We start from the raw sequence: 115,343 nt of genomic DNA, 5'->3' as shown, positions 1-115,343 counted from the left end.
AAATTACGAGTCAAAGAGAAAATTGTGAAAGAAAATAAGTATCGCCGAGCTATGAGACGAATTAACACCATTCACTTTATTGGGATTGGTGGTGCCGGTATGGGCGGTATTGCAGAGGTGTTAGCTTATGAAGGCTATCGAATCACAGGCTCTGACATTGCGCAAAACGCGATGACGCAAAGGTTATTGAAAGTTGGTGCTGAGATATTTATTGGCCACGATGCAAATAATGTTAAAGATGCCGATGTGGTGGTTGTATCCAGTGCGATTGACCTGACAAACCCAGAAATTGTTGCAGCCAAGCAAGCGCGCACGCCTGTGGTGAGAAGAGCCGAGATGTTAGCGGAGTTGATGCGTTTTAGGCATGGTATTGCCGTTGCAGGTACCCACGGAAAAACGACGACTACCAGCTTAGTTGCGAGTATTTTTGCGGAAGCAAAACTTGATCCGACCTTTATCATTGGTGGCTTGCTTAATAGTGCAGGCAGTAATGCTAAAGTGGGCACAAGTGATGTATTAATTGCGGAAGCTGATGAAAGTGACGCATCTTTCTTACACTTGCAACCGATGGCTTCTGTAATTACAAATATTGAAGCTGACCATATGGATACTTATGGTGGTGACTTCGAAAAGCTGAAAGATACCTACATTGAATTCATCCATAATTTACCATTTTATGGCTTAGCTGTGGTTTGCATTGACTCCCCTGTTGTACGTGAGCTTTTACCCCGTTTCGCAAGGCCTACGATTACCTATGGTGAAAGTGAAGATGCCGACTACCGTATGACCAACTATGTCCAAGATGTCGGCAGCTGTCGTTTTACTGTAGTACATAAGTCGGGGTCGAGTATTGATATCCAGTTGAATATGCCGGGTAAGCACAATGCATTGAATGCCACTGCTGCGATAGCCATTGCTAAAGACCATGATATAGAGACCATTGCGATTCAAAATGCGTTACAAGAATTTGCGGGTATCGGGCGTCGTTTCCAACATTATGGCACTTTCACTCACGATGAGCGATGTGTGATGCTGGTTGATGACTATGGTCATCACCCTTCGGAAGTCGCTGTGACGATACAAGCTGCACGGGCTGGTTGGCCTGACAAACGCTTAGTGATGCTATATCAGCCCCATAGATACACTCGTACACGAGATTTATACGAAGAGTTTGTAAAGGTTTTGGCTGAAGTCGATCAACTGATTTTACTGGATGTTTACAGTGCGGGTGAAAGTCCAATTGTTGGCGCAGATAGTAAAGCTTTATGTCGCAGTTTAAGGCAGCGGGGTGTTGAGCCTATTCATATTGCCGAGCATAGCGAGTTATTTAGCGTACTGGCTGATGTAGTCGAAGACAATGATTTAGTGATTACTCAGGGGGCGGGCAACATTGGTCAAATAGTTAAAAAATTGGCCGCGACGGAGCTATCTCTAGAAAAACTAAGGTCAGAAAATTTATGAGCAAGTTTGGTAAAGTAGCTGTTTTACTGGGTGGTAGCTCAGCTGAGCGAGAAGTGTCTTTGGCATCGGGGACAGCGGTGCTTGATGCCCTAAAACGAGAAGGTGTTGATGCCATTGCTTTTGATCCCGCCCAGCGAAATATTTGGGACTTGAAGTCTTTGAAAGTTGAGCGAGTCTTTATCGCTTTACATGGCAGGGGGGGAGAAGATGGCACTGTTCAGGGCGCGCTAGAGTTTATGGGAATACCGTATACGGGCAGTGGCGTATTAGGCAGTGCATTAGCGATGGATAAAATTCGCTGTAAGCACTTATTTCAGTCGGCTAAGTTGAGCACTGCTAAATATGCGGTGGTAGACAAGCAAAGTGGTTTTGACGCGCAAGCCATTATTAAAGAACTGGGTTCTGTTATGGTGAAGCCAAGCCATGAAGGTTCCAGTGTCGGGATGGCCAGAGCAGATGATGACATCGCGCTCACCGAAGCGCTCAACAATGCTTTTAAATTTGATAGCCAAGTTTTGGTGGAACAGTGGATTGAAGGCCGTGAGTTTACGGTCGCAGTGCTCGATGGAAAAGCATTGCCTGTTATTGAGATGCGTACTCCACGTGGCTTTTACGACTATGAGGCTAAGTATAAAGAAAATACAACCGAGTATATTTGCCCAGCAGATATTAGCCTTGCTTTTACAGAGCAGTTACAGGTTATGGCAAGTCATGCTTTTGAGTTGGTTGGCGCGACAGGCTGGGGCAGAGTGGATGCGATGCAAGATGCGAACGGTCAATTCTATCTATTAGAAGTAAATACAGTTCCTGGTATGACTGAGACTTCATTAGTGCCAAAAGCTGCGAAAGTTGAAGGCATGACATTTGACCAGTTAGTTATTCGTATTTTGGAGCAAACGGTTTAAGATGCGCCCAAATTTGCAAAAAGCCATAGCAAATCTAAGGACCTGGAACTGGTCCGTGATACTAGGAATGGGCTTTTTCATTTGTGTTTTATTGATGTTGTCACGTAGCTTTTTTTGGGTGAGTGACTGGTTAGTTGCACACCGAGATGCGCAAATTAAGACCTTAACTGTGCTTGGAGAACCGTATTATACAAGTGAGCGGGACATTATATCCGCGATTAGTAAAGCGGAGTTAAGCAGTTTTTTTAAGTTGGATGTGAAAGCTGTTCAAGCATCGGTCAAGTCGCTGCCCTGGGTTGCGTCAGTCTCGGTTCGTAAGCACTGGCCAGATACAATTCAAATTTATGTCACAGAGCATAACCCTGTGGCGTTTTGGAATAGCGACTCACTGCTCAATGAAAGTGGTTTTATCTTTCAAGCAAGTAGCGACAAACTACCCAAAGGGTTACCACAGTTGTACGGCCCTGAAGGAAGTGAAAAAGAAGCATGGGAGACTTTTTTACAGCTAAAAGAAATGCTTGCTGTAAACTCTTTCGAATTAACAAGCTTAGCGTTATCAGAACGGTTTGCTTGGCAGTTATGGTTAAAAAATGGCATTGAGCTTAATTTAGGTAGACAAGAAAAAGCAAAAAGAGTGCAACGATTCATCGATGTGTATCCATTATTACAACGCCCTGAAGGGGCTCTGCTCGATGTGATCGATTTGCGATATGATACGGGGCTGGCGGTAAGTTGGAGATACCCTCAGCTTCAAGAGAATAAAGAAAAGAGTAAAGCATGACCAAGTCAGCAGAAAGAAACTTAGTGATAGGGCTAGATGTGGGGACCGCGAAAGTGGTTGCCACTGTGGGTGAGATCACACCAGATAATCAGTTAAGTATTGTTGGCGTTGGCAACCAAGTTGCACATGGTATGGATAAAGGTGGCGTAAATGACCTTAACTTGGTATCTGACTCGATCAAACGTGCTATTGATGAAGCTGAACTTATGGCTGATTGCCGTATTAGTTCGGTTTACTTAGGAATTTCTGGTAAACACATTCAGTGTCAAAATGAAAGCGGTGTTGTTGCGATTAATAATGCAGAAGTAACGGATGACGATATTGCCAATGTAATTCATATCGCACGCTCTGTGCCGATTTCTGCTGAGCGTAAAATGCTGCACTCATTGCCACAAGAATATAGCATCGACATGCAAGAGGGGATTAAGAACCCGTTAGGCATGAGCGGCGTGAGGATGGAAGCGAAAGCGCATATTATTACCTGCTCTAATGATATGGCCAAAAATATCGAGAAGTGTGTGGAACGCTGTGGCTTAGATGTGGATCAGCTCACTTTCACGGCGCTGGCATCTTGCTACTCGGTATTGACTGAAGATGAGAAAGAGCTTGGTGTAGCGGTTGTCGATCTTGGTGGCGGGACTATGGATATTGCCATTTATGTCAATGGTGCACTGCGTTATACGGCTGTAATTCCAGTTGCTGGAAATCAAGTAACAGGAGATATTGCAAAAATATTTAGAACACCTATCTCACATGCTGAGTCTTTGAAGGTACAATACGCGTTTGCAAGTAGCCAAATGGCCAGTGCTGAAGAGACTATTGAAGTACCAAGTGTGGGTGGCCGTCCTTCGAGGATTATGTCTCGCCATACTTTATCAGAGGTTGTTGAGCCAAGGTTTAGAGAGTTATTTGAATTAGTTCAAGAAGAAATTCGTCGCTCTGGTTTTGAGGATCAGATTGCGGCTGGTGTTGTACTGACAGGTGGCAGCGCCAAAATGAAAGGGGCGCTGGAAGTAGCAGAAGACATCTTTCAGATGCCAGTAAGGATAGGAAAACCTGTTGGGATCACAGGATTAACTGATTATGTTGATGATCCGGCATATGCAACAGCGGTAGGTTTGTTACAATACGGCCGAACGCTGCAAGCCAAAAATGCACAAAAGGCGAAAATTGATGCCGAAGAAGGTTGGTGGAGCCGAGTAACTAAATGGTTCCAAGGTGAGTTTTAAAGCTCAAGTCGGAGAGTGAAGATGTTTGATATTATGGAACAACACGGCGAAGAGGCCGTAATTAAAGTAATTGGTGTTGGCGGCGGCGGAGGCAATGCTGTTGAGCACATGGTAAAACAAGAAATAGAAGGTGTGCGCTTTATTGTTGCTAACACAGATGCACAGGCGCTAAGAAAGTCGTCGGCAGATGTAACAGTGCAGCTTGGCACACAAATTACGCAAGGATTAGGCGCTGGGGCCAATCCTGAAGTCGGTAAAAAAGCCGCAGAAGAAGATGTCGAAACTATCAAAGCCAGCCTTGAAGGCGCAGATATGGTTTTTATCGCTGCAGGTATGGGCGGCGGCACAGGTACTGGCGCGGCGCCTGTGGTTGCACGAGTTGCAAAAGAATTAGGCATTCTAACTGTTGCTGTTGTGACTCGTCCTTTTGACCTAGAAGGCAAGAAACGTATGGCGGCGGCTGACCACGGTATCGGTGAGTTGTCGGAAATTGTAGACTCGCTTATTACAATTCCTAACAACAAGTTACTGAAGGTTTTAGGCAAAGGTACTACATTATTAGACGCGTTTGCGAAAGCGAATGACGTCTTATATGGTGCGGTACAAGGCATCGCAGAGCTGATCACGCGTTCAGGTTTAATTAATGTGGACTTTGCTGATGTAAGAACAGTGATGTCGGCAATGGGCACGGCAATGATGGGGACGGCTGCTGCATCTGGACCTGATCGTGCACAAGAGGCTGCTGAAGCAGCGATTTCAAGTCCACTACTTGAAGATGTGGACCTGACAGGTGCGAAAGGTATTTTGGTGAATATCACCGCTGGCATGGATATTACCATTGAAGAGTTTGAGGTTGTTGGTAACCATGTCAAAGCACTTGCTTCTGAAAATGCAACAGTTGTTGTGGGTGCTGTTATCGACCCTGAAATGAGTGATGAATTACGCGTAACCGTCGTTGCAACTGGGCTTGGTGGTGAGCGCAAGCCTCAATTTGGCATTGTAGATACTGGATTACAAGGTTTCTCGGGCCAAGCAGGGACAGGCACACATGGACCAAGCCATATCAGTGAAGAGACTATTCCTAGTTTTGGTGGTGCAGGGAATAAACCGGTTGAGGCCCCGACCAATAAAGACGGCGGTAGCAGTATCGCTGGTGTTCAAGGCGTGAAACCGTCTAAAGATGCCGAGTCATCTGAAAAAGAAACGGGTGAAAAAGAGAAAGGTGATTACTTCGATATCCCTGCATTTTTAAGAAAGCAGTCAGATTAAGCAGTAATTTTAACAAGGTTAAAAAATAGACGATTGGCAGAGTGTTCGTTTTGTGATACACTCCGCCGTCTATCTAACTTAAAGTGGGCGAATATATGATTAAACAACGTACAATTGCAGAAGTTGTTAAAGCCACAGGTGTAGGTTTACACAAAGGTGAAAAGGTCACGATCACTCTCCGACCTGCGAGCGCAAATACAGGTGTTGTATTTCGTCGCGTAGATCTAGACCCCATTGTCGATTTTGAGACGACGCCTGAAGCTGTGGGTGATACGCAATTGTGTACTTGTTTGACTAACAAAGACGGTGTTCGCCTGTCTACCACAGAGCACTTAATTGCGGCCGTGGCAGCTTTAGGTATAGACAATCTGATTGTCGAGCTTGATAGCGCAGAAGTGCCCATTATGGATGGTAGTGCATTACCTTTCATATATTTACTTCAAAAAGGCGGTATCGCTGAGCAAAATGTTGCCAAACGCTTCATTCGCATTAAAGAGACCGTCCGTGTTGAAGATGGCGATAAGTGGGCTGAGATCGAGCCATATGATGGTTTTCATATTGACTTTGAGATCGCTTTTGACCATCCCGCTATCAATGCAAGTCGTCAACGCATTGGGCTAGATATTACAGCTCAGAGCTTTACTCAAGAAATCAGTCGAGCGCGTACTTTCGGTTTTATGAAAGATATTGAGTATATGCATGCGAACAACCTTGCATTGGGTGGTAGTATGGATAATGCAGTGGTACTTGATGACTTTAAAGTGCTCAACCCGAACGGTTTAAGATATAAAGATGAGTTTGTGAAGCATAAGATCTTAGATTGTGTTGGCGACTTATTTATGACTGGCCACAATATCCTTGGTAAAGTAACGTGTTATAAATCAGGCCACGGTTTGAATAACAAGTTATTGAGAGAAATAATGGCCAATGAAAGCGCTTGGGAGTGGGTCACGTTTGATGAACCTGTCACGATGCCAGCGCCAGGATTGGAAGCCGGTCAGCAACTTTCAGCAGTATAAAAAAATGACGCGTAAGCGTCATTTTTTTTGCCTAACAGTAACTTAAGAGTGCTTATTTGTTTTTTCTAAGGTGACTTGCCAGTTTTAGCAGCTTTTCTTTTAAGCCTGGGGGAGCGCCCTCCGCTAATTGAGATAACTGAGCAGCCGTTTCTTCACTTAATCCAGGTTTGTTTGATGTTGGTGACGGCGCTTGCTTGATGACTGTTTGTAAACGCTGCTGGACTTCAGGATTTGACGTTATTTTTATTTGTCCGCAATCATGTAGGCCTGATTGACGAAAAGCAGACAGGATTTCCATTTTCAGGTAACCCAATCTGGTTGCCAACGTCGCGGAGGCTGCCTCAATAAACAAGGTGCCCTGTGAATAATTTGCAACTCGACACTTTTTACTCAAAATGGGCCCTAACGCTTGCTCTAAGGGAGCTTGAAGTGCGTTGATATCTTGAGATTTCTCGACGTAGTTAGTGAGTTTGTCAGACCACTTGGGTGCCAATTCTGAGAGGGGCTTGGGGTTAAATCGATTTTTTGCCATGGTCTGCTCTTATCACTAAAACTGCGCCCAAATGATGCTCGTCCGCACTTAGCGTGCCGCATTCACTGGCGCCTACTTTGTATTAATTATATATCGGGCGTACCAATATAAATAGCCCATTAAGCGTAACATGTTTGCGCGAATGTTGTCGGCTGAAGCCCATACACTTGATCTATGAAGTCACAATCCCCATATTATGCTAACACGCACATTATCGTCATATCCCACGGCTAGTATCAGGCGCAGCGGTGGAATCGGTGTGAGTTTTCAGGCTGCTTATAGTTCCATATTTTATTAAATAGGAACAGTTTTCGCTTTGGTGGTTTGCAGATGCGCATAGTCTGGTATGATAGGGTATAAATTTAACTCGGCACACTGCACAAATTCGACTTTGTCGCCAACAGGACTAGTAAGCCTTTTGGGAATACGCGAATGCACGGGCTTACAAATATAAGATTGAAATGGTTTAAACATGATAACTAAAATTTTTACCAAAATTTTTGGTAGCCGTAACGACCGGATGATCAAAAATTTACGCAAGACGGTCGCTTTAGTTAATGCTTTAGAAGAGCAGTATAGCAAGCTATCTGATGAACAATTAAAAGCAAAAACAGCAGAGTTTAGACAAAGATTTGAGCAGGGAGCCAGCTTAGACGATTTACTTCCTGAAGCATTCGCTACTGTTCGTGAAGCATCGAAACGAGTCTTTGAAATGCGTCACTTTGACGTGCAAATGATAGGTGGTATGGTGCTTCACCAAGGTCGTATTTCTGAGATGCGTACTGGTGAAGGTAAAACACTTACCGCTACATTGCCTGCGTACCTCAATGGCTTGACAGGCAAAGGCGTGCACGTAATCACCGTCAACGACTATCTTGCGAAGCGTGATGCTGAAAATAACCGTCCACTCTTTGAATTTTTAGGGCTGACAGTCGGGTGTAATATCCCTGGTATGATGCCTGCACAGAAAAAAGAGGCATACGCGGCCGATATCACTTACGGTACCAATAACGAATTTGGCTTTGACTATTTGCGTGACAACATGGCGTTCAGCATAGAAGAGCGCGTGCAACGACCTCTGCATTATGCCGTTGTGGATGAAGTTGATTCAATTCTAATTGACGAAGCGAGAACGCCCCTTATCATCTCTGGACCTGCAGAGGACAGCTCTGAATTATACTCTCAGATCAATAAAATTGTGCCTGAGTTAACTCAGCAAGAAAAAGAAGATGAAGAGGGCATTGAAGGAGATGGTGATTACACCATCGATGAAAAATCTAAGCAAGCGCACCTTACTGAGCGCGGTCAGGTTAAAGTTGAAGAGCTGTTAATCAAGCATGGCTTAATTGAAGAAGACGATTCGTTGTACTCAGCCGGTAACATCACGCTTCTCAGCCATGTCTATGCAGCACTAAGAGCACACAAGCTATATCAGAAAGATGTAGATTATGTTGTGAAAGACAATGAAGTAATCATCGTTGATGAACATACTGGTCGTACAATGGAAGGTCGTCGTTGGTCAGAGGGCTTACACCAAGCGGTTGAAGCAAAAGAAGGTGTGCGCATTCAAAATGAAAACCAAACATTAGCTTCGATTACATTCCAAAACTACTTCCGATTGTATGACAAGCTATCGGGTATGACTGGTACTGCCGACACTGAAGCATTTGAATTCCAATCTATCTACGGGTTAGATACGGTTGTTATTCCAACGAACAAACCAATGATCCGTGATGATCGTGCCGATTTAGTCTATCTCACGCAAGAAGAAAAGTTTGAAGCGATTCTTGCCGACATCAGAGATTGTCAAAAGCGTGGACAGCCGGTGCTAGTTGGTACTATTTCGATCGAGAGCTCAGAGTACTTGTCACACTTCTTGCGTAAAGAAAAAATTGAACATAACGTTCTAAACGCCAAGTTCCATGCCCAAGAAGCGGACATTATTGCCGATGCAGGTTTACCTGGGCACGTGACTATCGCGACTAACATGGCTGGTCGTGGTACAGATATTGTGCTCGGCGGCAACTGGCAAAATGATCTTGCTAAGATCGAGAACCCCACAGACGCACAGGTCGAAGAAGCGAAAGCCAAGTGGAAAGAGTTGCATGATCAAGTCCTTGAAGCTGGCGGCCTGCATATTATTGGCACCGAGCGTCATGAATCTCGTCGTATCGATAATCAGCTTCGTGGTCGTTCAGGGCGTCAGGGTGATGCTGGCTCAAGCCGTTTTTACTTGTCAATGGATGATGCATTGATGCGAATTTTTGCCGGTGAGCGTATGACAACAATGATGCGTAAACTAGGCATGCAACGTGGCGAAGCAATTGAGCACCCTTGGGTAAATCGGGCGATAGAAAATGCGCAACGCAAAGTAGAAGCACGTAACTTTGATATACGTAAACAGCTACTTGAGTATGATGATGTTGCAAACGATCAGCGTCGAGTTGTTTATGAGCAGCGTAATGAACTATTAGAAGAAGGTGATATCTCAGAAACGGTAAATGCAATTCGCAGCGACGTTGTGAATGGTATTATTGATCGCTTTATCCCGCCTCAAAGTCTCGCGGAAATGTGGGACATTCCTGGGTTAGAAGAGCGCTTGAAGGCCGATCTATTACTGGAGATGCCTATTGCTAAGTGGTTAGAAGAAGACAGCAAGTTATATGAAGAGTCGCTCAGAGAGCGGATCATCGAAGAAGCAGAAGCAGCATACAAGCAAAAGGAAGGGTTAGTTGGCGAAGAAGTGCTACGCCACTTCGAAAAAGCCGTTATGCTACAAAGCTTGGATCAGCACTGGAAAGATCACTTAGCTGCGATGGACCATTTACGCCAAGGTATTCACCTACGTGGTTATGCGCAGAAGAATCCTAAACAAGAGTATAAGCGTGAATCATTTGAGCTTTTCTCAAATATGCTTGAAACTCTAAAAGTTGATGTAGTTGGTGTACTTAGCAAAGTGCAAGTTCGTGCAGAAGAGGATGTTGAGAAAGTTGAAGAGCAGCATCGTCGCAGCGAACAAGTGCCAAAGCAGTACCAACATGAAGAGGCTGAAAAGGTAGGCGGAGAGGCACCTCAAGGTGCAGCCGTTGCAGCTCGAGCTGAGCCTAAAGTTGGCCGTAATGAGCCTTGTCCGTGCGGCTCAGGCAAAAAATATAAACAGTGTTGTGGCAAGCTTAGCTAAACAGAATAAATAACACGACAAAAGCGACCTTGTGTCGCTTTTTTTTTGAGGATGTGACATGACTAAAAAAGTCGTGAATGTGGCGGTTGGCGTCATATTTAAACAAGGCCAATATTTCGTATGTAAGCGTAATGAAGCGCAGCATCAAGGGGGATTATGGGAGTTCCCTGGAGGTAAAGTTGAACGACAAGAAAGTGTTGAACAAGCATTGCAACGTGAGTTATCAGAAGAAATCGGCATTGATGTACTGGCGTCTAAGCACTTGACGACCATTGAGCATGACTATGGAGACAAGCAAGTTTGCCTACATGTGCATGTTGTCGATCAATTTAATGGTGAACCCACAGGCCTTGAAGGTCAACCTAATCAATGGGTTGACTATGAAGGTCTTAAAGCTCTCGCCTTCCCGAAGGCTAATATTGCCATTATCAAAGCACTCGCAGCATTTTCATAAGCACTGACAATTGTTTTCACTGGTTAGTGTAAAAACCAAGTTAAGCAAGGTATGATTTGCGTATATCAATAATGGAGTCATTAGTATGCGCAAATCCATCGCTGCTTTTGGGGTTGCTCTGGCGCTTGGCCTGTCTGGCTGTAGTGAGCAACCTCAGCCTGAAGCATCAAAGTCAACTGTTCAAAAGCAAACGCTCAGTTCTGGTATCGAACTTGAAAATATCGACCATTCAATTCGTCCACAGGATGACTTTTATTATCACGTCAATGGTAAGTGGTTTGAAAGAACCGAAATTCCTGCAGATAAGTCTAACTATGGCTCATTTAGCGAACTATACGATGAATCTCAAAAGGCACTTCGTGTCATATTAGAAAGCGCAGCTGGCAATAGCACAGCAGAGTTTGGTAGTGACGAATATAAACTGGGCGCCTTTTATAAAAGCTACACTGATGAGTTAGCGCGTGAAGAGCTGGGTGTGGCCGCGTTAGATAAATACCTAGAACCGATTCGTGCGTTGCAAGATAAGTCGCAATTGCCGCAGTTGATGGCAAGGTTAATCATGCAAGGTGGTACAACGCCGATGGCGTGGTATGTGAATAACGATGCTAAAAACTCTAGCGTTAACGCAATGTACCTTTATCAATCGGGTTTAGGTCTGCCAGATAGAGATTTTTATCTGAAAGACACCGATAAGTTTGTATCTATTAGAGCAGAGTATCAAACCTATATCACCAATATGCTGTTCGAATTTGGGTATGACGAAAAACAGGCTGAGAAAGCGGCCCAATCCATCATCGCACTAGAAACGCAGATTGCACAAGCGCAATGGAGTCGTGTGGACAGTCGAGATGCGTCTAAGACTTACAATAAGCTCAACGTCGCAGAATTTAATAAACAACTGAATGACTTCGACATTGAAGTTTATCTAAGCACGCTAGGGGCGGATTTGAATGACGTGATTGTCTCTCAACCGAGTTATTTTACTGCCCTCTCAGACATCATTAAAGGGAGTGATGTGGATGTTTGGCGTGACTATCTAACATTTCACTTCGCGAGCAATTATGCGGAGCTACTAGAACGTAAGTTAGTCGATCTGCACTTCGGGTTTTATGGCAAGACGTTGCGGGGTGTTGAAGAGCAAGCTCCAATTTGGAAGCAGGCAGTAGACGCAAGCAATAGCGTACTTGGCGAGTTACTTGGCAAAATTTACGTTAAAGAACACTTTCCACCCGAAGCAAAAGCGCGTATGACAAAGATGGTCGAGAACCTCATTGCCGGCTTTGAGCAATCGATTGATGATTTAGTTTGGATGAGTCCTGAAACTAAAATTGCAGCGAAAGAAAAGTTAAGTAAATTTACACCAAAAATAGGGTACCCTGATAAATGGCGTGACTATTCTAGCTTAGAGATAAATGCTGACGACCTAGTGGGTAACTTTGCACGTTATAACCAGTGGGCATACAAGGACATGATCAATGAAGTTGGCAAACCGGTCGACCGAACGAAATGGTACATGACCCCTCAAACTGTCAATGCGTATTATAACCCAGTCAATAATGAAATCGTTTTCCCGGCAGCGATCCTTCAACCGCCATTTTTTAATTTAGAGGCAGACGATGCGGTGAACTACGGTGCAATTGGTGCGGTGATTGGCCATGAGTTAGGCCACGGCTTCGATGATCAAGGTGCGAAATATGATGGTGACGGCAATTTACGCAATTGGTGGACGGATAGTGATCTAACGCAATTTGAAACGCGTGGTCAAAAGCTGATTGAACAATTTGATGAGTTTAAACCATTCGAAGATGCGCATGTAAATGGTCAGCTAACCCTTGGTGAAAACATTGGCGATCTTGGTGGGCTTACCGTTGCCTTCAAAGCGTATCAGCTGTCATTAAACGGGCAAACTGCGCCCGTAATTGATGGGTATACGGGTGAACAACGCTTCTTCATGGGATGGAGCCAAATTTGGCGACGAGAATATCGTGATGAAGAGTTGAGAAATCGTTTAATGACGGATTCTCATTCGCCGAGTCAGTATCGGGTCATCGGTATTCTATCCAATATGCCACAATTCTATGAGGCGTTTGATGTCAAAGAAGGGGATGGTATGTATATCAAACCTGAGGACCGGGTGAAAATCTGGTAAGACTTTAAAGTTGCCAATACAAAAACCTGCTTTGAGCCCTGCTTGAGCAGGTTTTTTTGTGGAATAAACGGGGTTTATTAAAATTTGATAGCGCTGTCATTTTTTCTTCGATATGATGAAAAACTAACAATAAGTTGGTTAGTACTATTCTTTGAACACCTTAAAAAGCGTGTTTGGTAGCGCATACGTTATACCATTAAACAGTACAAATAGGTGTGCACGGCAGCACAAACAAGCTTTTGCTAAAATGTGATTTCAGAGAGTCGTCTTTAGGAGCTGATATGAATTTTAGAAAAAATATGCTGAAGCAAGTGTTTGCAACAACCTTGATCGCGACATCGGTTGGTGCAAGCGCGGCACTATCACAGTCACAGCTAGATGCATTTGCACAAAATACACAACTCACTTTTGCAGTTGAAAATAACTTTCACGGCGGTGCTGGCAGTTTTATTGGCTCAATATCTCTCGAAAATAAATCAAATGTTGCTTTGCCAGCCGGAAAGAGTGACTGGCAAATCTATATTCACTCAGTGCGTAAAATAAAGACAAAGCAAACGTCGGGGTTGAAAGTTGAACATATTAATGGTGACTTACATCGATTAATACCCACGACTAGTTTTGTTGGGTTGGCGCCGAATCAATCACTCAAAGTTGAATTTGAGGCCGCTGCTTGGATTGCCGCATACACTGATTTTATGCCGCGCGCTTTTATTGTCTCTCAAGACCAAAAACCTGCAATTTTTGCCAACACAAATACGGAAGATATGACGCAATTTGTTGCGCCATTTGAGCGAGAGAACCAGCTCAAGCGACATAGCGAGCCCTTGGATTATTCACCTTTGGCCACAGCACAATGGCGATATATGCACAATCAAAGCGCGGTCAAAGTAGACAAGCAAGCGGCCGTAAAGCGCATTGTTCCAAAACCATATAGTGTGGACTTTAACCGAGGCTTCGCTGAACTCGATGGCAATTGGCAAATTCGTTTTGCTGGCAGACTAAAGTCAGAAGTCGCTGTATTTAATGAGGATTTAAAGGCACATGGGTTATCTCTTGATGCCCAGCCTGACCACATAGAAGCCGGCAAAACTCCCACAATTTTCTTAAAGGTTGAATCGGGCGACTATGATCGTGAGCAGGCCGCTTCTGGTAGTTATAAGCTGGAAATTGATGATGACAAAATAGAAATCATCGGCGTGGATAATGCGGGTGTTTTTTATGGTATTCAAAGTTTGTTGGCTCTGTTTCCAACGGAGCAAAAGAAGACCATCACAGTACCAAATGTAGAAATTGAGGATACACCTCGTTACGGCTGGCGTGGTATGCATTATGATAATGCACGTAATTATCATGGCAAAGAAGCATTGTTCAAACTCGTCGAACAAATGGCGCGGTACAAACTGAACAAGTTTCACTGGCACTTCTCGGACGATGAGGGGTGGCGCGTAGAGATCCCGGGTCTGCCAGAATTGTCTGAGATCGGGGGCTATCGCTGTTTTGATTTGCAAGAACGCGATTGCTTGTTAACTCAGCTCGGTACAGGTCCTTTCAAATCAGGGTCAGGAAATGGTTATTTATCGCGCGAAGACTTTGTTGAATTATTAAAGTTCGCCAAAGCAAGGCATATTGATATTATTCCGGAGATTGAAGGACCAGGTCATGCACGTGCCGCTATTAAAGCGATGGAGGCTCGTTACTACCGATTAAAAGAGCAAGGGCTGGATGCAGAAGCACAAGCCTATCTGTTGAGTGACCTTAAAGATAAATCAGAGTATCTCACGGTACAAAACTATACGGATAACTCTTTAAATGTCTGTATGGATTCGACTTATGCATTTATTGAGAAAGTAACGTATGAGCTGCAGGGCATGTATCGAGAAGCAGGTACACGCTTAACTAATCTGCACTTTGGGGGTGACGAAGTTGGTGCAGGGTCGTGGGAAAAATCCCCAGCGTGTCAGGCTTTGTTTAAAGATGCCAATAATGGTATTGCTGGGCCAAGCGATTTGAAACCGTATTTCACGCAACGTGTGGCGAAAATATTCGCAAAACGGGGGATCGCCCCAGGTGCTTGGGAAGACGGTTTAATGTACGACCGCGTGAACCCTTTTAAACGCGATGAGTTTCCAAATCAAGTGTTCACCGCAAACGTGTGGGACAATATTTGGGAGTGGGGGGTTGCTGATAGAGCACATCGTTTGGCCAATGATGGGTATCAAGTAATACTCTCCCACGGAACACATCTATATTTTGATCACCCCTATGAAGCGCACCCAGAAGAACGAGGCTACTACTGGGCGGCTCGTTATACCGATACTAAAAAAGCATTTGGTTATATGCCCGATAACGTATATGCCAACGCAGACTTTACGAGAAATGGTGAGTCAATTGAAAATCTAGAAGCCCTTGTAGGTCGACCTTTACCTAAACTGGAAAAACCGGAAAATATTCTAGGTATGCAAGGCCAGGTGTGGACTGAAACAATACGTACTGAAGATCAGGTGATGGCGATGATGTTTCCGCGAGTTTTAACGGTTGCGGAACGTGCCTGGCACAAGGCCAAATGGGAAGGAGACGTACGAGATGAAAAAGCACTCGCAGCGGATTGGCAGGAATTTTCTGCTACTCTAGCGCTAAAAGAGCTGACACGGTTAGTTAATGCGGGAGTGAATATTAATTTACCAGTGCCTGGTGCTGTGATCGAAAATGGTCAGTTATTGGCAAACAGCGCGTTTCGCTATCTGGCAATAGAGGTTAGTTTTGACAGTGGCAAGACGTGGCAGCAGTACACAGGTCCGATGTCAGTGACAGATTCAACAGCGGTCCGTTTGAGAACAACGCTGAATGGCAAAAAGTATAGCCGTATCACTGGATTAGATTGATTATTTACATTCCTTTAATGTAAAAAGGGGGCGTTTGCCCCTTTTTTCAATACTATTTAGTATAATTTCTAACTAGTAATCAAGTAGATTTTAACGTAAAGTTAAATGTCAGCGCTGTCATTTTAAGTTTAAGTAGCATTATGACAGAGTTTTTACTCTGGCAAAGACCTGATTCGCCGCATGTCGGCAGAAAATAACAAGATTTGAGAGTTTGTGGCCAAATAGGTCACGAGCAAAAATTGTAATAAGCTTTAATTGCAAACAAGAAGAGTATTATGGAAGCAACAGTGGATATGAATGAAAAAGCGAAGCAGAGTGTCTGGTTGCCAATGACACTGGCTGGCTCTATGTTTTTTATACTGGGCTGTATTACATGGCTAAACGGTGCCATTACGCCTTTTTTACAACAGATGCTTGAGCTCTCCCCCCTTCAAGCATCATTTATTATTTCCTCATTTTATATTGCCGTAACGATTGCAGGTATTCCATCTGCCATGGTAATTAAGCGTGTTGGTTACAAAAATGGCATGGCTGTCGGTTGTGTCATTATGGCACTATCGGCTTTGTTGTATATTCCTGCTGCAAAAATGCAGGCGATTGAAGTCTTTCTTCTGGCTCAGTTACTCATTGGGGTAGGTCAAACCGTTTTGCAAACGGCGGTGAACCCGTATGTTGTTAAAATGGGGTCTGAGAAATCGGCCGCAGTACGTGTTTGTATTATGGGGTTATTAAACAAGTCCGCTGGCGTTATTGTACCAATTGTATTTGCTGCGGTTGTTGTCAGTGGTGTAGTACAAGGTGGGGAAAGCCTATCGCAAGAACAAAAAGATGCCATGGCGAATAGTTTGATAGCGCCTTATTTAGCGATTGCCGGCTTAATATTCTTATTTGCTTTGTTCGCAAAATTTGCGCCTTTGCCGGATCTTGTGTTTGAAGAAGAAGGAAAAACATCTAAAGGTGAGCTAAGAGAAGCTCTACAACATCCTCACTTAGTTTTAGGTGTTGTCGGTATTGCACTTTATGTTGCTGTTGAGGTAATTGCAGCGGATACCATTGGTTCTTATGCCCTTCATCTAGGAATTGCTGATTATTCGATAATGACATCGTACACAATGGGTTGTATGTTACTTGGCTATGCCATTGGTATTGTATTGATCCCTCGTTTTATGTCTCAGCAAAGCGCACTTGTGATGTCTGGTATCGCAGGTATTATCACGGTTTTGGCCGTGGTGATGGGAGACAATGCTTCTTTCGCAATTTCTAACCTATTGTTGGTGCCTTTTGGTGGACCTCAGCTGCCAGATCCGTTATTGTGTATCGCATTACTAGGCTTTGCTAATGCGATGGTGTGGCCTGCTATTTGGCCGTTGGCATTAGATGGATTAGGCCGTTTGACTGGCACTGCGTCAGGCCTGTTAATTATGGGTATTGCTGGCGGTGCGTTAGGACCATTGCTAATAGGACTTGGTAATGTTGCAGGTCTGGGAGCTCAAGGTGCCTATAGCCTCATGATACCGAGTTATATCTTTATTCTCTTCTATGCTCTTAAAGGTCACAAAATGAGAAGCTGGAAGTAAACAGAATTTCTATTTCAAAGTAGAAATAATCCCGTGTGTAATGCCACCTTTAAGGTGGCATTTTTTTTAGACAAAAACCTGCTGAGATGAAAAGCTCATCATTCCAATCAAAAAGCAATCCCACTAGCACAGACTGCCTCAGAAGGAGAAGTCAGTAACATACCTATGTCATTTTTAGCTGTTTGGTTTATTCAGGATATTTAGCGAATTGGTTGTATCAAAATACAAATAATGGAGAGGCGATAAATATAAAAATTAGTCAGATTAAATAAAAATAAAAAGGGAGGAACATCAGATAAGTCATTGCATACTAAGATACAAAAAGAGGAGATGGGGCGACTGATGGGGCTCGAACCCACGACAACCGGAATCACAATCCAGGGCTCTACCAACTGAGCTACAGCCGCCACAATTTCGTGTAACACCTTTGTGGTGTGGCGCGCATAATACAGAACTTTTTTATTTTTGCAAAGCCTTTTTTTATTTTTTTATCGTTTTTAATAGATTTGCAGAAATTTTCATTCATACAGCTAAAGTTAATACTTTATACTCAGAATTAACACATTGTACGCAAATCATAGGAGAGTTTATGGAAGTGTTTATGGATTGGCTAAATAATAATTCGGATATTTTGTCACACTACCTCATTCAAGGCGTTATCGCGCTGGTCATTTTCTTTATCGGGATCAGAGTTGCCAAATTAACGGCTTCTTTAACTGAAAAAGCGATTAGTAAGCGAAAAGTCGATAAAGCGGTAGGCACGTTTGTCTCAAATATTGTTTACAGCATTGTCTTTGTCGCGACTCTGCTAATGGCGCTTTCCCAAGTTGGTGTCGAGACAACATCATTCATAGCTATTTTAGGTGCCGCTGGTCTAGCTGTTGGATTAGCATTGCAAGGATCGCTCTCAAACTTTGCCTCAGGCGTTTTAATCATCATACTTAGACCGTTTAAGTCAGGAGACTATATCGACGCAGCAGGGCAGTCTGGAAGCGTACAGCGCATAGAAATTTTTTCTACAGAGCTTTTAACGCCAGACAATAAAGTGGTTATAATACCCAATTCCTCCATTATGTCTGGTGCAATAGTAAACTATTCTCGAGAGAAAACGCGTAGAATTGATTTTGTAATTGGGGTGGGTTACGACGCTGACCTTAAGCAAGTGAAAAAAGTACTTGAAGAGGTGATCGAAAAAGAACCACGCGTGTTAAAATCCCCAGCTTGTACGATAGCTGTTTTGGCGTTAGCCGACTCGAGTGTTAATTTTGCTGTTCGCCCTTGGGTTAATACAGCAGACTATTGGCCAACTTATTTCGATTTGTTGGAAAACATCAAACTGGCGTTAGACGACGCTGGTATAAATATTCCATATCCGCAAATGGATGTGCATTTACAAAAAGATTGAATCTAAAGGTTACTTTTATAATGAAAATGAAACTGATTTCTCTCTGTGTTTTAACAGCGATGTCTTCGTATACAGCTATGGCTGAAGCAAGCTCTGAGAAACCTACAAAAGCAGAAAAAGTATGGGACATCACTAGTGAAGTAGGTGCAATTGTCACAAGCGGTAACACGGAAACAACCACGCTCAAAGGCGAGATAAAAGCCAAGCATAACTTAGAAAACTGGCGCAATGAATATAAAATTGATGGCATTTTCAAAGAAGATGAAATCGAAAACGATGACGGTGAGAAGACCAAAGAACGTACAAATGAAAAGTACTCATTGTCGGTACAGGGTAATTACAAGTTAGTCGAAGATCACAGTCACTTGTTCATCTACGGTGCATATGCTTCTGACTACTTTGGCGCTTATCGAAGTGAAACAGTATTATCAGTGGGTTACGGCCTGAGATTGTTAAGTAAGAGCAACATGTATTTGGACTTTGAAGTTGGTCCAGGTATCAAACGTTTCGAGTATCAAGATAGCAGCACTGAGGTTGATACAGATGGTAACCCGCTTGCTGGTGAGACCGAAAGTGAAGTAATCGGCGTTGGTAAACTCGATTATGAATGGCAGATATCTGACAACGCAAAGTTCACTCAAGTTGTATCTTTAGAATATGGTGATACCAATACAAAAACTGTATCCGAAACGGCGCTTTTGACTAAAATCAATGGTTCGTTACAAATGAAGGTTGGTTACAACATTACGCACAACTCAGATGTGGATGCTGGAAAGGAAAAAACAGACACAGAAACGTCTCTGACGCTAGTTTACAGTTTTTAACAGATAGCAGCAAAATATAACAAAGATATGACAAAAAAAGGGCTTTGAGCCCTTTTTCTATCTCGTCTTTCTCGTGTAGAATACGCAATCTTTTTTTGGTTACTGACTAGCGAGATTCAATTTGATGTCTTTTAAGCGTGTTTTAGCAATAGTTTTGTTGGGAATGAGTGCTTTTGTTAGTGCTTTTACGCCAACACCAGAGCAAATAGAACAGTTTAAAAAGTTACCTAAGTCACAGCAGGAAGCTTTAGCCAAACAATATGGTATTGACCTTTCAGCGATACAAAGTTTGAGCACGACGCAAGAGCCACAAGGCCCCGCGTTAAAAAGTGTCGAACCTAGGTCATTTGAACAAGTTGAAGATACCCCAAAGGACCCTTTACAGCCTGAATTAAAGCAACTTCAGCCCTTCGGTTATGAGTTGTTTGCAGGTGAGCCAACAAGCTTTATTCCAACAGAACAAATTGCCGTACCAAATGACTATGTAATGGCAAGTGGGGATTCCATTTCCATAAGTTTATATGGTAAGGAAGCGGCAACTCATGATTTGGTAATCGATCGTGAAGGTCGATTAAGTATTCCTAATTTTTCTCCTATAAATGTTGCTGGGCTGACATATAAAGAACTAAAACAGTTGATTGATAATAAGGTATCGACAGAAGCTATCGGGTTGAAGGCGTTTGTGTCTATCTCCGAGCTGAGAAGTCTACGAGTCCTTGTCGTCGGTGAGGCGCATAAACCTGGCAGCTATGCCTTATCACCGCTGTCTAACGTCACTCACGCGCTTTTTGCCAGTGGTGGATTAACCGAAATAGCATCTCTTAGGAATATTACGGTTAAAAGAAAAGGTGAGGTTGTTTCTCAGCTCGATTTATATGACTTGTTACTCAAAGGGGATAATACTGGAGACATCACATTACAATCTGGAGATGTGGTTTTTATCCCATCTGTTGGGCCACAAATTTCGGTCGAGGGTTTCGTTAAACGAGAGGCCATCTTTGAGCTGAAGCAAGGCGAATCAGCAGAAGCGCTGGTAAATATGTTTGGTGGATTTAAAGAGAAAGCTTTCCTTGAAAAGGTAGAAGTTAAAAGAGTCATCGATAACGCCAAGCAATCTGTTGTATCAGTAGATTTTAGCGATAAGGTTGTCGACTATGTGCCACAAGGTGGAGACGCCCTTAAAGTTCAAAGCGTAAATAACGAAATTGTCGATTCTTTAACACTCATTGGAGCGGTCGCTAGGCCTGGCTATTATCAATGGCGAAAAGGGATGTCATTTGACCAACTAATTGGCAACGCTAGAGCTGATCTCCTTCCTCAAGCTGATTTAGGTTACTCAATTATCGTCAGAGAATCAGATGAAAGTTTAAATCATATAGAAATTATTCAGTTCTCTATCTCTGATGCGCTCAGTGGCACGAAAATACCACTGCAAAAAAATGATGAACTCTATGTATTTAGCAAATTCAAAGACAAAGAAAAGGAAGAAGCGGCATTAAAGGACTTGGCGCTTACAGTTGAGGAGCGGGAGTTACAAGAAAAAGTGAAACTCTGGCACTTATATGAACGTAGGCTGTTCGACCAAAAAGTTATGTTTAAAGCTGATTTAGAAAAAGTGCTGGTAGGTGAAAACCTCGAGCAAGAAGAGAAGCAAACTTTGTTAGTAACGCCTACGATCTTTGGTCGTGATAAGCTTTTAGCCCCGGTCATTGCTCGCCTTAAATATCAATCCACCGTTGGTAAAGCCGCGGCAATTTTTGAAATAAATGGTCAAGTCCGTTTTCCAGGAGTATACCCTCTGGCAAAGGACGCAACGTCGCAGCAGGCTATTTTGGCAGCAGGTGGTTTACTTGAATCCGCTTTTACTGACTTTGCAGAATTAACACGGATACAGTCTGATGGGGAAGTTCGTCATATTCGCATAAATGAAATTACGAGCAAACTCTCAGGAGAAAATAGAACAACGATACAAAGTCGAGATACTCTCAATATTTTGATGCAACCCAATTGGCAAGAAAGTTACAAGGTCCAATTAAATGGTGAAGTAAAGTTCCCTGGAACCTACACCATTAAGCGTGGAGATACACTGGAACAAGTCATTATCAGGGCTGGCGGATTGACAAAATTTGCAGAGCCCAAGGCTGCTATTTTCACTCGCGAATCAATAAAAGAGCAAGAACAGAAGCAATTGAAAAAACTATCAGAAGAGCTGAGAAAAGATATTGCCTCTAAAAGCTTCCAAAAGTCGATAGGCTCCAATACGTCACTTTCATATGAAGAGACTGACAAACTACTAAGAGATTTAGCGAGCGTTAAAGCGTTGGGGCGGCTTGTTATCGACTTACCAAACATCATTGAAAGCAGAGAGGTATTGCGGTTACAAGATGGCGATACTTTGTATATCCCTGGAAAGCAGGATTCTATTTCAATTATCGGAGAAGTGAATTACAGCTCCTCTCACTTGTTTAAAGAAGGCATCTCGATACAAGAGTATATCGACTTAAGCGGCGGTGCAAAAGATCGTGCAGATGAAGGTAAGATATATGTAATCAAAGCCAATGGCGGTGTGTATATACCAAATCAGTCGAGTTGGTTCGCGGTCAACAATCGTATTGAGCTTGAAGCGGGAGACACTATTGTTGTGCCCATGGATGCTTCGCATATGGACAATCTCACACTCTGGAGTACTGCAACACAAATATTTTATCAGCTAGGTGTTGGTATCGCAGCGATATCGGGGATTTAGTGATGCAGAAAAGTCAGTGTTTTTCAGTGTTGTGCTCCATTTATCAAGGTGAGCAAGCCGACTATTTGAATGAGGCTTTTGAAAGCTTATATATCCAAACATTGCCTGCGACAGAAGTGGTCGTTGTACATGATGGGCCGTTAACTGACGCATTGTACAGTGTAATTGATAATTGGAAGCACAAGCTACCATTGAAGGAAGTTATCCTTGATGAAAACGTTGGCTTGGGTGAAGCGCTCAATCAGGGATTAAAGGCATGTAGCTATGATCTAGTTGCCAGATTTGATAGCGATGACATTAATACTCCAGACCGATTTGAAAAACAGATTGAGTTCATGAAAGAAAATCCAAACGTGGACTTAATCACTTCTAATATTGGTGAGTTCCAAACCACTGTTGGTGATATATCTTCTTTTCGAAATGTGCCTTGTAGTAATAATGAACTCACAAAATTGGCCAGATATAGAAACCCTATTAATCATGTGGCGGTAGTTTTCAAGAAAAGCGCCGTTCTAGAGGTCGGAAGTTATAAAGACCTCTATTTTATGGAAGACTACTATCTTTGGATAAGAATGATAGGAGCTGGGAAAAATCTGGCTAGTATCGACAAAAGCTTAGTGCATGTTCGTATCGGTAATGGGATGCATAAAAAAAGAAAAGGCCTAAAGTATATCGGTTCTGAATACGAACTTTTCAAAATCAAAATGAGATATAAATTAACAGGTTTTTTCGATGGTGCCTTTATTTTTTGTTTAAGACTGCTACCTCGTTTATTACCAAGCACAATACTTAAAGTCTTATATACTCGTTTGAGGTCTAAAGGTTAAACATGAATAATAGCAATGATAATACAAAGTCATTTAATTATGGTATTACAGATGACCAGATAAGCTTATTAATGACTTTTAAACTGTTATGGTCTAAGAAAATTATAATTGTGATTTTTTCTACTATAACCGCCGCTTTGGGACTGGTTGTTGCAAAGTCACTTCCTGATGTCTATGAGTCATCAGTGCTAGTTGCGCCGGCTGAGTCAAATGCAAGTAAGGTAGGGGCGCTAAATAGTCAGTTGGGTGGATTTGCTTCTTTAGCAGGTTTGTCGCTAGGCTCGCAGGGAATAAGTAAGGCAGAACTTGCGGTACAAATATTAAAGAGTCGAGCTTTTATCTCTGAGTTTATTAAAAAAAATGACTTAACAGTAGCCTTGCTCGCTGCAGAGGGCTGGGATGAAAAGGCAGGGCTACTCTACGATGCAAAAATATATGATGCAAAAAATCAAGCATGGTTAATTGAAGATGAAAAAGAGATTCAATCTAAAGCTTATATAAACTTTCTGGAGAATCAACTTCTAATTCAGGAGGAACGAGGCTCTGAGTTTATTCAGATTTCGATGAAGCACTATTCACCTGAGGTGGCACAATTAGTTCTTGAAAAGTTAATAGTTGATATTAATGAAACTATTAGACAAATGGACACGATTTCTGCAACAAGATCTATTTCATATTTAGAAGATACCTTAAAAAATACTCATGTTGACGATATGAGAAAAATACTATTTGGCTTAATTGAAAAAGAGTTTCAGAAGAAAATGCTTGCAGATGTACAGAAAGACTATGTATTCCAAGTAATCGACCCTGCGATAAGCCCATTATATCCAAAGTGGCCAAAAACAGTTTTAATAGTTCTTTTGTCTTTAATACTAGGCGCAATATCGATTTGTGCTTTTATTATTATATCATTTTCAATGAGTAAGGACTCTTATAAAGGTGAGTGAGAAATTTATGATAGAAACCTTACTAGAGCAGTCAAAAGTTAAGCCAGTAAAAGTTAAAAAGAGACTAAAGTCTCAATCTCAAGCTTTAAAACAAAGGTCAATTTATGTCTTTTGTCCTGAAGATAAAGTGGCTTTCTTAGAGAAACTTTTTAGTCATTATGATTTCGATGCTGAATTCAACAATTATGAATTGAATTGTTTTGGGAAGAAAGTTGTTTGTCACTATGGCCTTGAGTATTTAGATCAGAATGCGAGAGAGTTTTTGGTTAGGGCTACTGAATTCGGCGCTTGGGTTGAGCCTTTAATTAGCTATTTAGATGAGCGTTTAGGCTATACTGAAGTACGACTTTTACGTAGCAATTACTTTTTGCATCAAAAAGCTTTTTCTATCCTATCTGAAAGAAGAAATTTAAACTTTAAAAGAATATTCGATATTGTCAGTGCTCTTCTGATATTTATAGTAACTTTACCCATTATGGTAATTGCCGCGATTTTAATTAAGTTTGAAAGCCCTGGTGGAATTTTATATAAACAAAAAAGAGTTGGTTTATATAATGAAGAGTTCGAGGTTATTAAATTCAGGTCAATGCGCTCTGATGCTGAGGCTAATGGAGCGCAGTGGGCTAAAAAAAATGACTCAAGGGTGACGAAAATAGGTAAGCTTATTCGCAAGACAAGGATAGACGAACTTCCTCAATTGATAAATGTATTAAGAGGAGAAATGTCACTTGTAGGACCAAGGCCGGAGCGTGATGTATTTGTAAGTGAGTTAGAGAAAGAAATCCCTTACTACCGATTTAGGCATGCTGTTAAACCTGGCGTTACTGGTTTAGCTCAAGTGAGCTACCCTTATGGAGCTTCAGTTGAAGATGCCATATGGAAGCATAAATATGATGTTTACTATATTAAGCACTATTCATTATTACTAGATGTAAAAATTGTTCTTAAAACCATACTGACTGTGGTTTTAGGTAAAGGTAATTAAGCTTTTTTATTAAAAGTAGACTCAAGTGTACCTTCATTATTTATTAGTCTTTGCTATTTTTAGCTTTTTATCCTTGCTCGAGGTAAAAGGTTTTTCGAGAAATGTTAAGAAAGCCTTTGCTTTACTATCTGTGTTGACCTTGGTTTTTTTCGCAGGCCTTAGAAATGCTGGAGTTGGCCAGGATGATTTAGCTTATGTGGATATTTACAATAATATTCCACATATTGGCTACTGGATTATAGGTGATTATAGTTACAACTTTCTCGATGTATGGATGGAGCCAGGTTATATAATATTTGGCTCTATTTTAAAGGTGTTTTCTTCGTCTTATATAATTCTTTTTTTAGGCATGTCTCTATTATCAGTTGGCCTAGCATCAAGACAGTACTATAAACTTTCACCATATTTTTTTATAACTGTAGCATTGTTTTTTGTACATACTTTTTTATATCGTGATTTGAATCAGGTACGCTCGGCTGTAGCTGCCGCTATAGGATTATATTTAATTATTCCGTTAGCGAATAAACAGTTTTTCCGCGCAATGCTAGTAGTGGCTCTATCTGTTTCTTTTCATATGGCATCTCTTAGTTATCTAGCAGTTGTTTTTCTATCAGCATTTGAAGTAACGAAGAGAAGGTTATTGTTGTTAGTAAGCTTTGGAATTGCTCTCGGCGCTGTTGGTATCTCAAGTATCGTAATGGCTGTTTTACCGAACATGGGAGTAATAACGAAGAAGTTAAACGATTATTCAGTGGATGGAGTAGTTAATACTACTAGTTTGTTTGATATAACAAATATTAAAAATCTAACTGTTTTTTTCTTTTTGATTTTCCTTTGGGAAAAGCTTGTATATAAAGTGCCTTATTATAAAACATTAATGCTCTTTCTTTCCTTCGGTGTATTTTGGAGGCTTACTTTCTCAGACTTTGGAGCAATTGGGGGACGTATCGCAACTTTTTATAGTATTGTTGAAGTCATTTTAATCCCATGCGTTCTATTGGCATTTAAAGAAAAACTAATTCCTACAATTATTATTTTATCGTACGCGAGTTTGATTCTATATCTAAACTTATTTGTAAGAACTGGAAGGGTAGGATATGAGCTGTCATTTTCTATCATTGGGTTATAATGAAAAAGATACTATACGTTGTTAGCACATTGTCAAAGTGCGGTCCGACAAACCAGCTTTTAAATATTGTAAAAAACTTAGATAAAAGTGAGTTTTCTTGCCATGTATTGACTCTTTCTGATGAGCCAAGCGACTCGTTAAAGCCGTTATTCGATGAGCATCGTGTCAGTACGAGCTCTCTTGGGTTATCTCGACTAAAAGGTTTATTATTTGCAGGGAAAATGCTGAACAAATTTATAGAAGAGTATTCTCCAGATATTATTCATAGTCAGGGTTTCAGAGCAGATAGGCTAGTATCGTCATCACAAATAACGACTAATAAGGTTTGTTCAATCAGAAGCTTTCCTCAACTAGACTTTACCATGCAATATGGAAAGCTATTTGGCCATGCTCTTTCTGTAATGCATTTTAACGCAATGAGAAAGTTCACAAAAGTCGTGGGTGTATCTAACGCAGTAACCAAAAATATTAAAAATACAATTGATTCTACGAATACGTTAACAATACATAATGGAGTAGACAGGGAAAGATTTAGTATTCTACCTTCAGATAATAAAGATAAAATTAGAAACGGTCTTTCGATCAAGCGTGATGACACTATATTTATTACCTCAGGTCCACTAATACCACGTAAAAATTTAAAGTTTTTAATTCAGGCCTTTCAAACCAGAAAAGAGAGCGAGCACCTAGTTTTAGTGGGGAGCGGGGAACTCGAATCAGAATTAAAAAGCTTATCTAAAGGTTCTAGCAACATTCATATCTTGGGTTCAGTCAATGATGTGAATGCTTACTTAAATGGTGCTGACTTTTATATATCAGCATCTAAGGCAGAGGGCTTACCCAATGCAGTGATGGAGGCGATGGCTGTTGGGCTGCCATGTATTTTATCTGACATCCCACCGCATTTAGAAGTTTCTGATATAAAAAATGGTGTAGGAAGTACGTTTAGTTTAGAAAGCATCGACTCACTCATAAGCTCGTTGGATTCCATCGTGGTAAATGACTATGAGACGCTTTCATCAAGCACGCTTGAGTATGTTGAGAGTCACTTTGATGCACGCTCTATGTCTAAGAAGTATCAGCGTATTTATAGAGAGTTTGCATGATGATTAACTTCATAGTGCTTTTTTTCAAAGGTGAGTAACGTGTACAAGCTATATAGAGATTTGAGATTTTATGTTTCTTTCTTGGTTAAAAATAAGTATTTACCCTCATTCTTTTCTAGAAAGTCTTTTAATGAAAAGGTCATATATAGAAAAAGAAAGTGGTCTAATAGCTTATTTTCCGTTTGCTCAGACAAGATAGAAAGCAAGAATTACGTGTCAAAAATAATAGGCGAGGAGATTATTATTCCGAACCTATATGTTGGTGATTTACCATCAATGTCCATCGTAAAAGGTATACTTGAAGAGCATGGTGATTGTTTTATAAAAGCTAATCATAACTCCGGGCCGGTATATAAATTATCCGTAGGTGATAGCGAAGAAAAAATCGCAACTATTTTGTCTTGCATTGCCAAGCAATTAAAAATTGACTTTGGATATATTCAAAATGAATCATGGTATAGCCAAATTAAAAGACAGGTGTTAATTGAAAAGCAACTGAAAACTAGTGAAGACAATGGGGAACTTCGAGACTATAAGTTCCATGTTTTTGAAGGTCATGATGGTGACAGAAACTTTGTGCTTCAAGTAGACTACAACCGTTCTTCTAACCACAATAGGAGTCTTTTTGACTCTAACCTCAATCACATAGATATTGAACTGGATTACCCTTGCATAAATAAAGCGTTTTCGAAACCTGTTAATTTTCAAAAAATGGTGGATATTGCCATTAAACTATCAGAGCCATTTAGCTACGTACGTGTTGATCTCTACAATATAGGCGGAGAGATATATTTTGGAGAGTTAACATTCGCTCACGAGTCAGGCAAAGCTAAATTTAGTTCTAAAGAAGATGATATCTGGTTTGGAAGCTTCTGGCAGAAAGATCCAAGAAAATGACTATATGCAAATTATTGTCTTAACTACCGAAAATTGGCCATATGTTTAAAAAGTTAAGCTCTCAAGACTCAAAAGTTGTATTTCAAAACTTTCTTTCTTTGTTGGTTTTAAGAGGGTTAGATTTTCTGATCCCGCTATTAACCTTTCCATATCTGTTGAAAGCGATTGGTGTTGAAAAATTTGGGTTAGTTAACTTTGCAATTGCACTTTGTGTTTATTTCTCAGCAGTAGTGCAGTATGGGTTCTCAGTGACAGCGACTAGAGACATAGCCCGAAATAGAAGTAATGAACAGAAACTATCTGAAATCTACTCTGTAACCCTAAGTTGTTCGGTTTTTCTTTCGATTGTGTGTTTGATGGCTTATTCTGTCATCGTAATGTCTTTCGAGAAGTTTCGAGTTGATTATGAATTGTTTTTCCTAACCTTTTTGTCGGTTATAACGTCCGCTCTTTTTCCCATCTGGTTCTTCCAGGGGATAGAAAAGATGAAGTTTATTACCTATTTTGGGTTGTTTTCCAAGATCTCATTTCTAGTTAGTTTGTTCATTTTTGTAAAAGAAGAGTCTGATTATATATTGGTTCCTCTTCTAAATTTCGTGTTTTATTTTATTTCTCTTGTTCTTTCACTTTTTGTTATTTCAAAATACCAAAAGGTAAAGTTTAAGCTTGTACCGATAAATCGTATATTAGAAAACTTAGCAAACTCAAAAGATGCATTTATCACTCAGTTTGCACCTAACTTATATACTAATACCTCAGTTTTTTTGTTAGGTATATTTACTAATAATGTGACTGTTGGGGTGTTTACGGCAGCAAGTAAAGTTATTGATGCGCTTGGTTCTTTAGCTTATGTTTTCTCAAATGCCTTTCTACCCTTTATTTCTAGAGAAATAAAAAATCATAAAATGTTTAGCAATATTATGATTTCTGTAGGTGTTATTTTAGCTGTTGCTCTATTGCTTCTTTCGGATTTTATAGCAGGTTTGTTGTTCGCTGATTCAGCAAAAGAAGTTGTTAAGTATATGGAGATAATGTCGATATGCATTCCTCTTATATTCTTAAATCTAACATTCGGTAATAACTACCTAATGCTTGTAGATAAAGAAGCGTACTTCAAAAAGGTTGTTTTATACACTTCTTTGCTGTCGCTCTCTCTCACCTTCCCAGTGGTTTATTATTTTGGGATCTATGGGAGTATTTTTTCATTAATATTTACTCGTATGGTTATTTTTATTTGGGTCTATCCAGTTTACAGAACTGACTGGAAAAAGCGCCTTGATGCTTAGCTTGGAATATGAGTGTAAATAATTTTATTTTTTAGGTAAATGAAGTGATTAGAAAGATTTTTTTATTGTTGAAAGGTTTTTATTTTGAACTGGCCTGCATTCTATGTGATGTTCGAAATATATGTAAAAACTTTTCAAAAATCTCCACGTTAAGGGAGCAAGCTTCAAATGGCGTAGTTTTCGTCTGTTCGTTGAGCTTCTATGAGAAAGAAAAGTGGCAAGTCGTGTCTCAAGTAGAGCTTTGGAAAACGTTTTCTAAGCAGAGTAATGTAGTGATTTGCGGCTCTTTTTTGTCATATTTCATTTATGGCAGAAATTCCAAGTATGTTGTGTCTCTTGAACCTAAATATAATGCGCCTTGTTTTATTTCATATTCAAAGAATCATAAAAAAGTGATTGCATTTATCAGCGATTCTCATAGTAAAAAGTGGTTAAATCAATTTTTATTAAAATCGAATGTAAGTGATGTTTTAACGCCTTATAAAAAGACCCTTATTGAAACAGGGTTCGTGTCGAATCTATCGGAAGCAAATATTCATAGTTTTCCCTGGTGTGTCAATGACAGCATCGTGAGTTCAGAAACACCCACAGTCAGAAGAAAAGATGTTTTGGGGTTTGGTAAAACAGGAACAGAAGTTTATGACTTAAGGCAATGGTCTTTCGAAACTGGAGAGTTGGTTTCATTTGACTATGCGGGGTCTGGAAATCAAAAGTTCACAGGAAATGCTTATTATAATTGGTTATCTACATTCGATGCATGTGTTGTGGGGATGTCTTCTATTGCGCTGTACAATTATACAGTGGCCAAATTTTTTGAAGTTCCATCTCAGGGGATCTTGCTATTTGCATTTCCAACTGTCGATATAGAAGCATTTGGCTTTGAAGATGGCGTAAATTGTGTTTTTGTGAATAAGGATGATTTTCATGAGAAGCTTCGTGCGTTTAAAGAGCAGCCTGAGTTATATATCGATATTAGGAAAAAGGGGTTGAAACTCATACGAGATCATCACACTGTGCGAAACAGGTTAGAGCAATTAAATGATTTAATTGCTCCTGAAAGTATCTAAGCTTCTGAAAGTATTTGGGGTTTGCATAAAAAATTGTATGCGAATTTACGTTTTATAGATTTAGATAGCACACTTTTTATCTCGAGCTTTAGGTAGGTGTGCTTCTTGAGTGCGTTATAAAGAATAAAATTTTTCAGTGATCAATTTTATTAACGAGACTCTAGATGTTGTTCTTTTGTAGCCTGTTGTCTATTAATGATGTTATCGATGTTTGGCTTTATACGAATAGACAGTGTGCTATATCACGATTTGTTAGGAATGATTAAATGAAAATTACCGTTGTGGGAACTGGTTATGTTGGTTTATCCAATGCGTTATTGTTGTCTCAACATAATTCAGTGACCGCTCTAGATATAGATGTTGAAAAAGTTAATTTACTGTGTGACAGAAAATCACCGATTGAAGATCAACACATCTCAGAGTATTTAAAAGACGACGCTTTAGACTTTATTGCAACAACAGACAAAGTTAAAGCGCTGAAAAGTGCAGAGTTTGTCGTAATTGCTACACCTACGGACTATGATCCGGACACAAATTATTTTAATACTTCGTCTGTAGAAAGTGTAATTAAAGACGTATTAGATGTTAATCCAGACGCTGTTATGGTGATCAAATCAACAGTGCCTGTAGGTTACACAGAGGCCGTAAAAGAAAAGTTCAACACCGATAAGATTATTTTCTCACCCGAGTTTTTGCGTGAGGGCAAGGCCCTGTACGATAATTTGTATCCCTCGCGTATTATCGTGGGTGAAAAAAGTGAGCGGGCAGGCATTTTTGCACAGCTTCTAGCGCAAGGTGCCGAAAAAGACTCAATTGAAATCTTATTGACTAATTCGACAGAAGCTGAAGCCATTAAATTGTTTTCAAATACGTATTTAGCGATGCGTGTAGCATACTTTAATGAATTAGACAGCTACGCTGAATCGCATCAGTTGGATACAAAGCAAATTATTGAAGGTGTGAGCTTAGATCCTAGAATTGGTGATCATTACAACAACCCTTCCTTTGGATATGGCGGCTATTGTTTACCCAAAGATACGAAACAACTATTGGCTAACTATAAAGATGTTCCCAATAATATGATTAGAGCCATAGTTGATGCGAACTCAACAAGAAAAGATTTTATCGCGGATTCAATCATAAAGCGCAATCCAAAAGTTGTGGGAATTTATAGACTGGTTATGAAAACGGGGTCAGACAATTTCCGGGCCTCAGCTATTCAAGGTGTTATGAAGCGAATTAAGGCCAAAGGAATAGAAGTTGTGGTGTATGAGCCATCTATACATGAAGACACCTTCTTTAATTCAAGAGTGATTTCAGATGTAGAAGAGTTGAAGTCGATTTCGGATGTTATCATTGCCAATAGAATGGATGACAACCTTTTGGATGTGGCAGACAAAGTTTATACGCGTGACCTGTTTGGTAACGATTAGTTAAAGGTGAAAGAATGAAGTACTTAGTTACCGGTGCTGCTGGCTTTATCGGCGCAGCAGTATGTCAGAGGCTTTTAGAGGGTGGGTTTGAAGTTGTTGGTATTGATAATATTAACGATTACTACGATATCGATTTAAAGCATGCAAGATTGAATAAGATTGAGAGTAATAAGTTTACTTTTGTTGAGTTGGATATTGCAGATCGAGATGCTATTTCTGCTTTATTTAAAGCGCAGCGTTTTGACCGTGTTATTCACCTAGCGGCGCAAGCCGGTGTGAGGTATTCGATTGAAAATCCACATGCATACGCCGACAGTAATTTAGTGGGTCACCTTAATATTCTCGAAGGGTGTAGACAAGAAGAGGTTGCTCACCTGATCTATGCTTCATCGAGTTCTGTATATGGGTTGAATGAAAAAACCCCATTTGAGACAAGTGACTCAGTGGATCATCCCATTTCATTTTATGCTGCAACGAAGAAATCAAATGAGCTGATGGCACACAGTTATTCTCATTTGTATGACTTGCCTACCACAGGCTTACGCTTTTTTACAGTGTATGGGCCATGGGGCAGACCAGATATGGCGCCTTATATTTTTACTAAAAAGATACTGAATGGAGAAACCATCGACGTAAATAATAACGGCGACATGTGGCGAGATTTTACGTACATTGACGATATTGTAGAAGGGATTGTTAGGATCGCAGATGTTGTGCCAACTCGCGATGCAACGTGGAAAGTCGAAAGTGGCAACCCTGCGTCGAGCTCCGCTCCTTATGCTGTATACAACATTGGCCATGGCAGTCCAATAAACTTAATGAGCTTCATAGAAGCAATCGAAGAAGCGTTAGGCGTAGAAGCCAAAAAGAACTTTAGAGAGATGCAAGCTGGAGACGTCTATAAAACTTTTGCAGATACAGCGGACCTCTTTGAAGCAACAGGCTATAAGCCTAAAGTTGGTGTTCAAGAAGGTGTCGCGCAACTTGTGAAGTGGTATAAAGCATTTTACGTAAAGTAAAATGATGTGCGCTTATTCATGGTTTTCGCAGCTAAATGGTCGTAGATGACAGCTGCGAAATGCTGTGTATATTCATACCCATCTTTAAATATATGTCGTATGTATTTTGATGCGAAATATAGACAGGAAAATGCGCTGTGCTGTGGTCATAGAAATGTACGATTTAGGTGCTTAGTGAGAATGCAAAGGTGGGCACCGCTTAATTCGAAGTTATAATTGGCTATGTATAAATTATGGTATACAATGAGCTTCGATGGAATCATTGACAATAGCTAAACTGAGTAAAGGGACTTATGTGTGTTTAGAATCACTTCAAACTTCTTCGTGTGCCCTCAATTTTTTGGTTAGCTTAAGATTCAAAAGTAAAAAGTGAAGTACGGGACTGTGGCGAAGGTATATGCTTTCGCAATTGCTTGAATCGAGTTAGTGTTGTTTTTTTTGCAACGTGGACTGGCGGAAATATGTATAGCCGTTTTAAGTTTGTATTTATTCAAGTTGCAGACCTAAAGAAGGTTTTTTTTTATGTGTTGAGCTGCATTTTTGTACAATTCTAGATTGGTACTAATTGCAACAAATCTTTAGTAAAACTCATGTAACATTAACGCAATGTAAACTTGCGATTGATTTCGTCGCATGCTTTAATTAGCCATCGCATAAGTAGCACTTATGTTTCTGAGCCTTTCTGAGTTCAGATGGTAAGAATAAGTATTAAAATATTTAGGAATAACAAATGGCCCAACGCTGTAAAAATTTCATTGCCGCATCTGCTGCAGCATGTGTTTTGGTAATGAGTGGCTGCACCTTAATCCCAGGTGGGCATTACGAAGGAATTACGTCAGGTGATAAAACAACAAGCTTGGAGCAGGACCTTTCAAAAGTTAATATCCAGCTTATTGATTCTACTTTAATTAAGCAGCAAAAAAGCAAATCTAAACCTGCTAACAAACCTGTATCCCAAGGTGTAGATGTTTCGAGTTATGAGTACCGTCTTGGTATCGGTGATGTCATCACTGTCGGGGTTTGGGATCATCCAGAATTAACCATTCCAGCTGCGGTACAAAGAACAGCCGAATTCGATGGATTTAGAGTACAGGCAGATGGCACAGTGACTTATGCCTATGCACCTAAAGTGCCAGCGGCAGGGAAAACGGTTGTTGAGCTCAGAGAAGAATTAACAAAACGACTTAGTCGCGTGATTGAAGACCCCCAAATAGACGTTAAAGTGGTTGGCTTTAAAAGCCAAAAAGCTTATGTAACTGGTGAAGTGAATAAACCAGGTGTTTACCCTATCACTGAAACGCCATTAACGCTTGTCGATGCAATTAATTTAGCAGGAGGCTTATCTGAAAGGGCTGACTGGCAAGTTGTAACCTTTTCTAGAGGGAACGTCGTTGAGCGAATTGAATTAGACAACTTCTATGCCAAAGGCGATATTTCTCAAAACCGATTGTTAAAGCATGGAGACGTGATTCACGTATCTCGTAATGACAAACGTAATGTCTATGTGATGGGAGAAGTCAGCAAGGTTGGAACTGTTGAAGTGAACCGTTATGGGTTAAGCCTTGCAGAAGCGCTGTCTGAGGTCGGTGGTATCAATGAGCGTAGTGCAGATGCAAACGGCATATTCGTTTTGAGAAAAAGAGATCTCGAGAAAGATGGCGTAATTGCAGATGTATATCAATTAAGAGCGAACAACATCGCAGCGTTGGTGTTTGCTGAGCAATTTGAGCTAAAGCCACAAGATATTGTTTATGTAACGAGCGCGCCAATAGCACGCTGGAACAAAGTGATCAGCTTGTTACTTCCTTCATTGACTACAGTTGATGCGATTCAAGACATAGATAATCAGTAGATAGGTACATAAAGAAATGTTTGATAGTATATTGGTTGTCTGCGCCGGGAATATCTGTAGAAGTCCAACTGCCGAGTACATCTTAAAAGATAAGCTAGTAAACACGAGTATCAAAGTGTCTTCTGCTGGGCTCACGGCCCTAGAAGGGAAAGAAGCTGATTCATTAGCTAAAGAGCTTGCAAGTGCAAAAAATGTAGATATGTCACCCCACCGAGGACGTCAAATCAGTACATCTTTAGTTAACAGCAATTCACTTATTCTCGTGATGGAGCAACGACACTTGCAAGACCTTTGCGCGCGTTACCCAGAAGCTCGCGGGAAAACGTTTTTGCTTGGCAAATGGCTTGGAGATAAAGAAATACCAGACCCATACAGACAAAGCCGAGAGGCTTTTGAACACGTGTATGAGTTAATTGAAGGCGCATGTAGCGCTTGGCAGAAGTATTTATAAGGATGAAAGAGTTAATGAATGCTCAATCAAACCTACCGAATGGCGCGCAAAATAAACAAGCGTTAGGGCAAGCAAGTGAAATCGATTTAATGGCATTGTTCGGCGCCCTATTAGATAGAAAAATCTTTATTCTATTTGTGACAACATTATTCATGATTATTGGTGTTGCTGTTGCCACTTTTAGTACACCTATTTACCAAGCGACTTCTATGATTCAGGTCGAAGAAAAGGGAGGCTCTGTTCCCGGCTTTGATGAGCTTGGCGGCATGTTTGAAAGTACGTCAGCGGCCGTTACTGAAATTGAATTACTCAAATCACGAAGCATTATTGGCGAAGCGGTTGATAGCTTAAAGCTCAATATTGTCGCTAAACCAAAATTGTTTCCTGTTATCGGTAATAGAGCATTCAGGCAATATACACCAGTACAGGAGGGAGACCTAGCTGAACCAAGCTTTGGTGCTTCAAGTTATGCCTGGGGCGGTGAGAAAATTGAAGTGTTTAAGTTTGATGTTCCTAGAAACGCAATTGGTTCAAATTTTAAATTGGTTGCGTTAGAAAATAATCGATTTGAATTATTTAACGGAAACGACGAGAGTATCCTTAAGGGCAAGGTCGGCGAAGAAATTAGCCGCGGTACCTTCAAGTTAACACTTAAAACACTGATTGCTCGCCCGGGCACTGAGTTCGTGCTAACAAAGCGTGATCGTTTAAACACAATTTTAGCTTTACAAGCTGCAATCGGTGCGAGCGAAAAAGGAAAAGATTCTGGCATCATTAATCTACGCCTTCAAAGTGAAGGCGCTGAGTATGCACAAACTGTTTTAAACAAAGTAGCCAGTATTTACGTTAGAAGAAACGTCGAGCGCAACAGTGCTGAGGCACAAAAATCACTTGAGTTTTTAGAGTATCAATTGCCACAAGTTAAAAAGCAACTAGAGGCCGCTGAGCAGCGTTTTAACGATTATCAAGTTAAGCAGCAATCAGTAGATATCTCACTTGAAACGGAAGGTGTATTAAAGCAGCTTGTTAAACTAGAAACCCAACTTCAAGAGCTAGAGCTTAAGAAACTAGAGGTGGGACGCAAGTTCAAACAAAGCCACCCAAGCTATCAAGCCGCCGTTGAGCAAATTTCAGTTGTTCAGGATCAAAAGAGACGTTTGGCTGCGCAAGTTCAAGTTTTACCAGAAACACAGCAAGAACTATTACGTTTAACGCGTGATGTTGAGGTTAACAATGAAATCTACACGTTGTTACTTGCGAAAACTCAAGAGCTAGATATTGTTCGTGCGGGCACTGTGGGAAATGTGCGTGTAATCGACCTTGCTGAAGTGAATACGTCACAACCAGTAAAACCAAAGAAAGCGTTAATTGTTATCATCACGACGCTGTTGGGCAGCTTGCTTGCCATCGCGATCGTGTTAATTCAAAAAGCGATTCATAAGGGCATTGAAGATCCAAGTGAAATAGAAGCGTTAGGTTTACCTGTTTATGCAAGCGTACCTTACTCGGAGTATCAGGTTAAATTAACCGGATTTGCGAAAGCGCGAAAAGGTAAGACTGCGAAAGCAAAATCGATATTAGCAGTGGATAACCCCGCAGACCTTTCTATTGAAGCATTGCGTAGTCTTCGTACAAGCTTACATTTTGCGATGATGGAAGCTAAAAATAATGTCATTGCGATATCTGGCCCAAGTCCAGGCGTAGGTAAATCATTTATCTCCGTAAACTTATCAACGGTGCTTGCTCAGAGTGACAAGAAAGTCTTAATTATCGACGCAGATATGCGTAAAGGCTACTTACAAACTCAGTTTGGTATGAAGTGGGACAATGGATTGAGTGATTACTTATCGGGAAGGATCAGTCTTGAGGAAGCGACGAAGCACAGCCAAGTTGAAGGCTTAGATGTTATTACAAGAGGTCAAATTCCACCAAACCCTTCTGAATTATTAATGCATGAAAACTTCACCAAGCTCGTTGAAGAAGTTAGCGCAAAATATGATTTAGTAATTATAGATACACCGCCAATTTTAGCGGTAACAGACCCTGCAATAGTCAGTGCCCATGCAGGCAGTACATTGCTAGTAACACGCTTTGGTCAAAACCATGTTAAAGAGTTAGAGCTAACCTGTAACCGCTTTGAACAAAATGGGATTGATGTGAAAGGTGTTGTATTTAATGGTGTTGTAAAGAAAGCAAGTAATGCCTATGGGTATTATGGCTACTACAACTATGAATATAAATCAGACAAGTAAAAAATCATTTAGGAATAATGTAATGATGTCTCCAAATTCAGATACGCGAATCGCCATTATCGGCCTCGGTTATGTAGGGTTGCCTTTGGCAGTCGAGTTATCGAAAAAATACAATGTACTAGGGTTTGATATTAATACCGCTCGAGTAGATGAACTTAAATCTGGTCATGATTCAACAATGGAAGTTTCTGATGACGCTTTACAAGCTGCGACATCACTAAGATTTGCATTTGATAAGGCAGAGCTTGCCGAGAGTACAGTCTACATTGTCACTGTACCGACTCCAATAGACGACAATAACGCACCAGATTTAACACCTTTGCAAAAAGCATCAGAAATGATCGGCGAGTTTGTTAAAAAGGGTGATGTGGTTATCTATGAATCGACTGTTTACCCTGGCGCTACAGAAGAAGTGTGTTTGCCTATCATTGAAAAAGTATCAGGTTTGAAATTCAATGAAGACTTTTTCGCAGGTTACTCTCCAGAGCGAATCAATCCTGGTGATAAAGTAAATACGCTTACAAAAATCATGAAGATCACTTCGGGTTCAACACCTGAGGTTGCTGATTTTGTTGACGCACTTTACGGGTCTATCGTAGAGGCTGGTACGCACAAAGCGAGTTCATTGAAAGTTGCTGAAGCAGCAAAGGTTATTGAAAATACGCAGCGTGACTTGAACATTGCCATCATTAATGAATTTGCAAAAATTTTCAATCGCTTAGGTATCGACACCGAAGAGGTTCTTGAAGCGTCGGGTACAAAATGGAACTTCTTGAAATTCAAACCGGGTCTAGTAGGCGGCCACTGTATTAGTGTTGACCCATACTACCTAACGCACAAAGCGCAAGAAGTGGGTTATCGCCCTGAGGTTATTTTAGCAGGTCGTCGTATCAATGATGGCATGGGTGAATATGTTGCGACTCAATTAGTGAAAAAGCTTTTAAGCAAAAAAATTCACATTGACGAAGCAAAAGTACTCATCCTTGGTTTCACTTTTAAAGGTGATTGTCCGGATGTGCGTAACACTAAGATCATTGACATTGTAAAAGAGTTAAAAGATTTCAACATGTCAGTTGACGTGTACGACGATTGGGCTTGTCCGAATGAAGTTAAACATGAGTATGGTATTGACCTTATTTCTGAACTAGAGGAAGGGATGTACGACGGGATTGTACTTGCTGTAGACCACTCTGAGCTAAAAGAGTTAGGTGAGCAAAAGTTACGCTCATTTGGTAAAGAAAATCACGTACTATACGATGTTAAACACGTATTAAAACCATCAGAAGCTGACATTAGACTTTAAGGAAATTGCCGTAGTATGAAAAATTTTGCATTGATAGGTGCAGCGGGTTATATCGCACCACGCCACCTTCGCGCTATCAAAGACACTGGCAACAACTTGGTTGCGGCGATGGATATTAACGATTCAGTAGGCATTATGGATAGCCATTTTCCTGAAGCCGAATTCTTTACTGAATTTGAAGACTTTACTGCATTTGTTGAAGATCAAGATATGCAGGGGAAGAAGCTCGACTATATCGCAATTTGTAGCCCGAATTATCTCCATGCTCCCCACATGAAATATGCGCTTAAAAACGGTATTGACGTGATTTGTGAAAAGCCACTCGTTCTTAACTCAGAAGACATGGATATTCTCAAGGGCTATGAGCAGAAGTACGGTGCTAAAGTAAATTCTATTTTGCAGCTTCGTTTACACCCTTCAATCATTGCACTAAAAGAGAAAGTAGCAGCTGCACCCGCTGACAAAGTCTTTGATGTTGACCTTACTTATATGACTTCACGTGGAAAATGGTACATGAAGTCTTGGAAAGGCTTTGATCATAAATCAGGTGGTGTAGCCACTAACATCGGCGTACATTTCTACGATATGTTGCACTTTATTTTTGGTGAGCTACAAAGTAACGAAGTGCATTATCGTGATGAAAAAACGGCCAGTGGTTACCTTCAATATGAAAGAGCTCGCGTTAAGTGGTTTTTATCAATCGATGCCAATAACCTACCAGAAAACGCGGTGAAAGGTGAAAAGCTGACTTATCGTAGTATCACAATTAATGATGGTGATTCAGCGGAAGAACTAGAGTTTTCAGGAGGTTTTACCGATCTTCACACTCTAAGTTATCAAAATATTTTAGCGGGCAATGGCTTCGGTGTGGATGAAAACCGCATTGCAATTGAAACAGTAGAAAACATCCGTATCCAAGATGTTGTTGAAGCTGGTGAAAAAGCTCACCCATTACTAACAAAGGTACTTTAATTTATGAACTACCATGTGCATGAAAGTGCGATTGTAGACGAGGGTGCACAAATTGGTGCTGACACACGTGTATGGCACTTTGTGCACGTTTGTGGCGGCGCAAAAATTGGCACAGGATGCTCGCTAGGACAAAACGTTTTTGTTGGTAATAAAGTCACTATAGGCAATAACGTAAAAGTACAGAACAATGTGTCTGTGTACGATAATGTGCATTTGGAAGATGACGTGTTTTGTGGGCCGAGCATGGTATTCACTAATGTGTATAACCCTCGTTCTTTTATAGAGCGCAAAACAGAATACAGAGACACTCTCGTTAAGCGTGGCGCAACGCTTGGTGCAAACTGTACAATTGTTTGTGGTGTTACCATTGGTGAGTACTCACTTGTAGGCGCTGGTGCTGTAATTAATAAAGATATAAAACCGTTTGCATTAATGGTAGGTGTACCTGCAAAGCAAATCGGTTGGATAAGTAAGTATGGTGAACAACTTGATTTGCCATTAGAGGGAAATGGTACCGCGACCTGTGAACACACAGGCGAAAAGTATCAGTTAGAAAATGGCTTTGTTTCAATACAATAATATTTAGAAGTTACAAAAATGCAATTCATAGATTTAGCAGCGCAATATCAACATCTAAAAGATAAAATCGATGCGCGTATCCAAACAGTTTTAGACCATGGTAAATATATCATGGGGCCTGAAGTACAAGAGCTTGAAAAGCAGTTATCTGATTATGTCGGTGTAAACCATACGATTACTTGTGCCAATGGCACGGATGCATTAACACTTGCATTAATGGTTCTGGATGTGCAAGAAGGTGATGCTGTTTTTTGTCCTACTTTTACCTTTTTTGCGACAGCAGAAACAATTGCATTTGAAGGTGCAACCCCAGTATTTGTTGACTCGAATGAAGATACATTTAACATTTGCCCTGTAGATTTGGAAAAGCGAATCGAAGCTGTTCTTGCTGATGGTACATTAAAACCCAAAGCAATTATTGCCGTTGATTTATTTGGACTACCGGCAGATTATATTGCACTCAGGAAAATTGCAGATAAGTACGACTTAAAAATCATTGAAGATGCTGCACAGGGCTTTGGCGGTGAAATTAATGGTCAGCGTGCAGGGTCCTTTGGTGACATTGCAACAACCAGCTTCTTCCCTGCAAAACCTTTGGGTTGTTATGGTGATGGTGGAGCGCTTTTCACTGACAATGACGAATATGCTGAGTTACTTAGGTCTTACCGTGTTCATGGAAAAGGTAAAGACAAGTACGATAATGTACGTATCGGCATGAATTCTCGTTTGGATACACTCCAAGCTGCGATTTTGCTAGAAAAGCTAGCCGCTTTTCCACAAGAGCTCATCAACAGAAACAAAGCGGCTGAAAAGTATACTCAGGAGCTCAATACAACGTATAAAACGCCTGTTGTGCCAGAAGGTTATGTTAGCTCATGGGCACAATATACGCTGGTTGCTGAAGATAGAAACGCGGAAATGGCAAAGTACAAAGAGCAGGGTGTGCCAACCGTGGTGTACTATGGCACTTGTATGCACGAACAAACCGCTTTCAATTATTTGGGATATCAAGTAGGGGACTTCCCCGTAGCTGAAAAGCTCGCAAAGTCAGTCTTCAGCTTGCCAATGCATGGTTATTTAAATTTAGATGCAAACTCTGAACAGTAGTCTTTTAGCGTGAGAACACTTTCTAGTAATTCGTTCGCAAAAGCATTTGCTGCAATATTATCAGCGAATATCTTCGCACAAATAATCCCATTTCTGGCTGCTCCAGTCTTAACTAGACTGTATGCGCCAGAAGATTTTGGTCTATTTGCAACTATCACATCGATCGCTGCGTTTCTCGCAGTTTTTGCGTCAGCGAAATTAGAGTTGGCGATCATCGTTGCAAAAAATAATGTGCAAAGAAAGAGCTTAACTACCTTATGCTTACAGCTGTTGGTTATTTTTTCTTTAGTTATTTTGTTTATGCTTATCGCAGCATCTTTTTTGTTCCCTGATGTCGATATAGGAATGAACTCACTAATCGCTGCTTTCGTTGTGTTTTTATTTATATTCTTTACTGGTCTTTATAACATTCTGACGTGTGTCGCGAACGCCAATAGTGAATATAAAAAGATTGCATTAAACTCTGTACACTTTTCATTGCTGAATAATTCTTCATCAATCGCTTTGGGTTTTCTAAGTACGCTAGGCCTAATTTATAGCTTTATTATTTCTAGGGCTTTTAGTTGTTTTAAAATGCTTAGTTCAGCTCAGTGGTCTGAACAAATTAAGCGACTCAAAGCTAAAAGGGTCTTATCGCGCAAAAATGCCTTTTTAATAAAAAGGTTTAGAAAATACCCAGTGTACTCAGTGCCCTCTGAAGCACTAGATATTTACACTAAGCAAATGCCCATATTTCTCATGGGATTATTTTCCGGTGCTTATGCTGTGGGACTATTTGCGCTTGTAGATAGGGTGTTGAGTAAACCGCTCTCCATAGTTGGTAGAGCTGTCGCGTTGCCATTTAGAGGCGAAGCTGTAAAGAGGTACAACGAACAAGGTTCTTGTAGACCAATTGTCTTAAAGGTCCTGCTCGTTTTGACAGCAATGAGCATTGTGCCGTTTTGTATACTGTATTTCTATGCAGAAAGCTTGTTTGGGTTGGTTTTTGGCGAAGAGTGGAAAAAAGCAGGTGAGTTCGCAAAGTTACTAGTGCCTATTTTCTTTTTTCAATTTATCACCAGCCCTATTACTTTTGTCTTCCATATTGCAGGTAAACAGCAAGTAGATTTTTACATACATATATTTATGGTAATAATACTGACTTCCTGCTTTTTGGTTGGCTACCAGGTCTATGACAATGAACTACTGGCTTTACAGTTATATTCTGTAGCTTATTCATTTATCTATATTTTATATATTTACTTGTCAATAAAGTTTTCGGTGAACACGAAGGAAAACAAATGAAAACCTTTGTTAAAAACCTAGTTTGGTTATTCATAAAAAAAATTAAAATACTCTCACCTATGTACTACACAAGGGGCACACAATCTCCTTGTAAAGCAAGGTTTTTTCTCTGGCAAAAAGTTTTGCGGTTTAATAGCTCAGTGTATTGGCCAGTTCACTTTGCAAGCAAAGTGTCCAGCCCAGAAAAGATTTTTGTTGGGATAGATGCCAGCCCTGGCTTTATGCCTGGGTGTTACATTTATGGCACTGCGGGTATCTATGTTGGGCATTACACGCAAATCGCCCCTAATGTAGGTATAATGAGCGGAAATCACGATGTCTACGATTCGAGAAAAACCGTTGATAATGACAGTCCAGTTGTCATTGGTGATTACTGTTGGATTGGCATGAATTCGATGATTCTTCCTAAAGTGGTACTTGGTGATCATACAATCGTTGCAGCAGGTGCCGTAGTTACAAAAAGCTTTCCAAAAGGTCACTGTGTTTTAGCAGGCGTACCTGCAAAGGTCGTTAAAGAGCTAGACCCACAAGAGGTCGTTAAATTCGAAAATGCAAACAAGTTTCATGGCTATATTTCACACGAAGATTTTGAAAGGTTCTCAGCGCAAAAACTGGCGATAGAACCCTATAGCAAAATTAGAAGCAAGTACGGTCTAGATAGTATCGGAGAAAATTAAGAAAATGTGTGGCATTTCGGCAATATTTTCCCCAAAGGGAATGAAACTCGAACACTTAGTCAATTTAAATACACCTATCTTGCATAGAGGGCCTGATGATGAGGGCTACTATCTGTCAAGCTGGGATAACAATTCAGGTAAGCACCTGTTTGGTAAAACGTCACCTGTAGAAACTCAGCAGATGTTCCAGTTAGAGGATGTTGATAGCTGTGTTTCTGAAACGGGCAATGTGTTGCTGGCTCACCGTCGCTTGGCGATCCGTGATGTGTCAGCACGAGGTCATCAACCTATGACCTGTAACAAGCAGCGTTTTAATATCATATACAACGGCGAAGTTTACAACAGCGACGAGATTAAATCTGAGTTAGTTGAATTGGGTTACCACTTTGAGTCGACGACCGATACAGAAGTCATTTTATACGCTTTTGTTGAGTGGAAAGAAAAAATGTTATCCAAACTCAACGGTATGTTCTCAATCCTGATTTATGATGCTCAAGAGCAAAACTTGTTTATTGCCAGAGACCGCTTTGGCATTAAGCCACTGTATTATTGGCAATTAGAAGATGGTGGTTATGCATTTGTTTCTGAAATTAAGCAACTGCAAATGTTGCCTAATTGGGAAGCAAAACTAAATCATGAAAGAGCGTTTGATTTCCTGAATTGGGGGCAGACAGATCACACACACGAAACCATGTTTGCTGGGGTATTGCATTTACCGCCGGGGCATTATGCTTATTTATCCGCGAAAAATTCGCAGCAAACATTGAATCCTATTCGTTGGTACAACTGGGATACGCCAGAGTTCACTGGTACTTTTGAAGAGGCTGTGGAAAAGTTCGAATCATTGTTTGTGAGTTCGGTTGACTATCGCCTGAGGGCTGATGTGCCCATCGGCACATGCTTGTCAGGTGGGCTTGACTCATCATCAATTGTGTGTGTTGTGAATGACCTCTTACAACAGAAACAAGTACAGAAAACATTTTCTAGTTGCTCGGAACATAAACGCTTTGATGAGCGCGAGTTCGTCCATGAAGTGTTAAATAAAACCAAAAATATCGAACCTCACCTTTTCAATTTAGAGCATAAGAAGTTTTCGAGCACATTACCTAAGATCATTTATCATCAGGATGAGCCGTTTTTATCTCCTTCGGTTTTTGCTGAATGGTCGGTATTCGAGACCGTGAGTCAAAATGGCGTGAAAGTAACGCTAGACGGTCATGGTGCCGATGAGCAGTTATGTGGTTACCACACATTTTACGGACCTTTACTGTACTCTTTATTTGCGAAAGGTCAGTGGTTACAATTGGTGAAGGAAATCAAGGCGCTCAAAAAGCTCCATGGATATGGTCTAGGGTACTCTTTACCAAAAATCGTTAGAGGCATATTACCTGACTCGTTGAACCAGTTCTTATTTAAAATAACCAATCGACCGACTAAACAGGTAAATTGGATAGATTTGGATCGGCTTAAAGTTGACAGCCAAAGTGAAACCGCTGTTCCCGATGTATTTGATTTGAAAAAGCTATCATTTCAACAAATGACTCAGCACAGCTTGCCTAAACAGCTTCGTTGGTGTGATAGAGATTCTATGGCTTTTTCTGTGGAGTCGCGAGTTCCATTCGTAGACTATCGAGTCGTTGAATTCCTATATTCCTTACCGAGTACCTACAAACTTGAAAAAGGCATCACAAAACGCGTTCTTCGTGAGTCCATGAAAAATTACCTTCCGACGAAGGTTAAAGATAGAATTGATAAAATGGGTTTTGTTACGCCTGCTGAGATCTGGGTGAAAGATGATCCGGAGCATTACCTTCAACTCATTGACTCGGCTGTTGAAAAATCTAAAGGCATCCTGAATCAGGAAGCAAAAAACCGACTTACTCGTATGGTAAAAGGCGAGCAGAAGTTTGATCACTCTTTTTGGCGGATAATATTTTTTGCTGAATGGATGGATACATTTAAAGTCGAGGTATAGAAATGTTGGTAATTGTTGACTACGGTGCCGGGAACTTGGGGTCATTGGTGAATATGTGTAAGCATGTTGGCATCGAGGCAAAAGTGAGCGCATCACCTGAAGATATTTTGACTGCTAAACATATTATATTGCCGGGCGTTGGGGCGTTTGACCATGGTATGAAAAAGCTCAATGAATCAGGCTTGGTAGAAGCCCTAAATAAAGCCGTGTTAGAACTAAACACGCCTGTTTTAGGCATTTGTTTAGGCATGCAACTTATGACATTGAGCAGTGAAGAGGGCACATTACCTGGGTTAGGTTGGATCAATGCTAAGACTGTAAAAATTCCAGTTGTCGATGATATTAAGGTACCGCATATGGGGTGGAGCTTAATTAATTATCAAAAACAGGAAGCCATCAACCAAGATCCACTGCCGAATGAAAGGTATTATTTTGTTCATTCATATTGTGTACAATGTCTAGATGCAGACGATAGGCTTGCTCAAGTAACTTACGGCACTGATTTTGATGTTATGTTCCAAAAAGGGAACATTATCGGCGCGCAATTTCACCCTGAGAAAAGCCATAAGTTTGGAAAAAAACTGCTAAAAAGCTTTGCACAGTTATAAGGAATTAACATATGAAGCGCTACTACCTTACTTTTTTACTGTTGTTGACTGTTATTTTTTTAAGTGGTTGTTCTGATGACAACGTACAAAAGGATGAATACGATGTAACCTTTGAGGTGAGCAAAACCACAGTAAAAGAGGTGGGTGGTAGCTTTGAAATAACAGCAAAACTTCATGTTGCAGCTGATCAGGATATTGCGTTTTCATTTACGTCCATTGGTGATGCCACACTCGGTGAGGATTTCATTGTCTCCGATAACTTACTCACTATCCCAAGCGGGGAAATGTCATCGTCAATTATCGTGGATATTGTCAACGACTTTATTTTTGAAGGGGAAGAAGCCATTGAGCTTCGCGCTTCAGACACTTTCGATTACCTTACAGACAACACAAAAATCCAAGTTATTCATGTACTGATTGAAGATGGCATAGAAGTACGTGGGAATGCTTCTTTTGATAGACACGCAGAAAAAGCCCTTTATATGCAAGATAGTGACTATGAAATTTTTAGTCTCAATATGAATACATTGGCTCTGCGTAAGTATACGTTTTCAAACCCCGTCTATTCTCCTAAGTTATCAGCAGACGGAAAATCTTTTTATTATCTGCAGCTCTCATCCGAAGGCTATTTTTCGCAACTGTGGTCCTATGACTTGGAAGACAATATTAAAACGAAAGTGAGCGATGCTTCACATGGAAATATATTAAATTTCTCTTTAGATGAAGAGTCGTCTTATATCTCTTTTGTTGGTTATAGTAGTGACCGTAGTACAGAGAGTATTTATGTGAAACCTCTGCAAGAGCAAGGTGATACATATGAATTGGCAGGCACACCAAAGGGGCGAAAAAACTTTTCGCCGGTGTTTTTTACGGGAACAAAAATACTTGGTTTCTCAGATAGCAGTCACATTTATTTATATAACTTGGTGAGTAGCACGTTAGCAACCATTGATATTGACGCTAACATTCACTATATGAACGAAGATGGGTTGTTCACCTCTTTTAAAGATAGCTATTATCAAATTTTTAAGTTAAACACGAAAGACAATTCAATTGAGCAAGTTACGTTTAGTAATAGCCACAAGCTAAAGCCAAGTTTAGGCGAGCAGGGTAACTTGGCGTATATCGATGCTGGAAGCATGCTAGACGCGAAACACATGTCATGGATGAGATGGAACGACTTGATGAATAGCACATCAACGTACAAAGATTATACCAACCATTGGGGCAGAGTCTCTTGGTATGAGTCCTCGGTATTAGAGTTCTTATATAATGCCGCAAGCGAGTTTAGTGACAATCACATTGAACATGTATACACAAACCATGTCCAGTCTGTGTTAAATACAATGGATCAGCGCAGCGGTATTTCAGATTATCAAGGCGTGTCAACATGTGGTTGGAGCGCGAATCGATACTCCCTTGATAAAACCAGCCTTCAGAGAATCAGTGTTTTAGATAGTATGGTGGGCACTGAATTGGCCAAATTTTTAAAGTTGGTGTCAGGCAAAGAGTCCAAGAGCGAAGAAATGATCGCTTTAGAGCAAGATGTGGACAGTGCTGTCGCGTGTATTATTGATGAAACTAAAAAGCATTGGATAACCAGTGAAAATGATCCTTTAGGGATAGCCTTAGAGGACGAAGCGTATCTTAGGCTTCCGTTTGCAAGCCCGCAAAATTACGATGGCATTAATGTGCCATTTAATTTTCAAAATAAGTTTGGCTCACTGCTACTAAATTACTCTGAGTATAGTTCAGACAGCGACTTGGCACGCGATGCTAGAATGTTAGCTAACGTTTTTATTCGTCATATGGAAAAACTAGACAGTGGTTATGCATGGAACTATTGGTGGGGAACAGGGTTTCATGGATGGAATAGTGAGGATGGATATTCACTTAATACCCCTAGCTCACCAGGTACCAAATCTAGGGCATCTAGTGGTTATGCGGGAATTGACCTTGCGTTCTTTAGTCACTTCATTGGTGTTCATGAAGGGTTAGACTTGGAGCTGCTATTGAAGACTTATAAACAGGGCAAAACAATGGACCTAGACCCATTGTCCGTCGGCCTGCTTTTAGAAGAGTTTGATAGCTCTATTCGTGAAAGCCTTAAAAACCAAAAAGCATTATTAGATATAGAGCTGAGGTACGTTCCGCTACTAGATGATATTTTGTCCACACCACAAGAAGACTGGAAAGTTGTTTTTGACTTTGGTGAGGCAGAGCCAATGACTAGCAGTGTAGACCACCCGATATATCAGTTTAAACGTAAAAATAACAACCTTGTTTTTATATCTAAATCTGATGGTGAAAGTTATAAGTTGAACTCAATTGTTATTGATTGACAACTATTTTTAAATGTTGAGACTTTAAATGTTATTTAAACGCGTTATTCCCAGTATCTTATTTAGTGATGGTGGGCTTCATAAAACTATTAAATTTAAAAATAAAAAATATGTTGGTGACCCGATTAATACTGTCAGGTTGTTTAATGACCTTGAAGTAGACGAATTAATCCTTTTAGATATTGATGCATCTAAGCAAAACCGGGGTCCTAACTTTGAGTTAATCAAAGAAATCGCTTCTGAATGCTTTATGCCCGTATGCTATGGCGGTGGCGTAAGAAGCTTGGAAGATGCCGAGCGTATATTTCAAACAGGTATTGAGAAAGTTGCGATTAATCACCAGTCACTCAATAACAAACAGTTAATTACGGATTTAGCAAAAGTTTTTGGTAGCCAAAGTATCGTGCTTGGTGTTGATATCAAAAAAAGTTTTTTTGGTAGTTATAAGCTCTTTTCGCACACAGATAAAAAGAAGTTATCGCACTCATACATAAAGCACATAGAAGAATGTATTGAGGCAGGAGTTGGAGAAATCTTACTCACTAGTGTGGACCAGGAGGGAACTTTATCCGGTTTTGATTTGGACCTGATTGCTGAAGTTTCTTCAGTCGTAAATGTGCCTGTTATTGCTCATGGCGGAGGAAGTACAATTTCCGACATCCAATCTGCTTTTAAAGGCGGGGCTTCTGCGGTATCCTGCGGTGCTAAATTTATTTATGAGGGCCCTCATAGAGCAGTCTTAATAAACTATTTAAACCAGTCTGAATATAATATTATTAACCCGATAGAGTAAGAGCTATAGAAATGCAAAACACGGACTATAAAATTTGTACAAAATGTATTATGGATACGACCGATCCTGACATTGAGTTTGATGAACAAGGTGTTTGTAACCACTGCAAAAATTATGACAAAAAAGTGGCATTTGAGCTCATTCCTGATGAATTGAAAGAATCACAACTGTCTGAATTCGTTGCTAAAGTTAAGCAAAAAGGAAAAGGCAAAAAGTACGATTGTATCGTTGGCATCAGTGGTGGTGTTGATAGTTCTTATGTTGCGTTACTTGCGAAAGATCTTGGGTTAAGAACACTACTTGTACACCTTGATAATGGCTGGAATAGTGATATTGCCGTGAAAAACGTGAAAAATATCGCTAAAAACACGGGGTTTGACCTATATACGCATGTTATCGATTGGACTGAATTCCGAGACATTCAGCGCTCACTTTTTGCTGCCTCAGTGGTAGACATTGAGCTAGCGACCGACCACGCTATCAAAGCCGTAATATTTAAAGTAGCTGCTAAGTTTGGGGTCAAGTACTTACTGAATGGTGGTAACGTCATTACAGAGGCTATCATGCCGGTGTCTTGGCGACATACCAAGGCGGATAAGTCTAACCTCAATGACATCCACAAAAAATTTGGTAAAACCAAGCTAAAAACCTACCCGATGGCAGGTATTATCAAGCAGCAGTTTTATAAGCGATTCTACGGCATCGAAAACGTTAAAATCCTCAACTACATCAACTTTGTAAGAAAAGATGTGATCCACAGGCTTATCACTGAATTAGAGTGGGAAGAGTACGGAGGTAAACACCATGAATCTGTTTTCACTCGTTTTTATCAAGGCTACATCTTACCAGAGAAGTTCAATATAGATAAAAGGCGTTGTCACTATTCTAATTTGGTCTGCGCTGGCCAATTGTCACGTGACGAAGCGTTAGAAAGAATGAAGCTTAGCCCTTATAACGAAAAAATGCTCAATGCTGACAAAGAGTTTTTGATTAAGAAGCTCCAGTTTACAGAAGCTGAATTTGAAGCTTATATCAAAGCGCCTAGAGTTTCTCACTATGATTACAAATCTGATGAAAGTTTGATTGAGTTTTTGTTGAGCGTTAGAAAGAAACTAGGGATGGGATAAATGATTAAATTTGAAAAGGTGCTTGTGCTTGCACCCCATACGGATGATGGTGAAATTGGTGCCGGTGCATTAATCAATAAACTCATAAATGAAGGCGCAGATGTGCATTATATTGCATTTTCAACGTGTGAAGAGTCTGTGCCAGAAGGGTTACCGAAGGACATTTTAGCGAAAGAAGTTGTCAAAGCGACTTCCAAGCTCGGTATCAAAGAAGCGCAGGTTGCTGCATGGAAGTTTCCTGTACGCCACTTTCCGAAGTTTCGCCAAGAAATACTTGAAAAAATGGTTGAGAAAAGGAAAGAGATACGACCTGATCTTGTGTTGATGCCCGCTTCATTCGATTGTCACCAAGATCACTTTACGATTTATGAAGAAGGTGTTCGTGCATTTAAAGGTTGTACGATGTTAGGCTACGAGGTTGCTTGGAATAACATAAAATTTGAAGCTAACCTACTTGTCGAGGTTGACCAAGAAAATATTAATGCGAAAAAAGCGGCATTCGATCAGTACAAATCTCAAGGTATGAGGCCTTATAAGTCATCTGACTTAGAGAACCTCGCTAAGGTCAGAGGTATGCAAATTGGTGTACCCTATGCGGAAGCCTTCAATGTAATCCGTTGGATATGGAAGTAAGCATGGCCGAATATGTATTTATTGGAGGTGTTGGCCGCAGTGGTACTTCTATCACGAGGGAGTTGCTGACAAAAGGAGAGGAAGTCTTAGGTTTCCCTTTCGAATATCGTTTTATAATCGATCCTGATGGTATTGTTGATTTTATTCAATCGTATACCAGCGCTTGGTCTCCTTACATGGCAGATCGTAAAATTAAGAGGTTAGAGCGCTTTTTAAAGCAGCTTCAATCAAAGTCCGCATTGAAACACTTTGTTGGTGAGTTGATCCGTTCCAATGCATGGTTAAAGAAGAATATTAATGCGGATTCATATCATGGGTGGGAGCTTGAGAAACATTTCCCAACCTATGAGGTTGAAGTACAACGTTTAATACAGGACTTAACGGAATTAACTTACAGGGGCTCTTGGGCCGGCGCAGAAAGCTTTGATATTAAACACGAAATTGTTTACGGAAGAAACTTTTCAGAAGAAGCGCTATACACAATATTCAAAGGCTTTTTACAGCGCTTATTTGACGGTGCCTTCAAATTGCGTAACAAAAGCGTGTTAGTCGAAGACAATACGTGGAATTTACTATTTTGTCGGGAACTATCGCAACTCTTCGATGATGCCAAGTTTATACATATTTATCGAGATCCTAGAGATGTTGTTGCTTCGTTTTGTAAGCAAAGATGGATGCCGAGTGATGTCGTGAAATCAGCCATTATATGTCGGGACTTATACGTTAAAATTCTTGAACAAACCGCATCTTTGAATAGAGAACAGTTTTTATCCATGTCGCTTGAAAGCTTAGTCAATAATAAAGAGACAAATGTGGATAAGCTGCTAGAATTTGCGGGCGTTCGCAGAAGCAACGCGATGGAGCAAATTAAACTGTCTAGCTCATCATTTGGACGATGGCGAAACCAGTTCTCTGATGCTCAAATCACTGCAATAGAGCCCATCTTGAAAGGCGTGACAGAACAGCTTGGTTATGTTTGGAATGAATAATTTAACGCACTCAAGAGACTCTATTGTCTATGTGACTTCTGATTGGTCCGGCTTAAAAGATGTCTTGCTGGAAAAAGGCGCTACCCCAAAAGGCATGCCTGCATTTTTTAAACCGCTAGAAGAGCTTAATCGCCGTAATGTTAAAGTAGAATTGATTGTTCTCACGAGCGAATTTAAACAAAGTGATATATCGAGTGATTATTTTTCAAATACCAATATCACTGTATTGCCGTGGCCAAGTTCAAAGTCGTTAAAAGCCGCTTATGATATTGCTTATACTGTTTATAAGGTATGTTCGATAATTAGAGCTGTGAAGCCATCTTTCGTTTATTCTCTTGGACCGAAAGGTGTCACGGGGACGATTGCTGCCAAAATTACCAATACGCCAGTTGGTGTTCGGATTTTTGGTATAAACACGTACTATGAAAAGTATCAAGCTCAGGGGGAGCTTAAGTTTGCCTTAAAATCACCTCTGTTCTATTTGATGTTTAAGCTACGTTCCAATTTTATTCTTGCTACCAATGATGGCTCTCCATCTGATCTCCTAAATCAAGAGATTGGTCGTAAAGACAATGTGTTTAAATACTGGGCAAATGGTTTTGATTACTCTGATGTTGACTTGAGTACGACGGCCAAAACATCTCGATATCTTATTTATCCTTCTAGAATATCCGAGAAAAAACAACAGTTAGAGGCTGTTAAGATCCTAGAGGATTTGCATCGTTTGGGCCATCAAGACGTCAAGTTGTTATTTGTTGGCCACCTGACGGATAAAAATTACTGGGAAAAAATCGAGCGTTACGTAGACACCGCTGGGTTGTCTGAGCACGTTCAGTATTTGGGGACGATGGACAAAGCGTCGCTCTTCAAGTATATGCATGACGCTATCTGCGTGCTCAGTATTCAGAAAGTATCAAACTTGAGCAATGTGCTTCTTGAAGCGCTAAGTTGTAACTCGGTGATATTAAGCTACCGTGAACCAGCCTTATGCAACTTCTTAGAACATGAAAAATCTGCATTGCTAATCAATAAGAATGACGAAGCAGCACACTTGATCTCTAACCTGATAGAAGATGCTGAACTGCAATCTGATATACGTACCAAAGGAAAAGATGCGTTGGAAAACTACGTTGATCCTTGGCATGTGAGGGTTAACAGAGAGTTAGATTTACTATTGGAAAAGCGCTAATTGATTAGGAACTATCTGGAAGCATGAAAATAATAAATACGTTTGCTGCTAAAGAGTTATGGTTTGTACTATTGTTGCTGTCAGGGTTTTTTAAGCAATACCTGAACATATTGAATTTTGGAAGTATTGATTTCACTTTAGCTGTGGCTGGTATTCTATTGCTTTTGCTTTTCAAGGAGTATCTGACTAGCTATGAGAGGAAGATGGTGAGTAATTACTCACTGATTGGGCTTTGCAGTTTAGGGTCATTTCTCTTTTTTGTATTTTTATCACTACTGTACACTCACTCTGAACAATATTTCTATCAGAAACTGCTGAGCTTTTTCGTATGTGTGTACATCTATTTTTTACCTCAGATCTATAAAGACTTTAATATACAGTCTTTTCTAAAGAGTTTTATCAATGTATCGCTTGTATTAACGATCATTTTTATTCTGCTTTACCCGTTGGTTTCGGGCAGTTCTGATTTTGGAATTATACGGGAAAACTACTTAGTCGTTGGCTATCTATGTGGTCTGAATATCTTGTTGTTGTTCGCCTTGAAACAAGGGATCAGCCTTAAATTGGCATGTTTTGCGCTGGTACTGTTTCTGACGGGAGCGAGGGGGCCAATTATTTTTACCGTGTTGGTCAGCATCTTAATTTGGTTGAACATGTATGGATTCTTTAGAATATTTACGCCAAAAGTACTTATCTCTCTCTTCGCATTACTATTTGTGTTCATCGGCTTGATTGGCACGGTAGAGTTTATGCAAGATATGTTAGAAGGGAGCCTTAATAGGTTATTCTTATTATTTAGCGATGACATGGGGTCGTCAGCGAACGTAAGGATAAATCATATCGTTGACTCTTGGATGCATATTAAAAGTAATCCGTTATTAGGTTATGGTTTCGGAAGCTATGGAATGGTGACCACTGGATTGGATATCAGGTCATATCCACATAATATATTTATAGAAATATGGTTTGAAATTGGCCTTTTGGGATTGCTAGCCTTTACGCTTTTTTGTTTTTATCACCTTGGCTTAACTTATCGCAAAATAGGGTTTCCTGCTGTATGCATTCTAATTTATATCCTACTGAATGCATTGAAGTCGTCATCATTTGCTGAAGTAAAGTTTTTGTTTGCGTTTTTATCGGTCTTTGTTTTGCTGAGCAGTTCAAATTCAGAAAAGAAATTTAACTTAAGTTGAAAAATACGTTTTTTTACTGCCTAATTTGTTTTGTTGCGTTTTTTTGAAAAATATTAATATAGGAATAGAGCCTTGTGAAAGTTTGCCATATATCATCAGTCCATGATTCTAAGGACATACGAATTTTTAAAAAGCAATGCGTTTCACTAGCAAGTTCAGGAGTCGACGTTACTTTTTTGGTGCAAGAAGACAGCGATGAAAAGCGAGATGGTGTTAACATTAAAGCGCTGAAAAAGCGCAGTAATGGCTTGGCAAGGCTGTTGTTTACGCTACCAGCAGTGCTTATGTTTACTTTAAGGAATAAGTTCGATATTTACCATGCGCATGATCCAGAACTTATCCCAATTTTGTTCATACTCAAGCTATTTGGTAGAACGGTCGTGTATGATATGCATGAAAACTTTCCTAGGCAGCTTAAAACTAAAAACGTGCACCCACTCGTCAAAAAGTCTCTGTCGATAATTTGGCCAGCAATCGAAAAGTTCGTATTTAAGAGAATAAATGTTGTTTATGCCGAAACTTCTTACAAAGAAGATTACCAGTATGTGCGCAGTGCTATTGACCTGTTAAACATGCCGTTACTGGGCGAACTGAGTGCCATCGATAAAACGAAACATAAAGAGTTTAGTATTGGCTACGTTGGTGGGGTCTGTAAAGAGCGCTACCTAGATGGCACCCTAAAGGCCATCGAAAAACTTGAAAAGAAAGGCATTAAAGTAAGGTTTGATTGTATCGGCCCTGTCTACTTTGAAGAGAGTAAGCAGTGTATAGAAGCGTATAAAAAGAAGCTGTCAAACTTTAACTTTTATGGTCAATTACCGCCAAAGGAAGCTTGGGAAATTATCGCTAAGTGCCATGTGGGTGTCGCAATGCTTCTCCCTCTGCCAAATTATGTTGGCTCATACCCAACGAAGCTTTTTGAATACCTAGGCATGAAAATGCCGGTGATTACTTCAAACTTTGAGCTTTATAAACCAATTGTTGAAGACAACAATGTCGGGTTTTGCGTTGACCCTCTAAACGACGAAGAATTTGAAGTAGCCTTGGAGAAGTTAGCCACTGATCCCGAGCTACTTAATTTAATGAGTCAAAACTCAGAAGCAATACTAGAGAAAAAATACTCTTGGGACATTGAGTTTAAAAAACTGACTGAGTTTTATAAAACAATTAAATAAATTTTATTAATACATTCAATCGAATAAGAATGCTTTGCATTGTAGGAAATAGGAAGCGTTATGTGTGGAATTTTTGGTGTTATTTCAACCGGGGAAGTGGTTAGAAGCGAAGTTAAAGAGCTTGTCTCCCACGCTAGACAAAGGGGCCGAGACTCAAGCGGGTTTGTCTTCATTGATGAAAGCCAATATAAAGTAAAGCGTGCAGATTTTGATGTTAACGTACTTTTAAAGAAAACAAAGCTTGAACGTTCAAGCATTTTACTTGGCCATAGCCGTCTAATAACCAATGGGCTAAGTGATAATCAGCCAGTTGTTCGAGATAATGTTGTAGCAATCCACAATGGCATCATAGTCAATGACAATGATGTTTGGAAAGAAACAGGCCTAGAGAAAAGGTTGCAGATAGATTCTGAAATTATTGTAGCCTTAGCTGAAGAATATAAAGCTAAAAACGATTCGATTGAAGGTGTATCTCAATATATTCTTGAAAAGTGTAGAGGTGTCATCTCTTGCGCTCTGCTATTCGCTGACATTGGCAAGCTTGTGCTATTTTCGAATAATGGCAGCTTGTATCTAGGTGAAAAATCGGGTTCTAAATACTTCTCATCAGAGCGTTTCCCTCTTTCAGAGTTAGCGTGTTCTAACATTGAGCAGATCAAAGAAGACGAAGTAATTATTGATGTACCATCTCATCAAGTTGGCAATGTTTCTGATGATAATCATCGTGTTGAAGATTTGATTCCAGAGTTCAAGTCAATAAAAGAAGAAGAGGATATGCTCGAGTATGATAAGCCTGAAATCAAGCGCTGTACTCGTTGTATACTCCCTGAAACAATGCCATTTATACACTTCGATAAGGATGGCGTGTGTAACTATTGCCACAATTACAAAAAGCGCAATATACCTAAGCCAAAAGAAGAGCTTTTTGACTTAATAAAGCCGTATCGTCGTCCTGGTAGTCAACTTGACTGTATCGTTCCTTTCTCAGGGGGAAGAGACAGTTGTTATGGTCTACACCTGATTGTTAAAGAGCTCGAAATGAAGCCTGTTACCTACACGTATGACTGGGGTATGGTAACGGATCTGGGTAGGCGCAATATCAGCCGCATGTGTGCTGAATTGGGTGTTGAAAATATCATTGTAGCGGCAGATATTTCGAAGAAAAGACAAAATATTGCGAAGAACTTAAAAGCATGGTTAAAAGCACCGCATCTAGGTATGATTTCTATACTAACCGCCGGTGACAAGCACTTCTTCAGATACGTTGAGTCGGTTAAAAAGCAAACAGGGATTAATTTGAACCTGTGGGGTGTTAATCCACTCGAAGTAACTCACTTTAAAGCTGGCTTCTTAGGTGTTCCGCCTTATTTTGAAGAAGAAAAAGTATACTCTCATGGTATCGCTAAGCAGATGCGCTATCACTACCTAAGAACAAAAGCAATGATGAAGAGTCCTGGGTACTTTAATAGCTCTTTATGGGACACGTTATCTGGTGAATACTACCGCAGCTTTACAGAGAAAAAAGATTATTACCATATCTTTGATTACTGGCGTTGGGATGAGCACACTATTGATGACACCTTAATAAACCAATACGATTGGGAAGTTGCTGTTGATACTAGTACAACATGGCGAATTGGTGATGGTACTGCTGCGCTTTATAACTATATGTATTACACCGTGGCTGGTTTTTCTGAGCATGATACGTTTAGAAGTAACCAAATTCGTGAAGGTGAAATTACCAGAGAAGAAGCCCTTAGGTTAGTTGAAGATGAAAACCGTCCGAGATATCCAAATATTCGTTGGTATTTAGATGCACTAGGGATGGATTTCAAAGACGTGATTGGTACTATCAATCGAATTCCAAAACTTTATAAGGTCGATTAATAATGCCTAAAGTTGTTTGGTATATATCTAAATACTTTTCACCACCTCTTAAAGGAACAGGAGGCGGCCGTGATTGGCTGCTTCTAAAAAATTTAAGTAAACAAGGTATTGAGCCTATCGCCATTGTTTCAGATTCTAATAATCTGACGAGTGTTCCCGAGCTGGTTAATAGCAATGAGGTGATTGAAGAAGATGGCGTCAAAGTTGTCTGGCTTAAAACGCTAAAATACTCAGTTGCTAAGTCTTCCAAAAGAATCCTAACTTGGTTTCATTTTGAATGGAATTTATTTCGTTTTAATACTGAGCAGCTAAAAAAGCCGGATGTGATCATTGTATCGAGTCTCTCGTTGCTAACGGTCTTGAATGGTTTGAGACTGAGCCGAAAATATAAATGTCCACTTGTTTTCGAGGTCAGAGATATTTGGCCACTGACAATTACAGAGGAAGGAGGGGTCAACCCGAAGCACCCTTTTGTATTGCTACTGAGATATATCGAAAAGCTAGGTTATAAGAAAGCAGATCATATAGTCGGTACGATGCCTAATCTAACTGAGCACGTCACTAAATCATTAGGCTATGAAAAAGCAGTCTCATGCATCCCGATGGGGATTGATTTGGATGTGATTTCGAAGCAGGAAAGTGTGTCGGACACATATGCAAAAGATTACCTGATTAGAGATGATGTATTTAAAGTAGTGCATGCCGGAACAATAGGTATTACCAATGCGCTGGAGCCATTCTTTGAAGCGGCCGAAGCCATGAAAGATAACAAAGATGTGTGCTTTATTTTAGTCGGGGATGGTGCATTAAAATCCGAGTATAAAGCGCGATACGGACACTTAGAGAACTTGGTTTTTGCGCCTAAGGTGCCAAAAACACAGGTACAAAGTGTCTTGTCTTATGGCGATCTACTTTATTTTTCGGTGTTTGATTCTGAAGTCTGGAAATATGGTCAGTCCTTAAACAAGGTGATTGACTATATGCTGTCAGATAAACCAATACTGGCATCCTACAGTGGTTATCCATCTATGATTAACGAGGCAAACTGTGGCAAGTTTGTTGAGTCAGGCTCAGTAGAAAAGCTGGTATCAGAGATAGAACGTTTTGCAAAAATGGAGCCTAATGAACTAGCTAATTACACAGGGAAGGGTCGTAAGTGGTTAATTGAAAATAGGAACTATGAGCAACTTTCTAAACAGTACACAGAGATTTTGAGTAATGTAGAAGCTAGTTAGTGAGCTTCTTTTCAGAGTAATCAGTTATGAAACATATTTTTGATTTTTCGCTGAGCTTTTTAGCGATATTATTGCTTTCTCCATTGTTAATTGCCACTGCGTTGTTGGTTAAATTAACAAGTCGAGGGCCGATATTGTTTAAACAAAAGCGAATCGGGTTGCATGGTGAGGAGTTTGAAATTTACAAATTTAGAACTATGACCGATGTTAAAAGAGATTTTAACGTTCAAGTTACCAAAGCAACCAGTGATGTTACACGTTTAGGCAGAGTTATTAGGCGATTGAAAATTGATGAGTTGCCACAACTGTTTAATGTTTTGAGTGGAAAAATGTCAATTGTCGGCCCTAGGCCATGCCTTCCAGCGCTAGTTGGTGAGTTTAATGAAGATGGACGGTCTAGGCTTACTGTAAGACCTGGTTTAACGGGGTTGGCACAAGTAAATGGCAATATCCACCTCACTTGGGAAGAGCGCTGGAAGTATGATCGCTTCTATGCCGAGAATCATAGCTTTTTTATGGATATTAAAATAATCGTTAGAACAATTCTTATCGTCTTACTTGGCGAGAAGTGGGGTAAGTCTAAATGAGAGTTGCTTTAATCGGTGGAGTCAGCTCAAGCTTGGTGACGCTTGAAAAGTTAGTTCAGCATGAATTAGAAATATCCCACGTATTTGGCTTTAGCCCAGACAATACTGAACTTGTCAGTGGATACCAGAATTTGGCCCCAATATGTGAGTCTAAAAGTATTGCGTTTACACCTTTCAAGAAAATCAACGATCACATTTCTGATATTGAAGCACTTGAGGTTGATTTTTTGTTTGTTGTTGGCATTTCTCAATTGGTTGATAAACGCATTATCGACTCACCTAAAGTAGGTGCAATTGGCTTTCATCCGACAAAATTGCCGAGAGGTCGTGGCCGAGCACCAATTGCTTGGTTAGTAAAGGAAGTTCAGGATGGTGCCGCCACATTCTTTTTATTAGAAGAGGAAGCTGACGCGGGCGCAATTGTCGCGCAACAAGACTTCTCAGTGGAAGCGCATGACACTGCGGCGAGCGTTGAAAGCAAAACTTTAGATGCGATGCATATTGCTTTAGACAATATGTTGCCTTCCTTGAAAGCGGGTGAATGGCATCCGGTTGCTCAAAATGAAGCATATGCAACAGAGTTTGGTGCTAGACGCCCAGAAGATGGGTTAATTGAATGGCACAATAGTGCCAGTGATATTGACCGACTTGTCAAAGCTTCATCTGCGCCCCATCCCGGTGCATTTACATTCTATCAAAACCAAAAGGTTGAAGTACTTGAGTCACGACCAGAGCACACGCTTAAAATCAAAGGGGTTGTAGGCAGAGTCCTAAAGGCGTGTGATAACGAATTATTAGTTCAAACTGGAAATGGATTGATTTGGGTCGTGATAAGTACACATGCCAGTGCCATTCGTGTCGGCCAAAAGTTAGGATATGATGTGGAATTAGAGCTCTATCAATTAAAGCAAGAGATGTTAGAGCTTAAAAAATGTATGGAAATGAATCGATGAAAAATGTATTAGTCTTAGCTCCCCATGCAGATGATGAAATATTGGGGTGCGGCGCCACAATGGCAAAGCATATTCGCAATGGTGATAATGTCTATGTTGCAATTATGACAAACGCGTCAGTAGGCGCGCCTGAATTGTTTAATAGTACCGCCGTAGATTTAGCAAGAGCAGAAGCGAAGGCCGCACACACGCTACTTGGTGTCAAAGAAACCGTTTTTTTTGATTTACCAGCTCCTCAACTTGAACAGTACCCTCAGTACAAAATCGCCACCTTGATCAACACTTTGATAAAGGAAAAAGGAATCGATATATTGTACATCCCACATAAAGGTGATCTTCATTTAGATCATGGCGTTATTTATAATGCCGCGCTTGTTGCTGCGAGGCCAGTACCAGGGCAATCGGTGACTCACATTTATAGTTATGAAACACTCTCTGAAACTGAGTGGGGACACCCTACACCAGAAGCTGTTTTTGTTCCTCGTTTCTTTAACAAAGTAAGCGACGCCGATTTTAACCAAAAAATCAAAGCAATGGGTTGTTTTGAAAGTCAGTTAAAGCCATTTCCAAATTCTCGATCTATCCAAGCGATTGAACACCTTGCAGGCTTAAGAGGATGTTATGTTGGCGCACGTTATGCTGAGAGTTTTGATGTAATTAGGGCGATAGATGAATAAAAGTGTTAACTTAAGTTGGCGCTTGTTTTTATTTAGAAAGAAAACGGTTTTAAAAAGGGGATCACGGGCAGTGATTCAATGACGATACAAGATTTTAAGGGAAGCAAATAATGAAGCCTATTTTAATAATTGGTGGGGGCGGTTTTGCAAAAGAGATCGTATGGCTTGCACAAGATTGCGACCGAGATGTCATAGGAGTCCTTGACGATAATCCCGAGACACATGGCTCACTAGTTCAAGGCATTGAAGTCCTTGGGGCAGTGGATGAATGGACTAAGTATGATGCCGAGATAGTGATTGCCATTGGTAACCCTCGTGTGAGAGCAATCGTAGCTGAAAAGCTAGAACAGCAAGGCAAACCACTTTTTGCTACCTTGATACACCCCTCCGTTAGATACTCAAAGACAGTTACTTTTGAGGCAGGCTGTATGGTTTGTGCTGGCACTATTCTTACTACAGATATTTCTGTTGGCAAGCATGTCATCTTAAACTTGAATGTCACAGTGGGCCATGAAACTTGTATTAGCGACTTTGTAACTGTTGCACCAATGGCTGCAATTTCTGGCAATGTCAAGTTAGAGTGTTATGCCGAGGTAGGAACTGGTGCGTCTATAAGACAAGGTGTAGATATTGGTAGAGGCGCCATGTTAGGTATGGGGGGAGTGTTGACTAAGAACATTCCTAATTTTACGATTTTTGCAGGAAATCCAGCGAAAAAACTGAAGGAGTTACCAGAGGTATGAAAGTCACAATCATCGGTTCAGGGGTAATGTCGGCAGGAATATGCCAAGTATTAACTAGTACAGAGCAACAAATTGAAGTGAATATTGTTGCGCGTAGTTTAGAAAAAGCAGAATCTGTAAAACAGCAAGTTAGCAGACAGCTTAAGAAGCTCGTATCCAAAGGACATTTGTCTGAAGAAATAGCTGTCGCTGCTGCTGATGCCATTCATTTACATGATACTTATAGTGTGTGTGCTGATTCTGATTTGGTGATTGAGGCTATTTCTGAAGACTTTACTGAAAAAATGAGTTTATTCAGCACGCTTTCTGAATTTGTGAATGAGGATACTATTGTCGCTACAAATACTTCCTCACTTTCAATAACAGCATTTGCGAGTGTCCTTCCTAATCCAAAAAATGTAATTGGACTGCACTTTTTCAACCCAGCCCCCCTGATGGAGCTTGTTGAGATTGTAGCTGGTCATGAGACAAGCTCAGAGCTCATTGAGAAGATGACCGCATTTACTCAATCTTTAGGGAAAAAACCGGTTCTTGTAAATGAAGCTCCTGGTTTTGTAGTCAATAGAATGCTAATTCCCATGATCAATGAGGCTGTGTCTATTTTAGCCGAAGGCGTAGCGACGGCTAAGGATATCGATAAAGCAATGAAATATGGGGCGCATCACCCTATGGGACCACTTGCCCTAGCTGATTTAATAGGGAATGACGTCAACCTTTCTATTATGGATACGCTATACAAAGAGACTGGAGACCCTAAATACCGTGCTCATCCACTACTTAGAAAAATGGTGCGCGCAAATTATTTAGGTCGTAAAACAAAACAAGGTTTTTATAAGTACTAATTATGCTGAATACTTCATTTTCACCATGGCCAAGCTTTTCACAAGAAGAAGCTGATTCCGTAAGTCGCGTTTTACTGTCCAATAAAGTGAATTACTGGACTGGTACACAAGGCAGAGAGTTTGAAAAGGAATTTGCGACATGGGCTGAGTCAGAATTTGCTGTTGCATTAGCGAATGGAACACTTGCGCTAGATGTTGCTTTAAAAGCTTTGGATATTGGAGCTGGAGATGAGGTCATCACAACACCTCGTACATTTTTAGCTTCTGCCAGCAGTATTGTAACCGCGGGTGCGGCCCCTGTTTTTGCTGATGTAGATCTAAATAGTCAGGCCATAACTGCTGAGTCAATTAAAGCGGTACTAACACCAAAGACTAAAGCCGTCATTGTTGTTCATTTGGCTGGAATGCCTGCTGAAATGGATGCCATTATGGCATTAAGTGAAGAATATGGCTTTTATGTAATAGAAGACTGTGCGCAGGCGCACGGTGCAAAATATAAAGGTAGATCGGTTGGAAGTATAGGTCACGTTGGTGCGTGGAGTTTCTGTCAAGATAAAATCATGACCACCGGCGGTGAAGGTGGCATGGTGACCACAAACTCCAAAGAGCTTTGGCAAAAAATGTGGAGCTATAAAGATCATGGCAAGAGCCATGATGCCGTTTATAATCGAGAACATCCTCCTGGTTTTAGGTGGCTTCATGAAAGTTTTGGTACCAATTGGCGCATGACAGAAATGCAGGCCGCAATTGGTCGAATTCAATTGACTCGAATGCAAAACTGGACGGCCACACGTCAAAATTATGCGGCACAGCTCGATGATGCAGCAAGAGAGTTTAGCTGTATTCGACTCGTTGATGTACCTGAGTATTGTGAACACGCAGAATACAAACACTATATGTTTGTGAAACCTGAGGAATTAAAAACAGACTGGACTCGGGACCGCATCGTTAACGAAATTGTTGAGCTAGGAGTACCTTGTTTCCAAGGAAGTTGTTCTGAAGTTTACTTAGAAAAAGCGTTTGATAACACGCCATGGCGACCAGATGAGCGTTTGAGAAATGCTGTGGAGTTAGGTGAAACCTCATTAATGTTTTTGGTTCATCCAACGCTAACTACAGCCGAAATTAACAAGACAGTAGATGTTATTAAACAAGTTTTTGCTTCTGCTTCAAATAGAGAAATTTAATTAGAGAGGGATAAAATGAATTTAAACATTACCCACCTAAAGGCACTTGAGGCTGAAGCTATTCATATTATTCGTGAAGTCGCTGCAGAGTTCGATAACCCCGTGATGTTGTACTCTGTTGGAAAAGACTCCGCAGTGATGTTGCATTTAACGATGAAAGCTTTTTACCCAGCTAAACCACCATTCCCATTACTTCATGTTGATACAACTTGGAAGTTTAAAGAGATGATCGAGTTTAGAGATAACATGGCGAAGAAGCTGGGCTTTGATTTGTTGGTGCACATCAATGAAGAAGGCGTCGAGGCGGGTGTTGGTCCGTTTACACATGGCAGTGCTAAGCATACCGATGTCATGAAAACACAGGCATTAAAACAAGCACTAGATAAATACCAGTTTGATGCTGCATTTGGTGGTGCACGCCGTGATGAAGAAAAGTCACGTGCAAAAGAGCGTGTATATTCGTTCCGCGATAAAAATCATCGCTGGGATCCAAAAAATCAACGTCCTGAGCTATGGAATACCTTTAACGGTAAGGTGAATAAAGGGGAGAGCATTCGAGTTTTTCCTTTGAGTAACTGGACGGAGCTTGATATATGGCAATATATTTATCTTGAAAACATAGATATTGTTCCTCTGTATTTGGCTGCTGAACGCCCAGTCGTCGAGCGCGATGGCGCACTGATAATGGTTGATGATGAACGTATGCCTTTAAAAGCGGGTGAGAAGCCTGAAATGAAGATGGTACGTTTTAGAACTTTGGGATGTTATCCTCTGACTGGGGCTGTCGAATCAAATGCAACAACACTCCCTGAAATCATTCAAGAAATGTTGTTAACGAAAACTTCTGAGCGTCAAGGTCGTGTAATTGATCACGATTCATCCGGTTCTATGGAGAAAAAGAAAATGGAAGGTTATTTCTAAAAGTAACTTTTTAGGTAATTACCTTTTGTAACTTTAATTAACCCAACCATTTTCAAAGGAAACATAATGACAGTTTCAACACAATCAAATTTATTAGAAACCGATATCGAAGGTTACTTAAAGCAGCATGAAAATAAGGACATGCTGCGTTTTTTGACCTGTGGCAATGTCGATGACGGTAAATCTACTTTAATTGGTCGCCTATTACATGACTCAAAATTGATCTTCGAAGATCATATGGCGGCAATAAAAAATGACTCTAAAAAGTTTAATACCACGGATGAAGAATTCGACTTAGCACTGTTAGTGGATGGTCTTCAGTCTGAACGTGAACAAGGAATTACTATTGATGTCGCTTACCGTTATTTTGCGACAGAAAAGCGTAAATTCATTATTGCTGATTGCCCTGGACACGAACAATACACGCGTAATATGGCTACGGGCGCCTCTAATTGTGACTTAGCGATCGTTATGATCGATGCACGTAAAGGCGTTCAAACACAGACGAAACGTCATAGTTATATTGCTTCGCTGCTAGGTTTAAAACACATTATTGTCGCAATTAATAAAATGGATCTGGTGGACTATAGCCAAGATGTATACCGTAAAATTAAGGCTGATTACAAAGCGTTTGCGGAACAGCTTGATATCCCAGATATACGTTTTGTGCCGATTTCTGCGTTGAAAGGCGATAATGTTGTCGATAAAAGCGATAACCTTGATTGGTACCCAGGCGCAACATTAATGAAGTTACTGGATACAGTCACCATCAGTGACGACAAAAATGTAGATACATTCCGCTTGCCGGTACAGTATGTTAATCGTCCGAATTTAGATTTCCGTGGGTTTTGCGGCACGATAGCGAGTGGCATTATCAATACGGGTGATCAAGTGACTGTTTTTCCATCGGGTAAAGAGTCATCAATAGAAAGAATCGTGACTGCGGATGGTGACCTCGATAGTGCGTTTGTAGGTCAAGCCGTTACGTTAACGTTGAAAGATGAAATTGATATTTCTCGCGGTGACGTCATTGTTAAGTCAAGCAATGATGATAAGCAACTACCTACGACAACATCCAAATTTGCTGCGACAATAGTATGGATGGCTGATGCGGCAATGCAAGTTGGTAAAGAGTATGAGTTGAAGGTAGGCACGAAAAATACGTTTGGTAGAATTGCGAATATTAACCATCGTATCGACGTAAACACACTTGAACAGACGGAAGCAAATGAGTTGCAATTAAATGAAATTGCTAATTGTACCATTGAAACGTCTGCGCCAGTTGTGATTGATAAATATAGCCAAGTGATTGGTACAGGTTCATTTATCATTATTGACAGACTGACTAATGTCACCGTTGGTGCGGGTATGATCTCCGAGCCTGGGGATGCAAGTCAGGAGACTGCAACACGCGTTTATACGCCAGCCGAAGTTGCATTAAATCAGTATATCAGAGAGCACTATCCGGAGTGGAACGCAGAAGCAATCAGTCTGTAGTTTTATATTGTATTCATGGATAGTCATCAATTGATAATAGTTGCTATTTTTATAGCAACTATTTTCTCGTTATTTAAATATCAAAAAAAGCCAGAGCGGGTTTTCGCTTTTGCTTGTTTGGCTTGTCTAGGCACCAATCTAATCACGACAGAGCAGCTATTGTCGAATGCCGTTAATCAGGGGGTGCTCACTCTGATGTTGCTGGTGTTGTGCAGTTTTGCGTTGGAGCGCACGAGTTTTTTACGCAAATTAGCGAGCATGCTCTTTAATGGCTCAATTTCAAAATCATACTTCAAGCTTTTTTCTGCAACCGCATTGTCTTCTGCTTTTTTGAATAATACAGCCGTTATTGCAACGCTGATCAGTCCTGTGAAAAAGAATAAATTGATCCCTCCTAACAAGTTGTTGCTCCCTCTGTCCTATGTAGCAATTCTAGGCGGGACGCTTACTTTGGTGGGGACCTCAACCAATTTAATTATAAACTCCATGCTATTAGAAAAAGGGGATGCAGGCTTTCACTTTTTTGATTTCTTACCTGTGGGGTTAATTGCGTTATTCGCTTGTCTTTGTGTTTTAGTACTGCGCTTACCGGCATTAAAGGGACAAGTGCATCATAAAGCGTTTTCAGAAAGTTATTTCGTTGAAGCATTTATTGAATCGAATTCCCCAATGGTGGGAAAGACCATTGAGCAAAATGGGTTACGTAGTCTCGATTCATTGTTTTTAGTTGAAATTATCCGCGATGGTCGTTTGATTAGCCCGGTGTCTCCGACGGATGTCATTGCGCCATGTGATAAACTCATTTTTTCTGGGGACATCACCAAAGTACTAAGCCTGCGACAATACAAAGGATTAAAGTTGTATGCTGAACAAGACGGTCTATTGCAGCAGAATTTGACCGAAGTGGTTATTAAACCCGGTGCCGCTGTTGTTGGTAAAACTTTGAAGAGCGCAGGCTTTCGTGCTCGTTTTGATGCTGCCGTAGTTGCAATACGCAGAGACGGTGAGAAACTAAGTGGTAAGCTTGGTGATATCACGATTCAAAGCGGTGATTTTTTGGTTCTAGCAGTGGGGCATGATTTTGCAAAACGGACCAATTTGAGTAAAAACTTTTTTATACTCAGCGGTGTGACAGCCGACGATATGATTACTGGACTGAAAGAGCAATTTACATTATGGGGATTCTTAGGTGCAATTACATCATCGGTGTTATTTGATGTGCCACTATTTAAATGCTTTCTATTTTACCTAGCCTCACTCATACTGTGTAAATGTCTGTCAGTCAACGAAGTTAAGCGCAGATTTCCTATTGAGCTTTGGGTTATAGTGGTCAGTGCGCTGAGCCTAGCATCTGCTTTGGAAGCGACAGGAGTCACGTTACTTATTTCTGAAATAGCAAAAAGTAGTTTAGCAGACCAAAGTCCTTATATTGCACTTATTGCTGTGTTCTTAATCACTTTATTACTCACAGAGTTGATTACGAATAATGCCGCTGCGGCTTTGGTCTTTCCCATCGCATATTCAACCGCCATTGGCCTGAATGTCAGTGTATACCCATTTGTGTTAGCCGTTGCTTTTGCTGCAAGTGGTAGTTTCATTAGCCCATATGGTTATCAAACAAATCTTATGGTTTATAATGCAGGTAGCTACAAGCTATTTGACTTCATCAAATTTGGTATTCCCGTATCGTTAACCTATGGCATAACTGTGCTTACGGTATTACCACATTTTTTCCCTTTTTAATGTTTAGGTAAAGTACGTAGAAATATGAATAATGAGAATATTGTATGGCATGAACAAACTGTTTCACGTTCAAAAAAGCAAGCTTTGAAGGGGCATCGCTCTGTTGTTTTGTGGTACACAGGTCTGAGTGGCTCTGGGAAATCAACAATCGCGAATGCGGTTGAAGCAAAGTTATTTGAATTAGGGTGTCACACGTACTTACTCGATGGTGATAATGTACGCCATGGCTTGAACAAAGGGCTATCTTTTAGCGATGAAGATCGGGTTGAAAATATCCGTCGAATTAGTGAAGTTGCCAAATTATTTGTCGATGCGGGTATCATTGTATCAACTGCTTTCATTAGCCCGTTTCAAAAAGACAGAGATCAAGCTCGAAACTTATTACCACAGGGAGAGTTTATAGAGGTTTTTGTGGATACGCCTCTAGCGGTATGCGAAAGCCGTGATCCCAAAGGGCTATATAAGAAAGCTCGCGCAGGTGAAATTGCTAACTTTACAGGGATAAGCTCAACCTATGAAGCACCCTCTTTACCTGAGGTGCATCTGAAAACTGCAGAGCAATCAATAAATGAAAGTGTCGAGCAGGTTATTTCATACCTTTTTCAAAATAATATTATAAAGCGTGAACAGTAAGTTGAGCCCAGAATGAAGTACGATATTTTTAATGGTGATGCAGATGGTATTATTGCAGTATTGCAAATGCAGCTGGCTAATCCTGTTGACACCGTCAAGATCACGGGTGTGAAACGAGATATTCAATTAATGAAGAAAGTGACACCTGAAGAAGGTGATTTACTTAGAGTATTTGATATTTCGATGGATAAAAACATGCCTTATTTACATGATGCTTTAAGTGTTGGAGCACGTGTATTTTATGCTGATCACCATAAAGCGGGCGTGATACCTAAGCATGTCAATCTATATCCGCATATTGATACTGCTCCCGATGTTTGCACTAGTTTAATTATTAGTGATTTGCTTGATAAAAAGTATCATTTGTGGGCAATTACAGCTGCTTATGGTGATAACTTGATCGAGAGAGCGAACAGAGAAGCTAATTCACTCGGTTTGTCTGAATATCAGAAAGCGCAGTTACAAGAGCTTGGTACATACATAAACTATAACGGTTATGGAAGTGACATAGCAGAGCTGCACTTTACTCCAGAACACTTGCTTCATGAATTATTGGACTATGAAAGCCCATTTGAGGTCATTGAGCAACAAGGTTCTATTTTCCATACGCTAAAAGAGGCGTATAAGCGAGATATGGCGTTGGCTGCCAAAGCAGAGGTTTTGTATGAGAGTCGCTTTTCAAAGGTCATCATACTAGAAGACGCGCCGTGGGCAAGAAGGGTGAGCGGTGTGTTGGGCAATATGATGGCAAATCAGTCACCCAATAGAGCACATGCTGTCGTCTCTCACAATCAACAAGGTAGTTTTACCGTCAGTGTCAGGGCGCCATTGAATAATAAACAGGGGGCCGTTGACATATGTTCAAAATTTTCTACCGGAGGGGGGCGTGCCGCTGCTGGTGGAATTAACGAGTTAGAAAAGTGTGATATAAATAGCTTTATTAATGAGTTAGATAGTTTTTATGAAAGCTGTTCACCTCGATCTTCGTGAAAGTAAGTCGAAGATCCAAAATGACAGTTGTTTAAATTTTGTGTATATTTGTATTCTATAACTAAATCATCAATCTAAGCGATTGAAATTTGTTTTCTCAAGGATTTACAGTGGATAGTTGGTTCCGAACTCTTCTAAATACGTCTCGTTCAAAAAAGCGACTTATTACGCTATTTATTGATTCTATCTTTATTTTTAGTGCTTTTTGGCTCGCACTTATTGTAAGGCTTGATAGCTTGACGCCTTTTTTCGAGAGCAAAAACTGGCTTCTTCTAGCCTTAGTATTACCAGCGAGTTTGTTAGCTTTTATTAATTTGGGGCTATATCGAGCGGTGCTAAGATTTGTCGGCGCCCATGCTGTTGGCGCAATTGTCATTGGTACTGTTATCAGTACAATTGTATTGGTAGTTGCCTCATTTTTTACTCAAGTCACTATTCCTAGAACTATGCCGGTTATTTATGCATGGCTGCTTATTTTGTCTGTTGGTGGCTCTCGAATTATGGTTCGAGCAATGGTGGGCAGGCTAGCAACGGTCAATAAAACCCCTGTCGTTATATATGGTGCAGGCTCTGCCGGAAGGCAATTAGCCCCTGCAATTGGTGCCGGCGAAGAATATTATGTAAGCGCTTTTATTGATGATGATAAATCAAAGCAAGGCGCTATTCTACAAGGGATCCCTGTCATCGCATTTGAAGGGATTTTCAGTTTGATTGAGCGTAAAAGAGTTAGAAAAATACTCTTAGCTATGCCGAGCGAGAGTCGAGTACGACGCAAAGAAATTCTGGCTCAACTTGAAAATTTGCCTGTAGAGGTAATGACAATTCCTGGTATGGCTGACGTGGTTGAGGGAAGAGCGACGCTTGATGAAATTAAAGATGTTGAAATTGAAGATTTGTTAGGAAGAGATCCTGTTGAGCCTAAACAAGAGCTCTTAAATGCCAATATTAAAGGCAAGTCTGTTATGGTGACTGGCGCCGGAGGGTCTATTGGCTCAGAGTTATGCCGCCAAATTATTAAGCACGGTCCATCTAAACTTGTGTTGTTTGAACTGACGGAGTTTGCGCTTTACTCAATTGAAAAAGAGCTGAGTGAAGTGATCAATGAAAAGGGGCTTGATATTGAGCTCATCCCTATTATGGGCTCTGTTCAACATATTAACCGACTCGAAACGTGTATGCTCGCTTTTGGTGTTCATACGGTCTATCACGCCGCTGCGTATAAACATGTTCCTTTGGTTGAGCATAACGTGGTGGAGGGGGTACGTAATAATGTTTTTGGTACCTATTATTCTGCAAAGGCCGCAATTAACGCGAAGGTCGAAACTTTTGTGCTAGTGAGCACTGATAAAGCGGTCAGACCAACTAATGTCATGGGAACGTCAAAACGGATGGCGGAATTGTGTCTGCAAGGGTTGGCTCAGAATAAAGAAAAAGGCAAACATAATACGCGCTTTTGTATGGTGCGATTTGGGAATGTACTTGGTTCATCTGGTTCAGTGGTTCCTCTATTTCGTCGACAAATTAAAGAAGGAGGACCGATCACGCTTACTCACCCTGAGATTACTCGTTTCTTCATGACTATTCCCGAAGCTGCGCAGTTAGTCATACAAGCTGGTGCAATGGGTAAGGGTGGAGACGTATTCGTGCTTGATATGGGTGAGTCCGTCAAAATAAAGGATCTCGCGACAAAAATGATTCATTTATCTGGGTTGGAAATCAAGAATGAGTCAAACCCACACGGTGACATTGAAATCCAGTGTACGGGCCTTCGACCTGGCGAGAAGCTTTATGAGGAGCTGTTGATTGGGGACAATGTCGAACAAACAAGCCACCAGCGGATAATGACTGCGAAAGAGGTGATGCTGCCGCTACCTGAGTTGAACGTTTTCTTAGATGAATTAGACACTGCTTGTCATAACTTTGAACATGAAAAAATAAGACAGCTACTGTTGGATGCCCCGACAGGGTTTAATCCTACAGATGGTATTTGTGATTTGGTATGGAACGCTAAAAAAGAGCATATTTCATTTGATGAGCGAAATGTTGTTAGTTTTAAATAAAGGTGTCTCTAATATCGGGTACCTATATAAATAATGTTGCCAACAGAATATTGAAAAAGAGATTTTGTATCACAAGGCTTATTCTTACCAATAAGCCTTGTGTTTGTATTAGGGGCTGAAAGCCACAGTTTGATATTGGCTACTTTAACCTTTTATACGTGTCACACTTTATGGATTAACTTACTTAATACGTTTATTAACAATAAATAATAACCCCTTGGACCTTGGAACATGTCTAAATTTATTCCCTTATTTATATCTAGTTTTGCGGTAGTTGCTGCACCAAGTTTTGCTTCTGAAGAGCACCTGGACACATACCGTACTTTTACAGGTTTTACTGGGCTGATAAACACATCAAACGCTGAAGTTTTAGAGCGTGGAAATTGGGATATTGGCTACAACAACATGCTTGATTTTGCAGGTGTTAATTATGTCGATGGGCATAATATTGCCTTTTCAGCAGGTATATTCGATGGGTTAGAAGTCAGTGGTTTCTCCGCGTCTAATAGCATGAACGACAATCTTTTTGACCCAAACTCGGAAGCTGAAGGAAAACAAATAAGAGACTTATCCTTTAATGCAAAATACAGGATACCTTGGGTACCAAAAGATTGGTTTAGTTTGAGTCTTGGCGCCAAAGATATTGGAGGTTCATCCAATAAATATGAAACTTACTTTGCCGTGGCATCAAAGGAGTGGGAGGATTTTCGCTTTTCTGTCGGGTTAGCGACCAGCGATCATGTTACAGGCATGATGGATGGCGCATTTGGTGGGGTTGAGTGGTTGCCATTAGACTGGTTTGCGCTGCAGGTGGAGTATGATGCAGAGGCTGTGAATGCGGCAGCACGTTTCACGGTGCCAAAAGAATGGTTATTTGATTTAGGTGAACTTACCCTCACAAGTCGATTTTACAGTAATACGGACCATTCTGAAGATGACATATATTGGGGGGTGAATTTTAAAGCGCCATTTTCAGATGAGTACCAAAATGGCAAGAAGAGAATATTGGCCGCCCCCGCTCCGGTAATAACCAATAATCAAGGTGCGATAACTGCTCCCCCTTCCGAACGCGCCAGTAAGACGTTGCACACACATACAGAAGTTGCTGCGGCCAATGAAAAAGTGGCAGCAAAAGCAAGCATGAATAAAGCTGCTCGAAAGTTGAGAAACATGTTAATTGCGGATGGTTTTGAATCAGTTCGAGTTGGCTTTAATCAGCAGCCTGTCGTCGTTGTTTCGTTTGAAAACTCGGTATTTAACCGAAATGAAATCGATGCACTTGGCTTAGTTGCAGGTAGAATCACAACGCTATTTGAGGACTCCCAAGCTCAGTTCGTTATACAACTAAAGAACCACGGTTTACCGATGCTGTCTGTTTCAGGAGATGTGGTGAGTTATGGTAGGTTTATCTCCCACAGTGAGAGCCCCAGATTAAGTGTCAAGATGGGAGTGATGCCTAGTGTAGGCGGTGTATCTTGGGTTGGGCTAGAAAGTGCAAATCAGCCATATTTTAAACCGCGATTAACGTTAAGTCCTGAATTGAGTTCGACACACGCTACTGAATTAGGTGTTTTCGACTACTCACTGGCTTTGAAAGCCGATATCACCGTGCCAATGTGGAAAGGGGGCGGTTTCAATGTTTCTGCGCAGACAGTCGTTTCTGAGAGCTCAGATTTTGAAAATGGTCAAGCGTTTGATGGGCGATCTGAAGACAATGGTATTAATAACGCTTTTTTCTATCAGACCTTCCAATTACCTTGGGGGATATATAACCAAACAAAAATTGGTTATTTCAAAGAACATCATAAGTACACTGGTATCATCAATGAAACAGCTTGGGTGAGTCCCGATGGGAATCATAAATTCACAAATATTTATGGCTTCTTTGACTACAAAGATTATGACTCTGATAGGGATTACCACACACTTGGGTATCAATATAATTGGGCCGAGAAAGATATTACATTCCATGTAACTGGCGGCAAGTTCTGGCGAAAAGACAGTGGTGTTAGAGTTGAAACGCGTTTTTGGTTTGGTGACAGCTATGTTGCACTATATGGTGAAGAGACCAATGCGCAACTAGCTGGTATCGCAATCAGTATACCTTTGTCGAAGCGTAAGAGTATGAATGTTACTCAGTTTGGACAAGTTAAAGGGAACCACGCTTGGAGACATCAGGTTGGAACTAAAATTGGTGAATCCAATAATTACTTAGTGTACCAGCAAGCTTACATGCCTCAGACGTCAGTGTCTTTAGATAGAACTTTCTTCAATCAAGGCCGTACGTCTGTTGATTATGTTTATAGTAATTTGCAGAGATTAAGAGAGGCTTACTTAACCTACAAATAGGCTGCATATTTGAAATGTTATTTCCTCAGTTCGGCTTGGTCGTCATTTTTATCAGCTGTTCTGAGGTTTTACGTACTACTCTGAGTTTTCAGCACCAATGGATTTCATGAGGGCAATTGCCACCTAGCAAAGACTCGCCCTCAAACCACTTCGCAGCTCCCAATGATTGCCATTCATCTAGCGTTTGGATCTTAAAGTAACCACTTTGGTATATCAGTTCACATAATTTGCTATGTTGAGCTTATGTTTCGTTCTGGCAGCGCCAATCTTCGCTGTATTGTAGTGTGCAGATGGTTTGAAGTGATCGTCATCCACTTAACATTTGGGTCTTACAGTAAGTACTTTGGTATTTCAGTGAGCATAATTTGCTATGTAGAACTTACGGTACGTTCAGGCAGCGCCAATCTTCATGATTATATCGCTGTATTTTAGTGTACAGATGGTTTCAAAAGTCACCAATATAGCTTTGTATCCGTACTTCGGAAAGTTTAAGGGCATAGACAATGTAGAAGAGGCCACATCTATTAAAGCCTTCATTCAAGATAAAAAGAGACGTGTCGAATATACAAAAAAAAAGCTGCGATTTATCGCAGCTTTTATGTTCAGTTTACTTAATAATTAGCTACCGCTACCAGTCACTGTGCTAGTCTGACAGTTGCTACGTCCAACATTGAACGATACTGCTTCACCAGCTGCCGCAGTGAATGTAGGTACAGTTAGCGATGCGTCGCCTACATCTACCCCTACTGGGATTACTGATACTTCATATGTTGCACCAGAAACTAGACCTGTTAGTGCGTATGTACCATCTGTTTCAGCTGCAATTAGAGGTGCTTTACCTTCTTGGTTGTAACGAACTAGTGCACCAGTGAACGCTAATTGGTTCGTAGGTTGGTCAGTGTTACTACACGTGTAAGTTAGGCTGAAGTCTTGGTTTACGTAAGTTACAGGCGCTTCAAGAGCAATTTCGATGTCTGCTTGTGTTGCGCTGTTGTTACAAAGTGCTACGTTAGAAGCTGTGCCCCAAACGTTACCGTTTGCATCTGATACCTGAACGTCAGCAGTTGCTGAAGATGTGATACCTGCTGCACCCGCTGTACCTTGAGCATATAAAACGCCTGATGCACTGTTTACAATCTTAGTCTTATCAATTGCGCTTGATACGATCTTCATGTTTAAACCAGAAGCTGGCACGGCATCACCAGTGAACGCAAATGAAATTTCTTCAGAACAGCCAGTCACTGTTTCAACAGGTACGAAGCTTGAGAAGTGCGTTGTTTCGAAGCTTGCTGGGAAAACTGTACCAGACTTTGCAGCCACAACAGCTTGTGAGTCTAGTTTGCTCCAAGATGCTTTTGTTTCGTCGTAAGCATATACGTCGAACGCGTCATTTTGAGCTAGGTCAGTGCCATCAGACTTTTTGTAAGTCTCTGGGAAGTTAGTTGTTAAAGTAACGGCTTCAGAAAGCTGCTTAACCGCAGTGTCGCCTGCAGAAATGTTAACAGTTACGATACCAGCTGGAACAAGTACGTTAGTCGTGTTGCCTGCATTTAGACCTGCTGGAATGATGCTTGCTGCGCTTGCTTTACCTGCTTCTGCAGATAGGTCAGCAGTTGCAACTTCAACAGATACAGCGCCTGTAATCGCATTACCGTCAGCGTCTTGTAAAGTTACGGTTGTTGGGATATCAAGCTTCGCGCCACCGTTCGCTGAATCAGCTTCAACAGAAAGTGCAGCAGCAAGTTTACCTTCTGCTGTTGCTAAATCCGCCTGTGATGCTACAGCTAGGTTTGCTTTGCTTACTAGGTTAACAGCCACATTTACTGCGCTTGCATCGCCGCTTAGGGCAACAACCGCTGAGCCATCAAGGTAATCAGCAGCAGACACTGCTAGTGTTAAAGATGTAACACCGTCTTTAGTCTTGAATGCAAATGCGCCGTCAGCCGATGTTTGTGAAGCGATGTCCGCGCCGTCTAAATCAGTTACGTTTGTAGATGCTGCACCGTTTTCAAAAAATGTCACAGTTGCATTGTCTACTACATTGCCTGTCGCACTGTCAGTAACAGTTACAGAAACGTATGATGAAAGTGCTGCAGGGGTATCCGGTGAAGGAACTGTAATTGTGCCCGGATCTGGATCTGGCGGAGTTACAGTTACATCGTTGTCATTGTCGCTAAAACAGCCAGCTAAACTCACTGTTACACCCAACGCTAGGGCAAGTTTAGTTAGCTTGAAATTTTTATTTCCCATGATTTTTACCTTTTCCTTTAAATACAAGTAAACTGAGAGTTTAAAACTAATCAATTGCAGATGTAAGACAACCTTGCCCTGCACGCAAATTAGTGATTAGAGGATAAGCGTACATTAAATGTTCGTCAAGTGAACAGTTCTAACTTTATCCAAAAATTCACTTTTAATAATAACACATTGATCTCAAATTGGGATCTGAGCTTTAAAATGTTAAAAAAACAATAATATTGCAGTCATTAAATTTGCGAAAAACTATCGACAAAATCGCTTAAAAGCCCCAAATTTATGGGTTTTAAGCCTGCGCTAGTTCTCTCGATAAGACCTTTTTCTACGAGCTCACTAACAACCCTTCTGTAGGCCCTCTCTGTGGTTGCAAACCTTTCTGCTTCAGCGCTTACTGTCGAGTAGGCGCGAAGTAAAGTTGGGTGACTATTTTCAGCTCTCAAAAGGCAATCTTTCGCAATATTATAGCTAAGAGGCAAGAGCAGTTTATCCAGATTGATTTTTTGGTTCTCGGTAAATTTAGCTGCAATAGTCTGTGCGGTATAGAGACTTAACTCGGGTTGTTCAAGTAGAAGTTGGCGCCAATGTTTTAGTTCGATGAGATTATATTGAACATCACTCAAACAACTCACTGTATATATACAAGGTTGATTGTTCAGAGCTTCAATTTCGCCAATTAGTGTATTGTTGCAGTCTAGTTGCCCGAGAAGTAAGCGTCTGCCATTCCCGACATCATAGCTAAATGATACCGTGCCATTTCTTACCAAAATGAGTTTGCTCAACGGCTCGTCTTGATGGATCAAAATCTCTTTTTTGCGATGTTGAAAGCTGTTGCCAGCAAAACTTAATAGTTGCTCTACCAAAGTGGTTGAAAAATGATATTGGAACATCTGGTTAGCTCTCGGACAATTGTCCTATTTATTAAATTATTATAAAGATAGCATGAACGACGTTATTCAAGTGCTATGCGCGTTACTTCTTTGTGAGTTTTAGTCGCATTGATTCCTTAACGCGATAAGTATTTTATCAATTGTAATTCTGTGAACTAAGATCTAACGCATTCGATTGTTCGAGTGCTGAGTAGATTAAAGTAACAGCCTATCGTAAAACGATGTGATCACACACATTAAGGCCCTAACTCAAGGAGTCTTAACTGGTTACTGTAGTCGCTATATTTAATGCTAACCCAACTGAGAGGAGAGAACAAATGACTTGGGAGTATTTAGGTTATCTCGCATCCGTATTCTTAGTTGTTTCATTGATGATGACCAATGTGACCAAACTACGTTGGTTTAACTTGGCTGGTTGTATCTGCTTTACCGTGTATGGCGCAATGATCAGTGCTTGGCCTGTCGTATTGACCAACGGTTTACTCGCGCTGGTCAACATTTATCATTTGATTAAACTACTCAAAAGTAAAGACTAAGGGCGCACAAACTTGCGCTCTCCTGCAATCCAGGTTTGCTGTACCTGAGTGTTTAAAAGCGCGTCTATATCGGCTTTAAAATAGTCTTGATCAAGCAAGATAAAATCAGCCCATTTCCCATGCTCTAAGCTGCCCAGTTTAAACTCTTGAAAAGCAGCATAAGCCGCATCTAAGGTAAAGGCTTGCAGTGCCTGTTGTTTTGTTAAACGTTCTGCAGGTCTCCATCCTCCTGCAGGCTGTGCCTTTTTGTCCATGCGCGTAATGGCGGCATAAAGCCCATCAAAGGGGTTCGCAAGCTCTACGGGAAAATCGGAACCCGCAGCGACTTTTACGCCGTGCTGTATAAATGATTGCCAAGCATACGCACCTCGCAGTTGAGGTTGTGCTAACCGTTTTTCGGCCATGTGCATATCTGAGGTGGCGTGAACCGGTTGCATAGAAGGGATTATTTGTAACGTTTTAAACCTAGGTATATCTGCCACGTCAACCAATTGCGCATGTTCAATTCGATTTCTCAGGAGCTTCCCCCCAGTCTGTTGAAAGACGTTTTGGTAACTGTCTAACACGATGCGATTGGCGCGGTCGCCGATTGCATGCGTATGGGCACTAAATCCATGCTTCACACTTTTAGTTATCAACGCTTCTAAATTAGGTTGTTGTTCAAGCATTAACCCTCTGTAGCCTGGTCGATCTTTATAGTCCTCAATGAGTGCGGCACCTCGGCTACCGAGTGCGCCATCAGCATAAATCTTAACGCTCCGAATCGATAAATAATCATTTTGCTCTTTGTAGATACCAGCTTTTAGCATGGTACTTAACTGTGCATCCGAAGCACTTAGCATGGCATATATGCGTAGTGGCAGAGATTTTTGTTTCGCACGCTGTTTATATAGCTGCCACGTTGTATAGTTAATCCCTGCGTCATGCACTGAGGTGATACCAAGACTCAATAAATGGTGGCCAGCGGCATCCAGTGCTTTATTAACTTGGTGCTGCGACGGGGATGGAATATGTTTGGTAACCAGCAATTCTGCTTTGTCTATGAAAATGCCACTCGGGTGGCCGCTTTGTAGTCTGATCACTTCGCCACCAGATGGAGAGGTTATGGTAGGCGTAATACCAGCAAGCTCCATTGCTTTGGAGTTAACCCAAATTGCGTGGCCGTCGACTCGAGTAAGCACGACGGGTCGGTTTGCAACGTACTTATCTAAATCTGCGGCAGTGGGAAATGTGCTTGGCGTCCATTTGGATTGATCCCACCCGCGCCCCAGAATCCAACCTTTCGGGTTCTCTTGTGCATAGCTGGTGAGTTTTTTACCTACTTCGCCCACAGACAGGCTGTTTCTTAAATCCAGTTGCGATAAATTTTGGCCTAAGCCGATGATATGACCGTGAGCATCGATTAGGCCAGGCAACATCGTTAAGCCTTGACCATCAATCGGACTGGTCTGAGGATACTGTTTGAGTGTGCTTTCATCTCCCGTTTTCACCACCTTGCCATCTTTGATGACGAGGGTTGAGAACTGTTTAATTGCCCCTTCGCGCGTAGGTGTATAGCCATTTACGTTATGTATGATGGTAAACTGTGCGTAACACCAATGGCTGGTAGCCAAAAGCCAAAATAAAAGTAACTTTTTCACACTGTGCCTTATTTTTATTTATTATTAAGTCGATTATAGATACATTATTTTTATCTTATATCAAGGTTAGAATTTACTATTTTTGATTTTTTCTGTTGTCGAGCAACCCGCATATATCGACGAGTTTAAAGTTATTCTTCTTTGTCAGCTTTGATGGCCAACTTGATAGCAATGATGACGACAGCAAACATTAAGAAAGGCAAGGCGGCTAAACTGTATTCTGCCCAATGATTGTCTTGATAGCTAGGCTGTAAAATAAAATGCCCACCAATACACATTGCAATACTGATGAGCAGTAAAGGCAACATGATTAATTCCTTCTTGTAATTTGGCTTTTTCATAACCGACCTCCGCGTCTAAGTATGACACGCAATATCGCGTGGTAAGTTGACACTGATCATATGATTCAAGTACTCGGATTTTAGCACGCAAATTTATGAACACTGGTAAATGACGCATTTTTAATTGAATAAATTTACTTCATCTTGTTTGTAAAGTATTCAATTGTCTATTGCCATGATATAAAAATAGTCACAATGTAATTGCGGATGTTTTTAATGGCTAAACGTAAAGTCATAGTAGTAAAGCTTGGAACCAGTGTATTGACCGCAGGTAGTTTGTACCTAAATAAACCTCGATTAGTTGATTTGGCACGTCAGTGTGTCGAGCTTAAGAAATTAGGATGGCATGTAGTGATTGTCTCGAGTGGCGCGGTTGCCGCAGGGCGATCTGTGTTAGAAGCAGAGGTCGGTAATTCCGTTGCTGAAAAACAAATGTTGGCAGCCATCGGTCAAGGGCAGCTGATTCACCTTTGGCAGAGCTTGTTCTCTTTATTTGATGTACCCGTTGCACAGTTGCTGTTAACGCGTGCTGATGTCGAAGACCGAAGTCGGTACCTTAATGCACGCGATACGTTAGATCAGCTTCTGGTGCATAGTGCGGTGCCAATAGTGAATGAGAATGACGCGGTCGCTACTTCTGAAATCAAAGTCGGCGACAATGATAACCTGTCGGCGCTAGTCGCCATCTTGGCCAATGCTGACCGATTGTTATTGTTAACGGATCAATCCGGCTTGTTCACCGCAGATCCGCGTAGTGATCCGGATGCTAAATTAATAGAACGTGTGGATGAGATTGACGAAGAGATCATCGCGCTAGCGGGGGGCTCTGGAACCTCCTTGGGGACTGGTGGGATGGCGACAAAATTACAGGCTGCGCAAATTGCGCAGCGTGCAGGTATCGAAACAGTCATTGCAAAAGGCGCTGAACCCAATGTGATTCTGAATATCCAAAATGATCTTCTCAAAAGTACTAAAGTCATTCGTTTTAATGCGCCTCTTGACGGTCGTAAAAAATGGTTGTTGTCTGGGCCCCGCTGTAATGGTGCCATCATCTGTGATGACGGTGCTGTGGCAGCCGTCACCACGCAAGGTGCAAGTTTACTCGCGAAAGGTGTCACAGATGTATGTGGTCAGTTTTGTCGCGGGGACTTAATTGAGATGAAAGATTTAAATGGGCGAGTGATTGCAAAAGGGTTAATCGCTTTTGATCACAAAGAGATGCAGAGTATTAAGGGTCTGCACAGTGCACAGATCAGTACAGCGTTAGGGTATCAAGGCGCAAATGTGGTGATACATCGAGATGACTTGGTCCTATTGGATAACGTTGCAACCTAGTTATGAGGGGCTAAGCTTTACAATGTAAAGATACTGGGAGGCTAGAGTGTGGATATATCGCCATGCGGACACGAGTTCTCAATTAGTTTGCTGCAAATGCGTAGTGAAAACGACCTATACAAACGTATTGAGCATGTATTGGGTGCACTGCTGCCAGGTGTTCCGACTGCAATGTATTTGGCTCCCAGCTTATCTGAGAAAGAGTCGCTTAAGCTTTTGACGATATCATCTGCTTCAAACCCACCAGATATCAATTATTTGATAGCAAGGGCTGAAACCCTCAAGAGTCAACAAATCCTGCATGGAGATAACCATTACTGCATTGTGCTTAGAAAAAACAAAGCGGTGATGGGGTTATTGTGGATTGGTGAAAAGATACCGATGTCAAGGTGTTATTTGGTGGGCCATTTAATCAATGTGTTCTATCATCAGCTCAACACGTTAGCATTGAGTCGAATTGATCCGTTAACACAGCTACTCAATCGTCAGACATTTGATGACAAAGTGATAGAGATCACAACCGGTGAAGGATTTATCGCAGAACGTGAGCAACAAGGTATCAGACACTGGTTCTTAGCGTTGTTCGATATCGATCATTTCAAAGTTGTAAATGACAATTTTGGCCATGTTATCGGGGACGAAGTTCTGTTGTTGGTTGCGCAGCAGTTAAAGGATAACTTCCGTGCTGAGGATTTCGTTTTTCGTTACGGTGGAGAAGAGTTTGCCGTGCTTTTTCAAAGTCATGATAGTCATGAAGCGCAACGGCTGCTGGACCGTGTCCGCTCAGTGATAGCGCATTACATTTTTCCTCAAGTGAACCATTTAACCATCAGTATCGGCTTTACGCTTTTAGATGATATTTGTCAGGTATCGGAACTCGTACATGAAGCGGATCTTGCACTTTATCATGCAAAAAAACATGGCCGTAATCGTGTGGTCGACTTTGAAGAGTTGGGCATCGCAGGTCAAGCTAAGGCTGAGACCGACATCGAATTATTCTAACTGCCATCTGTACCGTTCATTATGCAAATAGCAAGCAACGATTAAGCACATCTTTTGTGCGTATGTTACACAGGATTGTGGTATCCTAGCAGCAATTTTGACTGGGAGAATACTGATGAAATTGATCCGATGGTTGCTTGGTCGACTTATCCTGCTTTTTGATTTTATTTTTACCCCGCGCAGCAAGAAGCGTACGGATGAAGCGCAGCAGCAGTTAGATGCATTGACACAAAACCTGAAGCTTTATCAATTTAAGGCGTGTCCATTTTGTGTGAAAGTAAGGCGAGCTGCAAAACGGGAAGGTCTGAAATTGGAGACTCGCGATGCAAAAGACAATGAAGTGCATCGTCAAGAGCTTCAAGAGCAAGGTGGAAAAATTAAAGTGCCTTGCTTAAGAATCGAAGAACATGGCAATGTAACTTGGTTATATGAATCAAGCGATATTGTGAATTACTTACAGCGCTTAGAGCAGACGGCTTAATAAAGCGCCTATTGATGCTATTAACTTGCCTTATAGCAAGCAAAGCTAGCATTGAAGCTAAAATATTTGAGAAAAATTTAAGAGAAATAACATGACGATCCGTACACGTGTTGCACCGTCACCAACAGGTGATCCGCATTTAGGAACCGCTTATATTGCATTGTTTAACTACTGTTTCGCTAAGCAGCAAGGTGGCGAATTTGTATTGCGTATTGAAGACACCGATCAAGTAAGAAGTACGGCTGAATCTGAGCAAGCAATCATGGATAGCTTGCGTTGGTTGGGTCTAAATTGGGATCATGGTCCAGATGTGGGCGGAGAGTTTGGTCCTTACCGTCAATCTGAACGCACAGAGCTCTATCAAAAGTTTGCGCACCAGCTCGTTGAACAAGGTAACGCTTTTTACTGTTTTGCAACGGCTGAAGAGCTGGATCAGATGCGCGAAGAGCAAATGGCAGAAGGGCTGCGTCCTAAGTATGACGGCCGTGGTCTACGTTTGACGCCAGAGGAAATACAAGCAAATCTAGATGCTGGAAAACCGTACGTGATCCGTATGATGATCCCTGAAGAAGGTTCGTTCAAATTTAACGATTACTTACGAGGGGAAATTGAGATACCTTGGGAAAATGTCGACATGCAAGTATTGTTGAAAGCAGACGGCTTTCCAACTTACTTTATGGCAAATGTTGTCGATGATCACCACATGCAGATCAGTCACATCTTCCGAGGTGAAGAGTGGATTAACTCAGCGCCTAAACTACTTAAACTGTATGAAGATCTTGGTTGGGAAGCACCGGTATTGGGTCACCTGCCATTACTTCGTAACCCTGATAAGTCTAAGCTATCGAAGCGTAAAAATCCGACTTCTATCAATTACTACAAAGAAATGGGCTTTTTACCAGAAGCTGTATTGAACTATTTAGGCCGCATGGGCTGGTCAATGCCGGATGAACGAGAAAAGTTCACATTGGCTGAGATGATTGAGCACTTTGATATGAAGCGTGTTTCACTTGGCGGCCCGGTATTTGATGTTGATAAATTAAGTTGGTTGAACGGTCTGTGGATCCGTGAAAACTTAACTGACGAAGAACTGATCCAACGTTTTGTTGATTGGAAGTTTAATTCACACACATTGTCACGCGTTTTACCAGAAGCGAAAACGCGTATTAATACGCTTTCTGATTTAGTTGACTTAGCGGGCCACTTTGTTGGCGGAATTCCTAACTATGATCCTGCACTATTGACGGCGGGCAAAGCGGATGATGCCGTGATCACACAAGCACTCCAGTTCTTTATTTGGGAATTAGAAAAGCTACGTAGTTGGAATAAATCTGAGATTTTTGCCATCGCTAAAAGTGTGGCAACGTTCCATGAGTTAAAGATTAAAGAGTTTTTAGAACCAATTTTCGTTGCCATCACGGGTAAAACGTCTTCAACATCAGTGGTTGATGCCATGGAAGTCCTTGGCTCAGATCTTTCAAGAGCACGTCTGAGGGTGGCACTAAATCATGTTGGTGTCTCGAAAAAACAGGCGAAAAAGCTAGAGAAAGCTTATCGCGACTACCCAACGATTGGGTAGCGTTGGTCATCTAATGCATGGCGGGTGATTACTCGCCATGCTTTTCCTGAAGGTATAAAAACTCATCTAGCAGCGCTTTTAGCTGCAGCAGTTTTTCCACTGACATCTCTGTTTGGTCCATCATTTCCCTTGGAATGCAAGCGCATTCACGCTCCAGTACTTTACCTTTGTCGGTCAGAAAGATGTGACACTGTCTTTCGTCATCTTTCGCACGTTTACGGACGACAAGCTCATTTTGCTCCAAGCGCTTTAAAAGTGGGGTAAGGGTGTTGCTTTTGAGCTGAGATTGGTGACCAATATCTTTGACCGTTAATCCATCATTTTGCCACAAAATTAATAGCACAATATACTGAGGGTAGGTTATGTCATGGCGCTTGAGCAATGGCTGATACAAGCGCGTAACTTGTCTGGATGCAGCGTATAGGCTGAAGCATAGCTGCTTGTCTAAATTTAATTCAGGGAATGTTGCACTCATGATTAAGCCTGCAACGCTTTTAAGATATCCGCCTTGATTTTCTCGGGCTTGGTGGTTGGGGCATAGCGGTGCAATGGCTGACCGTCTTTGCCAATGAGAAACTTGGTAAAGTTCCATTTAATATTATTGGTGATTAATCCTGGTAAAGCCGATTTTAGGTATTGATAGATGGGATGTGCTTGTTGACCATTTACATCTATTTTTTCCATCATCGTGAAGTCTACTCCATAGTTTATCAAACATCCTTGCTGAATTTCACTGGCACTGCCTGGTTCTTGCTGACCAAATTGATTACAAGGGAAGCCGATGATTTCTAAGCCATTTTCGCCAAATTCTTTATGTAACTGCTGGAGACCTTCATATTGTGGTGTGAGGCCGCATTTGCTGGCGGTATTGACAATAAGCACGACTTTTCCTTGTAGATCTGAAAAGTGATAAGGGTGACCTTGTAGCGTATTTGCGGTAAATTCGTAGAACATTTTAATCTCTCTAGATTTAATCGTGTGCGATTTAAATGGTATATGAATTAATCAAGCTGTGCAAGCCGGTGCCTTATTTAAACTGTGCCATTAAAAACTCTATGAGCAGCCTGACGCGCAATGGGATAAGATCTTTACGTGGGTAGATAAGCCAAGATGCATTGTCTCCTACTTGGTATTCAGGTAGTAAAGAAATCAACTCTCCAGAGTCAACGTACTCTGCCGCAATATCTTCGGCCAAATGTGCAATGCCCAACCCCGCTCTGCAAGCATGAATGATGGCCTGTGGGTTGTTGCTACGCCACTTACTATTCACTTTCACTTCCTCAATATCGCCGTTTAGAGTAAATCGCCAACGGTTTGAGATGGCGATTAGGCAATTGTGATGAAGCAAGTCTAAGGGAGTTTCTAGTCGGGGAGCGGTACGCAGATAATCCGGGCTAGCAAGTAGCATCATGTTACGTACGCTAAGTTTTCTCGCGACCAGTCGCGAGTCTTGCAACCTGCCAAAGCGAATGGCTAAATCAAACCCATCTTCGATTAAATCTACATTTCTAGCATTGAAATCAATGTGAATATTAACCTCAGGATAACGCTTGCAAAACAGCGCAATCGCTGGGGCCACGCGGTTAGCCATAAAATCCCCTGCGCCCGTAATACGAATTGGTCCTTTTGGTGTGTGTTGAACACCTTGTAATTCATTGTTGGCGTCGATTAACTCTTGCTGGATAACTTTTAACTTATTGGCATAGGCCGCGCCTTCGTCGGTGAGGTTGATACTGCGGGTTGTTCGCTGCAACAGTACTGTGCCAAGTCGCTCTTCTAATCGCTGAATTTGCCTACTGACGTGAGAGGTTGATACATCAAGAGCTTGCGCCGCTTTGCTAAAGCTACCTTGTTCTACCACTGCCAGAAAAATATCCAGACCTTGCCACATATAAATTCCTCAATCGCAAATATAAAGGTTTATTTTAATGTATTGTTGCAGCTGTGCAAAAGTGATTTGCGACCTGAATAATGATCTTGCAGAGCTATCTCTTTAAACTGAGCGTATTATCACTAAGTAGTCATAACAGGGGCAAGTATGCAGAATTTTAACTTTTATAATCCGACAGAAATATTTTTTGGTGAAAACCAAATTGCTGAAATCACTAAAGCAATACCAAAAAACGCCAAGGTCATTGTGATCTATGGTGGAGGCAGCATTAAAAATAATGGCATTTATGAACAAGTTAGCTTAGCACTCAGTGACTTTAGTTGGGGGGAGTTTTCGGGTATCGAGCCAAATCCAACTTATCAAACTTGTATGCAGGCCGTTTCAAAAATAAAACAAGAAGGGTACGACTTCATCTTAGCTGTGGGCGGTGGCTCCGTGATTGATGGGAGTAAATTTATTGCCGCGGCAGCCAATTTCGTCGGTGAACCCTGGGACATTCTAAGCAAAGGTGCAGAAGTTACTTCGGCGTTACCTATCGGTGTAGTGCTGACTTTACCGGCAACAGGTTCAGAGTCGAATAGCTTTAGTGTAGTGTCAAATAGTGAAACTCAAGATAAACTGCCGTTCGCATCAGTTGAAGTACAACCTAAATTTGCGGTACTTGATCCGCAAGTCATGAAGACTTTGCCACAGCGGCAGTTAACGAATGGGGTTGTTGATGCCTTTGTCCACACTATGGAGCAATATCTCACATACTCTGTTGATGCCAAAGTACAAGATCGGTTCGCTGAAGGGCTGCTTATGACATTAATGGAAGAGGGCCCTAAGTTAATATCTGAGGACGTGGACTATAAAGTGCGTGCGAATGTGATGTGGTCGGCCACGATGGCATTGAATGGATTAATTGGGGCGGGTGTACCGCAAGATTGGACAACGCATATGATAGGTCATGAAATCACAGCAGTGTATGGGTTAGATCATGCGCAGACGTTGGCTGTTATTTTGCCTAGAGTGATGGCGGAGCAACAAGCACTAAAACGCGATAAACTGTTGCAGTATGCTGAGCGTGTGTTAGGGCTAGACATTACAGATGAGGACAGTGCTATTTCATCCGCGATAGCACGTACAGAACAATTTTTCCAAAGTGTAAATATGAAAACGCGCTTAAGTGATTATGGTATTGGTGAGGATGCGGTAGACAAAATCACACATCAACTAGAAAGGCACGGTATGACCGCTCTAGGTGAGCAGCAAGCAGTGACCCTTGATAAAAGCAGCAAGATAATTCGGGCCAGCCTGTAAATCTGGTACAGTTGACACTAGTTACACGTTGATAACGGGTGAGGAGATCTCATTGTCATATGATTTCTCCCTTTTTTGGCTTATCTCAATAAAATCGCATCAAAACGCATAAAAGCATCGTTTTTGTGGCATGGCTCAGGTAATCTTTGACAAAAACACAGTAATTGGGGCAATTATGACGAAAGTTTGGGACGGCTTTATTCGAGGGTTTCATTGGCTATTGGTCATTGGTATCGCAGTTTTATACTTTTCAGGTGAAGAAGGGTGGTTAGATCTGCACTTTATTGTTGGCTATTTGTTATTAGCACTTATGGTGACACGTATTGTTTGGGGCATTTTCGGAAGTGATACCGCCAAACTAAGCAGTTTGTTTCACAGACCAAGACATATCATTCAAGCATTAAAATCAAAGTCTCCGCACGTTGGGCATAACCCTGCGGGGAGCGTTATGGTGTTGCTGTTTTTCATACTGATTTTTATTCAACTAATATCAGGTTTAATGACCACGGACGACATTTTAATGGAAGGTCCACTGGTTACTTATATCAGTTATGAGCTTGCTGAATTAGCTGGCGATATTCATCAGCTCAATATTGATCTGTTGCTTGTTGCGATTGCAGTGCATATTACAGCGATAGTGATGTATCGCATTAAAGGAGTTAATTTACTCAAAACGCTTTTAACTGGAAAAAGTGATATTGAAGCAAAGTCGCCAAAAATGAGAAGAGGCTGGATAGGCTATGGCATTTTTGTACTTCTGACTGTGCTAATTTTATTTGCTTGGGGCCAAGAACCTTTAAGTGCAGTACTGTAATTTTAGCAGTCTCTTTCGTCTACAGAGCGACAAGTGACATGAGGTAATGTCGGTAAATAGTGACAGATAGCACTTTATATTTATTTAAAAAGCCTTTTGAAACTTGACGTTACAATACAAAGGCACAGATATGACCTCTCTGTGCTTTAATTCTGCTAATATAGCCCGATTTTCATGCAAGAAAGAAGTTAACTATGCTTACACCTTACTATCAAGAAGAAACCAATAAACTCGTGATCAGCCGTGAACAAGGCAGTCAATTTGCAAAGCAAGTGGCAGATGATTTTAATCCTTTGCACGATATTGATGCCAAGAAGTTCTGTGTCCCTGGAGATTTACTGTTTTCTTTGGTGTTAGATAAGTATGGTGTGAGTGAAGAGATGCACTTTACCTTTTCTGGTATGGTGGACGAAACATCCCTTTTAGAGTTCCCGCAGGGCGCAGAAGCATTTGATATTGTGTCTAACGATAAGGTGATGATGTCTGTTAAGCGCTCAGGGGAAAGTAAACAGTGCGCTGAATTAGTAGAAAGTTTAATAAAAAGTTATGTTGCCTTTTCCGGTAAAGCATTCCCGCACGTAATCATTCCACTGATGGGCCAGCAGGAAGTGATGATTAACCCTGCTCGTCCTATGGTGATCTATGAGTCTATGTCTATTCATTTAGATACGCTTGATGTATCAGAGGTGACACTTGAAGCGGCAGAGCCTGAATTTAGCTATGAAGGTAAACGAGGAAAGATTATCTTGCGTTTCGAACTGTTGAGCCAAGGTAAAAAGGTAGGCTTTGGTGAAAAGCACATGCTGGTATCTGGCATCAAAGCATACTGCCAGCAAGCGATTGATGACTTGATTGACTACTACAATGCGCGCAAGGAAACATTAAAGTAAGACATTGCAAAATGGTGTCGATACAGTACAAAAAGCAAGCTATTCGCTTGCTTTTTGTTTCTCTGTAAAACAACACCGCCTAATAAGTTCGGTGATCATCTGTTGACTAGGCTTTATTTTCTCCATCGCTAAATGCTCATCAGGCTGGTGGGCTTGTTGAATCGAGCCAGGTCCCATCACTAAAGTTTCACATCCTAATTGTTGTAAAAACGGCGCTTCAGTGCAGTAATTCACGGCGACTGCTGTTTGACCGGATATCTTTTCGGCAAGCTTAACAAGCCCGGCATCTGGTTGCTCATTAAAAGCTGGGATAGGTTCATGCAGATCGATGACGTCTACACTGCCTGGATATTGATCATTAATGGGCTGTGTCGCAGCCAAGAGCATTTGTTGTAGTTCAATGATACTTAAGCCGGGCAGCGGGCGTATATCGATATGGAGCTCACAGCACCCACAGATCCGGTTGGCATTGTCCCCTCCGTGAATATGACCAAGGTTCATTGTCGGATAAGGAACAGCGAAATGTTCAATTGAATATTTATTCTTAAGTTCTTCTTTTAAATGTAACAGTTTTGTCATCACATTATGCATGATTTCAATCGCATTGAGCCCCCTCTCTGGATCAGAACTATGGCCTGAGCGACCCGTTATTCGAATCGCACTACTCATATGTCCTTTGTGTGTAAACACCGGCACCATATCGGTTGGCTCACCTATTACACAGTAGTCTGGTTTTAATTGCTGATGCTTGGCAATTTGTTGGGCACCAGCCATGGTGGTTTCTTCGTCAGCAGTCGCTAAGATCAAAATAGGCGCGGTTTGGTCTTTATGCTCAAAGGCCTTGATAGCTTCGATTACAAAAGCAAAGAATCCTTTCATATCGATGCTACCGAGGCCAAATAACTTGTTGTCTTTTTGACTTAAAGTGAACGGATCTGAATTCCATCTGGACTCATCGTACGGCACGGTATCAGTGTGCCCAGCAAGCATAAGTCCTCCGGCTGATGATGGACCGGAGAGCGGTTCGCGTTTAGCCAATAGATTAAATTTACCCGGCCCATTTTCTAGCTCTGTGATTTCAACAGTAAACCCCAGTTCACTGCACCATGCGGCTAAAGTCTCAATGACCGCCTTATTACTTTGATCCAATCGCTTATCAATCGCACTGATTGAGGGGAGTGCAATTAGACCTTTGTACATATCAATAAAACTCGGAAGAGACATAATTCTCCAAAATATTTATCCAAAGATGTTGCGTAAAAATTTATATGTGTTTACTATGAATATCAATTCATTTTTACAGAATAATTATTTGGGGTTGGCAAATGCGACGAACACTTCATCTTTAGCAAATTTGACTCCCTACCATAATCAAATAGAAGAGTTATCGATGTTGAATGTTTCTATCATAGGCGCCAGTGGCTATAGTGGTGCAGAATTAGCCAAATTACTAGCCAATCATCCCAACTTTAACCTCATCGGGTGTTACGTTTCCCAACAAAGTTTAGACAAGGGCAAATTACTCAGTGATTTATATCCTGAACACACTGGATTGCTTGATATCGCGCTGCAACCGTTATGTGATGCGCACTTTGCGCAAATAGCACACGCATCAGATTATGTGTGTCTTTGCACAGATCATAAGGTAAGCGTTGAGTTAGCACCCAAGTTTCTTGATTTGGGTGTGAAGGTATTTGACTTATCTGGTGGGTTTAGATTGGCCAACTCATCCCTGTATGAACAGTACTATGGTTTTCCTCACCCTCACCAAGCTTTACTTGATAGCGCGGAATATGGTCTGGTGGAGTGGAACAAAGCAGGTATTGAACACGCTCAGTTAGTCGCAGTGGCTGGTTGTTACCCTACTGCGGCGCTCAATGCACTTAAACCATTAAAGCAAGCAGGTTTACTTGCGGACAGCCAAGTTATTATCAATGCGGTGTCTGGTGTCACCGGCGCAGGCAGAAAGGCAGCCATTAATACACAATTTTGTGAGGTGTCCTTAGCGCCATATGGCTTGTTTAATCACCGCCATGGCCCCGAGATAACGCAGTATTTAGATCACCCCGTTTTGTTTACTCCGCATTTAGGTAATTTTTCTCGCGGTATTCTTGAAACTATTTATGTACAGCTTAGCGATGATGTCAGCGAAAACGATGTTGCTGCTGCTTATCAGGTGCTTGCCGACGAGCCTTTGATCCGATTGAAAGGTAACACGTTACCGTCAATCAAAGGGGTGGCTGGTACACCCTATGTGGACATCGGTTGGCAGCAGCAAGGCACACAACTTATCATTGTTTCGGCAATTGACAACCTCTTAAAAGGGGCGGCTGGACAGGCTTTACAATGCATGAACATTGTTAGCGGGTTCAACGCAACTAAGGGATTAAAGGACTAATCATGACAGCAAAACAAACATGGGTAGTGAAAGTAGGCGGGGCAGTTCTTAATACAGCACAAGCTGCATTGGAGCTGTTCAAAGTACTGGCAAGGTTAAGTGAGCAAGGTGATAAACAGTTTGTCATTGTGCACGGTGGTGGGGCCTTGGTTGATAGCTGGTTACAAGATGCTGGGTTTGCAACAGCGAAGCATCAGGGACTAAGAATTAGCCCAAAAGAACAAATGCCTTACATTGTCGGCGCGTTAGCTGGTTGTGCCAATAAGCAGCTTATGGGACAGGCAATTGTAGCTGGCCTAAAACCCGTGGGTACATGTTTGTACGAAGCGGGCTTGATGACGAAACAAAAGCTCAAAGCGTTGGGACAAGTAGGTACGTGTTACACCGAGAAAGATCAGGGGTTACTCGACCAACTTTTAGATCTCGGAAGGATCCCTTTAGTTAGTTCGGTCGGGCTTGGTGAAAATGGCGATCTTTACAATGTGAATGCCGACGAAGCCGCAGCAGCGATAGCGCAAGCAGTGCAAGGCGAACTCATTTTTATGACCGACGTTGAGGCCGTATTAGATGGGCAAAAACAGCCATTACACACTTTAAATTCAGAGCAAATCACGGCATTAATCGATGAGAAGGTGATTGTGGGCGGGATGGAGGTCAAAGTTAAGACCAGTCTTCACGCTGCCCAACACTTACGACGAGGTGTTTACATTTCCAGTTGGCAAAAGCCAGAAAACTTAGTCGCCCTAATAAAAGGCGAACATGTTGGAACTCAAATATTACCTTAGGACATATCATGGAAAATGTATTTATTACTGGTTTAGAGTATAACCAAGATGCATTGTTAAAGTTGCTTTCACTCGCACATAAAATCAAAGCGCAACCACAAGATTTTGCGCAGGCACTTGCTGGTAAATCAGTTGTCACTTTATTCGAGAAACCCAGTTTACGTACGCGTCTGTCGTTTGACATCGGGATCAACAAACTCGGTGGACATGCTGTTTATTTAGATCAACAAAATGGGGCGATGGGTAGCAGGGAGTCGGTGAAAGACTTTGCACTCAACATTTCAACGTGGGCTGATGCAATCGTAGCCAGAGTTAATCATCACAGTACTTTGACGACCTTGGCTGACTACGCCTCAGTGCCTGTTGTTAATAGCTTGTGTGATTTATACCACCCTTGTCAGGCTTTAGCTGATTTTATGACGATACAAGAGGTTTATGGCGATGTAAGCGGTTTGAAGCTCGCTTATCTCGGTGAAGGGAACAATGTATCGCATTCGTTGATGCTACTTGCTGCGAGTTTAGGGGTTGATTTTGTGGCTGTGTGTCCTAAAGGGCATTCTCCAGAAGCTCAAATTGTTAAGCAAGCAGAGCAAATGGCCGCGGTAAATGGTGCCAGCATTATGGTCAGTGATCGAGTAGAAGCTGCCGCGGGGGCTAATATTTTATATACCGATACATGGGTTTCTATGGGCAGTCAAATTACTGCAGAGCACGCCAAAGAAGTCTTTATGCCCTATCAAATAAACCAACAGCTGGTAGAGCAAACAGGTGCTCAAACAGTTTTACATTGCCAACCTGCGCATCGAGAGTTGGAAATTACTTCTGCGGTAATGGATGGCAAACACTCTAAAATTATCCAACAAGCAGAAAACCGGATGCATGCCCAGAATGCGCTACTGGTTACCTTGTTAAACAACCAATTTCAATAAAGGTTCACAGTTATGAAAGAAGTAAAAAAGGTGGTATTAGCGTATTCCGGCGGTTTGGATACGTCTGCAATCGTGCCTTGGTTAAAAGAAAATTACGGATGCGAAGTAGTCGCATTCGTCGCAGACGTCGGTCAAGGTGAAGAGGAATTGGTGGGGGTTGAAGAAAAGGCACTCGCTTCTGGCGCGAGCGAATGCCACATTGTTGACCTCAAAGAAGAGTTGGTGAGTGACTACATTTACCCAACTTTGCAAACTGGTGCTGTCTACGAAGGTACTTATTTACTTGGTACCTCGATGGCACGTCCTATTATTGCTAAAGCGCAGGTTGAAGTCGCACGTAAGGTTGGTGCTGATGCACTCTCACACGGCTGTACCGGTAAAGGGAATGATCAAGTTCGCTTTGAATCCTGCTTTTCAGCACTTGCGCCCGATCTACACGTGATCGCGCCGTGGCGGGAATGGGAGTTATCTAGTCGGGAATCGTTACTTGACTATCTGGCACACAGACAGATCCCTTGTGCAGCCTCTGCAACAAAAATCTATAGCCGAGACGCGAATATCTGGCATATCTCCCATGAAGGTGGTGAGCTTGAAGATCCATGGAACCAGCCCAGTGATCAAGTTTGGACATTAACCACATCTCCAGAGCTGGCGCCAGATAAAGCGGAGTATGTGTCGCTTTTAGTGGAACAAGGGCAGGTTGTTGGTGTGAATGGTGAGCGGTACAGCCCTTACCAATGTCTGGTGAAGTTGAATGATATTGCTGCTGCACACGGTGTTGGCAGAATTGATATTGTCGAAAATCGTCTAGTTGGGATGAAGTCGAGAGGATGTTATGAAACACCCGGTGGCACAGTGATCATGGCCGCGCTCCAGGCCATTGACGAATTAGTACTCGATAAATCCAGTCGAAAATGGAAAGAGACACTGTCGAGTGAGTTTTCTCACCTTGTTTATGATGGCCGTTGGTTTACGCCACTGAAAGACTCCATTTTAGCCGCTGCACAAGCCCTCGCTGTGGATGCTTCAGGAGAAGTTGTTTTGAAGCTTTATAAAGGCCAGGTAGTGGCGGTTCAAAAACAATCGGCAAACAGCCTGTACAGTGAAGACTTTGCAACTTTTGGTGAAGACGACGTATATGATCAATCTCATGCGGAAGGGTTTATTCGTTTATTTTCACTGTCTAGTAGAATTGCAGCACTGAATAAACAGAAGTCATAGCATTGAGCGAGAGGAGTACGGACATGGCATTATGGGGAGGTCGTTTTTCAACGGGGCCTGATCAAGCATTTAAGCAATTTAATGACTCTTTGCCTTTTGATTATCAATTAGTGGAGCAAGACATTGTTGGCTCGATAGCGTGGGCGGGTGCATTAAAGCAAGTAGAAGTGCTGTCTAATGAAGAGTACGAGCGTATTGTCAATGGGTTGAATGCACTTTTAGGCGATGCGCTACAGTCGCCACAGGACATTGCACAAAGTGGATATGAAGATATCCACTCTTATGTGGAGGCCAAATTAATCGATAAAGTGGGTGATTTAGGTAAAAAGTTACACACGGGACGTAGCCGCAATGACCAAGTTGCTACTGACTTTCGCTTGTGGAGTCGGCAAACCGCGCAGCAGGTTGTTGAGGCCATTACGCAATTAAAAGATGAATTCATCGCGCTCGCTGAACGTGAGTTGGGCACTATTTTACCAGGTTACACACATTTGCAACGCGCTCAGCCAGTGTTGTTCAGCCATTGGTGCTTGGCATATGTGGAAATGCTTAACCGTGACCTTTCTCGTTTGCAAGATGCAATCGAGAGGTTAAATGAATGTCCTCTGGGCTGTGGCGCGCTAGCTGGCACAGCTTATCCGGTTGACAGAGAGAAGCTAGCGCATGAGCTGGGCTTTAGCCGCGCCACGCGAAATAGTTTGGACGCCGTCTCCGACAGAGACTTCGTTGTCGAGTTGCTCAGTTGTGCGTCAATATCCATGATGCATTTGTCAAGATTAGCTGAAGATATGATTTTCTATAACAGTGGTGAGTCTGGCTTTATCGAGTTATCAGACAATGTGACATCAGGTTCGTCATTAATGCCACAAAAGAAAAACCCAGATGCATTGGAACTGATCCGCGGTAAAACAGGGCGTGTTTTTGGAGCGTTTAGTGCCATGATGATGACTTTAAAAGCGCTTCCACTTGCCTACAATAAGGATATGCAGGAAGACAAAGAGGGACTGTTTGATGCTTTACCCACATGGATTGCGTCATTGCATATGGCTCAAGCGTGCATTAAGGGGCTGAAGGTCAATGGTGAGGCAACTTTAGCGGCAGCGAAAGGTGGGCACGCCAATGCGACGGAATTGGCAGATTACCTCGTAGCGAAAAATATTCCGTTCAGAGAAGGTCATCACATTGTCGGGCAACTAGTGCAACATGCGATTTCTCAGGGCAAAAACCTAGAAGAGCTCACACTGGAGGAGTTCCAAGGTGTTTGTCCACAAATTGACCATGATGTCTACCCGCGGCTAGAAATTGCCGCTTGTATTGCCGCGCGTCAGGCTTTGGGCGGCACATCTTTGCCTCAAGTGACGGAAGCGATCAAATCAGCTAAGTCTTTTTCTTCGCCATAGAATGGAACTTTGATTAAGTGGGGGGTTGCCTGACTCGGCGGGCCCCATTTTTTCTCGACAGACCAAAGAAAGTATCTGTTATACAGCAACCTACAATCCACCTCCGCGCATATCCCTATCTGCTTCCCCTAACTAAAGAAGTCTTTCTTGTACGCTTTTTAAATATTTCGGTGTTTTTTTTAACTTAGGTGAATTTTTTGTTTTTTTTCTATATCATGTGGCCCGGGTGTTGCAGTGTAAAGCCCATCAATATGGTTATCTATATGAATTTTTTCATATCAGTAGGTGACGTAAATATTAATAAAGGGAAAACAATGTCTATATTTAAGCGTAAGCGTACCAATACATCTAATAGTACTAGTAAAGCAAAGGTGCTTTCTGGTAATGTTATTGAAAGTGAAGCAAATTTAAGAGCAGTTTCAGGCGCTCGTGGAAGTGGTATTTACCCTAAACCACCCTATGGGGGCTAGCTGCAACAAGGCTAATGGCATACGATTATTTCGGACTAAGTATAGGAGCCCTTGTTATCTGGGGCTTCGTAATGGCGAGTTTATTGAACATATTTTTTTATGTTTTAGCCATCAATAAAAATTTACAAACGCTTTCTTGCTCCGTTATCTTGGCTGTGTCTTATGGCGTAAGCGATCTTTCCTTATCTACCCAATTTCAACCCAGTGACTTTGGTATTTTGCTCGCATACGATGTTATGACAATTATTTGTTTGTTAATTGCGCGGCAATGCCTCTTCAAGCATCAAGTCATACAACCAGTACTCACCTACTGTTGCATCGGGTTATCAATTAATTCTGCATTGTTTCTTGCAATGTTTATCGACTCTTATATGTTAGGAAACTATCAACCGTGGGGGTTATGGTATTTCTATTCTACGACGGTCAATGTGATTGATTTAATCATGGTGGGCGTGGTGATTCTTAACCGAGATTTATTAGGTATTCAATTGGCTTCAAAAAAGCTTTGGCGTGCGAAACAGGCATAGAATTTGGGCTGAGTATAGCAGCCCAATATGTATTATCTAGTATTGATATTCCCAGCTAAATGACACTGCACTTTCCGTGTCACTCTGCTGGCGGGTTTCATCTTGCCAAATGCTAAAGCTCGCTTTCATTAGCCCACTCAGAACACCTTGCTGATAACCAACCTCAAGAAAGGTTCGGTCCAATTGGAGTGCGTCAAATTCCATGCGCTTCAGTTTAATAAACCCACCGACCCCATCGGTCTGAAAGTAATCCGCTGAAATGGTCAAACTGCTTGCTTGAGGCCCAATGGCTGCACCAAGCCATTGGCCTCTCTCTTGATAGTCAGAGCCTAAATTTGGTGACTGAAAGTGGCACTGAAAACTGTGAGACTGCGCTGTGCAATCGGTAACGGTGTCACTGTATTCAATAAACGCTTTAGTTCTGCTATCTATGCTTGTCCAATAACTTTCAACACCTAGCGTAAATAGTGGTTGATCTGGCAGGAGCCCATTCTTGTTGTCACCGGTATATTCACCATAAACTGCGAATGGGTGCACGCCAATGAGGGACGAGTATTTAAAGTCAATACTGGTGATGCGTTGCTTATTGCTTTCTTCGTTGTTTTCTTGAGTTAGATAAACAAAGTCACTGCCCGTTGTCGCAAAGCCTAATTCGAGCCCTTGTATAGGTGAAGCGGAAAAACGCGCGCCCCAAAAATCGCCTGAAGCATTATGTGGTTGTTGTCTCGCTGCAATCGCTGTGACTTGCCATGGTCCGATGAATGATAAAAATTTCGGTCCCATGTAGTTAGTGTTGGCGCGGCTCAACCTGACGGCTTTCATCGGTGAGGCGTTGCTAGACAGTAAAAGTGCGGTCTCATTACCAGGCCCCCACCAATAATCTAACCGTTCTGCGCTGAGTGCCCAATCACCTAATAATACCGCCACATGACTGCCGTGATGGTTGATATACTTTCCATCTAATGCGTCGTCAGCATAATTGACTTGGACGCGCGCACTGATGTTGCTGCCTGTCAACGCCCCAAATGTTTGAATGCCGGATTTCGAACGCGTGTTTTCGCCCATACCTGAGCGTGTGATTGGTTCTCCATGATAATGCGCTTTTATACCGGAGTGAGCGGCTCTTTTATCTTTATTCAATACATGTCTTAGATGACTGACTGCAAAAGCGGTTTGTTCCGACAGTTGTGTTGAATCAATTTGGCTTAGGTCATGGGCAATGCCTTGCCACAGCAATGGGTACTGGTTGACTGGGCGGTTAATAAGCCCATGACTTACCAATAAATCAATAGAGTGTTTTGTTGTACTGTCTTGGGCTGAAATCCAGGGACTCGCCACAGTATGCAAAGACACTGCTAAGAGAGAAGCTGCTGAAATAAGCTTTAATTTCATTTATGTAACTTCTCCATCAGTGCTTTTGCAACGATTGGATCGACAAATTCACTGACATCACCATGATGTAGTGCTACTTCTTTTACGAGCGTCGACGAGATAAATGAATTTCTTTCAGAGGGGGTCAAGAATACGCTTTCGAGTTGTGGATAAAGTCGACGATTCATGTTGGCAAGCTGAAATTCATAGTCAAAGTCCGAGACTGCACGAATGCCTCTAATGAGGACATTGGCATTTTGTGCTTTGGCTAAGTCGACTAACAGGCCAGAAAAACCGATTACTCTGACATTAGGGAGCTCGCCAAGCACTTGCTCTGCAAGCTCTACACGCTCATCTAATGTAAAGCATGGCTGCTTTGATGGGTTATGTGCAATAGCTAGTAGTACTGTGTCAAACATTTTTGCAGCACGTTTGATAAGGTCTGAATGCCCATTAGTGAGTGGGTCAAATGTTCCTGGATAAAGCGCTATAACTTTCATTGGATTATGGCAACACAAAAAAAATTTTTGCTATGTTAGCAAGCTTCTCAAGCAAATTCACTGGTCTGCTTTCAAATTTGCTCATTTAACCTTGCATATGTTTAGTGCTATTTTCTGTTAACCAAGCGGGTCATTAGACCCGCTAAATTCATTTTAGCGTGTAAAGAGAGTTGGATATGAATACCAAGGAAAAAATAATTCGTACAAGCATTGCCCTGTTCAACCTGCATGGTGAGCGAGCAATCACAACTAATCATATTGCTTCCAATATGGGGATAAGCCCTGGCAACTTGTATTATCACTTTAAAAATAAAGAAGACATTATTCGGCATATTTTTTCCTTGTATAGTGAGCACTTGAGAACGCACTTTAAACCGCTCAGTATCGAACATGAGCCGCTAGAGCAACTCACTCAATATTTGGACTCTCTATTTGAATTGATGTGGCGCTATCACTTCTTTTACGACAACTTGACTGACATTCTAGCGCGAGACAAGGGGCTTAAAAACGACTACATAGAATTTCAAAGTCACTTGTTTGAACAGGTAAAAGCCGTTGTGGTTGGACTGCGTGACGCTGGTGTAATTGATATTGAAGATACGGATACCGACGAATTAGCACACATGTTGAAAATGGTCGTAAGCTTTTGGACACCCTACGTTAAAGCCCGCAGAATGACTGGGGTTCTGGAGCAAAAAGACATTTACAATGGCATTGTGAAAGTATTGATGTTGTTTAAACCTTATGCAACGGATTTAAGTCGAGACAAAGTTGTCCAGTTGCTAAATTATTATCAGGAACAGGCCGATACTGCGCTTCCCAGTATCGCTTAGCGTTTGTTGATTGAGGGGCCTGAGACTGCCACTGCTATGCGGTCTCTGCCTATTTTTGACCTATAAATTTGCCAAATTAATTGTTTATTTCCTAGTCTTTAATAAGTTTGTTATAATCCCGCGCCTTAAAATGATTGGACGTTTAATACGTTTGTAGTTTCACACCAAAGAGTGACTTCTTATGCTTAAATTTATCGTCAAGCTGCATCCTGAAATTGTTATTAAAAGCAAATCGGTGCGAAAGCGTTTTACAAAGATTTTGGAAAAAAACATCAAGTTGCTACTCAGCCGTGTAGACGAAGCTATAACCGTTAAAAATAATTGGGACAATATTACGGTTGTCAGTAAGCTCAATGATGACAACACTCGATTGGCTTTAATCGACGGTCTTAAACGTGTACCCGGTATCGTGTTGTTTTTAGAGGTGCAGGAAGAACACTTTGAGACCTTAGATGATATTTACCAGCATACTTTACCTTTGGTTAAATCTCAGATTGAACATAAAACGTTTTGTGTGAGAGTTAAACGACAAGGTAATCATGACTTTACCTCTAGTGATGTTGAGCGTTATGTGGGGGGCGGGTTAAACCAAAATGTTGACACCGCCGGAGTAAAGCTAAGCAAGCCACAAGAAACGGTTAAAATCGAAATCAAAGATCAGTTTGCTTATATCGTTAGAAGTCAACATAGAGGCTTGGGGGGCTTCCCGCTGCCGACACAAGAAGATGTATTGTCTCTGGTATCTGGAGGCTTTGATTCTGGTGTCGCCACCTATCAGATGATAAGGAAAGGCGCGCGTACACACTTTTTATTCTTCAACTTAGGCGGCGCAGCGCATGAAATTGGCGTAAAACAGGTCAGCCATTATTTGTGGAAGCAATACAGCTCAACACACCGCGTTAAATTCATTACTGTTGACTTTGAGCCTGTAGTGGCTGAAATTTTGGAAAATGTCGAAAACAGCCAAATGGGGGTCGTTCTTAAACGAATGATGATGCGTGCGGGAAGTTCAGTGGCACAAAAACTGGGTATTCAAGCTTTGGTAACAGGCGAAAGCATTGGTCAGGTATCTAGTCAAACTCTGGCTAATTTAAGTGTGATTGACCGGGTGACCGAGACGTTAATATTAAGGCCGCTTATTCAACACGATAAAGAAGAGATTATTCGTATTGCCAGAGATATCGGCACCTGTGAAATGGCAGAAGCTATGCCTGAATATTGTGGCGTTATCTCCAAAAAGCCGACTGTGAAAGCGGTATTGGAAAAAATTGAAGCTGAAGAAGCTAAGTTTGACTTTGATGTCTTAGAGACAGTGGTAAATAACGCGACAATTAAAGACATTCGCGATATTGAAGAAGAAGCAAAAGAAGAGGTGAAAGAAGCAGAAAATGTATCTGATCTTCCAGACAATGCCGTCGTTGTAGATATTCGCTCACCTGAAGAAGAAGATGCAGAACCACTTGAGTTGGATGGCGTTGAGGTGATCCATTTGCCATTTTTCCGGCTCGCCACCAAGTTTGGTGACCTACCTCAGGACAAGGATTATTACTTGTATTGTAACAAAGGGGTAATGAGTCAGCTCCAAGCCTTAATACTCCATGAGAATGGTTATACAAAGGTTAAAGTGTACAGACCATAATAAGAGAGCGGGCTTAAGCCCGCTCTTTTTGTTTTACCAACTGCCAAATACGTTCATTTTCTGGTGCCTTGACACCCTGTTTTTTTGCTTGTCTCACGATAAAACCACAAATTGCATCGATCTCTGTTTGCCGCTGATGCTTTATATCTTGTGCCATGGAAGAATGGTTATTGGCGGTGAGTGTCATGACATTATAAGCGCGTGCCAATTCTAAAGAGAGCGTCAAATTAACACCTTCCAATCGCGCAATATGACATGCTTCATTTAATAAGGCTAAAATTTGATGTGAATACTTGGGGGATCTGAGCTCGCCATTTTTGCACTGTAGTAGCGCACTGAGCGGGTTGATGGCGATATTGACACATAATTTTTGCCAGCGAACTTCTGATATGTTTGGCACCCATTCCAAAGGGGTAATACAAGGTTTGAACAGCGTATCAAAGACCTTTTTCTGACGCTCTTTGGCGACGGAGTTACATGCACCAAGCTGAGTAAGTCCCGCCCCCGTATATCTGACCGTATCGTTCTTTGGTTTCATCCCCCCCATTGAAGTGGTTAGGAAAAATAGCCCTTGATGTGGTTTTAAATGCGGCGTTATTTCTGTGATGTCACTCATACCATTGTGGCTGATAATTAAGTTGGCATCGTCACTTAAATAAGGGGCTATGTCTTTAATCGCTTGACGCAATTGGTAGGCTTTTACGGGGATCAGACAATCGGTAATTTTACTATTTAATGTGTTTAAGGTTGTTGATGCTACAGCCAGCTGTGTTGTTTGGTCGTGCTCGATAATATGGAAATTATCTACAGCGGGTGTACGAGTAATAAGGGTGACAGTTTGATGTTGTGCTAAACGATGAGCGAATAGGAGGCCTACGGCCCCCATTCCTAGTATATGGACGCTACTCACTGAGTATCGCCTACCTGTGGGCTTTTTCGCGCTCGGTATTTGCGTATTAACCAAAGGAACACAAAGTAACTAAAAGCACCTAATACATCGGCAACAAAATCACCCAATGAAGCTTGGCGATATGGCAGCGTAGACTGCATCCATTCAATACACGCACCATAGCTGGTCAGTAATACCATGTGAAACCAAGGTTTAAATTTAAACGCTCGATATGAAAAAAAGGCGAGCACAAAGAAGACCGCAAAATGGGCAACTTTATCCAAATGAGAAATACGAATACTCTGAACTTGCACCTCTCTGGCAAACAGATAAGTAAAGGCTATCAAAAATAATAATAATAGTGTTTGATATACTCGTCTTGTCACAAGCACTCCAACTTCAACTTGATGGAGACTCAGTATAACATTGAAAACTGAAAAATGGATTAACGTAAAATTGCGAAATATTGAGTCTTCTAAACGCACTGATATAACACGATCTCACTTCAATAATTAGTTCGTTAATAAAACGGTATCTTATTGCCAATGAGCGTTGTTATAATCCAAATCAAATTTTTTTGAGGAGAAAGCAATGCCTTCTTTTGATATTGTATCTGAAATAGAAATGACAGAAGCGAAAAATACGGTAGATAACGCAAACAGAGAATTAGAGACGCGTTATGATTTTCGTGGTGTAGAAGCTTCTATTGAATTAAAAGATGAAGTGATCCAGTTAAAATCTGAGTCAGAACAGCAAGTGATGCAGCTGTTTGACATGGTTGTTGGTAAAGCAGCAAAACGTGGTTTAGATGTTGGCAGCTTTGAGCTTAAAGATGTTGAGCGCAGCGGCAAAACGTTCGCTCGTAAGGTCGCGCTAAAGCAGGGCATTGACAAAGATATGGCTAAAAAAGTCGTGAAGCTTATCAAAGATTCTAAATTGAAAGTTCAGGCTGCAATTCAAGGCGAAGAAGTCCGTGTGACGGGTAAAAAACGTGACGATTTGCAAGAAGTTATGCAATTAATTCGCACCGCTGAATTGGGTCAGCCTTTCCAGTTTAAAAACTTCAGAGACTAATCTTTGATCTCGCTAGAGTTTCAGGTCTAAATCTGCTCTGGAACTCTAGACGTCCATTGACATTCCCCCTAAAGATCTCCGACAATATGCGCTGATTTTCGAGGTGCCAAAAGCTACAGCAAACCTGTAGACAAATTGGATAATCGGGAAGTTGGTGCGCCTATTCGCAAACCCAACGCTGCCCCCGCAACGGTAAAACTACAGTTAGATGGTTGAGCCCGGAGACCGGCCTTGAATTTGACTCACTTGATTAACTTTGTGCGGTGGGCACAAAGTAGGGGATCTTCATGTTAAAAATATCTGCGCTAAGTGCTGCTGTATTGGCGGCGGTTTCATTTCACACGTCAGCGACTCAAAACATAGAGCGCATTACCGTAACAGCGAATAAGATTGAACAGTCGCAAAAAGACGTCCTAGCTTCTGTCTCAGTTATCGAGCGTACGGAGATAGAGCGCAGTGGTGCACGCGACCTTGCCTCAGTACTATCTCAACAAGCGGGCATTCAACTAAATTCAAATGGTGGTTTTGGTCATGCGACTGGCTTATCACTGAGAGGTGCAAGCTCAAAACATACTTTGATATTAATAGATGGTATCCGTGTTGGCTCTGCCACTTTAGGTTATAAGTCTATTGAGAACATCCCTCTACAAAGTGTCGAGCGCATCGAGTTGGTGAAAGGTTCGCGTGCGGCCATTTATGGTTCAGACGCGATGGCTGGTGTAATTAATATCATTACTAGAAAATCAGAACATACGACAATAGATGTCGCGTTGGGAAGTAATCGTTATCGAAGTGCACAAGCAGCGACTTCGTATACACATGAAGACTTAACAATCAGCGCAAATTTAGGGCTTGAAGAAACGGATAATTTCGATGTGTTGCAAGGTAAACAACCCGATTCAGATACGCACGAAAATACCAGCTTTGGCTTAAAAGCAGAATATCAGATTGCACAAAATAGCAAAGTATTTGCTGCTTTTCAGGGCAGCGAGGGGGATACGGCCTATGACAACGCATTTGGTTCTGATCTGGCAACTGAATACCTCAGCAAATTTGATAATCAAGTTTTAAGCCTTGGTTATGAAATGAAGCTAGAGAATACTTCACATTTGTTTAGCGCTTCTCAATCCAAAGATAAGTCAGTCAATGTGGGCGAACTTAGCACCAGCAACACTGAGACTTTGCGTACAACGTTTGCTTATGATGGGCGCTTCGATGTTCAGGAAAATCTAATTTTACATGGCGGTGTGACTGCATCAGAAGATGATGTCTCGGAATCGACCACTATGTATCAATTAGGTAAACGAGATTCGCTCGGTATTTTTGTGGGCTCGCTATACGAGTATGAGCAAGCCTTGTTAGAAGCGACGGTACGTTATGATGATGACGAACAGTTTGGCAGTGAAATAACTCACAGTGTGGCATTGGGCTATAAAGTTCATCGTGATGCGACCTTCAGAATTGCGCACAACTCAGGTTATAAAGCTCCGACATTTAATGATTTGTATTTCCCAGGCTCTGGAAACCCTGACTTAGAGCCCGAAGAGTCTCAACATTTTGAAATTGGTTTGAAGGCTGAGCTTGCTCAGACCAGCATCGACTTTGCTATTTACAGAACGGATTATACGAACAAAATTGCTTGGGCACCGAATACGCAAGGTCAGTGGGCACCAGCGAATGTGGATGATGCCCTGCATCAAGGCCTCGAAATCAGTATTGCAAAAACATTGATGTATGGGATTGAGTCAAGCTTTAACTATGCTTTCGTCAATGCAAAAGATGAGTCAAAGAATAAGCCGTTTCCACGCGTTGCGAAACACACTGCAAACTGGCAACTTGCAAAAGAGTGGGGTGATCTTCAAGTCGTTACGCAAATTCAATTCCGTGGTGGACGAGATAGCGCGCAAACGTTATACCCAAGCGGTGAGGTATTTGGTCTGAGTTCGTATACGTTAGCCAACCTAGTTGCTCATTACGCTTTTACTGATCAACTGAAGTTATCAGCAAGAGTCGAAAACTTGTTCGATAAACGCTATCACGCGGTTGTTTCTAGCTTAGTCACCGATGAGCAAAGCAACCCAACTGTTGTAAACTACTATAATACGCCGGAACGCCGCGTATTTGTGAACCTGCAGTATCGTTTCTAAAAAAGTGGGCATTTGCCCACTTTTTTATTCTAAATAGTGCGCAAATTGTTGCTCAAATTTGGCAACTTTGGGAGCAATCATAATACTACAATACCCTTGATTTGGGTTTTCATTAAAGTAATCTTGGTGGTATTGCTCCGCACTGTAGAACTCCCCAATTGCGCTGAGCTCTGTCACGATAGGGTCTGCAAAGCTATCTTTTAGCGCATTTATAACTTGCTCTGCTTGCTTTCTTTGTTCATCTGAATGGTAAAATATGACACTGCGGTACTGGGTACCGATATCATTACCCTGACGGTTTAACTGCGTCGGATCATGCAGTGCGAAGAACATTGACAGCAACGTGTCGAACGACACCTCTTTGGCGTCGAACTCCAGTTGAACTACTTCTGCATGCTTGGTTGTACCAGTACAAATATCTTTGTACGTGGGGTCTAATGTTTCCCCACCACTGTACCCTGAAATGACCTTGTGGATCCCTTTAACTTTTCGAAAAGCGGCATCGATACACCAAAAACAGCCTCCACCAAAGGTGGCAACTTGACTCTTACTCATCGTTCTACTCCCTCGTTATGATCTAGGATTGGATGGGCGCTGTGCTGCGAATCAAGCGCTGCAGCGGTATGCTCAGGTGAGCGTGTGCGCCGTGCCAATATGCTATAAGCAGTTGGTATTACAAACAAGGTTAAGATGGTAGCAAGGCTAACGCCAGCAAAAATGACCACGCCGATAACTATTCTGCTTTCAGAACCAGGCCCGGTAGCAAGCACTAAAGGAATGGCACTCATCACCGTCGTTAATGAAGTCATAATAATGGGTCTTAAGCGTTGAGAAGCGGCTTCGACGATAGCTTGCTCAAAAGCAACGCCTTTATCTCGCAGCTGATTCGCAAATTCTACAATTAAAATCCCATTTTTGGCACTTAATCCGATCAACATAACAATCCCTATTTGGCTGTATATATTGAGTGAGCTGTCACTAAAATACAGGCCAAGCATTGCGCCAATAAGGCCAAGTGGCACCGTAAGCATGATCACAAATGGGTGGACAAAACTTTCAAATTGCGCTGCTAGTACTAAAAAAGTAACCACCAAAGCTAAGATAAATACATAAGTCATAGCTGAAGCACCTTCGTAAAAAAGCTGTGATTCACCTTTATAATCAATGGCGCCATCGGTGAGGTTTTCCTCATCTGCGATTTGATTCAAAAAGCTTAAGGCCTGCTCTAACGTATATCCATCTGCAAGGTTTGCTGTGATGGTAATTGAACGCATACGATTGTAGCGATTCAATCGAGCCGAAGTGGCTTCTTCTTTGATGCTAATTAGGCTGTCTAACGGAACGAGTTGCCCAGTTCGTGATGAGACAAAGACATCATTGATATCTGTCGGTGCAGTAAAGTCTGCTTTCGTTCCCTTAAGTATGACGTCGTATTCTTCCCCTCTATCGATAAAAGTTGTGACGCGCCTTTGTCCAAGCATCGTTTCGAGAGTACGCCCAATATCTTCGGTTGAAACCCCCATATCAGCAGCCTTGAGTTTGCTAATACTGACTAGAAACTGTGGAAAGGTTTCTTTAAAGTCATGATCTAAACGGACCAACCCAGGGTTATTGCGGGCACGTTCAAATATTCTATCTCGCCATTGGGCCAGCTCTTGATAATCATTACCTTGAATAACAAACTCAACAGGACGTGATGAACCGCCTCCGCCAATACCTCGGCGCATTATGGCAAATGCACGGACATCGGTGACCTGTTGCATTTTTCCACTGATCTCGGCCATGACTTGCCAGGTCGACCGTTTTCGCTCGTCCCAGTCTGGCATACCGACAATGGCTACGCCACCCATGTTACCCCAGCCTGGTACACGAATAAGTACTCTACTAAGCTCTTTACTTTCCACATATGGCATTAGGTGTTGTTCAATTTCGGCCATATTTTGAGCGTTATTTTCATAGCTTGCACCTTCAGGACCACTCATCATGATGAAAAATGTGCCACGGTCTTCTTTCGGTGTGAGCTCGGATGGAATTTTATTAAACAACCCATAACTGGCGAGTACTGTTAGTAGTAGGATGAGTAGTAACGCAATGCGGCTGTGAATATTGCGAATTAACACATTTTTATATGCTTCTTCGATTCGAGCAAACTTGTTGTTCATCCAATGTGAAAAACGACCAGCACTTTGACCTTGCTTGAGCACCTTTGAGCACAGGGCCGGTGACAGGGTGAGCGCTGTGATACTTGAGAAAATGACCGCAGCACTAACTGCCAGTGCAAATTCAGTAAATAAAGCGCCAATACGTCCATCCATAAACACCAAAGGAACGAACACGGACACCAGCACTAGGGTGGTGGCGATAATGGCAAAACCAACTTCACGAGCGCCTCTAAATGCCGCCAGTAGTCGAGGCTCCCCCTGCTCAATTCGGCGATGGATGTTCTCTAGCATTACAATCGCGTCGTCGACGACTAGACCAATCGCCAATACCAAAGCGAGTAGGGTAAGTAAATTGATAGAGTAGTCCATCGCCAATAAAAACATAAACGTTGCAATCAGTGCGACAGGCACCGTCACTGCTGGCACAAGTGTTGCGCGAACATTGCCCAAGAAGATAAAGATAATTAAAACCACCAGCCCCATGGCAATTGCGAGGGTACGGTAAACTTCGGTGATAGATTCGCGAATAAAAATCGATGAATCATAGCTATCTTGTATCAGGGTACCATCCGGTAAATTACGTTTGATCGAAACAAGCTCAGTTTTAACATTATCAACCACGTCTAGAGTATTTGCTTTGGCTTGCTTAACAATCCCCAAACCAATCATATTAATGCCATTACCCCTGAAGGTACTCTCGTCGTCTTGTGCTTCTAATGAAACCTTTGCAACCTCACCAAGAGTAATTTGGTAGCCATTTTCTCCACGCTTAATAACGAGATTATGAAAGTCAGTTTGGGTGGTATAACCACGCACTATACGTACTGCAAAATCTCGATCTTGAGACTCTATTTCGCCGGCGGGTAGCTCAACATTTTCACGGCGAAGCACATTCTCTATGTCAGTGCTGGTTATACCTCTGGCTGCCATGGCTTGTCTGTCTAGCCAAATTTTCATGGCGTATTTACGTTCGCCGCCAATGATCACACGAGATACACCATCGACCACAGCCAAGCGGTCAACAATATAACGTTGGGCATAATCGGATAACTGCAAAGTGTCCATAGAGGTGCTGTTCAAAACAAACCATGCTATGGCATTTTCATCATCGCTGGATTTAGAGACTTCCGGCGGACGAACTTGTTCAGGCAATCTATCGAGGGCACGGGATACCCGCTCACGGACATCATTGGCTGCGGCATCGATGTCTCTGTCGATGTTGAACTCGATGGTGATGTTCGATCGCCCATTGCGGCTCGAAGAGTTAATGCTTTTAATACCTTCGATACCGGATATTCGATTTTCAAGTACTTGCGTGATCTTCGCTTCAACAACCGCGGCAGATGCACCGGTATAATCTGTGCTGACATTGACTATCGGGGTTTCAATGTCAGGATATTCTCTTAGTGGTAACATCGTAAACGCCACGATACCAAAAGTGAGTAGCAGTAAGTTAATGACGATAGCAAAAACGGGTCGTTTTACGGCTGTATCGGTTATTTTCACGGACTATCCCTTTATCGTAACTAAGCTGCCATTACGCACTTTGGTGGTACCTTCTGTCACCACTAGTTGACCAGCCTGCAAACCTTCTATTGCAACCCAGCCTTTGAATCGAGAAGTCAGGGTTACTTGCTGTTGCCTTATTTTGCTGTCTTCAACCACATAAACGTAGTGGCGGTCCTGTCTAGGAATAATACTCTTTTCCGGTAACATGATGGCATTCAGCTGTTCAAGCTGTACCGCAACATTGAGTAGCATACCTGGACGCAATTGTAAGTTTGTATTTTTAAAGCTTGCGGTGACTTGAATACTGCGAGTAGATTCATCAATTCGTGGGTCGATATGAGATATGAGACCTAAAAACATCACACCTTGATAAGCGTCATTGGTCACGGAAGTTTGCATGCCCAATGAAATCTTTGCGAGGTATTTCTCTGGTAGTTGAAAATCAACTTTGATGGTATGGATATCGTCTAGTGTCGTCAGTGGCGTATTGTCATCAACATAGCTACCGACCGAGATCAGGCGTTTACCGAGCATGCCATCAAACGGGGCGGATATTTCCATTTCTGCGAGTTTTAATTTTGTCGCTTGTAATTGAGTTGCTAACGCCTCTACAGCAGAGCGTTGTGCATCCAGCTGAGAGCGTGCAGTAGACTGCGTTTTAGCCAATTCAGTTAGGCGAACAAGTTGTCTCTGTTGTTCTTTGAGGTTGATCGTCAACTCTTTGACAGCGAGTAATTCTTGATCATTTCGTAGTTGAGCTAGCTTTTGGCCTTGCGTAACGGTTTGACCATCACGAAATAAAATCTCACTAATGTAGTCACTGTGCGAGCTTGTGATATCAATCGCTTGGTTGGCTCGTGCTGATCCTACGGCATTGACAGTGACGGCGCGATCTTGAGTGCTTGCTTCGTGCACTGTGACTTGCACTGCGCGATCTGGGCGTTTTTCATTGCTCCCTTGCGAACTGGGAAAATAGAGATAGCCGCATAATGCTATTAGCATTAAAATAAAAGTAGGAAAAAGGGCTTTGCCCGACTGATTTGCACGCATAAATTAATCTCACTAAATGTAGATGATTAGTGTACAAAAATTCCAGAATGAGAAAATCGCGGATATCCTGTATATTTGTGTATTAAACGAAAATCTAACAGAGATTTTCCCTGTGTACCTAAAAGGTTACTGAAATGAGTAAAGCGAAGCCCTGCAAAAGGTGTATGCAGTTGCGTAAATTATTAGTATGGCTGATAGCTATGCTAATTTTTTATTGGTGGTTTTACTATGCATAAGGTGTCTTTGCGTGCGCAGGCAAACCGTCACAGTATTGAGTTTATGCTTGCCGGCGCGATATGTTTAGCAATTGTTATGGTGTTTGTGACACTTAGGGCGACACCGCCAACCATATTAGAGTTAGCATTGGCTGCTGCCGCTATCTGTTCAATATTACTGGGCTTTTTAAAAAGTCAGCAACCATATTTTAGTATTGAATTAAGTACTGAGGCGCTTCATTATGTTCACAAATTTGGCGTAATGCGAGTCTCTCATAGTAACTTTCACTCAAGTGGCGTTCCTTTTGTAACTCAAGGAGTTGAAAACCTTGAGTTAAATGCTGTAGGTATTAAACTAAACAGTATTGATGAGTTTTTAGCAGAGCTAACCCCCCGTTTGGCTGGGAAACTGCTAATTGAACAGCGGCATATTTTTTTACAAGCTGTTAAAATACATTGCGAAAATGGCAATTGTCCATCAGAATGGCTCATTGAAGAGACCAGTTTTCAGTCGCCTACAGGGCGTAGATACACAGGTCTAATGGCTATGTTTGCAAATAGGATGCAAAATTTAAAGACAGTGACTGGCTATGATCTAATTCTACCAGCGAACGTGTTGGACAGGGATATTTGGCAATTTGCTAACATTTTAAACCACTGGAAATCAAATCCAGAAAAGGTGGTAAAAGACTTGCATGATCAAGTCGCCACCGCTAAGTGAAGTAACAGGATATATACATGAGCTTCGATAGAGCCTTTATTAAAAGTGGTCGTAATACCATTATCCATAAAGATAAAAAGCTCGATTTAGTGATCGTGAATGGGGAAACACACCCCAAGATTAAGGTAACGGCGACGGGCTTGATTCCGTTTAAAGAAGATTTACCTAGAAATCGACGGGAAGCTAAAGAGCGCTATTTAGAGGTGGTGCAAATATCAAGTGCCGATGTTTTCAGCGAAGTCAAAAGGCTGCTGTTCATTCAATCGTTGGATGGTCGCGAATATAAAGTTGATTACAGTAAAGTTGGCACTAAATTGTTTGTTCGAATTCACCAAGATAGCTACCTCTAACATGACATGGAGGTGGTCAGTTAGGAGTAGTAATGTTGAAAAAATCGCTCGTATTCTTCGCCGTGAGTAGCATGCTTAGCGGCTGCGGCGGATCTGGCGGCTCGGATCAAGAAGTGGTTGGTGCCAGCATCAATGCAGGACAAGATGTCACAGTAATAGAAAAAAACGATTTTACACTCAAGGCTGTGGCCTCTCCATCGGGCGGTACCTTTAATTGGCAAATAGTATCTGGCCCCTCTATTGATGGCTTTCCGCAAGCTGGAGAGGAATTGACGGTCACTGCTCCTGATGTTAAAGCAAATAGCGTTGCCGTTTTAAAAGTAGATTATCTAACCCCCGCAGGGGCACTTGTTAGTGATACTTTAAACGTAAATATTACCTCTAATAATCAATTACCCGTTGCGGTGATCACACAAACAGGTCCTGACACGCTGCCGTCAAAATATCTAGACACGGTTGTCCTGTCCGCAGCGGACTCTTCGGACCCTGATGCGAACGGTCAAGTAGTTGGCTACAAGTGGGAACAGATATCAGGTCCAAGCACGATCAAAGTGACAGATACAAGTGCGGTGACGTTAAGCTTCGTGCATCCCCTGTTGGCAGAAAATCAAACTGCGATATGGCGCCTTACTATCACTGACGATGAAGGTGGGAGTACCTCGACGGACACAAGTGTTGCGTTAGCAAAAAATGCACAGGTCGTGCTTGCTAATGCAGGGACGGATCAACAAGTGTTGGAGTTTGATGATGTTACATTAGACGCAACCAGTAGTGTAACGGTAGATGGACAATACAACTGCAAGTGGGAGCAAACCAGTGCTGGTTCGACGATTTCACTTGCCGACGACACAGCGTGTAAAACAACATTTCAAGCACCTAATATCACCGATGTGATTTCGGCCACCTTTAAAGTGACAGTGACTGATTCGGCGAATCGAACGGGTGACGATGAAGTCAAAGTGACGATTTCTAAAAAACCGCTCAGTAATCTTAACGATAGCGGCGCAGGGCTTTGTTATAACAATACCGAGTCCATTACATGTTCAGATGATGACTTCCCGGGTCAAGATGCAGACCTTGGTCGGGACAGTGTATCGCAATTAATTGCCAAAGAGGGTAAGGGCAAGCTGGCGTTTGATTTCACTAAATTGGACGCCGATGGTAAAGAGTTAAGTAATGACGCCACCACGTTTAGCTGTGTACGTGATAATATCACTGGATTGATCTGGGAAGTCAAAGAGCCGACAGCAGGTACCCTACCAGCTACTTCGATTCGAAATGCGCAAAACCATTATACTTGGGCGGTCACAGATCCTGACGACATGGATGATTTAATTCACAGTAATACGGTGATGCCAAATCCAGTACCATGCCCTCATTCAGATCATTGCGGTATTAAAAACTTAATCAGTGCTGTTAACACGCAAGCTGGCGATCCATATTGTGGTGGTCGTACTTGGCGCTTACCTAGTTATTCCGAGTTAATGAGTATCGTGGACTTTGGACGACAAGGTGCACATGTACTGGATCCTGAATTTTTCCCCAATATGCCAGATGTGACGTTGCTTAATCACTTACATTTTTGGACGATTCAAACCTATGTTGGGGGGACAGAAGGCATAGATGCAAAGCTAACGAGTGCCTACGTTGTTGATATGGCAACAGGTAATACGGTGCATGAATCCAAGGGTAATACCGCTTATGTAAGGCTTGTAAGAGGAGATGAAGATGCGAACTAAATTAGCGTTATCTTGTGTGTTGTTGAGTAGTTCAGTACTAGCACAAGACTGTGCAACCGAAACTTCAGTACCTTATACAACGCCAGAATCCCGTTTTGTGGTGAATAATGACGGTACGGTATGTGATAAAAAAACCGACATTATGTGGCAACGCTGCACGTTTGGGTTTGTTTATAATGCTGAGACCGAGTCTTGTGACAATGCCGAGCAAAAATTAAACTGGCAAGAAGCGTTGTCGGCCGCGAAGAATAGTCGTGTGGCTAACTTTGACAATTGGCAGTTACCCAATGTCAAAGAACTTTCTTCGATTGTGGAACGCAGCTGTGAAGATCCTGCCATTAACGAAACTGTTTTCTTAGGTAACCACAGTGGTAACTATTGGAGCAGCACAACGAGCATACAAGATCCAAGCCGAGCGTGGACATATCAATTTCAAGATGGTCTAAATGATAGCTCGAGTAGCAAAACGTCAGATGCTTTTGTGCGTTTAATGCGTTATGCCGCGTGTGAGTAAGAAAAAATAGGTTTGGTTAAAAATTAAAATTTGCTACCCTCATAGTATCGAATTTGGGGGTAGTATGCGTTTGTCCACATCTAAAATTAAGTCTCTATTGTTCAGTGTGCTCATCGGCACATCCCTGCATGTTTCTGCGGACGAGAAGTGTGATGTCGAATTGGGACATGGCTTAATTATCACTGACTCCGTAATTCGTATTCTTGATAATGGCCAAACTCGGGTACAAATCAATAACGATAATCAATTGCTGGTAAAAGGACGTTGGATTAAGTTAGATGATCAAGAAACACGGGTGTTACAAGCGTATGCGAAAGGGATTCGAGACACAGTTCCTGAGCTGGTGAACTTAGCAACGGATGGTGTTAATTTAGGGCTGAGCGCCATTGAACAGGTTGTTGAAGGGATGTCTGACAACAACCCTGAAGTGTTGAAAACCCAACTTCAGTATGTTGAGCGCGCGTTGATGGATAAATTTAAACGCGGAGAAGATTTTTACTTTATTGCTCCACAGTCTTTATCAAAAATAGATGATTTTTTTACGAAAGAAATCAGCGGGAAAATTCACTCTGCCGTGCATGGCTCACTTGGTGCAATATTGGTTTCGGTGGGAGACGCTTTTAAGTCCAGAGAAGGTAATATTGAAAGCCGTTTTTCGGATATGGGCCAACGAATGGAAATCATCTCCAAAGAGATCGATAAGTCACTACAGCAAAAAGCGTATCAGTTAGAAGAAAAGGCGAATGAGTACTGTGAGTGCTTAAACTCGCTAGATAATACTGAAAAGCGACTGCAGGATATTGTACCGAGTTTAACCGCCTTTGATTTAGTCCAAATCCGCTCTTAACTCCCTAATTTGTATAAGCGCTTTGCATTACTAAAGCTTAGCTTTTGCCACGCATGTGGTGCGACGTGGGTAACAAGGTCAAAGTAATGTTGCCATTGTTGAACAAAGCTTCGCTCAATCAAGCACACAGGATGATTAGAGGCAAGCATGACTCTGTCTTCTCCAAATGTATTCAATAAGAGACTAAGTTGCTTTTCTAGGTTCATTGGGGTGGTGAGCAATTCATGGCCTGAAAATTTAATGACGCAATTTTCTATGCTAGCGAGCGCTTTAATCGCGTGTTGCCATGACTGTCCCGCTTCCATGAAGCCTGCATGATTGATGACTAATACGGCATTAGGTAGCGCGCGGTATATGTGTACTATTTTATCTATAACAGCATGATGGGTGAACTCAAACTGCGCTTCGAAGTGATAGCCGCATTGGTCCAAATGCTGAATATTATCGGCGACCGTATCAGCCAATAAGCGTGTTGCGTCATGACCTTCCGTAATGTCCCTTACCGCAACCAAGCTTGGATGTGAAAGTGCACTCAATTTATCACAAAAGGTGTTGTGTTCGGCATCAATAGGGACGTAGCCAACGGCTTTATATGGCAAATTGGGCAAGATCTCACTGAGCCAATTAAGCTCTTTAATGGGATGCCGGTTATCGAATCCCGCTTCTACATGAATACAGCCGTGCAGCACGACTTCTGGCGAACCAGATAGCTCTTCTGGCAGGTGGTTTTGGCAGATTTTGGAAATATTGGGCCAACTCGGTGGACTGTCTTTTAACCAAGTATACTGGCCTTTACACAAATCAAAAAAATGTAGATGGGGGTCGATAATATTCATTAGCGTGCTGTGTAGCCCCCATCAATTGTCTGTAAGCTACCCGTAATAAAGGCTGCGTCGTTACTCAGTAAAAAAGCGACTAATGCGGCGACTTCATTGGGCTGGCCTAACCTGCCAAGTGGTTGTAATGCAGCTTCTTCTTCGACAATTAGTGCCTTATCTGCTCCACTTTTTGCACAGTAGTTATCAATGGCATTATGAAAGAGTGGGGTCTCGATTGTACCAGGGCAAACAGCATTAGCACGGATGTTATAGGGTGCGTAATCTAAGGCGGTGGTTTTGGCCATGGAGGCGAGCGCATGCTTAGTTAGATTGTATGCGAACGAATTGGGTTTCCCAACATGCGCT

101 protein-coding genes, 1 tRNA gene and 1 riboswitch (2 of these 103 cut by a window edge) are annotated in these 115,343 nt (G+C 41.6%); of the genes, 83 read left to right on the top strand and 19 right to left on the bottom strand.

Annotated features, from left to right (window positions below):
* The 7 genes from murG to lpxC all read left to right on the top strand — a co-directional run.
* On the top strand, positions 1-38 hold the 3' end of the coding sequence (gene murG, locus L1286_RS08210; RefSeq protein WP_235406417.1) for an undecaprenyldiphospho-muramoylpentapeptide beta-N-acetylglucosaminyltransferase. The gene continues 1,051 nt to the left of window position 1, outside the view; only the last 38 of its 1,089 coding nucleotides appear in the window; its start codon lies beyond the left edge, outside the window; it ends in the stop codon at positions 36-38.
* Between the two features lie 13 nt (positions 39-51).
* Positions 52-1,461 (top strand): UDP-N-acetylmuramate--L-alanine ligase, encoded by a 1,410-nt coding sequence (gene murC, locus L1286_RS08205; protein WP_235406536.1) that lies wholly within the window; start codon positions 52-54, stop codon positions 1,459-1,461.
* Positions 1,458-2,366 carry a D-alanine--D-alanine ligase gene (locus L1286_RS08200; protein ID WP_235406416.1) on the top strand — a complete coding sequence of 303 codons (909 nt, stop codon included), beginning with the start codon at positions 1,458-1,460 and terminating at the stop codon, positions 2,364-2,366. Before murC ends, L1286_RS08200 begins: the two co-directional genes overlap by 4 nt.
* A gap of 1 nt (position 2,367) precedes the next feature.
* A complete protein-coding gene (locus tag L1286_RS08195; RefSeq protein WP_235406415.1) occupies positions 2,368-3,147 on the top strand; it encodes a cell division protein FtsQ/DivIB in 780 nt (259 codons plus the stop codon).
* Positions 3,144-4,376: a cell division protein FtsA gene (gene ftsA / locus L1286_RS08190; protein ID WP_235406414.1), complete on the top strand. Its 1,233-nt coding sequence runs from the start codon at positions 3,144-3,146 to the stop codon at positions 4,374-4,376. Before L1286_RS08195 ends, ftsA begins: the two co-directional genes overlap by 4 nt.
* Positions 4,377-4,397: 21 nt before the next feature.
* The gene (gene ftsZ / locus L1286_RS08185) at positions 4,398-5,645 is read left to right on the top strand and encodes a cell division protein FtsZ (RefSeq protein WP_235406413.1); all 1,248 of its coding nucleotides are present in this window, start codon (positions 4,398-4,400) and stop codon (positions 5,643-5,645) included.
* A gap of 95 nt (positions 5,646-5,740) precedes the next feature.
* Positions 5,741-6,664: a UDP-3-O-acyl-N-acetylglucosamine deacetylase gene (gene lpxC, locus L1286_RS08180; RefSeq protein WP_235406412.1), complete on the top strand. Its 924-nt coding sequence runs from the start codon at positions 5,741-5,743 to the stop codon at positions 6,662-6,664.
* Positions 6,665-6,716: 52 nt separating this feature from the next.
* Here the strand turns inward: lpxC and L1286_RS08175 are convergent, their stop codons facing one another.
* Positions 6,717-7,196 carry a DUF721 domain-containing protein gene (locus L1286_RS08175; protein WP_235406411.1) on the bottom strand — a complete coding sequence of 160 codons (480 nt, stop codon included), beginning with the start codon at positions 7,194-7,196 and terminating at the stop codon, positions 6,717-6,719.
* A 472-nt stretch (positions 7,197-7,668) separates the two neighbouring features.
* On the opposite strand from L1286_RS08175, the gene secA reads away from it, so the two are divergent.
* The 5 genes from secA (at position 7,669) to nagP (ending at position 17,439) form a co-directional block, all read left to right on the top strand.
* Positions 7,669-10,377 (top strand): preprotein translocase subunit SecA, encoded by a 2,709-nt coding sequence (secA, locus tag L1286_RS08170; protein ID WP_235406410.1) that lies wholly within the window; start codon positions 7,669-7,671, stop codon positions 10,375-10,377.
* 58 nt (positions 10,378-10,435) lie between these two features.
* Positions 10,436-10,831 (top strand): 8-oxo-dGTP diphosphatase MutT, encoded by a 396-nt coding sequence (gene mutT / locus L1286_RS08165; protein WP_235406409.1) that lies wholly within the window; start codon positions 10,436-10,438, stop codon positions 10,829-10,831.
* Positions 10,832-10,916: 85 nt separating this feature from the next.
* A complete protein-coding gene (locus tag L1286_RS08160) occupies positions 10,917-12,980 on the top strand; it encodes a M13 family metallopeptidase (RefSeq protein ID WP_235406408.1) in 2,064 nt (687 codons plus the stop codon).
* 281 nt (positions 12,981-13,261) lie between these two features.
* The gene (locus L1286_RS08155; protein ID WP_235406407.1) at positions 13,262-15,862 is read left to right on the top strand and encodes a family 20 glycosylhydrolase; all 2,601 of its coding nucleotides are present in this window, start codon (positions 13,262-13,264) and stop codon (positions 15,860-15,862) included.
* Positions 15,863-16,137: 275 nt separating this feature from the next.
* Positions 16,138-17,439 carry an N-acetylglucosamine MFS transporter NagP gene (nagP, locus tag L1286_RS08150; protein ID WP_235406406.1) on the top strand — a complete coding sequence of 434 codons (1,302 nt, stop codon included), beginning with the start codon at positions 16,138-16,140 and terminating at the stop codon, positions 17,437-17,439.
* Between the two features lie 331 nt (positions 17,440-17,770).
* Here nagP and L1286_RS08145 read toward each other — a convergent pair.
* Positions 17,771-17,846, bottom strand: a tRNA-His gene (locus L1286_RS08145).
* Between the two features lie 182 nt (positions 17,847-18,028).
* Here L1286_RS08145 and L1286_RS08140 point away from each other — a divergent pair.
* The 47 genes from L1286_RS08140 to L1286_RS07910 all read left to right on the top strand — a co-directional run bounded on the left by L1286_RS08140 (position 18,029) and on the right by L1286_RS07910 (position 73,915).
* Complete coding sequence (locus tag L1286_RS08140) at positions 18,029-18,844, top strand: mechanosensitive ion channel family protein (RefSeq protein WP_235406405.1); 816 nt, start codon at positions 18,029-18,031, stop codon at positions 18,842-18,844.
* A gap of 20 nt (positions 18,845-18,864) precedes the next feature.
* Positions 18,865-19,668 carry a DUF481 domain-containing protein gene (locus L1286_RS08135; protein WP_235406404.1) on the top strand — a complete coding sequence of 268 codons (804 nt, stop codon included), beginning with the start codon at positions 18,865-18,867 and terminating at the stop codon, positions 19,666-19,668.
* A 124-nt stretch (positions 19,669-19,792) separates the two neighbouring features.
* A complete protein-coding gene (locus tag L1286_RS08130) occupies positions 19,793-22,414 on the top strand; it encodes an SLBB domain-containing protein (protein WP_442961693.1) in 2,622 nt (873 codons plus the stop codon).
* 2 nt (positions 22,415-22,416) lie between these two features.
* The gene (locus L1286_RS08125; protein WP_235406402.1) at positions 22,417-23,241 is read left to right on the top strand and encodes a glycosyltransferase; all 825 of its coding nucleotides are present in this window, start codon (positions 22,417-22,419) and stop codon (positions 23,239-23,241) included.
* A gap of 2 nt (positions 23,242-23,243) precedes the next feature.
* Positions 23,244-24,188, top strand: a complete 945-nt coding sequence (locus L1286_RS08120; protein ID WP_235406401.1) for a Wzz/FepE/Etk N-terminal domain-containing protein — start codon at positions 23,244-23,246, stop codon at positions 24,186-24,188.
* 7 nt (positions 24,189-24,195) lie between these two features.
* Positions 24,196-25,173, top strand: a complete 978-nt coding sequence (locus L1286_RS08115; protein ID WP_235406400.1) for a sugar transferase — start codon at positions 24,196-24,198, stop codon at positions 25,171-25,173.
* A gap of 25 nt (positions 25,174-25,198) precedes the next feature.
* Positions 25,199-26,302 (top strand): EpsG family protein, encoded by a 1,104-nt coding sequence (locus L1286_RS08110; protein ID WP_235406399.1) that lies wholly within the window; start codon positions 25,199-25,201, stop codon positions 26,300-26,302.
* Positions 26,302-27,408 carry a glycosyltransferase gene (locus L1286_RS08105; protein WP_235406398.1) on the top strand — a complete coding sequence of 369 codons (1,107 nt, stop codon included), beginning with the start codon at positions 26,302-26,304 and terminating at the stop codon, positions 27,406-27,408. Before L1286_RS08110 ends, L1286_RS08105 begins: the two co-directional genes overlap by 1 nt.
* 39 nt (positions 27,409-27,447) lie before the next feature.
* Entirely contained in the window at positions 27,448-28,305 is an 858-nt protein-coding gene (locus tag L1286_RS08100; RefSeq protein ID WP_235406397.1) for an ATP-grasp fold amidoligase family protein, read from the top strand.
* 41 nt (positions 28,306-28,346) lie between these two features.
* On the top strand, positions 28,347-29,591 hold the full coding sequence (locus L1286_RS08095; RefSeq protein WP_235406396.1) for an oligosaccharide flippase family protein: 1,245 nt from the start codon (positions 28,347-28,349) through the stop codon (positions 29,589-29,591).
* Between the two features lie 224 nt (positions 29,592-29,815).
* Positions 29,816-30,658 carry a glycosyltransferase gene (locus tag L1286_RS24225; protein WP_235406395.1) on the top strand — a complete coding sequence of 281 codons (843 nt, stop codon included), beginning with the start codon at positions 29,816-29,818 and terminating at the stop codon, positions 30,656-30,658.
* A gap of 266 nt (positions 30,659-30,924) precedes the next feature.
* Positions 30,925-32,091, top strand: coding sequence for a nucleotide sugar dehydrogenase (locus L1286_RS08085; protein ID WP_235406394.1), 1,167 nt, complete (start codon positions 30,925-30,927; stop codon positions 32,089-32,091).
* Between the two features lie 14 nt (positions 32,092-32,105).
* A complete protein-coding gene (locus L1286_RS08080; RefSeq protein WP_235406393.1) occupies positions 32,106-33,110 on the top strand; it encodes an NAD-dependent epimerase in 1,005 nt (334 codons plus the stop codon).
* A 730-nt stretch (positions 33,111-33,840) separates the two neighbouring features.
* The gene (locus L1286_RS08075) at positions 33,841-34,962 is read left to right on the top strand and encodes a polysaccharide export protein (RefSeq protein WP_235406392.1); all 1,122 of its coding nucleotides are present in this window, start codon (positions 33,841-33,843) and stop codon (positions 34,960-34,962) included.
* 16 nt (positions 34,963-34,978) lie between these two features.
* Positions 34,979-35,413, top strand: a complete 435-nt coding sequence (locus L1286_RS08070; RefSeq protein ID WP_235406391.1) for a low molecular weight protein-tyrosine-phosphatase — start codon at positions 34,979-34,981, stop codon at positions 35,411-35,413.
* A gap of 14 nt (positions 35,414-35,427) precedes the next feature.
* A complete protein-coding gene (locus L1286_RS08065) occupies positions 35,428-37,665 on the top strand; it encodes a polysaccharide biosynthesis tyrosine autokinase (RefSeq protein WP_235406390.1) in 2,238 nt (745 codons plus the stop codon).
* 22 nt (positions 37,666-37,687) lie between these two features.
* Entirely contained in the window at positions 37,688-38,968 is a 1,281-nt protein-coding gene (locus L1286_RS08060) for a nucleotide sugar dehydrogenase (RefSeq protein ID WP_442961692.1), read from the top strand.
* A 15-nt stretch (positions 38,969-38,983) separates the two neighbouring features.
* A complete protein-coding gene (locus L1286_RS08055) occupies positions 38,984-39,940 on the top strand; it encodes a Gfo/Idh/MocA family oxidoreductase (protein ID WP_235406389.1) in 957 nt (318 codons plus the stop codon).
* Positions 39,941-39,943: 3 nt separating this feature from the next.
* A complete protein-coding gene (locus L1286_RS08050; RefSeq protein WP_235406388.1) occupies positions 39,944-40,519 on the top strand; it encodes an acyltransferase in 576 nt (191 codons plus the stop codon).
* Positions 40,520-40,537: 18 nt separating this feature from the next.
* Positions 40,538-41,626, top strand: a complete 1,089-nt coding sequence (locus L1286_RS08045) for a DegT/DnrJ/EryC1/StrS family aminotransferase (RefSeq protein WP_235406387.1) — start codon at positions 40,538-40,540, stop codon at positions 41,624-41,626.
* Positions 41,627-41,635: 9 nt separating this feature from the next.
* The gene (locus L1286_RS08040; protein ID WP_235406386.1) at positions 41,636-42,910 is read left to right on the top strand and encodes a lipopolysaccharide biosynthesis protein; all 1,275 of its coding nucleotides are present in this window, start codon (positions 41,636-41,638) and stop codon (positions 42,908-42,910) included.
* A complete protein-coding gene (locus L1286_RS08035; RefSeq protein ID WP_235406385.1) occupies positions 42,907-43,587 on the top strand; it encodes an acyltransferase in 681 nt (226 codons plus the stop codon). The genes L1286_RS08040 and L1286_RS08035 overlap by 4 nt, the downstream gene beginning before the upstream one ends.
* A 4-nt stretch (positions 43,588-43,591) precedes the next feature.
* Positions 43,592-45,562 (top strand): asparagine synthase (glutamine-hydrolyzing), encoded by a 1,971-nt coding sequence (asnB, locus tag L1286_RS08030; protein ID WP_268832138.1) that lies wholly within the window; start codon positions 43,592-43,594, stop codon positions 45,560-45,562.
* 2 nt (positions 45,563-45,564) lie between these two features.
* A complete protein-coding gene (gene hisH, locus L1286_RS08025) occupies positions 45,565-46,170 on the top strand; it encodes an imidazole glycerol phosphate synthase subunit HisH (RefSeq protein WP_235406383.1) in 606 nt (201 codons plus the stop codon).
* Positions 46,171-46,181: 11 nt separating this feature from the next.
* On the top strand, positions 46,182-48,512 hold the full coding sequence (locus L1286_RS08020) for a Calx-beta domain-containing protein (RefSeq protein WP_235406382.1): 2,331 nt from the start codon (positions 46,182-46,184) through the stop codon (positions 48,510-48,512).
* Positions 48,513-48,540: 28 nt separating this feature from the next.
* Entirely contained in the window at positions 48,541-49,305 is a 765-nt protein-coding gene (locus L1286_RS08015; protein ID WP_235406381.1) for an AglZ/HisF2 family acetamidino modification protein, read from the top strand.
* Positions 49,306-49,316: 11 nt separating this feature from the next.
* On the top strand, positions 49,317-50,432 hold the full coding sequence (locus L1286_RS08010; protein WP_235406380.1) for an N-acetyl sugar amidotransferase: 1,116 nt from the start codon (positions 49,317-49,319) through the stop codon (positions 50,430-50,432).
* Complete coding sequence (locus tag L1286_RS08005) at positions 50,433-51,065, top strand: PIG-L deacetylase family protein (RefSeq protein WP_235406379.1); 633 nt, start codon at positions 50,433-50,435, stop codon at positions 51,063-51,065.
* 2 nt (positions 51,066-51,067) lie between these two features.
* Complete coding sequence (locus tag L1286_RS08000) at positions 51,068-52,054, top strand: sulfotransferase (protein WP_235406378.1); 987 nt, start codon at positions 51,068-51,070, stop codon at positions 52,052-52,054.
* Entirely contained in the window at positions 52,047-53,243 is a 1,197-nt protein-coding gene (locus L1286_RS07995; protein ID WP_235406377.1) for a glycosyltransferase, read from the top strand. The genes L1286_RS08000 and L1286_RS07995 overlap by 8 nt, the downstream gene beginning before the upstream one ends.
* Before the next feature lie 23 nt (positions 53,244-53,266).
* Positions 53,267-54,436, top strand: a complete 1,170-nt coding sequence (locus L1286_RS07990) for an O-antigen ligase family protein (protein WP_235406376.1) — start codon at positions 53,267-53,269, stop codon at positions 54,434-54,436.
* Between the two features lie 74 nt (positions 54,437-54,510).
* Positions 54,511-55,611 carry a glycosyltransferase family 4 protein gene (locus L1286_RS24220; RefSeq protein WP_235406375.1) on the top strand — a complete coding sequence of 367 codons (1,101 nt, stop codon included), beginning with the start codon at positions 54,511-54,513 and terminating at the stop codon, positions 55,609-55,611.
* Between the two features lie 60 nt (positions 55,612-55,671).
* Entirely contained in the window at positions 55,672-57,498 is a 1,827-nt protein-coding gene (locus L1286_RS07980) for a hypothetical protein (protein WP_235406374.1), read from the top strand.
* Positions 57,499-57,500: 2 nt separating this feature from the next.
* Entirely contained in the window at positions 57,501-58,733 is a 1,233-nt protein-coding gene (locus tag L1286_RS07975; protein ID WP_235406373.1) for a glycosyltransferase family 4 protein, read from the top strand.
* 26 nt (positions 58,734-58,759) lie between these two features.
* Positions 58,760-59,320: a sugar transferase gene (locus tag L1286_RS07970; protein WP_235406372.1), complete on the top strand. Its 561-nt coding sequence runs from the start codon at positions 58,760-58,762 to the stop codon at positions 59,318-59,320.
* A complete protein-coding gene (locus tag L1286_RS07965; RefSeq protein WP_235406371.1) occupies positions 59,317-60,273 on the top strand; it encodes a methionyl-tRNA formyltransferase in 957 nt (318 codons plus the stop codon). Before L1286_RS07970 ends, L1286_RS07965 begins: the two co-directional genes overlap by 4 nt.
* Positions 60,270-60,950 carry a PIG-L deacetylase family protein gene (locus tag L1286_RS07960; RefSeq protein ID WP_235406370.1) on the top strand — a complete coding sequence of 227 codons (681 nt, stop codon included), beginning with the start codon at positions 60,270-60,272 and terminating at the stop codon, positions 60,948-60,950. The genes L1286_RS07965 and L1286_RS07960 overlap by 4 nt, the downstream gene beginning before the upstream one ends.
* A 110-nt stretch (positions 60,951-61,060) precedes the next feature.
* The gene (locus L1286_RS07955; protein ID WP_235406369.1) at positions 61,061-61,693 is read left to right on the top strand and encodes an acetyltransferase; all 633 of its coding nucleotides are present in this window, start codon (positions 61,061-61,063) and stop codon (positions 61,691-61,693) included.
* Complete coding sequence (locus L1286_RS07950) at positions 61,690-62,535, top strand: 3-hydroxyacyl-CoA dehydrogenase family protein (protein ID WP_235406368.1); 846 nt, start codon at positions 61,690-61,692, stop codon at positions 62,533-62,535. The genes L1286_RS07955 and L1286_RS07950 overlap by 4 nt, the downstream gene beginning before the upstream one ends.
* A 2-nt stretch (positions 62,536-62,537) precedes the next feature.
* Entirely contained in the window at positions 62,538-63,722 is a 1,185-nt protein-coding gene (locus L1286_RS07945; protein WP_235406367.1) for a DegT/DnrJ/EryC1/StrS family aminotransferase, read from the top strand.
* A 15-nt stretch (positions 63,723-63,737) separates the two neighbouring features.
* Complete coding sequence (gene cysD, locus L1286_RS07940; protein ID WP_235406366.1) at positions 63,738-64,643, top strand: sulfate adenylyltransferase subunit CysD; 906 nt, start codon at positions 63,738-63,740, stop codon at positions 64,641-64,643.
* Between the two features lie 66 nt (positions 64,644-64,709).
* Positions 64,710-66,140: a sulfate adenylyltransferase subunit CysN gene (cysN, locus tag L1286_RS07935; RefSeq protein WP_235406365.1), complete on the top strand. Its 1,431-nt coding sequence runs from the start codon at positions 64,710-64,712 to the stop codon at positions 66,138-66,140.
* 15 nt (positions 66,141-66,155) lie between these two features.
* The gene (locus tag L1286_RS07930; protein ID WP_235406364.1) at positions 66,156-67,883 is read left to right on the top strand and encodes an SLC13 family permease; all 1,728 of its coding nucleotides are present in this window, start codon (positions 66,156-66,158) and stop codon (positions 67,881-67,883) included.
* A gap of 24 nt (positions 67,884-67,907) precedes the next feature.
* Positions 67,908-68,516: an adenylyl-sulfate kinase gene (gene cysC, locus L1286_RS07925; RefSeq protein ID WP_235406363.1), complete on the top strand. Its 609-nt coding sequence runs from the start codon at positions 67,908-67,910 to the stop codon at positions 68,514-68,516.
* A 12-nt stretch (positions 68,517-68,528) separates the two neighbouring features.
* Entirely contained in the window at positions 68,529-69,506 is a 978-nt protein-coding gene (locus L1286_RS07920; protein ID WP_235406362.1) for a DHH family phosphoesterase, read from the top strand.
* A 110-nt stretch (positions 69,507-69,616) separates the two neighbouring features.
* Positions 69,617-71,566, top strand: coding sequence for a polysaccharide biosynthesis protein (locus L1286_RS07915; protein WP_235406361.1), 1,950 nt, complete (start codon positions 69,617-69,619; stop codon positions 71,564-71,566).
* Positions 71,567-71,797: 231 nt separating this feature from the next.
* Positions 71,798-73,915, top strand: coding sequence for a YjbH domain-containing protein (locus L1286_RS07910; protein ID WP_235406360.1), 2,118 nt, complete (start codon positions 71,798-71,800; stop codon positions 73,913-73,915).
* 618 nt (positions 73,916-74,533) lie between these two features.
* On the opposite strand, the gene L1286_RS07905 is transcribed toward L1286_RS07910, so the two are convergent.
* Both L1286_RS07905 and L1286_RS07900 read right to left on the bottom strand, forming a co-directional pair.
* Positions 74,534-76,165: a hypothetical protein gene (locus L1286_RS07905; RefSeq protein ID WP_235406359.1), complete on the bottom strand. Its 1,632-nt coding sequence runs from the start codon at positions 76,163-76,165 to the stop codon at positions 74,534-74,536.
* A 236-nt stretch (positions 76,166-76,401) separates the two neighbouring features.
* The gene (locus L1286_RS07900; RefSeq protein ID WP_235406358.1) at positions 76,402-77,058 is read right to left on the bottom strand and encodes a Crp/Fnr family transcriptional regulator; all 657 of its coding nucleotides are present in this window, start codon (positions 77,056-77,058) and stop codon (positions 76,402-76,404) included.
* Positions 77,059-77,375: 317 nt separating this feature from the next.
* On the opposite strand from L1286_RS07900, the gene L1286_RS07895 reads away from it, so the two are divergent.
* A complete protein-coding gene (locus L1286_RS07895) occupies positions 77,376-77,594 on the top strand; it encodes a YgjV family protein (protein ID WP_235406357.1) in 219 nt (72 codons plus the stop codon).
* Here the strand turns inward: L1286_RS07895 and L1286_RS07890 are convergent.
* Both L1286_RS07890 and L1286_RS07885 read right to left on the bottom strand, forming a co-directional pair.
* Complete coding sequence (locus L1286_RS07890; RefSeq protein WP_235406356.1) at positions 77,591-79,234, bottom strand: amidohydrolase; 1,644 nt, start codon at positions 79,232-79,234, stop codon at positions 77,591-77,593. The genes L1286_RS07895 and L1286_RS07890 overlap by 4 nt on opposite strands.
* A gap of 131 nt (positions 79,235-79,365) precedes the next feature.
* Positions 79,366-79,575, bottom strand: a complete 210-nt coding sequence (locus L1286_RS07885; RefSeq protein ID WP_235406355.1) for a hypothetical protein — start codon at positions 79,573-79,575, stop codon at positions 79,366-79,368.
* A gap of 216 nt (positions 79,576-79,791) precedes the next feature.
* On the opposite strand from L1286_RS07885, the gene proB reads away from it, so the two are divergent.
* The 4 genes from proB (at position 79,792) to gltX (ending at position 83,972) form a co-directional block, all read left to right on the top strand.
* Positions 79,792-80,910: a glutamate 5-kinase gene (gene proB / locus L1286_RS07880; RefSeq protein WP_235406354.1), complete on the top strand. Its 1,119-nt coding sequence runs from the start codon at positions 79,792-79,794 to the stop codon at positions 80,908-80,910.
* Between the two features lie 48 nt (positions 80,911-80,958).
* Positions 80,959-81,912 carry a GGDEF domain-containing protein gene (locus L1286_RS07875; RefSeq protein ID WP_235406353.1) on the top strand — a complete coding sequence of 318 codons (954 nt, stop codon included), beginning with the start codon at positions 80,959-80,961 and terminating at the stop codon, positions 81,910-81,912.
* A 115-nt stretch (positions 81,913-82,027) separates the two neighbouring features.
* Complete coding sequence (locus tag L1286_RS07870) at positions 82,028-82,393, top strand: glutaredoxin family protein (RefSeq protein ID WP_235406352.1); 366 nt, start codon at positions 82,028-82,030, stop codon at positions 82,391-82,393.
* Between the two features lie 91 nt (positions 82,394-82,484).
* A complete protein-coding gene (gene gltX / locus L1286_RS07865) occupies positions 82,485-83,972 on the top strand; it encodes a glutamate--tRNA ligase (RefSeq protein WP_235406351.1) in 1,488 nt (495 codons plus the stop codon).
* Between the two features lie 28 nt (positions 83,973-84,000).
* Here gltX and L1286_RS07860 read toward each other — a convergent pair whose 3' ends face one another.
* The 3 genes from L1286_RS07860 to L1286_RS07850 all read right to left on the bottom strand — a co-directional run bounded on the left by L1286_RS07860 (position 84,001) and on the right by L1286_RS07850 (position 85,863).
* Complete coding sequence (locus L1286_RS07860; protein ID WP_235406350.1) at positions 84,001-84,447, bottom strand: MarR family winged helix-turn-helix transcriptional regulator; 447 nt, start codon at positions 84,445-84,447, stop codon at positions 84,001-84,003.
* 2 nt (positions 84,448-84,449) lie between these two features.
* Positions 84,450-84,932 carry a glutathione peroxidase gene (locus L1286_RS07855; RefSeq protein ID WP_328284208.1) on the bottom strand — a complete coding sequence of 161 codons (483 nt, stop codon included), beginning with the start codon at positions 84,930-84,932 and terminating at the stop codon, positions 84,450-84,452.
* Positions 84,933-84,999: 67 nt separating this feature from the next.
* Entirely contained in the window at positions 85,000-85,863 is an 864-nt protein-coding gene (locus L1286_RS07850; RefSeq protein ID WP_235406348.1) for a LysR family transcriptional regulator, read from the bottom strand.
* Between the two features lie 147 nt (positions 85,864-86,010).
* Between L1286_RS07850 and L1286_RS07845 the strand changes: the two genes are divergently transcribed.
* The 3 genes from L1286_RS07845 to L1286_RS07835 all read left to right on the top strand — a co-directional run bounded on the left by L1286_RS07845 (position 86,011) and on the right by L1286_RS07835 (position 88,869).
* Entirely contained in the window at positions 86,011-87,165 is a 1,155-nt protein-coding gene (locus tag L1286_RS07845) for an iron-containing alcohol dehydrogenase (protein ID WP_235406347.1), read from the top strand.
* Between the two features lie 175 nt (positions 87,166-87,340).
* Positions 87,341-87,979, top strand: a complete 639-nt coding sequence (locus L1286_RS07840) for a cytochrome b/b6 domain-containing protein (RefSeq protein ID WP_235406346.1) — start codon at positions 87,341-87,343, stop codon at positions 87,977-87,979.
* 194 nt (positions 87,980-88,173) lie between these two features.
* Positions 88,174-88,869 carry a DUF3581 family protein gene (locus tag L1286_RS07835; RefSeq protein WP_235406345.1) on the top strand — a complete coding sequence of 232 codons (696 nt, stop codon included), beginning with the start codon at positions 88,174-88,176 and terminating at the stop codon, positions 88,867-88,869.
* A 39-nt stretch (positions 88,870-88,908) separates the two neighbouring features.
* Here L1286_RS07835 and argE read toward each other — a convergent pair whose 3' ends face one another.
* Positions 88,909-90,093, bottom strand: coding sequence for an acetylornithine deacetylase (argE, locus tag L1286_RS07830; protein WP_235406344.1), 1,185 nt, complete (start codon positions 90,091-90,093; stop codon positions 88,909-88,911).
* Positions 90,094-90,262: 169 nt separating this feature from the next.
* On the opposite strand from argE, the gene argC reads away from it, so the two are divergent.
* The 7 genes from argC (at position 90,263) to L1286_RS07795 (ending at position 96,599) form a co-directional block, all read left to right on the top strand.
* The gene (argC, locus tag L1286_RS07825) at positions 90,263-91,267 is read left to right on the top strand and encodes an N-acetyl-gamma-glutamyl-phosphate reductase (RefSeq protein WP_235406534.1); all 1,005 of its coding nucleotides are present in this window, start codon (positions 90,263-90,265) and stop codon (positions 91,265-91,267) included.
* A 2-nt stretch (positions 91,268-91,269) separates the two neighbouring features.
* Positions 91,270-92,052, top strand: a complete 783-nt coding sequence (gene argB, locus L1286_RS07820; protein WP_235406343.1) for an acetylglutamate kinase — start codon at positions 91,270-91,272, stop codon at positions 92,050-92,052.
* Between the two features lie 8 nt (positions 92,053-92,060).
* Positions 92,061-92,981: an ornithine carbamoyltransferase gene (locus L1286_RS07815; protein WP_235406342.1), complete on the top strand. Its 921-nt coding sequence runs from the start codon at positions 92,061-92,063 to the stop codon at positions 92,979-92,981.
* A gap of 12 nt (positions 92,982-92,993) precedes the next feature.
* Complete coding sequence (locus L1286_RS07810; RefSeq protein ID WP_235406341.1) at positions 92,994-94,202, top strand: argininosuccinate synthase; 1,209 nt, start codon at positions 92,994-92,996, stop codon at positions 94,200-94,202.
* 23 nt (positions 94,203-94,225) lie between these two features.
* Positions 94,226-95,602 carry an argininosuccinate lyase gene (gene argH / locus L1286_RS07805; protein ID WP_442961690.1) on the top strand — a complete coding sequence of 459 codons (1,377 nt, stop codon included), beginning with the start codon at positions 94,226-94,228 and terminating at the stop codon, positions 95,600-95,602.
* Positions 95,603-95,916: 314 nt separating this feature from the next.
* Positions 95,917-96,072, top strand: a complete 156-nt coding sequence (locus L1286_RS07800; RefSeq protein WP_235406340.1) for a hypothetical protein — start codon at positions 95,917-95,919, stop codon at positions 96,070-96,072.
* 83 nt (positions 96,073-96,155) lie between these two features.
* A complete protein-coding gene (locus L1286_RS07795) occupies positions 96,156-96,599 on the top strand; it encodes a hypothetical protein (RefSeq protein ID WP_235406339.1) in 444 nt (147 codons plus the stop codon).
* A gap of 36 nt (positions 96,600-96,635) precedes the next feature.
* Here L1286_RS07795 and L1286_RS07790 read toward each other — a convergent pair whose 3' ends face one another.
* Both L1286_RS07790 and coaD read right to left on the bottom strand, forming a co-directional pair.
* On the bottom strand, positions 96,636-97,991 hold the full coding sequence (locus L1286_RS07790; RefSeq protein ID WP_235406338.1) for a capsule assembly Wzi family protein: 1,356 nt from the start codon (positions 97,989-97,991) through the stop codon (positions 96,636-96,638).
* Positions 97,988-98,470 (bottom strand): pantetheine-phosphate adenylyltransferase, encoded by a 483-nt coding sequence (coaD, locus tag L1286_RS07785; RefSeq protein WP_235406337.1) that lies wholly within the window; start codon positions 98,468-98,470, stop codon positions 97,988-97,990. Before coaD ends, L1286_RS07790 begins: the two co-directional genes overlap by 4 nt.
* Positions 98,471-98,646: 176 nt before the next feature.
* Here coaD and L1286_RS07780 point away from each other — a divergent pair, with 176 nt between their 5' ends.
* Positions 98,647-99,303 (top strand): TetR/AcrR family transcriptional regulator, encoded by a 657-nt coding sequence (locus L1286_RS07780; RefSeq protein WP_235406336.1) that lies wholly within the window; start codon positions 98,647-98,649, stop codon positions 99,301-99,303.
* A 181-nt stretch (positions 99,304-99,484) separates the two neighbouring features.
* A complete protein-coding gene (thiI, locus tag L1286_RS07775) occupies positions 99,485-100,942 on the top strand; it encodes a tRNA uracil 4-sulfurtransferase ThiI (protein WP_235406335.1) in 1,458 nt (485 codons plus the stop codon).
* 13 nt (positions 100,943-100,955) lie between these two features.
* Here thiI and L1286_RS07770 read toward each other — a convergent pair whose 3' ends face one another.
* On the bottom strand, positions 100,956-101,852 hold the full coding sequence (locus L1286_RS07770) for a ketopantoate reductase family protein (RefSeq protein WP_235406334.1): 897 nt from the start codon (positions 101,850-101,852) through the stop codon (positions 100,956-100,958).
* Entirely contained in the window at positions 101,849-102,217 is a 369-nt protein-coding gene (locus tag L1286_RS07765) for a VanZ family protein (protein WP_235406333.1), read from the bottom strand. Before L1286_RS07765 ends, L1286_RS07770 begins: the two co-directional genes overlap by 4 nt.
* 205 nt (positions 102,218-102,422) lie before the next feature.
* On the opposite strand from L1286_RS07765, the gene L1286_RS07760 reads away from it, so the two are divergent.
* A complete protein-coding gene (locus L1286_RS07760; protein ID WP_063358679.1) occupies positions 102,423-102,905 on the top strand; it encodes a YajQ family cyclic di-GMP-binding protein in 483 nt (160 codons plus the stop codon).
* An 84-nt stretch (positions 102,906-102,989) separates the two neighbouring features.
* Positions 102,990-103,153, top strand: a riboswitch (cobalamin riboswitch).
* Positions 103,154-103,192: 39 nt separating this feature from the next.
* Positions 103,193-105,052 carry a TonB-dependent receptor domain-containing protein gene (locus L1286_RS07755; RefSeq protein WP_235406332.1) on the top strand — a complete coding sequence of 620 codons (1,860 nt, stop codon included), beginning with the start codon at positions 103,193-103,195 and terminating at the stop codon, positions 105,050-105,052.
* A 24-nt stretch (positions 105,053-105,076) separates the two neighbouring features.
* Here the strand turns inward: L1286_RS07755 and msrA are convergent, their stop codons facing one another.
* The 3 genes from msrA to L1286_RS07740 are packed head-to-tail and all read right to left on the bottom strand — an operon-like array spanning position 105,077 to position 109,773.
* Positions 105,077-105,607, bottom strand: coding sequence for a peptide-methionine (S)-S-oxide reductase MsrA (msrA, locus tag L1286_RS07750; protein WP_235406331.1), 531 nt, complete (start codon positions 105,605-105,607; stop codon positions 105,077-105,079).
* The gene (locus tag L1286_RS07745; RefSeq protein ID WP_235406330.1) at positions 105,604-108,720 is read right to left on the bottom strand and encodes an efflux RND transporter permease subunit; all 3,117 of its coding nucleotides are present in this window, start codon (positions 108,718-108,720) and stop codon (positions 105,604-105,606) included. The genes msrA and L1286_RS07745 overlap by 4 nt, the downstream gene beginning before the upstream one ends.
* 3 nt (positions 108,721-108,723) lie before the next feature.
* A complete protein-coding gene (locus L1286_RS07740; protein ID WP_235406329.1) occupies positions 108,724-109,773 on the bottom strand; it encodes an efflux RND transporter periplasmic adaptor subunit in 1,050 nt (349 codons plus the stop codon).
* 228 nt (positions 109,774-110,001) lie between these two features.
* Here L1286_RS07740 and L1286_RS07735 point away from each other — a divergent pair, with 228 nt between their 5' ends.
* The 5 genes from L1286_RS07735 (at position 110,002) to L1286_RS07715 (ending at position 114,159) form a co-directional block, all read left to right on the top strand.
* Positions 110,002-110,709 (top strand): DUF2982 domain-containing protein, encoded by a 708-nt coding sequence (locus L1286_RS07735; protein WP_235406328.1) that lies wholly within the window; start codon positions 110,002-110,004, stop codon positions 110,707-110,709.
* Between the two features lie 17 nt (positions 110,710-110,726).
* Positions 110,727-111,059 (top strand): hypothetical protein, encoded by a 333-nt coding sequence (locus L1286_RS07730; protein ID WP_063358685.1) that lies wholly within the window; start codon positions 110,727-110,729, stop codon positions 111,057-111,059.
* Positions 111,060-111,091: 32 nt separating this feature from the next.
* Positions 111,092-112,798, top strand: a complete 1,707-nt coding sequence (locus L1286_RS07725) for an Lcl C-terminal domain-containing protein (protein ID WP_235406327.1) — start codon at positions 111,092-111,094, stop codon at positions 112,796-112,798.
* A complete protein-coding gene (locus tag L1286_RS07720; protein WP_235406326.1) occupies positions 112,788-113,312 on the top strand; it encodes an Lcl C-terminal domain-containing protein in 525 nt (174 codons plus the stop codon). Before L1286_RS07725 ends, L1286_RS07720 begins: the two co-directional genes overlap by 11 nt.
* Before the next feature lie 64 nt (positions 113,313-113,376).
* Entirely contained in the window at positions 113,377-114,159 is a 783-nt protein-coding gene (locus tag L1286_RS07715) for a YggN family protein (protein ID WP_235406325.1), read from the top strand.
* Here the strand turns inward: L1286_RS07715 and L1286_RS07710 are convergent.
* Both L1286_RS07710 and L1286_RS07705 read right to left on the bottom strand, forming a co-directional pair.
* Positions 114,156-114,995, bottom strand: a complete 840-nt coding sequence (locus L1286_RS07710) for an amidohydrolase family protein (RefSeq protein ID WP_235406324.1) — start codon at positions 114,993-114,995, stop codon at positions 114,156-114,158. The genes L1286_RS07715 and L1286_RS07710 overlap by 4 nt on opposite strands.
* On the bottom strand, positions 114,995-115,343 hold the 3' end of the coding sequence (locus tag L1286_RS07705; RefSeq protein WP_235406323.1) for an SDR family NAD(P)-dependent oxidoreductase. Its footprint extends 380 nt past the window's final position; the window shows 349 of its 729 coding nt (coding positions 381-729); its start codon lies off the right edge, out of view — the gene reads right to left on this strand; its stop codon occupies positions 114,995-114,997. The genes L1286_RS07710 and L1286_RS07705 overlap by 1 nt, the downstream gene beginning before the upstream one ends.

Source organism: Pseudoalteromonas sp. SMS1 (assembly GCF_021530565.1).
Taxonomy (GTDB): domain Bacteria; phylum Pseudomonadota; class Gammaproteobacteria; order Enterobacterales; family Alteromonadaceae; genus Pseudoalteromonas.
This window is presented reverse-complemented; position numbering and strand designations above follow the sequence as displayed.

Bases quoted from the DNA above. Each gene is read 5' to 3' on its own strand.
- L1286_RS07885 (WP_235406355.1), bottom strand. From the start codon at position 79,575: ATGAAAAAGCCAAATTACAAGAAGGAATTAATCATGTTGCCTTTACTG.
- L1286_RS07755 (WP_235406332.1), top strand. From the start codon at position 103,193: ATGTTAAAAATATCTGCGCTAAGTGCTGCTGTATTGGCGGCGGTTTCA.
- cysD (WP_235406366.1), top strand. From the start codon at position 63,738: ATGAATTTAAACATTACCCACCTAAAGGCACTTGAGGCTGAAGCTATT.
- L1286_RS08055 (WP_235406389.1), top strand. From the start codon at position 38,984: ATGAAAAATTTTGCATTGATAGGTGCAGCGGGTTATATCGCACCACGC.
- L1286_RS08065 (WP_235406390.1), top strand. From the start codon at position 35,428: ATGAATGCTCAATCAAACCTACCGAATGGCGCGCAAAATAAACAAGCG.
- L1286_RS08160 (WP_235406408.1), top strand. From the start codon at position 10,917: ATGCGCAAATCCATCGCTGCTTTTGGGGTTGCTCTGGCGCTTGGCCTG.
- L1286_RS07955 (WP_235406369.1), top strand. From the start codon at position 61,061: ATGAAGCCTATTTTAATAATTGGTGGGGGCGGTTTTGCAAAAGAGATC.
- L1286_RS08060 (WP_442961692.1), top strand. From the start codon at position 37,688: ATGATGTCTCCAAATTCAGATACGCGAATCGCCATTATCGGCCTCGGT.
- L1286_RS07760 (WP_063358679.1), top strand. From the start codon at position 102,423: ATGCCTTCTTTTGATATTGTATCTGAAATAGAAATGACAGAAGCGAAA.
- L1286_RS08085 (WP_235406394.1), top strand. From the start codon at position 30,925: ATGAAAATTACCGTTGTGGGAACTGGTTATGTTGGTTTATCCAATGCG.
- L1286_RS07780 (WP_235406336.1), top strand. From the start codon at position 98,647: ATGAATACCAAGGAAAAAATAATTCGTACAAGCATTGCCCTGTTCAAC.
- cysN (WP_235406365.1), top strand. From the start codon at position 64,710: ATGACAGTTTCAACACAATCAAATTTATTAGAAACCGATATCGAAGGT.
- L1286_RS08140 (WP_235406405.1), top strand. From the start codon at position 18,029: ATGGAAGTGTTTATGGATTGGCTAAATAATAATTCGGATATTTTGTCA.
- L1286_RS07835 (WP_235406345.1), top strand. From the start codon at position 88,174: ATGCTTACACCTTACTATCAAGAAGAAACCAATAAACTCGTGATCAGC.
- L1286_RS08050 (WP_235406388.1), top strand. From the start codon at position 39,944: ATGAACTACCATGTGCATGAAAGTGCGATTGTAGACGAGGGTGCACAA.
- ftsA (WP_235406414.1), top strand. From the start codon at position 3,144: ATGACCAAGTCAGCAGAAAGAAACTTAGTGATAGGGCTAGATGTGGGG.
- L1286_RS07960 (WP_235406370.1), top strand. From the start codon at position 60,270: ATGAAAAATGTATTAGTCTTAGCTCCCCATGCAGATGATGAAATATTG.
- L1286_RS08195 (WP_235406415.1), top strand. From the start codon at position 2,368: ATGCGCCCAAATTTGCAAAAAGCCATAGCAAATCTAAGGACCTGGAAC.
- L1286_RS07715 (WP_235406325.1), top strand. From the start codon at position 113,377: ATGCGTTTGTCCACATCTAAAATTAAGTCTCTATTGTTCAGTGTGCTC.
- proB (WP_235406354.1), top strand. From the start codon at position 79,792: ATGGCTAAACGTAAAGTCATAGTAGTAAAGCTTGGAACCAGTGTATTG.
- L1286_RS07905 (WP_235406359.1), bottom strand. From the start codon at position 76,165: ATGGGAAATAAAAATTTCAAGCTAACTAAACTTGCCCTAGCGTTGGGT.
- lpxC (WP_235406412.1), top strand. From the start codon at position 5,741: ATGATTAAACAACGTACAATTGCAGAAGTTGTTAAAGCCACAGGTGTA.
- L1286_RS07815 (WP_235406342.1), top strand. From the start codon at position 92,061: ATGGAAAATGTATTTATTACTGGTTTAGAGTATAACCAAGATGCATTG.
- L1286_RS07800 (WP_235406340.1), top strand. From the start codon at position 95,917: ATGTCTATATTTAAGCGTAAGCGTACCAATACATCTAATAGTACTAGT.
- L1286_RS07790 (WP_235406338.1), bottom strand. From the start codon at position 97,991: ATGAAATTAAAGCTTATTTCAGCAGCTTCTCTCTTAGCAGTGTCTTTG.
- L1286_RS07995 (WP_235406377.1), top strand. From the start codon at position 52,047: ATGAATAATTTAACGCACTCAAGAGACTCTATTGTCTATGTGACTTCT.
- L1286_RS08005 (WP_235406379.1), top strand. From the start codon at position 50,433: ATGATTAAATTTGAAAAGGTGCTTGTGCTTGCACCCCATACGGATGAT.
- L1286_RS07860 (WP_235406350.1), bottom strand. From the start codon at position 84,447: ATGAGTGCAACATTCCCTGAATTAAATTTAGACAAGCAGCTATGCTTC.
- L1286_RS08080 (WP_235406393.1), top strand. From the start codon at position 32,106: ATGAAGTACTTAGTTACCGGTGCTGCTGGCTTTATCGGCGCAGCAGTA.
- L1286_RS07720 (WP_235406326.1), top strand. From the start codon at position 112,788: ATGCGAACTAAATTAGCGTTATCTTGTGTGTTGTTGAGTAGTTCAGTA.
- L1286_RS08105 (WP_235406398.1), top strand. From the start codon at position 26,302: ATGAAAAAGATACTATACGTTGTTAGCACATTGTCAAAGTGCGGTCCG.
- L1286_RS07970 (WP_235406372.1), top strand. From the start codon at position 58,760: ATGAAACATATTTTTGATTTTTCGCTGAGCTTTTTAGCGATATTATTG.
- L1286_RS08130 (WP_442961693.1), top strand. From the start codon at position 19,793: ATGTCTTTTAAGCGTGTTTTAGCAATAGTTTTGTTGGGAATGAGTGCT.
- argB (WP_235406343.1), top strand. From the start codon at position 91,270: ATGACAGCAAAACAAACATGGGTAGTGAAAGTAGGCGGGGCAGTTCTT.
- L1286_RS07810 (WP_235406341.1), top strand. From the start codon at position 92,994: ATGAAAGAAGTAAAAAAGGTGGTATTAGCGTATTCCGGCGGTTTGGAT.
- L1286_RS08155 (WP_235406407.1), top strand. From the start codon at position 13,262: ATGAATTTTAGAAAAAATATGCTGAAGCAAGTGTTTGCAACAACCTTG.
- L1286_RS08035 (WP_235406385.1), top strand. From the start codon at position 42,907: ATGAAAACCTTTGTTAAAAACCTAGTTTGGTTATTCATAAAAAAAATT.
- L1286_RS07920 (WP_235406362.1), top strand. From the start codon at position 68,529: ATGAAGTACGATATTTTTAATGGTGATGCAGATGGTATTATTGCAGTA.
- L1286_RS08200 (WP_235406416.1), top strand. From the start codon at position 1,458: ATGAGCAAGTTTGGTAAAGTAGCTGTTTTACTGGGTGGTAGCTCAGCT.
- L1286_RS07730 (WP_063358685.1), top strand. From the start codon at position 110,727: ATGAGCTTCGATAGAGCCTTTATTAAAAGTGGTCGTAATACCATTATC.
- ftsZ (WP_235406413.1), top strand. From the start codon at position 4,398: ATGTTTGATATTATGGAACAACACGGCGAAGAGGCCGTAATTAAAGTA.
- L1286_RS07975 (WP_235406373.1), top strand. From the start codon at position 57,501: ATGCCTAAAGTTGTTTGGTATATATCTAAATACTTTTCACCACCTCTT.
- L1286_RS08120 (WP_235406401.1), top strand. From the start codon at position 23,244: ATGAATAATAGCAATGATAATACAAAGTCATTTAATTATGGTATTACA.
- L1286_RS07740 (WP_235406329.1), bottom strand. From the start codon at position 109,773: ATGCGTGCAAATCAGTCGGGCAAAGCCCTTTTTCCTACTTTTATTTTA.
- L1286_RS07930 (WP_235406364.1), top strand. From the start codon at position 66,156: ATGGATAGTCATCAATTGATAATAGTTGCTATTTTTATAGCAACTATT.
- argH (WP_442961690.1), top strand. From the start codon at position 94,226: ATGGCATTATGGGGAGGTCGTTTTTCAACGGGGCCTGATCAAGCATTT.
- L1286_RS08095 (WP_235406396.1), top strand. From the start codon at position 28,347: ATGTTTAAAAAGTTAAGCTCTCAAGACTCAAAAGTTGTATTTCAAAAC.
- L1286_RS08045 (WP_235406387.1), top strand. From the start codon at position 40,538: ATGCAATTCATAGATTTAGCAGCGCAATATCAACATCTAAAAGATAAA.
- mutT (WP_235406409.1), top strand. From the start codon at position 10,436: ATGACTAAAAAAGTCGTGAATGTGGCGGTTGGCGTCATATTTAAACAA.
- secA (WP_235406410.1), top strand. From the start codon at position 7,669: ATGATAACTAAAATTTTTACCAAAATTTTTGGTAGCCGTAACGACCGG.
- gltX (WP_235406351.1), top strand. From the start codon at position 82,485: ATGACGATCCGTACACGTGTTGCACCGTCACCAACAGGTGATCCGCAT.
- L1286_RS08015 (WP_235406381.1), top strand. From the start codon at position 48,541: ATGTTATTTAAACGCGTTATTCCCAGTATCTTATTTAGTGATGGTGGG.
- cysC (WP_235406363.1), top strand. From the start codon at position 67,908: ATGAATAATGAGAATATTGTATGGCATGAACAAACTGTTTCACGTTCA.
- L1286_RS08000 (WP_235406378.1), top strand. From the start codon at position 51,068: ATGGCCGAATATGTATTTATTGGAGGTGTTGGCCGCAGTGGTACTTCT.
- thiI (WP_235406335.1), top strand. From the start codon at position 99,485: ATGCTTAAATTTATCGTCAAGCTGCATCCTGAAATTGTTATTAAAAGC.
- L1286_RS07895 (WP_235406357.1), top strand. From the start codon at position 77,376: ATGACTTGGGAGTATTTAGGTTATCTCGCATCCGTATTCTTAGTTGTT.
- L1286_RS07965 (WP_235406371.1), top strand. From the start codon at position 59,317: ATGAGAGTTGCTTTAATCGGTGGAGTCAGCTCAAGCTTGGTGACGCTT.
- L1286_RS08075 (WP_235406392.1), top strand. From the start codon at position 33,841: ATGGCCCAACGCTGTAAAAATTTCATTGCCGCATCTGCTGCAGCATGT.
- L1286_RS07945 (WP_235406367.1), top strand. From the start codon at position 62,538: ATGCTGAATACTTCATTTTCACCATGGCCAAGCTTTTCACAAGAAGAA.
- L1286_RS08175 (WP_235406411.1), bottom strand. From the start codon at position 7,196: ATGGCAAAAAATCGATTTAACCCCAAGCCCCTCTCAGAATTGGCACCC.
- L1286_RS07725 (WP_235406327.1), top strand. From the start codon at position 111,092: ATGTTGAAAAAATCGCTCGTATTCTTCGCCGTGAGTAGCATGCTTAGC.
- L1286_RS07840 (WP_235406346.1), top strand. From the start codon at position 87,341: ATGACGAAAGTTTGGGACGGCTTTATTCGAGGGTTTCATTGGCTATTG.
- L1286_RS07990 (WP_235406376.1), top strand. From the start codon at position 53,267: ATGAAAATAATAAATACGTTTGCTGCTAAAGAGTTATGGTTTGTACTA.
- asnB (WP_268832138.1), top strand. From the start codon at position 43,592: ATGTGTGGCATTTCGGCAATATTTTCCCCAAAGGGAATGAAACTCGAA.
- L1286_RS07850 (WP_235406348.1), bottom strand. From the start codon at position 85,863: ATGTGGCAAGGTCTGGATATTTTTCTGGCAGTGGTAGAACAAGGTAGC.
- nagP (WP_235406406.1), top strand. From the start codon at position 16,138: ATGGAAGCAACAGTGGATATGAATGAAAAAGCGAAGCAGAGTGTCTGG.
- L1286_RS07710 (WP_235406324.1), bottom strand. From the start codon at position 114,995: ATGAATATTATCGACCCCCATCTACATTTTTTTGATTTGTGTAAAGGC.
- coaD (WP_235406337.1), bottom strand. From the start codon at position 98,470: ATGAAAGTTATAGCGCTTTATCCAGGAACATTTGACCCACTCACTAAT.
- L1286_RS08020 (WP_235406382.1), top strand. From the start codon at position 46,182: ATGAAGCGCTACTACCTTACTTTTTTACTGTTGTTGACTGTTATTTTT.
- hisH (WP_235406383.1), top strand. From the start codon at position 45,565: ATGTTGGTAATTGTTGACTACGGTGCCGGGAACTTGGGGTCATTGGTG.
- L1286_RS08010 (WP_235406380.1), top strand. From the start codon at position 49,317: ATGCAAAACACGGACTATAAAATTTGTACAAAATGTATTATGGATACG.
- L1286_RS07950 (WP_235406368.1), top strand. From the start codon at position 61,690: ATGAAAGTCACAATCATCGGTTCAGGGGTAATGTCGGCAGGAATATGC.
- L1286_RS07980 (WP_235406374.1), top strand. From the start codon at position 55,672: ATGTGTGGAATTTTTGGTGTTATTTCAACCGGGGAAGTGGTTAGAAGC.
- L1286_RS07845 (WP_235406347.1), top strand. From the start codon at position 86,011: ATGCAGAATTTTAACTTTTATAATCCGACAGAAATATTTTTTGGTGAA.
- L1286_RS08135 (WP_235406404.1), top strand. From the start codon at position 18,865: ATGAAAATGAAACTGATTTCTCTCTGTGTTTTAACAGCGATGTCTTCG.
- L1286_RS08125 (WP_235406402.1), top strand. From the start codon at position 22,417: ATGCAGAAAAGTCAGTGTTTTTCAGTGTTGTGCTCCATTTATCAAGGT.
- argE (WP_235406344.1), bottom strand. From the start codon at position 90,093: ATGTCTCTTCCGAGTTTTATTGATATGTACAAAGGTCTAATTGCACTC.
- L1286_RS07910 (WP_235406360.1), top strand. From the start codon at position 71,798: ATGTCTAAATTTATTCCCTTATTTATATCTAGTTTTGCGGTAGTTGCT.
- L1286_RS08115 (WP_235406400.1), top strand. From the start codon at position 24,196: ATGATAGAAACCTTACTAGAGCAGTCAAAAGTTAAGCCAGTAAAAGTT.
- L1286_RS07870 (WP_235406352.1), top strand. From the start codon at position 82,028: ATGAAATTGATCCGATGGTTGCTTGGTCGACTTATCCTGCTTTTTGAT.
- msrA (WP_235406331.1), bottom strand. From the start codon at position 105,607: ATGAGTAAGAGTCAAGTTGCCACCTTTGGTGGAGGCTGTTTTTGGTGT.
- murC (WP_235406536.1), top strand. From the start codon at position 52: ATGAGACGAATTAACACCATTCACTTTATTGGGATTGGTGGTGCCGGT.
- L1286_RS08070 (WP_235406391.1), top strand. From the start codon at position 34,979: ATGTTTGATAGTATATTGGTTGTCTGCGCCGGGAATATCTGTAGAAGT.
- L1286_RS07900 (WP_235406358.1), bottom strand. From the start codon at position 77,058: ATGTTCCAATATCATTTTTCAACCACTTTGGTAGAGCAACTATTAAGT.
- L1286_RS07735 (WP_235406328.1), top strand. From the start codon at position 110,002: ATGCATAAGGTGTCTTTGCGTGCGCAGGCAAACCGTCACAGTATTGAG.